Source organism: Pseudonocardia halophobica (assembly GCF_027922425.1).
Lineage (GTDB): Bacteria > Actinomycetota > Actinomycetes > Mycobacteriales > Pseudonocardiaceae > Pseudonocardia > Pseudonocardia halophobica.
In genome coordinates, this window is sequence record NZ_BSFQ01000004.1 from 122,354 (window position 1) to 235,145 (window position 112,792).

110 protein-coding genes and 2 pseudogenes (2 of these 112 cut by a window edge) are annotated in these 112,792 nt (G+C 74.4%); 50 read left to right on the forward strand and 62 right to left on the reverse strand.

Features of this window, described 5'->3' with window-relative positions; all coding sequences use genetic code 11:
* Positions 1–395 carry the 3' portion of a maleylpyruvate isomerase family mycothiol-dependent enzyme gene (locus PKE99_RS06800; RefSeq protein WP_037040581.1) on the forward strand. 304 nt of this gene lie to the left of the window's left edge, so only the last 395 of its 699 coding nucleotides appear in the window; its start codon lies off the left edge, out of view; it ends in the stop codon at positions 393–395.
* Between the two features lie 6 nt (positions 396–401).
* On the opposite strand, the gene PKE99_RS06805 is transcribed toward PKE99_RS06800, so the two are convergent.
* A complete protein-coding gene (locus tag PKE99_RS06805; protein ID WP_051736733.1) occupies positions 402–644 on the reverse strand; it encodes an ATP-binding cassette domain-containing protein in 243 nt (80 codons plus the stop codon).
* A 191-nt stretch (positions 645–835) separates the two neighbouring features.
* Positions 836–1,327, reverse strand: a complete 492-nt coding sequence (locus PKE99_RS06810; RefSeq protein ID WP_051736734.1) for a MarR family winged helix-turn-helix transcriptional regulator — start codon at positions 1,325–1,327, stop codon at positions 836–838.
* A gap of 44 nt (positions 1,328–1,371) precedes the next feature.
* On the opposite strand from PKE99_RS06810, the gene PKE99_RS06815 reads away from it, so the two are divergent.
* A complete protein-coding gene (locus tag PKE99_RS06815) occupies positions 1,372–1,773 on the forward strand; it encodes a DUF5313 family protein (RefSeq protein WP_306470730.1) in 402 nt (133 codons plus the stop codon).
* Between the two features lie 22 nt (positions 1,774–1,795).
* Here PKE99_RS06815 and PKE99_RS06820 read toward each other — a convergent pair whose 3' ends face one another.
* On the reverse strand, positions 1,796–2,614 hold the full coding sequence (locus PKE99_RS06820) for a helix-turn-helix transcriptional regulator (RefSeq protein WP_051736735.1): 819 nt from the start codon (positions 2,612–2,614) through the stop codon (positions 1,796–1,798).
* A 193-nt stretch (positions 2,615–2,807) separates the two neighbouring features.
* On the opposite strand from PKE99_RS06820, the gene PKE99_RS06825 reads away from it, so the two are divergent.
* From PKE99_RS06825 to fahA, 6 genes are all read left to right on the forward strand, one after another.
* Positions 2,808–4,496 (forward strand): AMP-binding protein, encoded by a 1,689-nt coding sequence (locus PKE99_RS06825; RefSeq protein ID WP_037040586.1) that lies wholly within the window; start codon positions 2,808–2,810, stop codon positions 4,494–4,496.
* A 153-nt stretch (positions 4,497–4,649) separates the two neighbouring features.
* Positions 4,650–5,627: an MBL fold metallo-hydrolase gene (locus PKE99_RS06830; RefSeq protein WP_271214849.1), complete on the forward strand. Its 978-nt coding sequence runs from the start codon at positions 4,650–4,652 to the stop codon at positions 5,625–5,627.
* A gap of 36 nt (positions 5,628–5,663) precedes the next feature.
* Positions 5,664–7,334 (forward strand): FAD-dependent monooxygenase, encoded by a 1,671-nt coding sequence (locus tag PKE99_RS06835; RefSeq protein ID WP_081923734.1) that lies wholly within the window; start codon positions 5,664–5,666, stop codon positions 7,332–7,334.
* Entirely contained in the window at positions 7,309–8,517 is a 1,209-nt protein-coding gene (locus PKE99_RS06840; protein ID WP_037040590.1) for a homogentisate 1,2-dioxygenase, read from the forward strand. Before PKE99_RS06835 ends, PKE99_RS06840 begins: the two co-directional genes overlap by 26 nt.
* Complete coding sequence (locus PKE99_RS06845; protein ID WP_037040593.1) at positions 8,514–9,374, forward strand: hypothetical protein; 861 nt, start codon at positions 8,514–8,516, stop codon at positions 9,372–9,374. Before PKE99_RS06840 ends, PKE99_RS06845 begins: the two co-directional genes overlap by 4 nt.
* Positions 9,374–10,558 (forward strand): fumarylacetoacetase, encoded by a 1,185-nt coding sequence (gene fahA, locus PKE99_RS06850; protein WP_037040596.1) that lies wholly within the window; start codon positions 9,374–9,376, stop codon positions 10,556–10,558. Before PKE99_RS06845 ends, fahA begins: the two co-directional genes overlap by 1 nt.
* Positions 10,559–10,578: 20 nt before the next feature.
* Here fahA and PKE99_RS06855 read toward each other — a convergent pair whose 3' ends face one another.
* The 4 genes from PKE99_RS06855 to PKE99_RS06870 form a co-directional block, all read right to left on the reverse strand.
* On the reverse strand, positions 10,579–11,346 hold the full coding sequence (locus PKE99_RS06855) for a VOC family protein (protein ID WP_081923735.1): 768 nt from the start codon (positions 11,344–11,346) through the stop codon (positions 10,579–10,581).
* Positions 11,347–11,552: 206 nt separating this feature from the next.
* On the reverse strand, positions 11,553–12,488 hold the full coding sequence (locus tag PKE99_RS06860) for a cyclase family protein (RefSeq protein WP_037040599.1): 936 nt from the start codon (positions 12,486–12,488) through the stop codon (positions 11,553–11,555).
* Between the two features lie 100 nt (positions 12,489–12,588).
* Positions 12,589–13,488: an LLM class flavin-dependent oxidoreductase gene (locus tag PKE99_RS06865; RefSeq protein ID WP_037040602.1), complete on the reverse strand. Its 900-nt coding sequence runs from the start codon at positions 13,486–13,488 to the stop codon at positions 12,589–12,591.
* A gap of 91 nt (positions 13,489–13,579) precedes the next feature.
* The gene (locus tag PKE99_RS06870; RefSeq protein WP_037040605.1) at positions 13,580–13,783 is read right to left on the reverse strand and encodes a hypothetical protein; all 204 of its coding nucleotides are present in this window, start codon (positions 13,781–13,783) and stop codon (positions 13,580–13,582) included.
* A gap of 458 nt (positions 13,784–14,241) precedes the next feature.
* Between PKE99_RS06870 and PKE99_RS06875 the strand changes: the two genes are divergently transcribed.
* Both PKE99_RS06875 and PKE99_RS06880 read left to right on the forward strand, forming a co-directional pair.
* A complete protein-coding gene (locus tag PKE99_RS06875; protein WP_037040607.1) occupies positions 14,242–15,186 on the forward strand; it encodes an AurF N-oxygenase family protein in 945 nt (314 codons plus the stop codon).
* Positions 15,187–15,226: 40 nt separating this feature from the next.
* Positions 15,227–16,756, forward strand: a complete 1,530-nt coding sequence (locus PKE99_RS06880) for an FAD-dependent oxidoreductase (RefSeq protein ID WP_037040610.1) — start codon at positions 15,227–15,229, stop codon at positions 16,754–16,756.
* Here PKE99_RS06880 and PKE99_RS06885 read toward each other — a convergent pair.
* The 5 genes from PKE99_RS06885 to PKE99_RS06905 all read right to left on the reverse strand — a co-directional run bounded on the left by PKE99_RS06885 (position 16,753) and on the right by PKE99_RS06905 (position 22,276).
* A complete protein-coding gene (locus PKE99_RS06885) occupies positions 16,753–17,976 on the reverse strand; it encodes an acyl-CoA dehydrogenase family protein (protein WP_051736736.1) in 1,224 nt (407 codons plus the stop codon). The two genes, PKE99_RS06880 and PKE99_RS06885, sit on opposite strands and share 4 nt — an antisense overlap.
* Positions 17,973–19,361, reverse strand: coding sequence for a PLP-dependent cysteine synthase family protein (locus PKE99_RS06890; RefSeq protein WP_271214850.1), 1,389 nt, complete (start codon positions 19,359–19,361; stop codon positions 17,973–17,975). The genes PKE99_RS06885 and PKE99_RS06890 overlap by 4 nt, the downstream gene beginning before the upstream one ends.
* A 35-nt stretch (positions 19,362–19,396) precedes the next feature.
* The gene (locus PKE99_RS06895) at positions 19,397–20,494 is read right to left on the reverse strand and encodes an LLM class flavin-dependent oxidoreductase (protein WP_037040612.1); all 1,098 of its coding nucleotides are present in this window, start codon (positions 20,492–20,494) and stop codon (positions 19,397–19,399) included.
* A gap of 567 nt (positions 20,495–21,061) precedes the next feature.
* Entirely contained in the window at positions 21,062–21,259 is a 198-nt protein-coding gene (locus PKE99_RS06900) for a hypothetical protein (protein WP_037040615.1), read from the reverse strand.
* A gap of 141 nt (positions 21,260–21,400) precedes the next feature.
* A complete protein-coding gene (locus PKE99_RS06905; RefSeq protein WP_037040618.1) occupies positions 21,401–22,276 on the reverse strand; it encodes a DMT family transporter in 876 nt (291 codons plus the stop codon).
* A 123-nt stretch (positions 22,277–22,399) separates the two neighbouring features.
* On the opposite strand from PKE99_RS06905, the gene PKE99_RS06910 reads away from it, so the two are divergent.
* Positions 22,400–22,870, forward strand: coding sequence for a DoxX family protein (locus tag PKE99_RS06910; RefSeq protein ID WP_156067098.1), 471 nt, complete (start codon positions 22,400–22,402; stop codon positions 22,868–22,870).
* Positions 22,871–22,874: 4 nt separating this feature from the next.
* Here the strand turns inward: PKE99_RS06910 and pdxR are convergent, their stop codons facing one another.
* Complete coding sequence (gene pdxR, locus PKE99_RS06915; RefSeq protein ID WP_271214851.1) at positions 22,875–24,296, reverse strand: MocR-like pyridoxine biosynthesis transcription factor PdxR; 1,422 nt, start codon at positions 24,294–24,296, stop codon at positions 22,875–22,877.
* Positions 24,297–24,346: 50 nt separating this feature from the next.
* On the opposite strand from pdxR, the gene PKE99_RS06920 reads away from it, so the two are divergent.
* Both PKE99_RS06920 and PKE99_RS06925 read left to right on the forward strand, forming a co-directional pair.
* Complete coding sequence (locus PKE99_RS06920; protein WP_051736739.1) at positions 24,347–24,850, forward strand: carboxymuconolactone decarboxylase family protein; 504 nt, start codon at positions 24,347–24,349, stop codon at positions 24,848–24,850.
* A gap of 95 nt (positions 24,851–24,945) precedes the next feature.
* Complete coding sequence (locus tag PKE99_RS06925; RefSeq protein WP_037040621.1) at positions 24,946–26,502, forward strand: long-chain-fatty-acid--CoA ligase; 1,557 nt, start codon at positions 24,946–24,948, stop codon at positions 26,500–26,502.
* A gap of 54 nt (positions 26,503–26,556) precedes the next feature.
* Here the strand turns inward: PKE99_RS06925 and PKE99_RS06930 are convergent, their stop codons facing one another.
* On the reverse strand, positions 26,557–26,964 hold the full coding sequence (locus tag PKE99_RS06930) for a nuclear transport factor 2 family protein (RefSeq protein WP_037040625.1): 408 nt from the start codon (positions 26,962–26,964) through the stop codon (positions 26,557–26,559).
* Position 26,965: 1 nt separating this feature from the next.
* Positions 26,966–28,057: an LLM class flavin-dependent oxidoreductase gene (locus tag PKE99_RS06935; protein ID WP_037040628.1), complete on the reverse strand. Its 1,092-nt coding sequence runs from the start codon at positions 28,055–28,057 to the stop codon at positions 26,966–26,968.
* Between the two features lie 115 nt (positions 28,058–28,172).
* Here PKE99_RS06935 and PKE99_RS06940 point away from each other — a divergent pair, with 115 nt between their 5' ends.
* Both PKE99_RS06940 and PKE99_RS06945 read left to right on the forward strand, forming a co-directional pair.
* A complete protein-coding gene (locus tag PKE99_RS06940) occupies positions 28,173–29,792 on the forward strand; it encodes a helix-turn-helix domain-containing protein (protein WP_271214852.1) in 1,620 nt (539 codons plus the stop codon).
* Positions 29,793–29,811: 19 nt separating this feature from the next.
* The gene (locus PKE99_RS06945; RefSeq protein ID WP_051736740.1) at positions 29,812–30,483 is read left to right on the forward strand and encodes a TetR/AcrR family transcriptional regulator; all 672 of its coding nucleotides are present in this window, start codon (positions 29,812–29,814) and stop codon (positions 30,481–30,483) included.
* On the opposite strand, the gene PKE99_RS06950 is transcribed toward PKE99_RS06945, so the two are convergent.
* Positions 30,450–31,247 (reverse strand): alpha/beta fold hydrolase, encoded by a 798-nt coding sequence (locus tag PKE99_RS06950; RefSeq protein ID WP_037040631.1) that lies wholly within the window; start codon positions 31,245–31,247, stop codon positions 30,450–30,452. The two genes, PKE99_RS06945 and PKE99_RS06950, sit on opposite strands and share 34 nt — an antisense overlap.
* Before the next feature lie 25 nt (positions 31,248–31,272).
* Positions 31,273–32,292 carry an LLM class flavin-dependent oxidoreductase gene (locus tag PKE99_RS06955; protein WP_037040632.1) on the reverse strand — a complete coding sequence of 340 codons (1,020 nt, stop codon included), beginning with the start codon at positions 32,290–32,292 and terminating at the stop codon, positions 31,273–31,275.
* 201 nt (positions 32,293–32,493) lie between these two features.
* On the opposite strand from PKE99_RS06955, the gene PKE99_RS06960 reads away from it, so the two are divergent.
* On the forward strand, positions 32,494–33,273 hold the full coding sequence (locus tag PKE99_RS06960) for an SDR family NAD(P)-dependent oxidoreductase (RefSeq protein ID WP_037040634.1): 780 nt from the start codon (positions 32,494–32,496) through the stop codon (positions 33,271–33,273).
* A gap of 23 nt (positions 33,274–33,296) precedes the next feature.
* On the opposite strand, the gene PKE99_RS06965 is transcribed toward PKE99_RS06960, so the two are convergent.
* Both PKE99_RS06965 and PKE99_RS06970 read right to left on the reverse strand, forming a co-directional pair.
* The gene (locus tag PKE99_RS06965) at positions 33,297–35,351 is read right to left on the reverse strand and encodes a helix-turn-helix transcriptional regulator (protein WP_051736741.1); all 2,055 of its coding nucleotides are present in this window, start codon (positions 35,349–35,351) and stop codon (positions 33,297–33,299) included.
* Between the two features lie 3 nt (positions 35,352–35,354).
* Entirely contained in the window at positions 35,355–35,876 is a 522-nt protein-coding gene (locus PKE99_RS06970) for an AAA family ATPase (protein ID WP_051736742.1), read from the reverse strand.
* Between the two features lie 37 nt (positions 35,877–35,913).
* On the opposite strand from PKE99_RS06970, the gene PKE99_RS06975 reads away from it, so the two are divergent.
* Entirely contained in the window at positions 35,914–37,197 is a 1,284-nt protein-coding gene (locus tag PKE99_RS06975; RefSeq protein WP_051736743.1) for a DUF4032 domain-containing protein, read from the forward strand.
* 70 nt (positions 37,198–37,267) lie between these two features.
* On the opposite strand, the gene PKE99_RS06980 is transcribed toward PKE99_RS06975, so the two are convergent.
* From PKE99_RS06980 to PKE99_RS06995, 5 genes and pseudogenes are all read right to left on the reverse strand, one after another.
* Entirely contained in the window at positions 37,268–37,690 is a 423-nt protein-coding gene (locus tag PKE99_RS06980; RefSeq protein WP_037040638.1) for a hypothetical protein, read from the reverse strand.
* A 136-nt stretch (positions 37,691–37,826) separates the two neighbouring features.
* Positions 37,827–38,081, reverse strand: coding sequence for a hypothetical protein (locus PKE99_RS06985; RefSeq protein ID WP_156067101.1), 255 nt, complete (start codon positions 38,079–38,081; stop codon positions 37,827–37,829).
* Positions 38,082–38,114: 33 nt separating this feature from the next.
* On the reverse strand, positions 38,115–39,374 hold the full coding sequence (locus PKE99_RS06990) for an erythromycin esterase family protein (protein ID WP_051736744.1): 1,260 nt from the start codon (positions 39,372–39,374) through the stop codon (positions 38,115–38,117).
* 151 nt (positions 39,375–39,525) lie between these two features.
* Complete coding sequence (locus tag PKE99_RS38960) at positions 39,526–39,906, reverse strand: HNH endonuclease signature motif containing protein (protein ID WP_369075870.1); 381 nt, start codon at positions 39,904–39,906, stop codon at positions 39,526–39,528.
* Between the two features lie 22 nt (positions 39,907–39,928).
* Positions 39,929–40,837: pseudogene (locus PKE99_RS06995) on the reverse strand (DUF222 domain-containing protein); the annotation flags it as partial.
* 370 nt (positions 40,838–41,207) lie between these two features.
* On the opposite strand from PKE99_RS06995, the gene PKE99_RS07000 reads away from it, so the two are divergent.
* Positions 41,208–43,163 carry an APC family permease gene (locus PKE99_RS07000; RefSeq protein WP_037040639.1) on the forward strand — a complete coding sequence of 652 codons (1,956 nt, stop codon included), beginning with the start codon at positions 41,208–41,210 and terminating at the stop codon, positions 43,161–43,163.
* A gap of 1 nt (position 43,164) precedes the next feature.
* Here the strand turns inward: PKE99_RS07000 and PKE99_RS07005 are convergent, their stop codons facing one another.
* The 4 genes from PKE99_RS07005 to PKE99_RS07020 all read right to left on the reverse strand — a co-directional run bounded on the left by PKE99_RS07005 (position 43,165) and on the right by PKE99_RS07020 (position 47,289).
* A complete protein-coding gene (locus tag PKE99_RS07005) occupies positions 43,165–44,244 on the reverse strand; it encodes an NADH:flavin oxidoreductase/NADH oxidase (protein ID WP_037040641.1) in 1,080 nt (359 codons plus the stop codon).
* A 110-nt stretch (positions 44,245–44,354) separates the two neighbouring features.
* A complete protein-coding gene (locus PKE99_RS07010; protein ID WP_037040643.1) occupies positions 44,355–45,128 on the reverse strand; it encodes an N-acyl homoserine lactonase family protein in 774 nt (257 codons plus the stop codon).
* Complete coding sequence (locus PKE99_RS07015; protein ID WP_037040647.1) at positions 45,125–46,471, reverse strand: MFS transporter; 1,347 nt, start codon at positions 46,469–46,471, stop codon at positions 45,125–45,127. Before PKE99_RS07015 ends, PKE99_RS07010 begins: the two co-directional genes overlap by 4 nt.
* A gap of 149 nt (positions 46,472–46,620) precedes the next feature.
* Complete coding sequence (locus PKE99_RS07020; protein WP_037040648.1) at positions 46,621–47,289, reverse strand: TetR/AcrR family transcriptional regulator; 669 nt, start codon at positions 47,287–47,289, stop codon at positions 46,621–46,623.
* Between the two features lie 159 nt (positions 47,290–47,448).
* Between PKE99_RS07020 and PKE99_RS07025 the strand changes: the two genes are divergently transcribed.
* The 5 genes from PKE99_RS07025 (at position 47,449) to PKE99_RS07045 (ending at position 52,567) form a co-directional block, all read left to right on the forward strand.
* Entirely contained in the window at positions 47,449–48,348 is a 900-nt protein-coding gene (locus PKE99_RS07025; RefSeq protein ID WP_271214854.1) for a shikimate dehydrogenase, read from the forward strand.
* Entirely contained in the window at positions 48,338–50,188 is a 1,851-nt protein-coding gene (locus PKE99_RS07030) for a sugar phosphate isomerase/epimerase and 4-hydroxyphenylpyruvate domain-containing protein (protein WP_037041498.1), read from the forward strand. Before PKE99_RS07025 ends, PKE99_RS07030 begins: the two co-directional genes overlap by 11 nt.
* 24 nt (positions 50,189–50,212) lie before the next feature.
* Positions 50,213–50,896, forward strand: a complete 684-nt coding sequence (locus tag PKE99_RS07035; protein ID WP_037040650.1) for a response regulator — start codon at positions 50,213–50,215, stop codon at positions 50,894–50,896.
* A gap of 42 nt (positions 50,897–50,938) precedes the next feature.
* A complete protein-coding gene (locus PKE99_RS07040) occupies positions 50,939–51,607 on the forward strand; it encodes a 2OG-Fe(II) oxygenase (protein WP_037040652.1) in 669 nt (222 codons plus the stop codon).
* A gap of 78 nt (positions 51,608–51,685) precedes the next feature.
* Positions 51,686–52,567: an alpha/beta fold hydrolase gene (locus PKE99_RS07045; RefSeq protein ID WP_037040654.1), complete on the forward strand. Its 882-nt coding sequence runs from the start codon at positions 51,686–51,688 to the stop codon at positions 52,565–52,567.
* A gap of 58 nt (positions 52,568–52,625) precedes the next feature.
* Here PKE99_RS07045 and PKE99_RS07050 read toward each other — a convergent pair whose 3' ends face one another.
* Genes PKE99_RS07050 through PKE99_RS07065 form a run of 4 tightly spaced genes read right to left on the reverse strand, consistent with a single transcriptional unit; the run spans position 52,626 to position 58,757 of the window.
* A complete protein-coding gene (locus tag PKE99_RS07050) occupies positions 52,626–53,759 on the reverse strand; it encodes a 3-isopropylmalate dehydrogenase (RefSeq protein ID WP_037040656.1) in 1,134 nt (377 codons plus the stop codon).
* Positions 53,756–55,936 carry a hydantoinase B/oxoprolinase family protein gene (locus tag PKE99_RS07055; protein ID WP_037040657.1) on the reverse strand — a complete coding sequence of 727 codons (2,181 nt, stop codon included), beginning with the start codon at positions 55,934–55,936 and terminating at the stop codon, positions 53,756–53,758. Before PKE99_RS07055 ends, PKE99_RS07050 begins: the two co-directional genes overlap by 4 nt.
* A gap of 30 nt (positions 55,937–55,966) precedes the next feature.
* The gene (locus tag PKE99_RS07060; protein WP_037040659.1) at positions 55,967–58,093 is read right to left on the reverse strand and encodes a hydantoinase/oxoprolinase family protein; all 2,127 of its coding nucleotides are present in this window, start codon (positions 58,091–58,093) and stop codon (positions 55,967–55,969) included.
* 1 nt (position 58,094) lies between these two features.
* Positions 58,095–58,757 carry a GntR family transcriptional regulator gene (locus tag PKE99_RS07065; RefSeq protein ID WP_081923739.1) on the reverse strand — a complete coding sequence of 221 codons (663 nt, stop codon included), beginning with the start codon at positions 58,755–58,757 and terminating at the stop codon, positions 58,095–58,097.
* Positions 58,758–58,966: 209 nt separating this feature from the next.
* Between PKE99_RS07065 and PKE99_RS07070 the strand changes: the two genes are divergently transcribed.
* Genes PKE99_RS07070 through PKE99_RS07080 form a run of 3 tightly spaced genes read left to right on the forward strand, consistent with a single transcriptional unit; the run spans position 58,967 to position 61,963 of the window.
* On the forward strand, positions 58,967–60,406 hold the full coding sequence (locus PKE99_RS07070) for an aldehyde dehydrogenase family protein (protein ID WP_037040661.1): 1,440 nt from the start codon (positions 58,967–58,969) through the stop codon (positions 60,404–60,406).
* A gap of 23 nt (positions 60,407–60,429) precedes the next feature.
* Positions 60,430–61,191 carry an SDR family NAD(P)-dependent oxidoreductase gene (locus PKE99_RS07075; RefSeq protein ID WP_037041502.1) on the forward strand — a complete coding sequence of 254 codons (762 nt, stop codon included), beginning with the start codon at positions 60,430–60,432 and terminating at the stop codon, positions 61,189–61,191.
* 13 nt (positions 61,192–61,204) lie between these two features.
* Positions 61,205–61,963, forward strand: a complete 759-nt coding sequence (locus PKE99_RS07080; protein ID WP_231498032.1) for a FadR/GntR family transcriptional regulator — start codon at positions 61,205–61,207, stop codon at positions 61,961–61,963.
* A gap of 42 nt (positions 61,964–62,005) precedes the next feature.
* Here the strand turns inward: PKE99_RS07080 and PKE99_RS07085 are convergent, their stop codons facing one another.
* The 9 genes from PKE99_RS07085 to PKE99_RS07120 form a co-directional block, all read right to left on the reverse strand.
* Positions 62,006–62,854: an LLM class flavin-dependent oxidoreductase gene (locus PKE99_RS07085; protein ID WP_037040665.1), complete on the reverse strand. Its 849-nt coding sequence runs from the start codon at positions 62,852–62,854 to the stop codon at positions 62,006–62,008.
* Positions 62,854–63,837 carry an ABC transporter substrate-binding protein gene (locus PKE99_RS07090; protein ID WP_037040668.1) on the reverse strand — a complete coding sequence of 328 codons (984 nt, stop codon included), beginning with the start codon at positions 63,835–63,837 and terminating at the stop codon, positions 62,854–62,856. The genes PKE99_RS07085 and PKE99_RS07090 overlap by 1 nt, the downstream gene beginning before the upstream one ends.
* A complete protein-coding gene (locus PKE99_RS07095) occupies positions 63,834–64,313 on the reverse strand; it encodes a cupin domain-containing protein (protein ID WP_037040670.1) in 480 nt (159 codons plus the stop codon). Before PKE99_RS07095 ends, PKE99_RS07090 begins: the two co-directional genes overlap by 4 nt.
* Positions 64,306–65,376 (reverse strand): Rrf2 family transcriptional regulator, encoded by a 1,071-nt coding sequence (locus PKE99_RS07100; protein ID WP_051736746.1) that lies wholly within the window; start codon positions 65,374–65,376, stop codon positions 64,306–64,308. The genes PKE99_RS07095 and PKE99_RS07100 overlap by 8 nt, the downstream gene beginning before the upstream one ends.
* Positions 65,373–66,479 carry an LLM class flavin-dependent oxidoreductase gene (locus PKE99_RS07105; RefSeq protein WP_037040672.1) on the reverse strand — a complete coding sequence of 369 codons (1,107 nt, stop codon included), beginning with the start codon at positions 66,477–66,479 and terminating at the stop codon, positions 65,373–65,375. The genes PKE99_RS07100 and PKE99_RS07105 overlap by 4 nt, the downstream gene beginning before the upstream one ends.
* A gap of 27 nt (positions 66,480–66,506) precedes the next feature.
* Entirely contained in the window at positions 66,507–67,214 is a 708-nt protein-coding gene (locus PKE99_RS07110) for an ABC transporter ATP-binding protein (RefSeq protein WP_197040444.1), read from the reverse strand.
* Positions 67,211–68,077, reverse strand: a complete 867-nt coding sequence (locus PKE99_RS07115; protein ID WP_081923740.1) for an ABC transporter permease — start codon at positions 68,075–68,077, stop codon at positions 67,211–67,213. The genes PKE99_RS07110 and PKE99_RS07115 overlap by 4 nt, the downstream gene beginning before the upstream one ends.
* A gap of 109 nt (positions 68,078–68,186) precedes the next feature.
* Entirely contained in the window at positions 68,187–68,264 is a 78-nt protein-coding gene (locus tag PKE99_RS38965; protein WP_358207017.1) for a putative leader peptide, read from the reverse strand.
* 218 nt (positions 68,265–68,482) lie between these two features.
* Complete coding sequence (locus tag PKE99_RS07120; RefSeq protein WP_037040676.1) at positions 68,483–68,662, reverse strand: hypothetical protein; 180 nt, start codon at positions 68,660–68,662, stop codon at positions 68,483–68,485.
* Between the two features lie 279 nt (positions 68,663–68,941).
* On the opposite strand from PKE99_RS07120, the gene PKE99_RS07125 reads away from it, so the two are divergent.
* From PKE99_RS07125 to PKE99_RS07150, 6 genes are all read left to right on the forward strand, one after another.
* A complete protein-coding gene (locus PKE99_RS07125) occupies positions 68,942–70,060 on the forward strand; it encodes a fatty acid desaturase family protein (protein WP_037041508.1) in 1,119 nt (372 codons plus the stop codon).
* A gap of 20 nt (positions 70,061–70,080) precedes the next feature.
* Positions 70,081–70,395 carry a MocE family 2Fe-2S type ferredoxin gene (locus PKE99_RS07130; protein WP_037040677.1) on the forward strand — a complete coding sequence of 105 codons (315 nt, stop codon included), beginning with the start codon at positions 70,081–70,083 and terminating at the stop codon, positions 70,393–70,395.
* Complete coding sequence (locus tag PKE99_RS07135; protein WP_156067104.1) at positions 70,392–71,627, forward strand: NAD(P)/FAD-dependent oxidoreductase; 1,236 nt, start codon at positions 70,392–70,394, stop codon at positions 71,625–71,627. The genes PKE99_RS07130 and PKE99_RS07135 overlap by 4 nt, the downstream gene beginning before the upstream one ends.
* 7 nt (positions 71,628–71,634) lie before the next feature.
* Entirely contained in the window at positions 71,635–72,720 is a 1,086-nt protein-coding gene (locus PKE99_RS07140) for a LacI family DNA-binding transcriptional regulator (protein ID WP_197040445.1), read from the forward strand.
* A 60-nt stretch (positions 72,721–72,780) separates the two neighbouring features.
* On the forward strand, positions 72,781–73,545 hold the full coding sequence (locus PKE99_RS07145) for a crotonase/enoyl-CoA hydratase family protein (RefSeq protein ID WP_037040678.1): 765 nt from the start codon (positions 72,781–72,783) through the stop codon (positions 73,543–73,545).
* A 178-nt stretch (positions 73,546–73,723) separates the two neighbouring features.
* Entirely contained in the window at positions 73,724–76,234 is a 2,511-nt protein-coding gene (locus PKE99_RS07150; protein WP_425566416.1) for an ATP-dependent Clp protease ATP-binding subunit, read from the forward strand.
* Between the two features lie 28 nt (positions 76,235–76,262).
* Here PKE99_RS07150 and PKE99_RS07155 read toward each other — a convergent pair whose 3' ends face one another.
* From PKE99_RS07155 to PKE99_RS07195, 9 genes are all read right to left on the reverse strand, one after another.
* The gene (locus PKE99_RS07155) at positions 76,263–77,456 is read right to left on the reverse strand and encodes an MFS transporter (RefSeq protein WP_037040680.1); all 1,194 of its coding nucleotides are present in this window, start codon (positions 77,454–77,456) and stop codon (positions 76,263–76,265) included.
* Positions 77,453–77,812 carry a hypothetical protein gene (locus PKE99_RS07160; RefSeq protein ID WP_231498033.1) on the reverse strand — a complete coding sequence of 120 codons (360 nt, stop codon included), beginning with the start codon at positions 77,810–77,812 and terminating at the stop codon, positions 77,453–77,455. Before PKE99_RS07160 ends, PKE99_RS07155 begins: the two co-directional genes overlap by 4 nt.
* A gap of 23 nt (positions 77,813–77,835) precedes the next feature.
* Entirely contained in the window at positions 77,836–78,177 is a 342-nt protein-coding gene (locus tag PKE99_RS07165) for a nitrile hydratase accessory protein (protein WP_037040681.1), read from the reverse strand.
* Positions 78,174–78,758, reverse strand: coding sequence for a nitrile hydratase subunit alpha (gene nthA, locus PKE99_RS07170; protein WP_037040682.1), 585 nt, complete (start codon positions 78,756–78,758; stop codon positions 78,174–78,176). Before nthA ends, PKE99_RS07165 begins: the two co-directional genes overlap by 4 nt.
* Entirely contained in the window at positions 78,755–79,405 is a 651-nt protein-coding gene (locus PKE99_RS07175; RefSeq protein WP_037041518.1) for an SH3-like domain-containing protein, read from the reverse strand. Before PKE99_RS07175 ends, nthA begins: the two co-directional genes overlap by 4 nt.
* A 121-nt stretch (positions 79,406–79,526) precedes the next feature.
* Positions 79,527–80,903, reverse strand: coding sequence for an MFS transporter (locus PKE99_RS07180; protein ID WP_037040684.1), 1,377 nt, complete (start codon positions 80,901–80,903; stop codon positions 79,527–79,529).
* Positions 80,904–81,207: 304 nt separating this feature from the next.
* The gene (locus PKE99_RS07185; RefSeq protein ID WP_037040687.1) at positions 81,208–81,993 is read right to left on the reverse strand and encodes a VOC family protein; all 786 of its coding nucleotides are present in this window, start codon (positions 81,991–81,993) and stop codon (positions 81,208–81,210) included.
* Positions 81,994–82,119: 126 nt separating this feature from the next.
* The gene (locus PKE99_RS07190) at positions 82,120–83,151 is read right to left on the reverse strand and encodes a DNA polymerase IV (RefSeq protein WP_037040688.1); all 1,032 of its coding nucleotides are present in this window, start codon (positions 83,149–83,151) and stop codon (positions 82,120–82,122) included.
* Positions 83,148–83,729, reverse strand: a complete 582-nt coding sequence (locus PKE99_RS07195) for a hypothetical protein (RefSeq protein ID WP_037040690.1) — start codon at positions 83,727–83,729, stop codon at positions 83,148–83,150. The genes PKE99_RS07190 and PKE99_RS07195 overlap by 4 nt, the downstream gene beginning before the upstream one ends.
* A 236-nt stretch (positions 83,730–83,965) precedes the next feature.
* Between PKE99_RS07195 and PKE99_RS07200 the strand changes: the two genes are divergently transcribed.
* The 4 genes from PKE99_RS07200 to PKE99_RS07215 all read left to right on the forward strand — a co-directional run bounded on the left by PKE99_RS07200 (position 83,966) and on the right by PKE99_RS07215 (position 86,932).
* The gene (locus PKE99_RS07200) at positions 83,966–84,547 is read left to right on the forward strand and encodes a hypothetical protein (protein WP_156067107.1); all 582 of its coding nucleotides are present in this window, start codon (positions 83,966–83,968) and stop codon (positions 84,545–84,547) included.
* A 136-nt stretch (positions 84,548–84,683) separates the two neighbouring features.
* A complete protein-coding gene (locus tag PKE99_RS07205) occupies positions 84,684–84,995 on the forward strand; it encodes a hypothetical protein (protein ID WP_037040694.1) in 312 nt (103 codons plus the stop codon).
* 57 nt (positions 84,996–85,052) lie between these two features.
* Positions 85,053–85,751: a GntR family transcriptional regulator gene (locus tag PKE99_RS07210; RefSeq protein ID WP_081923741.1), complete on the forward strand. Its 699-nt coding sequence runs from the start codon at positions 85,053–85,055 to the stop codon at positions 85,749–85,751.
* Entirely contained in the window at positions 85,748–86,932 is a 1,185-nt protein-coding gene (locus PKE99_RS07215) for an MFS transporter (protein ID WP_037040695.1), read from the forward strand. The genes PKE99_RS07210 and PKE99_RS07215 overlap by 4 nt, the downstream gene beginning before the upstream one ends.
* Before the next feature lie 80 nt (positions 86,933–87,012).
* Here the strand turns inward: PKE99_RS07215 and PKE99_RS07220 are convergent, their stop codons facing one another.
* The 4 genes from PKE99_RS07220 to PKE99_RS07235 form a co-directional block, all read right to left on the reverse strand.
* A complete protein-coding gene (locus tag PKE99_RS07220; RefSeq protein ID WP_037040696.1) occupies positions 87,013–88,677 on the reverse strand; it encodes a hypothetical protein in 1,665 nt (554 codons plus the stop codon).
* A 135-nt stretch (positions 88,678–88,812) separates the two neighbouring features.
* Positions 88,813–90,615 (reverse strand): BCCT family transporter, encoded by a 1,803-nt coding sequence (locus tag PKE99_RS07225; protein WP_081923742.1) that lies wholly within the window; start codon positions 90,613–90,615, stop codon positions 88,813–88,815.
* Positions 90,616–90,830: 215 nt separating this feature from the next.
* Positions 90,831–92,156 carry a serine hydrolase domain-containing protein gene (locus PKE99_RS07230; RefSeq protein ID WP_037040699.1) on the reverse strand — a complete coding sequence of 442 codons (1,326 nt, stop codon included), beginning with the start codon at positions 92,154–92,156 and terminating at the stop codon, positions 90,831–90,833.
* 41 nt (positions 92,157–92,197) lie between these two features.
* The gene (locus PKE99_RS07235; RefSeq protein ID WP_037041521.1) at positions 92,198–92,686 is read right to left on the reverse strand and encodes an Lrp/AsnC family transcriptional regulator; all 489 of its coding nucleotides are present in this window, start codon (positions 92,684–92,686) and stop codon (positions 92,198–92,200) included.
* Positions 92,687–92,813: 127 nt separating this feature from the next.
* On the opposite strand from PKE99_RS07235, the gene PKE99_RS07240 reads away from it, so the two are divergent.
* A complete protein-coding gene (locus PKE99_RS07240) occupies positions 92,814–95,123 on the forward strand; it encodes a thiamine pyrophosphate-binding protein (RefSeq protein WP_051736747.1) in 2,310 nt (769 codons plus the stop codon).
* Between the two features lie 28 nt (positions 95,124–95,151).
* Positions 95,152–96,132 (forward strand): iron-siderophore ABC transporter substrate-binding protein, encoded by a 981-nt coding sequence (locus PKE99_RS07245; protein ID WP_156067110.1) that lies wholly within the window; start codon positions 95,152–95,154, stop codon positions 96,130–96,132.
* A gap of 10 nt (positions 96,133–96,142) precedes the next feature.
* Here the strand turns inward: PKE99_RS07245 and PKE99_RS07250 are convergent, their stop codons facing one another.
* Both PKE99_RS07250 and PKE99_RS07255 read right to left on the reverse strand, forming a co-directional pair.
* Positions 96,143–97,012: a PP2C family protein-serine/threonine phosphatase gene (locus PKE99_RS07250; protein ID WP_271214855.1), complete on the reverse strand. Its 870-nt coding sequence runs from the start codon at positions 97,010–97,012 to the stop codon at positions 96,143–96,145.
* A gap of 191 nt (positions 97,013–97,203) precedes the next feature.
* Positions 97,204–98,142 carry a proteasome assembly chaperone family protein gene (locus PKE99_RS07255; RefSeq protein WP_051736749.1) on the reverse strand — a complete coding sequence of 313 codons (939 nt, stop codon included), beginning with the start codon at positions 98,140–98,142 and terminating at the stop codon, positions 97,204–97,206.
* A 249-nt stretch (positions 98,143–98,391) separates the two neighbouring features.
* Here PKE99_RS07255 and PKE99_RS07260 point away from each other — a divergent pair, with 249 nt between their 5' ends.
* From PKE99_RS07260 to PKE99_RS07270, 3 genes are all read left to right on the forward strand, one after another.
* The gene (locus PKE99_RS07260; RefSeq protein ID WP_037040704.1) at positions 98,392–99,678 is read left to right on the forward strand and encodes an MFS transporter; all 1,287 of its coding nucleotides are present in this window, start codon (positions 98,392–98,394) and stop codon (positions 99,676–99,678) included.
* Between the two features lie 75 nt (positions 99,679–99,753).
* Positions 99,754–100,710: an ATP-binding protein gene (locus PKE99_RS07265; protein ID WP_037040706.1), complete on the forward strand. Its 957-nt coding sequence runs from the start codon at positions 99,754–99,756 to the stop codon at positions 100,708–100,710.
* A 48-nt stretch (positions 100,711–100,758) separates the two neighbouring features.
* A complete protein-coding gene (locus tag PKE99_RS07270; protein WP_037040707.1) occupies positions 100,759–101,148 on the forward strand; it encodes an SCO5389 family protein in 390 nt (129 codons plus the stop codon).
* A 121-nt stretch (positions 101,149–101,269) separates the two neighbouring features.
* Here PKE99_RS07270 and PKE99_RS07275 read toward each other — a convergent pair whose 3' ends face one another.
* Positions 101,270–102,088: a PadR family transcriptional regulator gene (locus PKE99_RS07275; RefSeq protein ID WP_081923744.1), complete on the reverse strand. Its 819-nt coding sequence runs from the start codon at positions 102,086–102,088 to the stop codon at positions 101,270–101,272.
* A gap of 155 nt (positions 102,089–102,243) precedes the next feature.
* Between PKE99_RS07275 and PKE99_RS07280 the strand changes: the two genes are divergently transcribed.
* The 5 genes and pseudogenes from PKE99_RS07280 to PKE99_RS07295 all read left to right on the forward strand — a co-directional run bounded on the left by PKE99_RS07280 (position 102,244) and on the right by PKE99_RS07295 (position 105,212).
* Entirely contained in the window at positions 102,244–103,164 is a 921-nt protein-coding gene (locus PKE99_RS07280) for an acetaldehyde dehydrogenase (acetylating) (protein WP_037040709.1), read from the forward strand.
* The gene (gene dmpG / locus PKE99_RS07285; RefSeq protein ID WP_037040710.1) at positions 103,161–104,186 is read left to right on the forward strand and encodes a 4-hydroxy-2-oxovalerate aldolase; all 1,026 of its coding nucleotides are present in this window, start codon (positions 103,161–103,163) and stop codon (positions 104,184–104,186) included. Before PKE99_RS07280 ends, dmpG begins: the two co-directional genes overlap by 4 nt.
* Before the next feature lie 156 nt (positions 104,187–104,342).
* Positions 104,343–104,450, forward strand: a pseudogene (locus tag PKE99_RS38970) (hypothetical protein); the annotation flags it as partial.
* A gap of 130 nt (positions 104,451–104,580) precedes the next feature.
* On the forward strand, positions 104,581–104,748 hold the full coding sequence (locus PKE99_RS07290) for a hypothetical protein (RefSeq protein ID WP_156067113.1): 168 nt from the start codon (positions 104,581–104,583) through the stop codon (positions 104,746–104,748).
* Between the two features lie 77 nt (positions 104,749–104,825).
* Positions 104,826–105,212: a YkvA family protein gene (locus PKE99_RS07295; protein WP_051736750.1), complete on the forward strand. Its 387-nt coding sequence runs from the start codon at positions 104,826–104,828 to the stop codon at positions 105,210–105,212.
* A 17-nt stretch (positions 105,213–105,229) separates the two neighbouring features.
* On the opposite strand, the gene PKE99_RS07300 is transcribed toward PKE99_RS07295, so the two are convergent.
* From PKE99_RS07300 to PKE99_RS07315, 4 genes are read right to left on the reverse strand one after another with little or no spacing between them, the layout of a single operon-like run.
* Positions 105,230–105,961, reverse strand: a complete 732-nt coding sequence (locus PKE99_RS07300) for an SDR family oxidoreductase (RefSeq protein WP_037040711.1) — start codon at positions 105,959–105,961, stop codon at positions 105,230–105,232.
* Positions 105,958–106,227, reverse strand: a complete 270-nt coding sequence (locus PKE99_RS07305) for an HAD-IA family hydrolase (RefSeq protein WP_051736751.1) — start codon at positions 106,225–106,227, stop codon at positions 105,958–105,960. The genes PKE99_RS07300 and PKE99_RS07305 overlap by 4 nt, the downstream gene beginning before the upstream one ends.
* Positions 106,228–106,395, reverse strand: coding sequence for a hypothetical protein (locus PKE99_RS07310; protein WP_156067116.1), 168 nt, complete (start codon positions 106,393–106,395; stop codon positions 106,228–106,230). It abuts the gene before it with no gap.
* Positions 106,392–107,630: an aromatic ring-hydroxylating oxygenase subunit alpha gene (locus PKE99_RS07315; protein WP_037040712.1), complete on the reverse strand. Its 1,239-nt coding sequence runs from the start codon at positions 107,628–107,630 to the stop codon at positions 106,392–106,394. The genes PKE99_RS07310 and PKE99_RS07315 overlap by 4 nt, the downstream gene beginning before the upstream one ends.
* 158 nt (positions 107,631–107,788) lie before the next feature.
* Between PKE99_RS07315 and PKE99_RS07320 the strand changes: the two genes are divergently transcribed.
* The 3 genes from PKE99_RS07320 to PKE99_RS07330 are packed head-to-tail and all read left to right on the forward strand — an operon-like array spanning position 107,789 to position 111,654.
* Complete coding sequence (locus PKE99_RS07320; protein ID WP_037040714.1) at positions 107,789–109,561, forward strand: PEP-utilizing enzyme; 1,773 nt, start codon at positions 107,789–107,791, stop codon at positions 109,559–109,561.
* A complete protein-coding gene (locus PKE99_RS07325; protein WP_037040715.1) occupies positions 109,558–110,676 on the forward strand; it encodes a PEP/pyruvate-binding domain-containing protein in 1,119 nt (372 codons plus the stop codon). Before PKE99_RS07320 ends, PKE99_RS07325 begins: the two co-directional genes overlap by 4 nt.
* A 27-nt stretch (positions 110,677–110,703) precedes the next feature.
* Positions 110,704–111,654 (forward strand): NADP-dependent oxidoreductase, encoded by a 951-nt coding sequence (locus PKE99_RS07330; protein WP_037041530.1) that lies wholly within the window; start codon positions 110,704–110,706, stop codon positions 111,652–111,654.
* Between the two features lie 50 nt (positions 111,655–111,704).
* Here the strand turns inward: PKE99_RS07330 and PKE99_RS07335 are convergent, their stop codons facing one another.
* Positions 111,705–112,376 (reverse strand): FadR/GntR family transcriptional regulator, encoded by a 672-nt coding sequence (locus tag PKE99_RS07335; RefSeq protein ID WP_037040716.1) that lies wholly within the window; start codon positions 112,374–112,376, stop codon positions 111,705–111,707.
* A 49-nt stretch (positions 112,377–112,425) separates the two neighbouring features.
* Between PKE99_RS07335 and PKE99_RS07340 the strand changes: the two genes are divergently transcribed.
* A protein-coding gene (locus PKE99_RS07340) for an MFS transporter (RefSeq protein WP_081923745.1) crosses the window boundary here: on the forward strand, positions 112,426–112,792 show its 5' portion. Its footprint extends 944 nt past the window's final position; only the first 367 of its 1,311 coding nucleotides appear in the window; it begins with the start codon at positions 112,426–112,428; the stop codon falls past the right edge of the window.

A 112,792-nucleotide genomic window follows, 5' to 3' on the forward strand; every position in this document is an offset into this window, starting at 1 on the left:
CGCGGGCGCTCGAGGAGGCCCTCGCCGCGCTCACCCCCGCACAGTGGGACGCGCACGTTCGCAGCGCCCTCGGGCGGGCGATCCCGGCGGCCGAGGTGCCGTGGATGCGGATCCGCGAGGTCTGGCTGCACGCCCTGGACCTCGGCGCCGGGGCGAAGCCCGGCGACCTGCCCGACGGCGTGCTGGACCTGCTGCTCGACGACGTCACCGCCGCCCTGTCCGGCAAGGAGGACTGCCCGTCGCTGGAGCTGGTGCCGGTCGACCGCACGCGCCCGTGGCTGGTGGGCACCGGCGAACCGGTGGGCACCATGACCGGCTCCGCGGCCGAGCTCGTGGGCTGGCTGACCGGCCGGATCGCGGACCCGACCAGGCCGCCGCTGCCGCGCTGGCTCTGACGCGGCTCAGGCCACCCCGAGCAGCCGGTGCGCGGTGGCGCGGTCGGCCCGGAACTCCTGCGTGCCCACCCGGTGCACGATCCGGCCCTTCTCCATCACCGCGATCTCGTCGCACACCGCGAAGGCCAGGTGGAGGTCCTGCTCGACCAGCAGGATCGCCACCCCTTCCCGGCGGAGCGTGGCGAGGAGGTCGGCGATCTGGTCGACGATGGCCGGGGCGAGGCCGTCGGACGGCTCGTCGAGCAGCATGAGGCGGGGATCGGTGAGCAGGGCGCGGGTCCCAGCCGCGCTGCATGTCCGTGCCGAGCGCCGCGTACACCCCGGACTGGGGGACGACCAGGCCGATCTTCACCGGCCCGCCCTGCCCGCCGCCGCCCCCGGACGAGCCCCCGCCCACGCTGCTGCCGCACGCCGCGATCGTGACGGGCCCTGTGTGCCCGTCAGTCGCCCGCCGGCTCGGTCCGGCTGGCGGCGATGACCTCGGTCAGCACGGCGTGCAGGTGCTCGAGGTCGGAGATCGGCATCCCGAGCCGGCCGATGATCGCCGGCGGGATCCGCTCGGCCCGGGCCCGCAGCGCCCGGCCCTCCGGGGTGAGTCCGACCGCGAGCATGCGCTCGTTGCCCTCGACGCGCTTCCGCGTCACGTATCCGGCGGCCTCCAGGCGCTTGAGCAGCGGGGACAACGTGCCCGGGTCGAGTGCCAGGGCCGTGCTGAGGTCGGTCACCGAGCGGGGCGAGCGCTCCCACAGCGCGAGCATGACCAGGTACTGCGGGTGCGTGAGGCCCATCGGCTCGAGCAGCGGGCGGTACAGCGCGATCACGTTGCGCGCTGCCACGGCCAGTGCGAAGCAGACCTGCCGGTCGAGCTTGAGCAGATCGGTTTCTGCGACGGTCGCGAGGTCACCCTCGTCACGTCGTCCGGAGTCGGTCACGGAGCCAGTGTACGATCCTTGGCGTACAAAGTGTTGGGGTGAGGATGATGTCCGAGACGGTCCGGCCGAATCCGCTGCGATGGCTCCTCTACGCCTACGGCGCAGGGCTGCCCGCACGGCACAGGGACTGGGTGCTGCACGACGTCACCGCGCCGAGCTGGCGGTGGCGGCACTTCGCCCGCGCGACCGCGCAGCTGCTGCCGATCGCGGTGCTGCTGTACGTGTTCATCCCCGGCGAGCCCTGGGTCCGCGCGATGGCGGTGCTCGGCGGCCTGCTCATCGGCTACTTCTACTCGTTCGCGTACATGTACGAGTCGGCCGAGCACCGGGCCGTCAAGGCCGGCTACCCGCAGGGCGGCGCCGCCGCGATCCGCGAGGAGGCCCACGCCGACGAGCGCCGCGAGCAGGAGGAGCGCTACGCCGCCCGCTGGCGGCAGGACGGCTGAGACTGCACCAGCAGGCGCCCCGTCACAGCAGGCCACGCTCCCGCGCGGCGTGCACGGCGGCCGTCCGGTTCCGGACGTCGAGCCGCCGCATCGCACTGCGCAGGTAGGCCTTCACCGTCTCCTGGCTCAACCCCATCGCGTCGGCGACCTCGGCGTTGGTCCGGCCCAGGGCGACGAGCCCGAGCACGTCGAGCTCGCGGGGGGCCAGCGCGGGCCGGGGTGCGGCCGGGTCCGCCCCGCCGAGCTCGGCGACGATCCGGGCGAGCCGGTGGCGCAGCTCGGGATCGGCCGCGGATCGTGCGAGGTCGGCGAGCTCGGCCAGTGCCGTCCGTGCCCGGGTCTCCGACGACCTGCGGGGACGGGCCGGCGGCGGGAGCAGCGCCGCGATCTCGCGCTCGAGCGCGGCCCCGAATGCGGCCACCCGGTCCAGGACGACGTCGCCGATGCGGTGCGGCGCCCGGACGGCCCCGTAGACCACGGCGCCCACCGCCCCGCCCACCGCGACGGGCACCGCCACCACCGAGGTCATCCGCTCCTCGCGGACCACGTGGTGGTCGAAGTCGTGGGTGATCGCGCGGGTGGAGGCGTAGTCGTCGACCCGGCAGACCGTGCCGGTCAGCAGCGCCGAGCCGCCCAGCCCGCGCCCGCGGCCCACCTCGAGGTCGCGCAGCGAGTCGCCGAGCGTGCCGCGCAGGTGCCCGATCCGCAGCCGGGACCCGTCGCGGCGCGGCCGCGTCGCCCCGCCGAACACCACGGGCAGCCCGGTCGTCCGCTGCAGCTGGCGCAGCCGCTGCCCGACGACCCGGTCGACGATGCCGACCGGCGAGTCGTCGTCGGCCACCTGACCTCCTCGTCGTCGCCGGGCCGCCGTCGACGGCCCAGGAGAAGAGGGTCCGGTCCGGGTGGCCCGCGCGCTACCCCTGTTCGGGGGTAGTGATGCCGGTCCGTCGCCGGTCACGCTTCCGGCCGCCGATCCGCCGGGGCACGGCCCCGGACCGGATCCGTACGGACGCCGACCGGGAGACGACGCCACGATGACGACCAGCCACGACCGCTACCGCGCCGCCCGCGACCTGCTGCTGGACCTGCGCGAGGACCACGAGAAGGCCGTCGCCGCGTTCGCGTGGCCGGTGTTCGACGCGCCCTTCAACTGGGCGCACGACTGGTTCGACGTGATCGCCGACGGGGTGGACCGGCCCGCGCTGACCATCGCGGAGGAGGACGGGAGCGTCGCGTCCTGGACGTTCGACGAGCTGCGGCGCCGGTCGAACCGGCTGGCCCGCTGGCTCGCCGAGCAGGGCGTCCGCCGCGGCGACAGCGTGATGCTGATGCTCGGCAACCAGGTCGAGCTGTGGGAGTCGATGCTCGCGGTGATGAAGCTCGGCGCGGTGATCATGCCGACGACCACCGCCCTCGGCGCCGCCGACCTGCCGGACCGGATCGCCCGCGGCGGCGCGCGGCACGTGATCGCCGGTGCCGCCGACGCTCCCAAGTTCGCGGGGATCGAGGGCCTCACCCGGGTCGCCGTGGGCGGGACCGTCGAGGGTTGGCTGGACCACGCCGCCGCGGCCACCGCCGACGACGACCCGCTCCCGCACCCCGGCACCGCCGCCGACGACCGGCTGCTCCTGTACTTCACCTCCGGCACGACGAGCCGCCCCAAGCTCGTGGAGCACACCCAGCAGTCGTATCCGGTGGGTCACCTGTCGACGCTGTACTGGCTGGGCATCCGGGCCGGCGACACGCACCTCAACATCAGCTCGCCGGGGTGGGCCAAGCACGCGTGGAGCTGCTTCTTCGCGCCGTGGATCGCCGAGGCCTCGATCTTCGTGCACAACTACTCGCGGTTCGACGCCGCGGCGCTGCTCGGCCGGATCCGCGAGCACGGCGTGACCACGTTCTGCGCCCCGCCCACCGTGTGGCGGATGCTGATCAAGGCCGACCTCTCCGGCGGGCCGGGGGAGCTGCGCGAGGTCGTCGCCGCGGGCGAGCCGCTCAACCCGGAGGTGATCGAGCAGGTCCGGCGGGCGTGGGGGCTGACCCTGCGTGACGGGTTCGGGCAGACCGAGACCACGGCGTCGGTCGGCAACACCCCGGGCTCCGTGGTGAAGCCGGGCTCGATGGGCCGGCCGCTGCCGGGCGTGCCGGTCGTGCTGGTCGACCCGCTGACGGGGCGACCGAGCGAGGTCGAGGGCGAGATCTGCCTCGACCTCGCCGAGGCGCCGCTCTCCCTCATGACCGGCTACCTCGGGGACCCGGAGAAACAGGCCGAGGCGACCGAGGGCGGCTACTACCACACCGGCGACGTCGCGACCCGGGACGACGACGGGTACCTGTTCTCCGTCGGCCGCACGGACGACGTCTTCAAGGCCTCCGACTACAAGGTCTCGCCGTTCGAGCTGGAGAGCGTGCTCATCGAGCACCCGGCGGTGACCGAGGCGGCGGTGGTCCCGGCGCCGGACCCGGTCCGGCTGGCCGTGCCGAAGGCCTACGTCGCCCTCGCCCCGGGCTGGGAGCCGACGCGGGAGACCGCGCTGGAGATCCTGCGGCACGCGCGCGAGAATCTGGCCCCCTACCTGCGGGTGCGCCGGCTGGAATTCTTCGACCTGCCCAAGACGATCTCCGGCAAGATCCGCCGGGTCGAGCTGCGCGCCCGCGAGGAGGCCGGCGTCGGCGGCGGGGCCGAGTGGCGCGACGACCGGTTCCCCGAACTGAAGGGCTGACGCGCCGGGCCACTGCTCCATCAGTGTTCAAAGCCTTGACGGGTTCTGGTGTTCTTCGCGTCGACGCCCTACGGTTCAGATAGTCAAACCTTTGATCGCTGCTGCGGCGGCGGTCGGGACCCGCGACCTCCCAAGGACGGGAAGGGACTGTCGATGACGCACACCCCCGGGGCGGCCAAGCCGTTCGCCTCCTCCGCCGACACCGCCGCCAAGGAGCAGACCCTCGAGGTCCTCGCCGACGGCGTCTACGCCCTGACCGCCGAGGGCGACCCGAACATCGGGGCGATCGAGGGCGAGGACTTCCTGGTCTGCTTCGAGGCCCTTGCCACCCCGGTGGCCGCGGAGAAGTGGCTGGCGAAGCTGCGTCAGCACACCGACAAGCCGGTGCGCTATCTGGTGCTCTCGCACTACCACGCGGTCCGGGTGCTGGGCGCGAGCGCCTTCGAGGCCGAGACGATCGTGTCCCACGAGATCACCCGGGACCTGGTGGCGGAGCGGGGCAAGCAGGACTGGGAGTCGGAGTTCGCGCGGATGCCGCGGCTCGCGGAGGCGGCGGACTCGGTGCCGGGGCTGACCTGGCCGACGCTGACCTTCGCCGACCGGCTGACCATCGACCTCGGCGGCGACCGCGGTGACCTGGTGCTGCAGTACCACGGGCGCGGGCACACCGAGGGCGACATCACCGCCTGGCTGCCGCGGCAGAGGATCCTCTTCGCCGGCGACCTCGTCGAGGCCCGGGCCGCGCTCTACACCGGTGACGCCTTCCATCGGGACTGGGCGGGCACCACCCTGGATGCCGTGAAGGCGCTCGGTGCGGAGCAGTTGGTCGGGGGACGGGGCGCGGTCAGCCGCGGCCGCGCGGAGGTCGACGCCGCGATCGAGCAGACCCGCGGGTTCCTGCAGGCGATGATCCGCGAGGTCGGCGGGGTGCAGCAGCGCGGTGGCACGCTGAAGGAGGCGTTCGAGGCGACGCACGCCGCGCTGGTCGACGACTACGGCCACTGGCCGATCTTCGAGCACTGCCTGCCCTTCGACGTCTCGCGGCTGTGGGACGAGCTGTCCGGCATCGAGCGCCCGGTCATCTGGACGGCCGAGCGCGACCAGGAGGTCTGGGCCCAGCTGCAGGGCTGAGCCCCGGTTCAGGACTCGCGACGACGGGAGTACCGCATGACCACCGCACCTCGCCCTCCGAGCGGGGACCGGGCGGCGGGCGCCTGGCCCGCCGCGCCGGTGCTCGTCCTGGGCGCCGGCCCGGTCGGGCAGACCACCGCCCTGTTGCTCGCCCGCTGGGGCGTGCCGACGATCGTGCTCGACCGGCGCCCCGAACGGGACATGGTCGGGTCCAAGGCGATCTGCCAGCAGCGCGACGTCCTCGACGTCTGGGAGGCCGTCGGCGCCGGCCGGCGGATCGCCGACGAGGGGGTCACCTGGACCACCGCCCGCACCTTCCACCGCGACCGGGAGCTGTTCGCGGTCGAGTTCGCCGACCCCGGCCGCTCGGCGTTCCCGCCGTTCGTCAACATCTCCCAGACGCGCACCGAGGAGATCCTCGACGAGTGCATCGCGGTCGAACCCCTCGTGGACCTGCGCTGGGGGCACCGGGTCGTGCACGTCGAGCAGGACGGCACCGGGGTCGTCGCCCGCCTCGACGACGGCCGGGAGCTGCACGGCTCCTACCTCGTCGTCTGCGCCGGGGCCCGCAGTGACGAGCTGCGCGCGCTGCTCGGGGTGAGCTTCGACGGGCACTCCTTCGACGACCGCTTCCTGATCTGCGACATCCGAGCCGACCTGCCCGGCTGGGCCTCGGAGCGGCGCTTCTACTTCGACCCGGAGTGGAACCCGGGCCGCCAGGTGCTCATCCACCCGTGCCCGGACTCGACCTTCCGGATCGACTGGCAGGTGCCGGCGGACTACGACCTCGACGCCGAGGTCGCCTCGGGGGCGTTGGACACCCGGATCCGGCAGATCGTCGGCGACCGGGACTACGAGATCGTGTGGAAGTCGGTGTACCGCTTCCACTCCCGCGTGGTGGACCGGATGCGCTGCGGGCGGATCCTCGTCGCCGGCGACGCGGCGCACCTGGTGTCGCCGTTCGGGGCCCGGGGCCTGAACTCCGGGGTCGGCGACGCGGAGAACGCGGCCTGGAAGATCGCCTACGTCGGCCACGGCTGGGCGCCGGAGGAGCTGCTGGAGAGCTACCACCACGAGCGGCACGCCGCGGCCGTCGAGAACATCGCGGTCACCACCGCCACCATGGACTTCCTGGTCCCGCCGGACGAGGCCCGCGCGCGGCACCGCGCCGAGGTGCTCGCCCGGGCGGCATCCGACGCCGAGGCCCGCGCCCGCGTCGACTCCGGGCGGCTGTCCGAGCCGTTCTGGTACGTCGACTCGCCGCTGACCACCGCCGACGCGCGGCGGCCCTTCGGCGGGCGCCCGCCGCGCGGGCAGGTCCCGCCGGCCGGACCCGGCGTGCTGCTGCCCGACGCACCCGTCGTCGCCGGGACGACCGCGGGCGGCCGGGCCCGCGCGCTGGCCCGCGACGGTTTCCTGCTCCTGACCGGCGCCCGGGTCGACCACGCCGCGGCCACGCGGGCCGCGGCGGCCGTGCCCGGCCCGGTCCGGGTCCTCGCCCTGCACGAGATCGACCCCGAGGGCACCTTCACCGCGACCCTCGGAGCCCGGCCCGACGAGGTGTGGGTCGTCCGCCCGGACGCCCACGTCGCCGCCGTCCTGGCCGGCCCGACCACCGAAGAGATCACGGCGGCGCTGCATCGCGCGGCCGCGCACCCCGGCACCCGGGAGGAGAGCCCCGATGGCGTTCTACAGGCGAGTCGGTGACGTCCCGCCCAAGCGGCACACCCAGCACCGGACCGCGGACGGCGGCCTGCACCACGAGGAGCTGGTGGGGGAGGAGGGCTTCTCCTCGGACTCCTCGCTGCTCTACCACACGGGTGTGCCGTCGGCGATCGTCGACGCCACGCCGTGGGAGCTGCCGGACCAGACGCTCACCGAGAACCGGCCGCTGGTCCCGCGGCACCTGGAGCTGCACCGGCTGACCAGCCAGGACTGGAAGGCCGTGGACCCGGTGACGGGCCGGCGGTTGGTGCTGGGCAACGCCGACGTGCGGATCTCCTACGTGGTGGCGGGGGAGACCTCGTCGCTGTACCGCAACGCCGTCGGCGACGAGTGCGTCTACGTCGAGTCCGGCACCGCGACGGTGGAGACGGTGTTCGGGGTGCTCGAGGCCGGGCAGGGCGACTACGTGTTGATCCCCCGCGCGACGACCCACCGCTGGATCCCGACGGGCTCGGACCCGCTGCGGCTCTATGCGATCGAGGCCAACTCGCACATCGCCCCGCCGAAGCGGTACCTGTCGCGCTACGGGCAGCTGCTCGAGCACGCCCCGTACTGCGAGCGGGACCTGCACGGGCCCACCGAGCCGTACGTGGTGGAGGGCAGTGAAAGCGGCGGGGACGTCGAGGTGCTCGTCAAGCACCGCGGCGCGCGCGGGATCACCGGGACCCGCTACGTCGTCCCGACGCACCCGTTCGACGTGGTCGGCTGGGACGGCTGCCTGTACCCCTACACGTTCAACATCGCCGACTTCGAGCCGATCACCGGGCGGGTGCACCAGCCGCCGCCGGTGCACCAGGTGTTCGAGGGGCAGAACTTCGTGATCTGCAACTTCGTGCCGCGCAAGGTGGACTACCACCCGCTGGCGGTCCCGGTGCCGTACTACCACGCCAACGTGGACTCGGACGAGATCATGTTCTACTGCGGCGGGAACTACGAGGCCCGCAAGGGCTCCGGGATCGCGCAGGGCTCGATCAGCCTGCACCCGGGCGGGCACTCGCACGGACCGCAGCCCGGGGCGGTCGAGCGGTCGATCGGAGCCGAGTACTTCGACGAGATGGCCGTCATGGTGGACACGTTCCGGCCCATGGAGCTGGGCGAGGGCGGCATCGCCGCCGAGGACGACCGCTACGCCTGGACCTGGGCGGGCCGGGGACCGGCGTCGTGACGGGCGGGGTTCCCGGTGTACCGGCCCTGGTCGCCGGGCTGTGCGACGACGCCGCGGTCTTCCCACCCGGCCTCGCCCCGCTGCCCGACGCGGTGCGGGCCTACCGGGACCGGCGGGACCGCTGGTACGCCGGGCTGGTCGGGCCGTTGGTGCTGGCCGCGGCGGTGCTGCCGCAGCTGGGGCCACTGCTCCCGCCGGATGCCCGGCTGCCGCTGTCGGTGACCTTGCCCGGCGGGCCGGCGGACCTGCCCGCCGCGCTGGCCGACGCCGCCGCGCTGCCGGTGGAACTGCGGTCGGTCGAGGTGGCGGTGCCCGAGGGCATGGCGACCGCCGAGTTCCTCGACCTGCTCGCCGCGAGGGTGCCGGGTGCTCTCGACGTCTACGTCGAGGTGCCCCGCGACCTGCGCCGGGTCGCGGTCCTGGAGGTGCTGGCGTCGTCGTCGTTGCGGTACCGGGCCAAGTTCCGGACCGGCGGGATCCGCGCCGACCTGCACCCGGACGAGGCCGAGCTGGCCGCGGGGGTCGCCGCCGTCGTCGGGGCGGGGGTGCCGTTCAAGGCGACCGCCGGGCTGCACCACGCGGTGCGCAACACCGACCCGCGGACGGGGTTCGAGCAGCACGGTTTCCTCAACCTGCTGCTCGCCACGGACGCGCTCGTCCGGGGAGGCACCGAGTCCGAGGCGCGCGCCCTGCTCGCCGAACGCGACGGCGCGACCGTCGCCGGGCTGGTCCGCACCGTCGAGCCCGGGGTGCGGGCGGCGTTCGCGTCGTTCGGCACCTGCAGCATCACCGAACCGCGCGACGAGCTCGTCGCGCTCGGCGTCCTGACCGCGCCGGTCCCGGAAGGAATCCACTGATGAGCGTCGTCGAGGTCCCCGCAGGCTCGCCGTTCGGGCGGGAGAACCTGCCCTACGGGGTCTTCTCCGTCGCCGGCGGTGACCCGAGGGTCGGCGTACGGCTGGGCGACACCGTGGTCGACCTGTCCGTGCTGCTCGGCGCCACCGGGGACGACGCGGTGTTCGCCGCGGCGTCGCTGAACCCGTTCCTGGCCCAGGGACCGGCCCGGTGGGCGCAGGTCCGCGAGCGGGTCACCGCCCTGGTCGGCGGGGACCTGCCCGACGCGGCCCTGCACCCGGTCCGGGACGTGGCCCTGCACCTGCCGTTCGAGGTCGCCGACTACGTGGACTTCTACGCCTCGGAGCACCACGCGTCGAACCTCGGGCGGTTGTTCCGCCCGGACGCCGAGCCACTCATGCCGAACTGGAAGCACCTGCCGGTGGGCTACCACGGCCGGGCCGGGACCGTCGTGGTCTCGGGCACGGACGTCGTCCGGCCGTGCGGGCAGCGCAAGGCGCCCGACGAGGCCGCGCCCACGTACGGGCCGTCCCGGCGGCTGGACATCGAGGCCGAGCTGGGGTTCGTCGTCGGCGTCGGCTCGCCGCTGGGCGGGCGGATCGGGGTCGACGAGTTCGACCAGCACGTCTTCGGCGCGGTGCTGGTCAACGACTGGTCCGCCCGCGACATCCAAGCCTGGGAGTACGTGCCGCTGGGCCCGCACCTGGGCAAGAGCTTCGCCACCTCGGTCTCCCCGTGGGTGGTGCCGCTGGCCGCGCTGCAGGCGGCGCGGGTGCCGCTGCCGGGGCAGGACCCGCCGCCGCTGGAGTACCTGCGCGGGAGCGAGGACTGGGGCCTGGACGTCGACCTGGTCGTGGAGTGGAACGGCGAACAGGTCGCCCGCCCGCCGTATAAGGAGATGTACTGGTCGCCGGCGCAGATGCTGGCGCACCTGACGGTGAACGGGGCGTCCGCGCGGACCGGGGACCTGTTCGCGTCCGGCACCATCTCCGGCCCGGAACGCCACCAGCGCGGCGCGTTCATCGAGCTGACCTGGGGCGGGCGCGAACCGGTCACCGTGAAGGGCGAGGAACGCACCTTCCTGCTCGACGGCGACGAGGTCACCATCTCCGCCACCGCGTCGGGCCCGGACGGCACCCGGATCGGGTTCGGCGAGGTCACCGGGCGGATCACGCCGGCGCGCTGAGCGGCGTCACTCCCACACCGTCACTCCCACACCTCGCCGTCCGGGCTCCCGACCACGACGGTGTAGCCGTCGGGGTCGCGGAACCAGATCTCGCGGTGGCTCGGGCCGTTGCCCCCGCCCTCCGGCGGGTTGCGGTGCGGCGGCCGGACCACCGGGGCGCCCGCCGCCGCGGCCCGCTCGACGACCCCGTCGAAGTCGGTGACCTCGCCGAACCACACCAGGACGCCGTTGCCCAACGGCGCGTCGGGCTCGGCGACGACGGGGCCGTGGTGGTGGGTCACGTCGTGCCGGTGCAGCTGCAGGACGAGGACCCCGTCGGCCAGGAGCCGCTCGTACTCCGGTCCGCCGTGGTCGCTCACCAGGCCCAGCACCCGCTGGTACCAGGCGCTCGAGACCTCGACGTCCCGCACCGCGAGCAGCGGCTGCGCCCGCGCCGTCCGGACGGGGGCGACGAGCCCGAGCCGGGTGCCGTCCGGGTCGTCGACCTCGGCCAGCCACCGGGCGCCCTGGTCGAGCCGCGGCCGGCCGTGCACCCGGCCGCCGTGCGCCACCACCCGGCTCAGCGCGGGGTGCAGGTCGTCGACGCACAGCCAGAGGACGGGACCGGCCCCGGTCGCGGGAGCGAGGTCGGTCGACCACTGGCCGCCGAGCCCGGGCGCATGGAAGCTGCCGTGCTGCGGCTCGCCGGTCCAGCCGAACACGGCCTCGTAGAAGGCGATCGAGCGCCCGAGGTCGCGGGTCGGCAGCTGGAGGTAGCCGAGCTGTCCGTGGGCCGGGTGCGCGGTCATTCGCGGTCCTCTCGCTCGTCCCTCGCCCCCTCGCGACGGGCCCGCCGCCCGTTACCCGACTAACGTCCGGCCGGCCCGGAACGAGGATCAGGGCAAGGGGTCGGCGTCCGGACGGGGGGTCCGGACGCCGACCGATCGCATGCAGCGGAGGGCCTCGTCTCGGGCGCTGCCGCTCAGCGTCCCGGACGCTGCGGCCGGGTCCACGGTCAGAACGTGGCGATCGGGTTGACCGGGCTGCCGGACGTACCGGCGAAGCGGACCGGCGCGACCGCGAGGTGGAAGTCCCACTGGCCGAGCTCGGCAGCCGTCGTCGCGCACGCCTCCAGGTCGCAGTTGTCGAGCAGCCACAGACCCATCGCCACCAGGCTCACGGCGTGAACCGGCATCAACACGTCGGCGTACCCCGACGGCTGGACGTCCTGGGGGGTGTCGGCGCCGATCAACGCGACCTCCCGTTCGTGCAGCCACGGCAGGCAGGACGCGTGCCAGCCGGCCTGCGTGACACCGCCGGCCGCACCGGCCTCGTGCCGGACGCGGCCCTGGCCGGTCCGCAGGAGTACCGCGTCGCCGGGTCGCACCCGCACACCCTGGCGACGCTCGGCCTCCTCGAGATCGTCGGGAAACACACCCTGCCCCGGTTCCAGCCACGGCGCGTCACGGACCCTCGCGATGTCCAGCAGGACACCCCGCGTGATGATCCCGTTCGCCGCCGCCGTGACGGCCGCCCACGCCGATCCGGTCGCGGCGTCGACCAGCGAGTGCGACCGCCCGTTGTACATCGTGCCGTCCCAGAAGAGGTGGCACGGCGAGTCGACGTGGGTGAGGGTGTTGCCGTGGAACGTGATGCCGAGCCGCTCGGACGAGAAGCCCCAGCGCCGGTCGTTGCGGAATCGGGCCGGCATGTTCTCGGCGCCCGGCATGTCGGCGGCGCACGGGCACGTCGTCGTCGACCGCTCCATGTCGTCCGGGACGGTGACCTCCCATGCGCACGACACGCTCCTGCCGTGGCGCACGGCCCGCGCCGCCGCCAGCCGGACGTCGTCGGTGATGTGGTTCAGGGTGCCGAGCTCGTCGTCCTCGCCCCACCGCCCCCAGTTCGACAGCGTGTCGAAGTACCCGAGCACGTCGTCCTGTGTGGGCATCGGTCGCCCTGCCGTCATCCCGGCATCGCCCCCTTTGGACAGCGGGTCGAGGCACCGAGGCCCGCTGAACCGGCATGACATCAGATGAGCGGGCCCGCAGCTACCCGCGCCGCTCCGCCTCGACCAGCTCCCGTGTGCGCGGGGCGACCTCATGGGCGTAGCGCTCGAGGGTGGCCCGGTCGTCGGACATCAGGATGAAGCCGGAGATGCCCTCGGTCAGGGCGAGGTCGGCGAGCTCCTCGGCCCACTGCTCCGCCGGACCGACGAGCAGGCCGCCGCCGGTCTGCGCGAAGCGGCCCTCGAGGTTGAGCAGCCTGCGGATCGCGCCGGGGTCGCGGCCGGCCGCGTCGGCGCCCTCGTCGATCAGGGTGTTCATGGCGCCGAGGGAGGCGGGGCCGTCGCGCAGGTAGGAGAGCGAGGGCAACCAGCCGTCGGCGAGGCGGCCGACGAGCCGGAGCATGCGGGGGCCGTAGGCGCCGAGCCAGATGCCGATGTCGTGGGCGGGCGCGGGGCCGCGCTCGGCGCCGGCGACGTGGTGGAACTGGCCGTCGACGCGGACGCCGCCGCGCTCGTCGGCAGCCCAGATGCCGCGGAGGATCGCGATCGCCTCCTCGAGGGCCTGCACGGACTCGCCGGGCTTCAGCCGGCGGCCGCCCATGGCCTCGATGCCGTCCCAGAAGGCGCCCGCGCCGAGGCCGAGCTCGACGCGGCCACCGCTGAGCCGGTCGAGGCTCGCGGCGCTGCGGGCGAGGACGGCGGGTGGGCGGAGCGGGAGGTTGAGGACGTCACCGGTGAGGCGGATCCGCTCGGTCCGGGCCGCGACGGCGGACATCAGCGTCCAGGCGTCGAGGAACTCCGGAAGGTACGGATGATCCTGGAAGGCGACGAGGTCCAGGCCGGCCCGGTCGGCCGCCACGGCCAGGTCGAGCGCCTGATCCGGCGGGTCCGCGACCGGCGTGACGAAGGCGCCGAAGAGCAGGTCGTGTCGGTGGTCGGGCACGCGTCGAGAGTGGACCGGGCAGGACGGCCGGGCAAGGGCCGCCGGCGGCGCGGGGGTGCGTGCCCGACGCACCCCCGCCGCAGCGGCACCGTCAGCCGCGGACGCCCTGCCGCACCCAGGCGACGGCGTCGGCCACGCTGACGCCGCGCGGGCGCCAGCCGAGCCGGGTGCAGAGGTCCTGGAAGGCCTGCGGGGTCAGGGCGTGCCGCACCTGCAGGTTCCTCACCTGGTCGACGAGCTGGGCCGGGGCGCCGTGGGTGTTGAGGTACTCGACGAGCTGGGGAAGCGTGTGCACGGATCCTCCTGTGGGGGAGCGTCTCGGGCGCCGGGTCCGGCGCCGGCGACAACACTGCTGGCCGGCCCGAGGAGGGGGCTGTGCGCGACGTGTCCGAGCACTGTGAGCGCCCCGCCCGGCCCGGTGCGCGCGGAGCACCGCGGCGAGCCCGCGGAACACGAGCGTCGCGCCCACGACGACCGGGAGCGCGCGCACATCGCCGGGCCCCGGCGTGCAGCTCGCCGAGGCGGTGGGCGGCGAACCCGTCGTAGACCGCCCAGCCGACGGTCCCGGCGACGACGGCCGACCGGCGATGTCCACGGCCACGATGTCGGTGCCCTCCTGGGCGTGCCTTCTCAGCAGGCCCGACGGCGACGTTCCACGCGAACGAGGGACGGCCTCGGCTTGCGGGTATGTGTTACCACCGGTAACGTTACCGCCGGTAACGCCAGCAGTCGTCGATCCGCGAAGGAGCGACCATGGACGACACCATTGCCCTGGACCGCACCGCCGGCAATGCCGTGACCAGCGCTGATGCCGCCGTCGAGGGCGACCATGCCGACGTCGCCCGCCGCCTGCTGCGCTCGTCGGAGATGCTCTCCTTCGACCCCGCGCAGGCGGTCGACTGGGAGACGCCGCTGGACACCGGTTTCCACGGCGCGAGCCCGGAGTGGAGCACCCTCTACGGCACGGCGTACTGGGACGAGATGACCCCGGAGCAGCAGCGCGAGCTGACCCGGCAGGAGTCGGCGTCCGTCGCCAGCACCGGCATCTGGTTCGAGATGATCCTGCAGCAGATGGTGCTGCGGGACTTCTACGCCAAGGACCCGACCGACCCGGCCTTCCAGTGGGCGCTCACCGAGATCGCCGACGAGTGCCGCCACTCGATCATGTTCGCCCGCGGCGTGGCCAAGCTGGGCGCGCGGCCGTACCGCCCGAAGCGGTCGGTCGTCGAGCTCGGCCGGGCGTTCGCCGCGCTCGCCGGCGGCGAGGCGGCCTACGCCGCGATCCTCGTCGCCGAGGAGGTCCTCGACGTGATGCAGCGGGACTGGATGCGCGACGAGCGCGTGGTCCCGTTCGTGCGCACGATCAACAACATCCACGTGGTCGAGGAGTCCCGGCACATGAAGTTCGCCCGGGACGAGGTCCGCGAGCGGATGCGGGGTGCGGGCGCGCTGCGTCGTCAGGCGGACGCGGTGGTCATCGCCGGAGCCGCGTACCACATCGTGACCAGCATGGTCAGCGACGACGTGTACGAGGCGGCCGGGCTGGACCGCCGGCGTGCGCTACGCGAGGCGCGGGCCAACCAGCACCACAAGGCGATGATGCGCTCGAGCTGCGCCGGGCTGATGGAGTTCCTCGGCTCGGCCGGGCTGCTCACGCCGGCCGCGCGGGCGATCTACCGCCGCGCGAACCTCCTCTGACCCGGCGCCCTGCCGACCCCACCGAGCGACAGGCCCCGCGATGCCGTACGCGATCACCCAGACCTGCTGCACCGACGCGTCCTGCGTCGCGGCGTGCCCGGTCAACTGCATCCACCCCACGCCGGACGAGCCGGACTTCGGCACCACGGACATGCTCTACATCGACCCGCGGTCGTGCATCGACTGCGGTGCGTGTGCCGACGCGTGCCCCGTGGACGCCATCCACCCGGTCGACCTGCTGAGCGGCCCGCTCGAGGGCTACGCCGAGGTCAACGCGGAGTTCTACGCGGACCGGCCGTCGTCGGAGGTGGAGGAGGCGGAGCGGACCCCGGTGTTCCACCGCTGGGGCCCGCCCGCCTTCGACCGCACCATCCCGGCCGGCTTCCCGGCGCTCGACGTCGCGGTGGTCGGCACCGGGCCCGCGGGCATGTACGCCGTGCAGGACCTGCTCCTGCACACCGACGCCCGCGTCACGCTGATCGACCGGCTGGCCGTCGCGGGCGGGCTGGTGCGCTTCGGCGTGGCGCCCGACCACCCGTCGACCAAGCGGATCGGCGAGACGTTCGCCCGCCACCACGGCCACCACCGGCTGCGGATGCGGCTCGGGGTGGAGGTCGGCCGGGACGTCACGCCCGAGGAGCTCGCCGCCCAGCACGACGCGGTGATCTACGCCGTGGGCGCGTCGGAGTCCCGGTCGCTCGGCGTGCCGGGGGAGGACCTGCCCGGCAGCCTGCCCGCCACCACGGTCGTCGGCTGGTACAACGGCCACCCCGAGATCGCGCCCGGCGCGGTCGACCTGTCGTCGGGGCGGGTGGTCGTCGTCGGCACCGGGAACGTGGCGCTCGACGTCGCGCGGATCCTCACGGCCGACCCGGCCGATCTCGTGGACACCGCGATCGCGGGCGGGGCGCTGGAGCTGCTGCGCGGGTCGGGGATCCGCGAGGTCGTCCTGCTGGCCCGCCGCGGCCCGGACACCGCCGCCTACACCCGGCCCGAGATCGTCGCGCTGCTGCGCCGGGAGGGCGTGGAGGTCGTGGTCGACGACGCCGACCCGCGCACCGGGAAGGCGATCGACGAGGCCGTGCCGGGCGAGCACGCGGCGCTGCTGCAGGAGGCGCGCCGCGAGGTGGTCGACTGGTCGGCACCGGTCCCGGAGGGACCGCGCCGGCTGGTGCTGCGCTTCCACTCCTCGCCCACGGCGATCACCGGCGACGGCCGGGTCGAGGCGGTCCGGGTGACCGGCCCGGACGGCGAGGTGGAGATCCCGGCCGGGATGGTCGTCCGGGCCGTCGGGCACCGCGGGCGCCCCCTCGCCGGCCTGCCGTTCGACGACGCCACGGGCACCGTCCCGAACCACGAGGGCCGCGTCGAGGGCAGGCCCGGCACCTACGTCGTCGGCTGGATCAAGCGCGGCTCGACCGGCGGGATCGGCGCGAACCGCACGGACGCCGCCGAGACCGTCAAGGGCCTGATCGACGACGCCGTGGCGGGCCGGTTGCCGAACCGGCCCCGTCGCCGCATCCCGTTGCCGCTGCTCGGATCGCGTCGACGGCACCGGGTCGCACGCTAGGGCAGCCCGTCGCCCGGCGGCGCCGTCCGGTGCAGGACGTAGTCGCCGATCGCCCGGGCCGCGTGTGCGGCGTGATCGTGGCTGGCCAGCGTGCGTGCGTTGCGCCAGTGCCGGTCCAGGCCCTCCGAGGTGAGCGTGGCCGACGCGCCGGCGGCGTCGAAGATCACCGTGGCCGCCTGCTGGGCGGCCCGGTCGGCCACGACCTTCGCCTGGGTGACCTCGGCCGCGGCCGCCGCCAGCTCGTCCGCCGAGCGGTGCTCCGCCGCCGCATCGAGGGCGCGCGCGGCGCTGAGCACGACCGACCGGGCCGTGTAGGCCAGCGTCGCGGCCTCGCCCACCGCGGCCCGGACGAAGGGGTCGTCGGCGGCCCGTCCGGCCTCGGCAGCCTCGGCGGCGCGCGGGTTGGTGCGGGTGAACCCGGCGATGTCGGAGACGGCGGCCGTGGCGATCCCCGCGCCCACCGCGGCGAGGTGCAGGGCGCGGAAGCTGGAGGTCACGGTCGGCTCGGGGCGGCCGGGCGCGGGCCGCAGCACTGCGGCCGGGTCCACCTCGACGTCGGTGAACACGGCCGACCCGGTGGCCGTCAGCCGCTGACCCATGCCTTCCCAGTCGTCCCACAGCTCGACCCCGGGCGCGTCGACCGGCACGAGCGCCCACACCGGGCGGTCGGCGTCGTCGAGGGCGAGGACGGTGAGGTGGGAGGCGAAGAGCCCGCCGGTGGCGTAGTGCTTCTCGCCGGTGAGGAGCAGCCGGCCGCCGGTGCGCCGCAGCCGGGTGCCGAGGTCGAAGGGCCGGGTGCCGGTGCGTTCGGAGGTCGCCTCGCCGACCAGCACGCCCTCCCGCAGCTCGCGGAGGCGGCGGCCGGCGTCGGGCAGCCCGGGTTCGAGGAGCCGCTCGATGTGCGCGAAGTGGGCCCGGGTGGCCTGGGCGACGTTGGAGTCCGCCGCGGCGAGCCGCACGACCGCCTTGACGACGTCCGCGATCGAGCCGCCGGGGCCGCCCAGCAGGGCGGGGACGCGCAGCGAGCCCAGCCCGGAGTCGCGGAAGGCCTGCATCTCGCGGTAGGGGAGGGTGCGCTGCTCCTCGCGCCGGCGTGCCCCGGTCCGGACGGTGTCGGCCAGCGCCGGCAGCACCTGCGTGAGCAGTCCCTCGCGGTCGCGCGGGACCGGCGGCGCGGGGTCCGGCGGGCCGTGGCAGGCGTGCGTGGTCCGGGCGCTCACCGCGCGGCCGCCGCCGCCCGGGCGACGAGGGCGGCGCGGGTCAGCAGCCCGGCGAGGCGGCCGTCGCGCAGCAGCAGGGCGTGCGCGCCGCCGGCGGCGTCGAGGCAGGCGAGCGCCTCCTGCGCGGTCTCGCCGGTGCCGATTGCGACCGGCGCCGGGTCGGCGAGCTCGCCCACCGGCGTCGCCGGGTCGCGGCGGGCGGCCCCGTCGGTGAGCACCGCCGGGTCGAGCGCGCCGAGTACCTCGGAGACGGCGGTGGCGAAGCGCGGGCTGCGCCCTGGCAGGACGACCGGGACCAGCGGCTGGTCCCGCGCCGGTCCCGCGGCCAGCGCGGCGGCCTCACCGAGCGGCGTGCGGGTGGTGACGGTGTGCACCGGCGCGCCGGCGTCGGCGAGCAGTCCGGAGCGGTCGTCGTCGAGGAAGCCGAGGCGGCGCAGCCAGCCCACCGAGTGGTACTTCGACAGGTAGGCCCGCCCGGAGTCGGGGAGGACCGCCACCACGGTGTGCTGGGGCCCGAGCCCGCGCGCCACCCGCAGCGCGGCCGCCACGGCCAGCCCGGACGAGGCGCCCACCAGCAGGCCCTCCTCCCGCGCCAGCCGGCGCGTGGTCAGCACGGACTCGCGGTCGTCGATCACCTCGATCCGGTCGACGACCTCCCGGTGGTAGGACAGCGGCCAGGTGTCGTCGACGGTGTCGGTGTGCCGGTAGTGCCCGGAGGCCTCGACGAAGAAGGGGCTGCCGTCGCCGCCGTTGTAGACCGAGGTGGCGGGGTCGGCGCCGACAACCTCGACCGGGCCCACCTCCTTGAGGTACCGCCCGGTGCCCGAGATCGTGCCGCCGGTGCCGATCCCGGCGACGAGGTGCGTCACCCGGCCCTCGGTCGCCGCCCAGATCTCCGGCCCGGTGGTCGCGTGGTGCACGGTCGGGTTCGCCGGGTTGTCGTACTGGTCGGCGAACCAGCCGCCGGGCGTCTCCGCCGCGATCCGCCGGGCCAGCCGGTTGACGTGCTCGGGGTGTTCGCGGGGCAGGCTCGCGCGCGTCGTGACGACCTCGGCGCCGTAGGCGCGCAGGATGTCCAGCTTCTCCACGGCCACGGTGTCCGGCAGGACGACGACGATCCGGTGCCCGCGGACCGCGGCGGCCTGGGCGAGCCCGATCCCGGTGTTGCCCGAGGAGGCCTCGACGATCGTGCCGCCGGGTGCGAGCACGCCGTCGCGCTCCGCGGCGAGCACCATCGCGGTGGCGGCGCGATCCTTCACCGAGCCGCCCGGGTTGAGGTACTCGGGCTTGACGAGCACGGTGGCGGCGAGGCCGGCGGTGAGCCGGCGCAGCCGGACGAGCGGGGTGCCGCCGACCAGGTCGATCAGCGAGTCGTGGACGACCATGGGTCCTTCCTGGACGGTCCTCGGGTGGCGCACGCTCAGGAGAGGACGAGGCCCTCGGCGCGGCCCGGGTCCCGCGGCCCCCACAGCGTGGTCGACACCTCGCGGCGGACCAGCGGCACGACCTCCTCGGCGAACCGGCTCAGCACCTCCTGCTGCTGCGGATAGGGCAGGACGGGGTTGATCGAGACCGACTGGACGTCGTGCCGGTAGGACTTGTGGTAGTCGAGGATCTTCGCGGCGACCCGCTCCGGAGTGCCGACCAGGGCCGGTCCGTGCGCGACGGCCTCCTCGATCGTCGTGAACGACATGGTCTTGCCCTTGCGCGGGTCGCCGGCGTGCGCGGCGGCGAGCTTGGCGGCCTGCGCCTCGTAGATCGGCCGGTACTCCGCGACCGCCTGCTCGTCCGTGTCGGCGAGGAACAGTCCGCCCGAGCCGGAGCCGACGTAGCCGACGGCGGGGTCGTGCCCGTGCGCCTCGAGCTGCTCGCGGTACCGGTCGATGAGGACCAGGTAGTTCTCCCGCGGCTGCAGGGCGTTGGCGCTGAAGATCGGGTCGCCCCACTTCGCGGCCAGGTCGACGGCGGCGGTGGAGGTGGCCGAGCCGTGCCAGATCCGGAAGGGACCGTCGAAGGGCCGCGGGAAGGTCGTCACCCCGTCGAGGTCGTGGTGGTGCACCCCCTCCCAGGACACGCGCTCCTCGCGCAGCAGCCGGCGCAGCAGCTCGTAGTTCTCGGTGAGGTACTCGTACTGCTTGGCCAGCTCCAGCCCGAACAGCGGGAAGTGCTTGTCCTCGTTGCCCTTCCCGATGACGATCTCCAGCCGGCCGCCGGAGAGCTGGTCGACCGTCGCGTAGTCCTCGGCCACGCGGACCGGGTCGAGCAGCGACAGCACGGTCACGCCGGTGCTGAGCAGGATCCGGTCCGTGGCCTGGGCCAGCGCGCCGAGCAGCACGGTCGGGGCGGAGGAGACGAACTCGCCCGCGTGCCGCTCCCCGACGGCGAAGGAGTCGAAGCCGAGCCGCTCGGCGAGCACGGCGTTCTCCACCACCCGCTCCAGGCGCTCGTGGACCGAGATGATCTCCCCGGTGACCGGGTGCGGGGCGTGCGGGACGATGTCGAGGACCTGGAAGCGCATGCGGATCTCCTGGTGGGAGGGCACGAAGTGGGTGCGGCCGTTGGGCCGGGACGGGAGGCCGGACCGACCGACGGGTCCGGCGGGACGCGGACCGGTGCGCGAGGCGGCACCGGGCGTGCGGGTCTAGCGGGGACAGTGCCCGGGCGGCGAACCGAGCCCGTCGAGCCAGCGACGCGAGACGAGGCGGGCACCGGTCATGGCGGGCCTCCTCCTGTCCTCGGGCTGTCCTCGGGTCCGTGCTGGACCCGACCACAGTAACCACGAGGGGGCGGCGGGCGGCAGCGTGAACGACCACACAGCGCCGTCTCCACCAGGGCGCGCCGGTTGCGGCCGTCCACCCGCCCGGGCGAGGGTGACCGCGTGACGCGGACCCGGCTCGAGCCGTTCCGGCCGGGCCGCCCGGCAGCGGGTGACGGGGCGCGACCTACCGAGCCGACGAGCTGCTGGACACCACGATCACCCATCGGCACGCCGGCCGGGTCGCGTCGCAGGCGTTGCCGGCGCGGGAGGGGGCGGCGCGGGCGGGGGTCCCCGTCGCGTCCTGAACGCGGCCGGGGCCCGGGGGGTTCAGACGTTCGCGCGGGCGACGAGGTCGCCGGGCGCGCCGACGGCACGCAGCTCGTCGAGGACCCGCTCGCGGTCGCGGTCGGCCGGGAAGATCCCGGCGAAGGGGGCGGCCGGGCGGAACTGCGCGAGCCGGAAGGGGTTGCGACGGCGGGCGGGACGGTCGGTGCCGGTGGTGCGCTGGAAGAAGGTGATGCTCATGGCCGTGCTCCCTGGTCTGGTCCGGTGGTCGCGGGGTTCGTTCCCCGCTGGACACACGGTCCCGCCGAGGGGGCTCCGGCACCGTCGGGCCGTCGCCCGATCCGCCGGGGGAGCGCGGTGTCGGGCGATCGGGGGACGGGGTCAGCGGGCGGCGGGAGCGGCCTCGTCCCGGTCGCCGTCGCTGAGCTGCGGCGAGCGGACCAGCACGAACGTGCCGAGGACCAGCGCCGCCCCGCCGGCGGCGGCCATCGCGTACCAGGCGCCGCCGCGGACCTGCTCGCCGTAGACGACCACGCCCCACGCCGTGGCGAGCAGCGGGTTCGCCAGCGTGAAGCCGGGTTGCGAGGCCACCAGGCTGCCCGCCTGCAGCGCGGTCTGGAGCAGGAAGAACGACAGCGGCCCGACGACGACCACCGCCCAGGTCTGCCACGCGGTGAGCACGCCGTGCACGCCCTCCCGCCCGGCGATCGCGCCCACCGCCGCCACCAGCACCGCGACGTAGCCGAACGCCGTGCCGGTCCCGATGCCGAGCCACCCCGCGCGCGCCGCCCCCGTCGTCCCGCGGCCGGCGGCCACGGTCGCTCCGACGATCACGGCGACCACGGCCGACCCGACCACCCACGTCCAGCCGGACACCGCCACCGGGTCGCCGCCGGTCGGGGCCAGCGCGACCACGACGAGGACCAGGCCGGCGGCGAGCACGCCGATCGCCGTCCACTCCCGCACGCCGGGGCGCGCGCCGAAGGCCCACGCCGCCAGCAGCACCGTGAACGGCAGCTCGGCGACCAGCAGCGGCTGCACGACCGCGACCCCGGCGAGCGTCAGCGCCACGGCCTGGACGAGGAATCCCGTGATCACGCACGCGATCCCGGCCAGCCACACCGGCCGTCGGACCAGGTCGAACAGCAGGCCGATCGAGAACTCCCGCTCCTCGGGCTCCTCCCGGGCGGCCTTGCGCTGCAACACCGAGGCGGCCGCGTTCAGCACCGCCGCCACCACCGCCAGGACCACTCCCACGCGCCCGGGTAACCGTTCCGCCGGAACTCGAACCCCCCAGTCGAGTCGCGGGGAGCGATGAGTTCCCGCGCTGCAGCCGGTCTGCATCACGACAGCACGGACACACCGGACGGAGGACCCGCCATGAGCACGATCGACACGACCCGCGCCCTGACCCGCCGCACCACCGACGGCATCACCGACAGCGGGGCGGCCGGCATCCGCGAGGCCGCGCCGCAGCTGGTGCTGCTGGCGTTCCGCATCGTCGTCGGGTTCCTGTACGCGCTGCACGCGGTCATGGGCTTCGGCCTCTTCGGCGGTGTCGACGGCGCCGGTACCGGGCTGCCACCCTTCACGCTCTACTGGTGGGTCTCCGTGGTCGAGCTCGTCGGCGCGGTGCTCGTCGCGATCGGCCTGTACGTGCGGCCGGCCGGCTTCGTGCTCTCGGGGATGATGGCCTTCGCCTACTTCGCGATGCACCTGCCGCAGGGCTGGAACCCGATCTACAACATGGGCGAGCCCGCCGCGCTCTACAGCTGGATCTTCCTGCTGCTCTGCGCCATCGGCGGCGGCCGCTACAGCCTCGACCACCTGCGCACCCGCCGCGCCCGCTAGCTCCTCACCCGGCGGGCCGGGCGAGCACCCGGCACAGCGCCTCCAGCGCACCCGCCCAGGCCGACGGCGACGGCGTGGCGTACCCGACCACCAGCGCGTCCGGCCGGGGCGGGGCGTCCGGGTGCCGGAACCGGTCCAGGCCCTCGACCGCCAGCCCGTGCCAGGCCGCCGCCCGCTGGGCGGCGGCCTCCGCCGCGCCGGGCGGTCCGTCCCCGGTGGGCAGCTCGACCAGCGCGTGCAGCCCCGCCGCCAGCCCGCGCACCGCGACGCCCGGTGCCCGCTCCGCCAGGGTGGCGACGAGCTCGTCCCGGCGCCGCCGGTAGGCCTGCCGCCGCTCCCGGACGTGCCGGTCGTAGACCCCCGAGGTGAGCAGGTCCGCGAGGACGAGCTGGTCGACGGCGGACACCCGGGTCCCGCCCTCCCCGGCCACCGCCCGCTCCACCTCGGCGGCGAGCCCGGCCGGCAGGACCAGCCAGCCGAGCCGCAGGCCCGGCGCGAGGGCCTTGCTGGCGGTGCCGAGGTACACCACCCGCTCGGGGTCCAGGCCCTGCAGGGCGCCGACCGGCCGGCGGTCGTAGCGGAACTCGCCGTCGTAGTCGTCCTCGACCACCAGCCCAGCGGTCGCGCGGGCCCAGTCGACCGCCGCGGCCCGGCGGTCCGGCCGCAGGGCCACGCCGGTGGGGAACTGGTGGGCCGGGGTGAGCAGGACGGCCCCCTCGCCGTCGAGGAGGTCGGTGCGGGCCCCGGCGTCGTCGACGGGCAGGGCGCCGACTGCGAGCCCGTGCCGCTCGAGCAGCTCCCGGTGCAGGTGCAGGCCGTGCGCCTCCGCGGCCACCCGCCGGACCCGGCGGGCCCGCAGCAGGCCGGCGAGCAGGGCGAGCCCGTGCACCGCACCTGCGCACACCACGATCCGGTCCGGTGTGGTGCGCACCCCGCGGGCCCGCGCGAGGTGCTCGGCCAGCGCGGCCCGCAGCTCCGGCCGGCCGCGGTCGTCGCCGTAGCCGAAGGCCTCGTCCGGGGCCGCGGCCAGCGTGCGGCCCGTGGCCCGCAGCCAGGCCGCGCGGGGGAAGGCCGCGACGTCCGGCCGGCCCGGCCGCAGGTCGTGCGCCGGCCGCGCGAGGTCCGGCGGCAGCGGACGGACCGGACCCGGAGGCCGGTCGCAGGGGACGGCACGCGGCGCCACCCGCGTGCCCGAGCCCTGCCGGGCCGTCAGCCAGCCCTCGGCGACCAGCTCCGCGTAGGCGTCCGCGACCGTGTTGCGCGCCAGCCCGAGGTCGGCCGCCAGCGACCGGGAGGAGGGCAGCCGCGAGCCCGGGGTCAGCCGTCCGCTGCGCACTGCGTCGCGCAGGGCCTCCATGAGCCCGGACCGCACCCCACGACCGGGCGCGAGGTCGAGGTGGAGGTCCGAAGTGGCCCGCGAAACCATGCCGGAAGTGGACCACATCCGTGCGCCAACCGGCGCCTACCGTCGGGCACGTGACCATCACCGAGCAGACCCCCGCCCCCGCCCGCAACCCCGAGCACCCCCCGCGGCTCGTGCTCGCCGAGCTCGTCCCGGACGTCTACAAGGCCATGGCCCGATTCGGCGCCGCCGCCGGCGCGGGCCTCGAGCCGGCGCTCGTCGAGCTCGTCCGGATCCGCGCCTCGCAGCTCAACCACTGCGCCTTCTGCCTGGACATGCACACGAAGGACGCGCTGGCGCAGGGCGAGTCCGTCGAGCGGGTCGTGCAGCTCGCGGCCTGGGAGGAGTCGGCGCACTTCTACTCGCCGCGCGAGGTCGCCGCCCTCGAGCTGACCGACGCGATCACCGTGCTCACGGACGGCTTCGTGCCCGACGACGTGTGGGAGCGGGCGGCCGCACGGTTCGACGACACCGAGCTGGCCCAGCTCGTCGCGGCGATCGCGGCGATCAACGCCTGGAACCGCTTCGGTGTCTCCACGCGGATGGTCCCGGGCCACTACCGCCCGCGCCGGGGATGAGGTCCCCCGGCGGGTGGTGGCGGCGTTGAAGGAGCCCACAAGCCGCCGGGCCCCGGGCGGGTGACAGCCCCCGGCTGCCCGACGACCCTGACGCCATGACGACGCGCCCCGGCGAGCTGCTGATCACCGATTTCCTGCGCCGGGCGCGCCGGCACCATCCCGGCCGCGAGATCGTGGCGTACGCGCACGGCGAGGAGGTCCTGCGCTACGACTACGCCGCCTACGCCGACCGCGTCCATCGGCTCGCGGGGGCGCTGCGCCGGCTCGGGGTACGGCCGGGGGACCGGGTGGCCAGCCTGGCCTGGAACCACCACCGCCACCTCGAGCTGTACGCGGCGGTCCCGCAGGTCGGCGCGGTGCTGCACACGCTCAACCTGCGGCTGTCCGCGGAGGAGATCGCCTACATCGCCGGGCACGCCGACGACCGGCTGATCGTGGCCGACGCCGAGCTGCAGCACCTGCTCGACGGCGTCCAGCCCGAGCTGGGCGTGCTCGACACCGGCGACGCCTACGAGGCCCTGCTGGTCGACGGCCCGGCCTTCGACGGCGAGCCCGGCGTGCGCGAGGACGACCTCGCCGTCCTCTGCTACACCTCCGGCACCACCGGCCGGCCGAAGGGCGTCGGGTACAGCCACCGCGGCCTCTACCTGCACACCTTCGCCGCCTGCCTCGCCGACGGGCACGCGATCTCGGCCGCGGACACCGTGCTGCACGTCGTCCCGATGTTCCACGCCAACGCCTGGGGCGTCCCGTTCGCGGCCACGATGACCGGCGCCACCCAGGTGCTGCCCGGACCGCACCCGACGCCCGCGGAGATCGCGCGGATCATCGAGCGCGAGAAGGTGACCTACGTCGGGATGGTGCCGACGGTGGCCGTCGACATCCTCCGGCACGTCCGCGAGCACGGTGGCGACCTGCGCAGCCTGCGGGCGCTCGTGCTCGGCGGCTCCACCCCGAGCCTCGCCCTGATCCGCGACCTCGAGGAGGAGCTGGGCATTCCCGTCTACCAGGGCTGGGGCATGACCGAGCTGTCCCCGATGGCCAGCTTCACCCGCCCGCCCCGGCCGCTCGCCGACCGCGAGGAGCACCGCCGCCGCACGCAGAGCCAGGGCCGGCTGCTGCCGGGCCTGCAGTGGCGGATCGTCGACGACGCCGGCCAGGAGCTCCCGTGGGACGGCGAGTCCGCGGGGGAGCTGCAGGTCAAGGGCCCGTGGGTGGCCACCGGGTACTACCTCGGCGAGGCCCCCGAGCGGTTCGACGACGGCTGGCTGCTGACCGGCGACGTCGCCGTCATCGACCCGGACGGCTGGATGCGGATCGTCGACCGCGCCAAGGACCTGATCAAGAGCGGCGGCGAGTGGATCAGCTCCCTGGCCCTCGAGCAGGCGCTGCTGGCCGACCCGGAGGTGGCGGAGGCCGCCGTGGTCGCCGTGCCGCACCCGCGCTGGCAGGAGCGGCCGCTGGCGCTCGTGGTGTTGAACCCCGGCTCGGCCGCGACCGGCGAGGAGCTCAAGGCGCGGCTGGGGGATCGGGTGCCGCGCTGGTGGCTGCCCGAGCGCGTCGAGGTGACCACCGAGCTGCCGCGCACCAGCGTCGGGAAGCTCGACAAGCGGAGCCTCCGCGAGCACTGGTCCGCGGGCGTCCACGCCTAGAAAGCCGTGAGTGGCGATAGTCGCCATAGCGACTATCGCCACTCACAGGGTGGATCAGGGGGCGACGAACACCGCGGTGGTGTGCTCGGTGTCGAGGAACTCCTTCACCGAGCTGATCTTGCCGTCCCGCACGGTGAAGACGAAGTGGTACAGGTTGTTGTAGACCCGCCCGTTCTTCAGCTCCGCGTAGGACTCCGTCTCCACCGCCACCCGCTCGCCCTCGGCGGTGAAGGCCAGCGGGGTGAGCGTGATGGCGCCGGTCTTCGTGCCCTCGGCGATCCCGCCGAGCATCTCGCCGAAGCCGGACTTGTCCTTGGTCCCGGAGATGCCGGGGATGTTGCCGGCGACCCACCAGGTGGCGTCGTCCGTGAGCGAGCCCAGGATCCCGTTCACGTCACCGGAGGAGAAGACCTCCATGAACTCGGTGACGACCTTCTTGTTCTCCTCCTCGAGCGCGCCCACGTCACACCCCCACCGGAGCCGCGACGCCGAGCTTCTTCAGCTCGGGCACGACCTTCTCGCCGAACAGCTTCAGCGAGGCCCGGACCTTCTCGAAGGGCAGACCGGCGAACGACGGCGCGATCGACGGGTGGTGCGGGCCGAGCACCTCGAGGCGGTGCTTGTACTTCTCGATGCACTGCTCGGGCGTGCCCCAGACCTGCGTGTCCGCATAGCCCGCGGCCGCCGCCTCCATGCCGGCCTCGCGGATCATGTCGGCACCGACCTGGTAGGCCTCGTAGCCCTTGGTCTCGCGCCAGTGCTTGCCGGCGAAGTCGTAGTGCTTCACCACGGACAGGAAGTAGCGCGACAGGTACTCGCGGGCGGTCTTCTCCGCCTCCTCCGGGTCCTCGTGGCAGTACACGAAGTCCTGGGTGTGCACCGGCAGCGGCTCGGTGCCGTGCTCCTCGCGGTAGATGTCGCGGTAGCGGTTGATCGACTCGGCGTGGACCTCCGCCGGGTACTGCATGAAGGTCATCATCCGGGCGCCGACCTTGGCGACGGCGGGCACGGAGTCCGGCGACATCGCGACGCCGTAGATCCGGCCGGTCCAGTCGTACTCCGGCGCGGGGCCGGGCCGCACGACCGCCCGAGGCTGCGGGTAGAAGGGCCCGTCGTTCTCGACGTACCCGTTCCGCAGGCCCGCGACGATGACCGGGGCGGCCTCGTCGAAGCGCTGGCGGGACTCGTTCATGTCCACGCCGAACTGCTCGTACTCCATCTTCGCCAGGCCGCGGCCCATCCCGAGCAGCACCCGCCCGCCGGACAGGTGGTCGAGCATGATCGCCTTCTCGACCACCCGCAGCGGGTTGTTCCACGGCAGGATGACCGCGCCCGTCCCCAGCTTGATGCGCGAGGTCTTCCCGGCCAGGTAGGTCATCAGCTGCAGGTTGTCCGGGCACATCGAGTAGTCGTCGAAGTGGTGCTCGGCGGCCCAGACGGAGTCGAATCCGTACTCCTCGGCCAGGACGCCGAGCTCGGCCTCCTGCCGGAACATCTCGCCGTCGGACAGGTTCTCGTGCCAGTTCTGGAACACCAGCAGCACACCGACATCCATGTGGGCGTCCTTCCGTGTCTCGTCCCGCGTCGACTCTTGCCTAACGACTGTTAGGGAGGCAGATTGTGACGGTAGTCGCAGGGCCCTGCCGAACCAACGACGTCGAGGGGGAGCCATGGCGAGTCCTACAACGGTCCGCCCCGAGCCGCCGCAACAGGACGTGACCGCGGAGTTGACGCTGGTCGCGCGTGCGCTGCGCGCGGAGCTCGGCGCCGCACGCTGCGTGGTGTACGCCCGCCGCCCCGACGGCGGCCTCGCGCGGCTCGCCGCCGACGGGGACCCGCGGGAGTGCGCGCACACCAGCGCCGCGGTGCCACTGCTCGTCGAGGGGGAGGTCGCCGGGGTGCTCGAGGTCGAGCGCCCCGCCGTCGACGGCCGCCCGCCGGACGACACCGCCGCCGAGCGCGACGCCACCGCGGCGGCCCCGTACGCCGGCCTCGCCGAGACGATCCTCGGCCGGGAGCGGCAGGCGAACGTCGGGGCCCGGCAGCGCCGCGAGCTCGCGGAGCTGGGCCGGACCCGGGAGCTGCAGCGGCGGCTGTCCGCCGCCGTCGCCAGCGGGACCGAGGGCGACGCGCTGGTCGCGCTCCTGGCGTCGATGCTCGGCACCGGCGTCGCGCTGCTCGACGCCGCGCTGCACCCCGTGTCCTGGAGCGCCCCCGAGGGGCCCGCGACGCTGCACGAGTCCTCCTTCCTGCCCGGGACCGCCCGCGTCCGCACGGCGCTCGCCGATCTCGGACCGGAACACAGCACGGCGGTGCTGCCGCCCGATCCCGACGCCGGTCTGATGCGTCGCCACCTCGTCGCCGCCCTCGTCGGCGAGGGGGAGGTGTCCGGCTACCTCGACGTCGTCGAGACGGGGCGGCGGCTCGGCCCGGCCGACGCGGCGGTCGCCGAGTACGCCGCGGCCGTGCTGGCCCTGCAGTCGCTGTCGGAGACCCGGCGCGCGCAGGCGGTCGTGCAGGCCCGCGACGACGTCCTCGGCGAGCTGCTGCGCGGCTCCCGCACCCCGGACGACCTGCGGCGCATGGCCGCACACGTCGGCCTCGAGGTGGAGCGGCCGCACCTGCTCGTCCGGCTCCCGGTGGCCGACGGGCGCAGCGCCCGGGACGGGCGGGCCCCGGCGTCCGCGGTGGTGGCGGACGCCGTCGGGGTGCCGGTGCTCGCGATCGCCGAGCCCGACGCCGTCGTCCTGCTCGCCGGGCTGCCCTCCGGCAGCGCGCCGGAGGCCCGGGTGAAGGCGCAGCTGGGCGCGGTGCTCGACCGGCTCGGGCCGCTGACCGGCTGCCGCCGGGCGGTCGTCTCGGCGGTCTGCCGGCGGGTCGAGGACTACCCGGCCGCGCACGCCGAGTGCCGGGACGCCGAGGCGATCGTCGCCGGCTTCGGCGGCCGGCCCGGGGTGCTCGACGCCGCGGACTTCCGCACGTTGCGGCTGGTGGTCAACGGCGAGCGCACCTCGGTGGCCGTGCGGTTCGCCGAGACGCTGCTCGGCCCGCTGCGCCGTAACGACGCGGAGACCGGCGGCGATCTGACGGACACGCTCCGGCACTACCTCGCCTGCGGCGCGCAGGTGCGCGCCACGGCGAAGGTGCTGGGCGTGCACGAGAACACCATCCGCTACCGCCTGGGCCGCATCGAGCACGTCGGCGGCCTCGACCTGCGGCGGTTCGACGCCCTGCTGGCGGCCCAGCTCGCCCTGCAGGTCGACGACCTGGCGCGGGGCGGCAGCGCCTGAACGGCAAGGGGGATCCACGGTGGCCCAGGCACAGGCGACGCCCGCCCGGGCGACACGGGCACAGGCGACCCGGCCGCGCAACGCCTCGCGGCGGGCCGAGCTGGTGGGGGTGGCGAGCCGGCTGTTCCGCGAGCGCGGCTACCACGGCGTGGGGATGCGGGCGATCGCCGAGGCGGCCGACATCCAGGCCGCCTCGCTCTACCACCACTTCGCGAGCAAGGAGGAGCTGCTCCTCGAGTCGATCTACGTGGTCGACCGCGACCTGGTGGTCGACCAGCTGCCGATCCTCGAGGGCGAGGGGACGTACCGGGAGCGGCTCGAGCGGCTGGTCCGCGGGCACGTGGGGCACATCGGCGCCAACCGGGACGCGTGGTGGGTGGCGGGGCGCGAGCTGCGCGCGCTGTCGCGGGAGAAGCTCGACGAGGTGCAGGTCTACCGGCGCCGCTACCAGCACGCCCTCGGGGACTTCCTCGCTGCGGGCACGGAGGCGGGCGAGTTCGCCTGCGACGACCCGCGGCTGAGCGCGCTCGCCGTGCTGGACATGATCAACGGGCCGAACGAGTGGTGGGAACCGGACGGCCGGCTCGCCATCGACGAGCTGGCCGCCCGGTACGCCGCGCTGGCGCTCCGGCTGGTCGGCGGGGACGCGCCGCCCCGTCAGGCCAGGAAGCGCAGGAGCTCGGCGCGGTAGGTCTCCGGGTCCTCGAGGAACGGGGCGTGGCCGACGCCCGCGAACTCGACGAGCCGGCCGTCGCGGCAGAGCTCGACGCCCGCCTTCGCCCCGGCGAAGGACACGAAGGCGTCCTCCGTGCCGTGCAGGGACAGCACCGGCACGGACAGCCCGGCGAGCAGTTCGCGCTGGTCCACGTCGATCAGGCTGCGGATGGTGTCCGCGGCCCGGGCGCCCGTCTTCATGAACTGCAGCCAGATGGACTGCATGAGGTCGTCCGAGAGCGGCTTGGCGGCCACCGCCGACGTGATCCCGCGGAAGGTCGCCGCCCGGTCCGCGGCCAGCCCGGCGAGCACCGCCTCGGTGTCCGCGGGGGCGCCGCCGTGCGGCCAGCCGTCCGTCGCGGTGTACCGCGGGCTCGCCCCGCCGGTCAGGACCACGCCGGAGATCTCGTCGCCCAGCTCCGCCGCCGCGGCGACCACGACCGCCCCGCCCAGCGACCAGCCGTTGAGCACCGGGCGGTCGAGGCCCAGGTGCCGGACCAGGGCGACGACGTCGGAGGCGATCGCGTCGACCGAGACGTCGTCGAAGTCCTTGTCCGAGCGCCCGCACGCGCGGTGCTCGATCAGCGCGACCTCGTGCCCCGCGCCCAGCAGTGCGGTGAGCGTGGTGTCCCAGCACTCGCTGGTCGCGCCCCAGCCGTGCACCAGCACGACCGGGCGCCCGCCGGAGCCGCGGTGGTGCTCGTAGTAGACCTGCTTGCCGTCGCGCTCCAGGTACGCCATGTCGTCTCCTTCTCGGGATCGGGGGTCAGCCGGCGAGCCGCTCGCGGACCTGCGGCATCACCTTCGTGGCCAGGTACTCGATGCGCTCCGAGCCGCTGTCGACGGGCTCGCCGGGCAGCTGCGCCCAGAAGTGCACGTCGCGGATCTGCGGGCGCCCGCGCAGCAGCGCGGTCAGCTCGGTCACGGCGGTGTCGGCGTCCCACAGGAGGTAGGCGCCGGCGTCGATGATCTGCTGCGGGTCGGTGAAGCGCGGGGTCGCGTCCGGCGGGCCGAAGGCGCCCCAGGCGATGTACTCGTTGAGCTGGTAGAGGGCGTGCTCGCCGATCCGGGCCCAGGTCCGCTCCGGGTCCTCGGCGATGACGGCCCACTGACCGGCGTAGATCCGCGCGTCCTCGACCGGCCTGCCGAGCGCGGCGACGGCGTCGAGGTAGGCCTGCTGGTGGGCGTTCTGGGTGGAGAGGAAGCCGTCGGCGATGCGTGCGGCCCGGGCGATCGCGGGCTCGGCCATGGCGCCGACCAGCAGCTGGGGTGTGGTCTCCGGCCGCGGGGTCACGGCCAGCCCCTCGGGCAGGGAGTACCGCTTGCCGGCGAAGCCGCTCGCGTCGCCGGCCCAGGCGCGCCGGATGATCTCGACGCCCTCCTCCAGCAGGCTCGGCCGGTTCCGCACGGTCTGCCCGAAGGCCGCGAACTCGCGCTCCCAGTAGCCCTGCCCGACGCCGAGGTCGAACCGGCCGCCGGTGAGCAGCGAGAGCGTGGCGGCGTCCTCGGCCAGCCGCACGGGGTTGTGCAGCGGCGAGACGATCAGGTTCGTGCCGATCCGCAGGTTCGCGGTGCGCTCGCCGATCGCCGACGCCAGCACGAAGGGCGAGGGGCTGTACCCGTCCTCGCAGAAGTGGTGCTCGGTCAGCCAGACCGAGCCCAGGCCCTTCTGCTCCGCCCAGGCGATCTGCTCCAGGACCTCGCGGTAGAACGCGCCGAACGGCCGCTCCGGGTCCGGGTTGCGGAAGTCGTACCAGAGCCCGAACACCGGTCCCGTGCCGTCCACCTGTGGCCCCTCTCGTCGGTTGCCGGGGAGGGTCCCGAGGCGGGGCCGGGGTGTCATCCCCCCGTACGCGCGGCGTTGTCGACGTCCCCAACCGGGCCGCGGCGGTCCTGTGGACTCTCCCAACACCTCGGCGACGCCGCCCTGTCGGCCGTGCGCGGCGGTTCCTACCGTCGGCCGGGCCGTCGTCGAGAGGAGCACGTCGTGTCCGATCTCCCCCCGCTTCAGGAGGCCACGCTGCGCGACAAGGTCGCCGTCGTCACCGGCGCCGCGCAGGGCATCGGCCGCGCCACCGCGCTGCGGCTGGCCGCCGAGGGCGCGCTGGTGACGTGCGCGGACATCAAGGACACCGCCGAGACCGTCGCGCTCGCGGAGAAGGAGGGCGGGCAGGCCGTCGGCGTGCAGCTCGACGTCCGGGTCGCCGCCGACTGGGAGGCCGGGATCGCCGGGGTGCTCGAGCGGCACGGCCGGGTCGACCTGCTGGCCAACGTCGCCGGCATCGTGAACATGCAGAGCGAGGACACCGTCGTCGGGCTGACCGAGGAGGCCTGGGAGAACGTCCTCGCGACCGACCTCAAGGGCGTCTGGCTCGGGATGCGGGCGGTGATCCCGTCGATGATCGAGGCCGGCGGCGGGCGGATCGTGAACATCAGCTCGCTCGCCGCGCTGCGCGGCCTGCCGAACCTCGCCTCCTACTCGGCGGCGAAGGGCGGCGTGATCGGGCTGACCCAGCAGGCCGCCTTCGAGTACGGCCCGCGGAACATCCTGGTCAACGCCATCGCGCCCGGCACGATCGACACCCCGATCCTCGGCGACATCACGCCGGAGATGAAGGCGGCCAACGCCCGCGCCCACATCATTGACCGGCTCGGCCTGCCCGAGGAGATCGCGTCGATGGTGGCGTACCTGTTCCGGGAGGGCCGGTTCGTGACCGGGCAGGTCTACCCGGTCGACGGCGGGTGGTCGGCCAAGGGCAACTACTGAGGGCAACTACTGAGCACGGGCTCCTACTGACGGGCGCGGTCGTCGGGGCCGAGCAGGTCGGGCGCGCGGGCGGCCGCCTCCCGCCGGGTCGCGACGCCCAGCTTCTGCAGCACCGCGGACACGTGGTGGTCGACCGTGCGCACCGACAGCACGAGCGCGGCGGCGATCTCCGCGTTCGTGCGGCCGCGCGCGACCAGCCGGAGGATCTCGACCTGCCGGTCCGTCAGCCCCGCGGGGTTGTCGCGGGTGGCGGGCAGCGGGCCGCGCGGGATCCGGGTGATACCGAGGTCCCGCAGCCGCCGCCGGACGAGCAGGGCCGCGGGTTCCGCGCCCAGCTCGTCGAGCAGCTGCAGAGCCTGCAGCGTCGGCTCCGGCCGGCCGGACTCCGCGAGCTCGAGCGCCCGCTCGTAGGGGTCGCCGAGGTGCTCCCAGGCGGCGGCTGCGGCCCGCCAGTCGCCGCGCAGCCCGGCCGCGTACTCCTCGGGGCAGCCGGGGAAGGGCTCGGCCGGACGGCCGGCCCGGGCGAGGTAGCGCAGCAGCTCGCCGCGGTAGCGCTCCGCTCCTCGCCGCGCAGTGCGGGCGAGCACCGGGTCGACCGCGTCGGGGACCGGCTCGCCGGCGAGCCAGGCCTGCTCGACGGCGGCGACCGCGGTCGGGGCCAACGCCTGCAGGATGTCCGCGCGGCGGGCCAGGTCCCACGAGCGGTCGAGCGAAGCGGCGGCGTCGGGCGCGCCGCGGCGGACCCGCAGCCGGGCGAGCAGCGGGAGGGTCTCGCGGCCGAGCACGCCGGCGTCCGGGACGGTGTCGACCAGCTCGGCGAGGCCCGCCTCGGCGTCCGCCCAGTCGCCGCGCACGGCCCGGAGCAGCAGGTCGTGGGCCTCGAGTGTGTAGGCGTGGGCGAGGAAGTCCGCCTCCCGGGTGCGGTCGAGGCCCTCGCTGACGGTCCGTTCCATCTCGGTGAACCGACCGGCCCGGCGCAGCCCCTTGACCATGCTCGTGTAGGCGCGCGCCACGTACTCCTGGTGCCCGATCGCCTCGGCCTCGCGCACACTGCGGCGCAGCAGCTCGAGGCCGGCCTCGGGCTCGCCGAGCTGGATCCGCGCGAGGCCCTGGTAGTTCAGGCACAGCGCCACCAGGTCCCGCCGGCCGACCTCGGCCGCCAGCTCCCGGGCCTCGGCCAGCTCGGCGAGCGCCTCCTCCTCGTGGTCGCTCAGCGCGAGCAGCACCCCGCGGTAGGTGCGCGCGAGGGCCAGCCGCGCCCGGTCCCCGGTGCCGGCGAGGGCCGCGAACGCGCGGTCCACCGTGGTCCGGGCCGCGGCCATGTCCGCCCGCATGTACTGCTGCCGCGACAGCGTGACGAGCGCCTGGCCGAGCCGAGCGGGATCGCCCAGCTCCTCGCGCAGCCCGACGGCCCGTGCGGCGGCGTCGGCGGCCGCGTCGAACCGGTGTGCGTTGTAGAGCTCCCAGGCGTACTCCTCGAGGACCGCGGCCCGTTCCTCCACCGGCAGCGCGCCGATGTGCGGAAGGAGCAGCGTGTAGAAGTCGAGGGACTGCCGGTGGGCGCCTGCGGCGGCGGCGCGGGCGGCGGCAGGCCCGTGATCGACGACGACCGCGGTCGCCTTGCAGCGGGCCGCATGGTGGAGCACGCGCGCCAGGTCCGGATCGGGACCCGCCAGCAGCACCCGCACGACGTCGTCGTCGAGCCGCAGGCGGCGGGTGCGCGGCAGCGCCTCCTCGACGGCCGTCCGCGCCAGCTCGTGCCGGAAGGCCAGCCCGCCGTCGCGGAGCTCGAGGAGGCCGAGCTCCTCGGCCGGCGCGGCGTCCGCCCGCCAGGCCGGGTGCAGGGCGTCGAGCAGGGAACCCTCGGCCCGTGCGGGCACGACGGCGACCCGGTCGACCAGGTCCCGCGGGCCCGGGTCGAGGCGCGCGAGCCGGCCCAGCACCGCCTCGCTGACCGACGCCGGCAGGCCGGCCCCGTCCGATCCCGCCGCCAGCAGCTCGGTCACCAGGAAGGGGTTGCCGCGCGTGCGCCCGTGCACCCGCAGGCCCACGCCCCGGTCGCCGGCCAGCCCGAGCACCGCCTACAGCGAGAGCGGGGGCAGCGCGATCCGCACGGCCACCGGGGGCCGCAGCACGCCCAGCACGCGGCGCAGCGCGGTGGTGGGGCCGAGCTCGTCGTCCCGGTAGGTCAGCACCACGAGCGACGGGCACTGCTCCACCCGCCGGCCGAGGAAGGCGAGCAGGTCGAGGGTGGCCTCGTCGGCCCAGTGCACGTCCTCGACGACCAGCACGGACGGCGTCGCGAGCGCGTCGAGCAGGGCGTCGGCGATCTCGCCGGGCCCGCCGCCCAGCGCCGCCGCCAACGGGCCGCCGAGCGTGCGGGCGACGTCCCGGACCGGGCCGAGCGGGCCGGGGGTGAGGAGGTCGTCGCAGGCGCCGCGCAGCACCCGGACCGGCACGTCGGCGGTGAACGCCCGCACGAGCGAGGTCTTCCCGATGCCGGCCTCGCCCGCCACGAGCGCGACGCGTCCGGCGCCGCCCGTGGCGTCGGCGAGCGCGGCGCCGAGGAGGTCGAGCGCCGGCTGCCGTTCGAGGAGCGGCATGGTCAGGAGGGTAACGCCCGTCACTATCCTGGCGGCCGTGTCGGCGTCGACCGGAGCATCTGCGTCGGGGCCGGGGACTCCGGCCTCGCCCGAGCTCACGTTGCGGGCTCTCTCGCCGGGCCTGCTCGCGCTGCCCTGGGACCAGCCGCTCGGGGAGTGGAGCCCGGCCGAGGTCCCGTTGCGGGACATCGCCGTCGGGCCCAGCCGCCACCTCGTCCGGTTCGCGGGGTGCGACGGCGTGCTGTGGGCGCTCAAGGAGCTGCCGCACCGGATCGCGCGCAAGGAGTACGCGGTGCTGCGTCGGCTCGAGGACCTCGCACTGCCGGCGGTGCGGCCCGCGGGCGTGGTGTTCCAGGCGGAGGACACCGCGATCCTCGTGACCCGCTACCTCGAGGGCTCGTGGCAGTACCGGCGGCTGTTCATGCGGCTGCCGCCGAACCGGCCCGCGCACCGCGCCCGGCTGTTCGACGCGATGGCCGGCCTGCTCGTCGAGCTGCACCGGCACGGGATCTTCTGGGGCGACTGCTCGCTGGCCAACACGCTCTTCTCCCGGGACGGCCAGATCCTGCAGGCCTGGCTGGTCGACGCCGAGACCAGCGAGGTCCATCCGTCCCTGTCCGACGGGCAGCGGCAGATCGACCTGAACATCCTCGTCGAGAACGTCGCCGCCGGGATGATCGACCTGGCCGAGCGGCTGGACCGGCCGCCGGAGATCCACGAGCAGCTCATCGACGAGGCGCTCGCGATCCCCGGCCGGTACCGCGCGTTGTGGGAGGCCCTGCACGCGGAGCCGGTGTTCTCGTTCGGCGACCGCTACCGCGTCGAGGGCAAGATCCGGGAGCTCAACGATCTGGGCTTCGCGGTCGAGGAGGTCACGCTGCGGCCGACCGGGGACGGGCCCGGCGCCCTGCGGCTGCAGGTCGCGGTGGGGGACCGGCGGTTCCACGCGGACCAGCTGCGCGCGCTCACCGGGCTCGACGCCGGCGAGGGCCAGGCGCGGATCCTGCTCGGGGACCTGCACGCGTACCAGGCGTCCCTGTCCCGGCGTGGCGGACGCGAGGTCGGCGAGACCGAGGCCGCGACGCGGTGGCGGGACGCGGTGTTCGGGCCCGGGACCGCCCGGGCGCACGCCGCACTCGGCGGCGTCGGGTCGCCGGTGCAGGCCTACTGCGACCTGCTCGAGGTGCGCTGGATCCTCAGCGAGCGGCAGGGGGCGGACGTCGGTGACGGGCGCGCCCTCGCCGCCCTCGCCGGTCGCGCGCCCACCGACTCCGCCGCCCGCGCGGCCGTCGCCGAACCGTCGGAGCCGTGCGAGGGGTAGGGGTCCGCTGTGAGAACGGGCGACGCCGGAGGGCCGGGCGTGGCACCTCCGGCGTCGCCGGCGTGCGGTCCTACTGGATGGAGAACTCGCCGCTCGGGTCGACGGCCGGTGCCTCGGTGGCGGTCGGCGCGGCCGGCGGGTTCAGCACGCCGAGGATCGGCCCTAGCACGTCCGGCGCCCCGGTCGGCGCAGGCAGCGGGGAGCGCGGGAGGCCGCCCGGGCCGAGGGGGCCGTCGTGGGCGGGGCCGCGGGCGCCGTCGCAGCAGTTGTCGTGCTTCCTGTGCTTCTTGTGGTGGCCGTCGTGATCGCCCTTGTGGTGATCGCCCTTGTGGTGATCGCCGCCGTGGCCGTCCTTGTCGGCCTTCTCGCTGTGGCCGCCCTTCTCCGCGTGGCCGTCGTAGCCCCCGTCGCCGGCGAACGCCAGGCCCGGCGTGATCACCGCGAGGGGCAGGACAGCCGCACCGACCAGCGCGGCGCGAGTCGTCGTGCGCATGAGGAGCTCCTCTTCGTCCGTCCGGGGACGTCGTCGTCCCGCCTCCTCGTGCGGCGGCGGTGCCGGCGAGCGTCATCGGGTCCAACGGCCGCCCGTCGGGACGGGCGCGGGGCTCCACACGAAGGAGTGAGCGCGTTCACCAGCCGCGGCGTGGGTCCCCCGCCGACGCGCGTGCGCGTGCGGACCGCCGGCGCACGGCCGCGACCATCAGGCCCAGCGCGAGGAGCCCGGGCCCGCAGTGCACGGCCAGCACCCCGGCCAGGCTCGGCCCGCCCCAGTCGTCGCGGTAGCTCGCCGGGTCGCCCAGGTCGATCACGAACGGCTCCGCCACCGCGCGGCCGACGAGGTACAGCCCCACGATCATCGCCGTCACGAGCACCACATGCCTCATGCCGCGGACGCTAGGCGCGGGGCCGGGCCCCGATCACTGCAGCACACCCCCGGGTTCGGGGTGGGGTGGGCTCGTGCGCGGCCTGACGGTGTGGAGGAACAGCACGTCGTCGACCTCGTCGAGGAGGGTGTCGTCGGCCGGAATGTAGGCCGGGTTCGTGCTGCTCCGGGTCGTGGCCGCCCGGCGGAGCGCGTGCGCCGGCAGGAGGTGGATGCCGGGCGGCAACGCGCGGTGGAGGGCGCCCTCGACGGTGCCCGGCGGTGGCGCGGGGATGTCGTGGTGGGCGGCCTCGCCGAGGACGCACGCGATGGCGCGGTAGGCGTCGCCGAAACGGTCGGCGAGGTGCGCGCCGGCGGGCTGCCAGCGGAGGGTCGTCGGGCCGAGCGTCATCCCGGTGGTGCCTGTGCGCAGGTGCTGGTTGTGGGCGAACACGAGGGTGGGGCCGTGGTCCGCGATCGCCTCGAGGTTGTCCGCCATCGCCGTGTCGCGGAGGGTGGCGAGGCGGTCCCAGCGGTGCCCGGTGTCCTGCGCCATGACCCGGTGGTAGGCGAGCAGGTCCGCGGCGGTGCGGGCGGCGAGGACGGCGTCCTCCAGGACGGCCGGGTCGACGACGGGCCGCAGGCGCGGTATCTCGCCGGCGAGGGTGCGGCGCAGGTCGTCGGTGATCGCGCGCAGGTCGCGGACCCGGGGCTCGCCGCCGATCGAGCGGCCGGGGTCCATCGCCGCGGCCGGGTCCTCCCACGGCCCGTCGGCGCCGAGCAGCCGGTCGAGCGTGTCCCACGGAGGGAGGTCGGCGTCGTGGCCGAGGTGGGTGTGCAGGAAGCCGTGCAGCACGGTGAGCGCGGGGCGCGGACTGGGCGCCGCCATCATCTCGACGGCCGCGTCGAAGCCCGCGAACCGGAGGCGCCGCGCGTCGGTGCGGTGCCGGTTCTGTTCGCGCATCCAGCGGATCAGCGCGCGGTTGGCGGGGGAGGCGCCGAAGCCGTGGGTGAAGCCGGCGGCCATGACCCCGTCCTCGGGAGCGTCGCCGCCGGCGACGTACCCGTCGACGACACGACCGTGCCAGGCGCTGGACTCCGGGGCGATCGTGGTGAAGCCCGCCCGCTCGACGAGGGCAGCGAAGACGGCGTTGCGGAGGAGGCCGAACTCCTCCTCGCCGTGCAGCGGCTCCCCGAACCCGAGCAGCCGTGGTGGGTGCGGCAGGCCGGCGATGCGGGTGGCGAGCCGTGCGGCGAGCCCCTCGTGGTCGTCGGCGTCGACGCTGATCAGGGGAGTGGGGATGCCGCTGGTCATGCGGGGTCCTTCCGGAGCGAGGCGGGGCGCGTGACCAGTTCGACCGTAGCTGTGAACCAACGGGTTGAAGCTTGGGAAGCAGGACTGCAGGAAAGAGCCCGATCACCCTCCACCGCACGCTGAGCCCCGCCGGGCGCCGCGAGCCGGAGGGCTACGCGAATTCAGGGAGGCGCCGTGCTTCATGGGCACGGGTGGCGTCCCACGTCCGTGGTCGCCTGCGGGGTATCTGGTCGGGGTCGATCCAGGCGGGCGGGAGGAACTCCGGGATCCCGTCGCGCAGGCGCACCACCCAGTCCGTGGAGTGGATCTGGCGGTGGTGGGCCTTGCACAGCATGACCAGGTTGCCCAGCGCGGTGGGTCCGCCGTGCTCCCACGGGATGAGGTGGTGGATTTCGCACCAGGATGGTGGGCGGTCGCAGCCGGGATGCGCGCAACCGCCGTCGCGGGAGGTCACTGCGCGGCGCAGCCCGTCGGGGATCGAGCGGGTGAGCCGGCCGACGTCCAGCGGCTGACCCTGCCCGTCGAGCACCATCGGCACCACAGTCGCAGGCCAGCTGCCGCAGCGCGGTCGGCGAGAGCTGCCCGGCGAACTCCAACATCCCGGCCCGGGCCCGGTGCTGCAGGTCCTCGAGCCGGATCTGCACGGTCAGGGTCGGGCGGCGCCCACCCACCGACGGCAGCTCGCCGTGCTCGAGCACCCAGCCGCACACCTCGGCCAGCGCCTCGGCCTGGCGTTCGGCGGCGGTGCGGTCGTCGTCGGCGGTCAGGGGCGCGGCTTGGGCATCGAGGGCCGTCGCGATCGCCTCGAACAGCGCGGCGTCGTCGTAGCGGCCGACCAGCCGCCCGCCGGGTTTGGTGGCGAACCGGGTCAGGCGGAGTTCGTTGACCTGCGGCGGCGGGCCATCGTCGGGTTCGGGGCCGTCGGCGTCGAGCGCGTCGAGGAGCGCGGTGCCCCACTGCTGCAGCTCCCGCGGGGTGTAGGTGGCGGCGGCGCCGGCCAGCTGGATCTCCGCGCCGGCCCAGATTTCTGGGGAGAGCCGGCCGGCGGGCGGCGAGGCCAACAGTCGGGCGACCACCGCGACGTGGGCGAGGGAGGTGTCCCCGGCGGCGAACACGTCCGCGGTCGCCGGCAACCGCGCCGGCAGCGCCGCGCCGTCGAGCCCGACCCGTGGGCAGACCGCCTCGGCCACCGCTCCCCGCTGCGCGGCGACCCCGCGATCGAGCCGCAGCAGATCCTGCAGCGCCCGGGTCGGCGAGGCGTAGCCGTGCTCGGCGAAGGTGCCGTGCCGGTCGAGCCCGGCCACCGCGTCGACCCCGATCCGCTCCAGCCGCCGCGTGACCGTCTCGCCGATCGTCACGACCTCGACCAGCTCGGCCGCCGAGGCCTGCCCGACCGCGGCCGCGAGCGCGTCGACGCCCTCGTCCAGGAGGCGGCGCGCGTCGGCGACCGGGCTGGGGAGCATGATCCGAGACTACTCGAACACGTATTCGAACACAAGGTAAAGTACGCAGCTCAAGTGCCCTCCACTCCGTTGGGGGCGCCGTCCCACGAGTTCGAGCCTTCGAGGCCCACCCTCAGCCCTGCACGCCCGAACCGTCCGCTCCGGCATGCCCCGCGCTGCCCGTCCCGCGCCGCCCGCCATGCACCGCGTCGACCGTCCCCCTCGGACCGAATTGCGCGGTGCTGTCTCGGGTGCGCCGGGCGATGCACGGCACCCCGGCGTCCCCCATCCCTCCTCCCGCTTCGTCCCGGCGCCCTGCCCCCCGCCTCCGCGAACCGGACGAAACGCCGAGCTCCTGTTCCGGCGGCGCGATCAGGGGGATGCTGCCGCCGTGGGCGTGATCGAGAGCGGCAGGCACCGGGTCGGGGGCTGGCTGCTGCAGGGCGAGGGCCGGCGCTCGCGGCAGGGTCCGCACACCCACCCGCCCGAGCCGGAGAAGCGGCACCCGTGGTGGCGGGTCATGTGTCTCACCGGCGTCGACTACTTCAGCACCCTGGGCTACCAGCCGGGCATCGCGGCGCTGGCGGCCGGCGTGCTGAGTCCGTTGGCGACCGTCGTCCTGGTGCTGGTCACGCTGCTCGGCGCCCTGCCCGTCTACCGCCGCGTGGCGCGCGAGAGCCCGCGCGGTGAGGGCTCGATCGCCATGCTCGAGCGGCTGCTGCCCTTCTGGCGCGGCAAGGTGTTCGTGCTGGTCCTGCTCGGGTTCGCCGCCACCGACTTCCTCATCACGATGACCCTCTCGGCCGCCGACGCCACCGCGCACGTCGTCGAGAACCCGCTGGTCCCGCAGCTGTTCGACGGCCACAACGTCGGGATCACGCTGTTCCTGCTCGCCCTGCTGGGGGCGGTCTTCCTGGCCGGGTTCGGCGAGGCGATCCGGATCGCCGTCGTGCTCGTGGCGGTCTACCTGGGCCTCAACGCCGTGGTGATCGTCGACGGGCTGTGGCGCATCGCGACCGAGCCGAACGTCGTCGCCGACTGGACGCGGCTGCTGGAGCTGCAGTACCCGAACCCGTTCCTGGCCGTCGCGGTGGCGCTGGTCGTGTTCCCGAAGCTCGCGCTGGGCCTGTCCGGCTTCGAGACCGGCGTGTCGGTGATGCCGCTGATCAAGGGCGGGCCGGACGACACCGAACAGCGCCCGGCCGGCCGGATCGCCGGGGCGCGGAAGCTGCTCACGACCGCCGCGCTGATCATGAGCACGTTCCTGGTGACGTCGAGCGTGGTCGTGACGCTCCTCGTCCCCGCCCCCGAGCTCGCGCCCGGCGGCCCCGCCAACGGCCGGGCCCTGGCCTACCTCGCGCACGAGTACCTCGGCCCCGCGTTCGGCACGGTGTACGACCTGTCGACGATCGTGATCCTCTGGTTCGCCGGCGCCTCGGCGATGGCCGGCCTGCTGAACCTCGTGCCGCGCTACCTGCCGCGCTACGGCATGGCGCCGCACTGGGCGCGGGCGGTGCGGCCGCTCGTGCTCGTGGTCACCGCGATCGCGTTCCTGGTCACCGTGCTGTTCGACGCGGACGTCGACGCCCAGGGCGGCGCGTACGCCACCGGCGTCCTGGTCCTCATGACCTCGGCGGCGATCGCCGTGGCGCTCTCGGCGCGGCGCAAGAGCAGCCGGAAGATCTTCGCCGGCTTCGCGGTGGTGTCGCTGGTCTTCGTCTACACGACGGTCCTCAACATCGCCGAGCGGCCGGAGGGCGTGAAGATCGCGGCCTGTTTCATCGTCGGGATCCTCGTGGTCTCGTTCGCCTCGCGGGTGGTGCGCGCCTTCGAGCTGCGGGTGACCGGCGTCGAGCTCGACGACACCGCCCGCGGCTTCCTCGACTCGTGCGCCCCGGGCCCGGTCCGGCTCGTCGCGCACGAACCGCGGCCGGGGGAGGCCTCCAGCCCCGCCCGCGACGAGGAGTACCGGGAGAAGCTCGCCGAGGAGCGCGAGGACCACAACATCCCGGATCCCGACAAGGTGCTGCTCGTCGAGGTCCGGATCACCGACCCGTCGGAGTTCGAGACCTCGCTCAACGTCGTCGGCGAGCAGCGCGGGCCGTACCGCGTCCTGTGCACCGAGGCCCCCTCCGCGCCGAACGCGATCGCGGCCCTCCTCATGACCATCCGCGACCTCACCGGGAAGCCGCCGCACGTCTACTTCGACTGGACCGAGGGCAACCCGGTCCTGCACCTGCTCCGGTACCTGTTCACCGGCCAGGGCGAGGTGGCCCCGGTGACCCGCGAGATCCTCCGGGAGGCCGAGCCCGACCTGCGCCGGCGCCCCGCGGTGCACGTGGGGTGAGTCAGCGCCACGCGCCGCGGGCGTACTGCGCCGGGTACGGGGCGGCGGAGTACGGGACGCCGAGCTCGTGGGCGGCGCGCAGCGGCCAGGCGGGCTCGCGGAGGGCGGCGCGGGCGAGGAGGACGACGTCGGCGTCCTCCTCCTCGAGCACCGCCTGGGCCTGCGCGGGCTCGGTGATCAGCCCGACGGCGCCGGTGGCGATGCCGGCCTTGGCGCGGACGTCGCGGGCGAACGGGACCTGGTAGCCCGGGCCGACGGGGATGTCCTGGCGGGCGTCGAGGCCGCCGGAACTGACGTCGACGAGGTCCACGCCGCGCCCGGCCAGCCGCGCGGAGAGCTCGACGGTCTCCTCGGCCGTCCAGCCGCCGTCGACCCAGTCGGTCGCGGAGAGCCGCACGAGCAGGGCCTTCCGGTCGGGCAGCGCGGCGCGGACGGCGTCGACCACCTCGAGGAGGATCCGGATGCGGTTCTCGAAGGAGCCGCCGTAGGAGTCCGTGCGCAGGTTGGCCAGCGGGGAGAGGAACTGGTGGAGCAGGTAGCCGTGCGCGGCGTGCACCTCGACGACGTCGAAGCCGGCGGCGTCGGCGCGGCGGGCGGCCGCGCCGAAGGCCTGCACGGTCTCGGCGATCTCGTCCGCGGTCAGGGCCCGCGGCGTGGCGTAGCCCTGGTAGGCGGTGGCCGACGGCGCCAGCGCGGTCCAGCCGCCGTCCTCGGTGCCGATGGTGCCCTCACCCCGCCAGGGCGCCGCGGTCGAGCCCTTGCGGCCCGCGTGCGCGAGCTGGGTGGCGGGCACCGCACCCTGCTCCCGCAGGAACGCGGTGATCCGCGACCAGGCCTCGACCTGCGCGTCCGACCACAGGCCGGCGTCCTGCGGGGAGATCCGGCCCTCCGGCGTGACGGCCGCGGCCTCGGTCATGACCAGCCCGAACCCGCCCGTCGCGCGGGCACCGAGGTGGACGAGGTGCCAGTCGGTGGGAACGCCGTCGCGCGCCTCGACCGAGTACTGGCACATCGGCGCGAGCCAGATGCGGTTGCGTGCGGTGACCCCGCGCAGCGTGATCGGGTCGAACAGGGACGGCACGGGGACCTCCGGGGGAGCGCGGTGGCGGCGGCCGGTGCGGCCGCCACTGCCGCACAACTCCCCGGCGGGGCGGACATGATCCCGAGTGCGAGGGGCACCACACGGGCGGCTCAGGCCACCCGGACCGCCGACACGCCCATGACCTGCGGGAACCGTGCGAAGACCGCGGGATCGTGCCCGGGGACCACCAGGTCGGGGGAGTCGGCGAGCTCCCGTGCGCGGTCGAAGCCGGCGTACATCGCGGGCGTCGAGTGCAGGATCGGGAAGAGCCGGTCCTGCTCGAGGTTCTCGTAGAAGTGGGCGGAGTCGGAGGCGAGCACCACCCAGCCCCGCTCGGTCCGGACCCGGGTGAGCTGCATCCCGGCGGTGTGCCCGCCCACGAGGTGGACCGACAGCCCGGGCGCGAGCTCGCGGTCGCCCTCGACCACGTGGAGGCGGTCGGGGGTGCCGAGGACCTCGCGGAGGTCGTCGTCGGACACGAGCCAGCGCTCGCGCGCGATGCGCTCGGCGACCGGCCCGGTCCAGTAGTCGGCCTCGGCCCGCTGCACCACCCGTCGCGCGCGGGGGAACCGCGCGACCGTGCCGGTGTGGTCGTAGTGCAGGTGCGAGAGCACGACCAGGTCGACGTCCGCGGGGTGGACCCCGAGGGCGGCGACGCCGTCGGCGGGGGAGCAGTGGAACTCCAGCCCGTCGAGCGGGATCCCGCGGTCGGGGTCGAGCCCGGCGTCGACGACGACGGCGCGCTGCGGCGAGACGGCCAGCCAGACGTAGTAGGCCGTCGGGTGCGGCTCGTCCCAGCGCTCGTCGTAGCCGAGGAAGTGCTGGCCGCGCCGCCCAGCACGCGAGGCGTACCGGACGGCGAAGACCTGGAACTCCTCGGTCACGGGGACACCGGTGCGGTGGCCTGCTGCTCGGGGCGGGCCGGGCGCTCGCCGAGCCGCTCGGTCGGCGTGCGGTAGTAGTCCCGGCCGGTGGCGACGGCGATGATGTTGAGCACGCAGACGGCCGCGACGAACCAGGCCACCGGGAGCCAGTCCGCGCCCTCGGGGCCGGCCAGCCCGGCGGCGATCGACGGGGCGAAGCCGGCGACGGCGAAGCCGATCTGGGTGCCGATCGCCATGCCGGACAGGCGGACGCGGGCCGGGAACATCTCGCCGTAGAAGGCGGGCCAGACGCCGCCCGTGGCGCTGTGCACGATGCCGAACATCAGGATGCCGACGAGGAAGATCAGCACGTAGTTGCCGATCGAGATGGAGCCGAGGTAGGCGAACATCATTACACCGCAGCCGAGCGAGCCGCCGATGAAGACCGGCTTGCGCCCGATCCGGTCGGCCAGCCGGCCGAACAGCGGCAGCGCGACGAGCGCGGCGACGTTGGCCAGCACCCCGACCCAGAGCATGGCGGAGCGGGACAGGCCCTCGACGTTGACCGCGAAGGACAGGGCGTAGACGGTGAAGATCGTGCTGACGGTGGCGATGGTCGACGCGACGACCACCCGCAGCACCGAGGTCCAGTGGTCCCGGAAGAGCACCGCCAGCGGCGCCTTCGCCACCTCGTGCCGGTCGCGCTCCTGCTCGAAGACGGGCGTCTCCTCGAGCGTGCGGCGGATCAGCAGGCCGACGACCACGACGATCGCGCTGAGCCAGAACGGTACCCGCCAGCCCCAGGTCAGCAGGGACTCCTCGGGCAGCACCGCGATCGGCAGGAAGATCGCGGTGGCCAGGATCTGGCCGAACTGCGTGCCGCTGAGCGTGTAGCTGGTGTAGTAGGCGCGGCGGTTCGCCGGCGCGTGCTCGAGGCTCATGGAGTTCGCCCCGGCCTGCTCGCCGCCGGCCGACAGGCCCTGCAGCAGGCGGAGCGAGACGAGCAGGATCGGCGCCGCGACGCCGATCGAGCCGTAGGAGGGCAGGCACCCGACGAGGAACGTGGCCGCGCCCATCAGCAGCACGGTGAAGACGAGTACGCGCTTGCGGCCGAACTTGTCGCCGATGTGGCCCAGCACGAACGCACCGACGGGGCGGGCGACGTAGCCGACGCCGAACGTCGCCAGCGCCAGCAGCGTGCCCGTGGCAGGGCTCTGCGCCGGGAAGAAGATCTTGTTGAACACCAGCGCCGCGGCGGTGCCGTAGATGAAGAAGTCGTAGTACTCGAGCGCGCTGCCGATCCAGGCGGCGAGCGCCGCCTTGCGCGGCTGGGCCGCCGGGGCGGCGGGGGTCGGTGAGGACACGTGGGCTCCCTGGAGTGATGCTCCGATGCACGACACAGCGGGACCGGGTCGGAACGGCTTATGTACCGCCTGGTTACGTACCGGATAGTGAGTTAGCTCCGGGGCGCTGTCAACCCCTGGCCGGCGATTCCCGGCGCCGGCAGGGGCCGTCAGGCTCTGCCGACGTGCGCGGTGAGGTACTCCAGGACCAGGTCGCCGAGCATGCGCCGGTAGTGGTCGCGCCGCCCGGGATCCAGCAGGTCGCGGTCGAAGACGGCCTGGAACGTGTGCCGGTTCGCGGTGCGGAAGATGCAGAACGAGCTGATCACCATGTGCACGTCGAGCGCGTCGACGTCCTCGCGGAACAGGCCGGCCCGGCGGCCGCGGTCCAGGATCCGGCCGAGCACGTCGACCGCGGGGGCGGCGAGCCCGGGCAGGATCGGCGAGGTCCGCAGGTGCTCGGCGTGGTGGATGTTCTCGATGCTGACCAGGCGGATGAAGGCGGGGTGCGACTCGTGGTGGTCGAACGTCAGCTCGGCGAGGGCGCGCATGGCCCGCGCGGGGTCGAGGTGGTCGACGTCGAGCTGCTGCTCCAGGGCGCGGATGCCCTGGTAGGCGCGCTCCAGGACGGCCACGTAGAGGCCTTCCTTGCTGCCGAAGTAGTAGTAGATCATCCGCTTGGTCGTGCGGGTGCGGGCCGCGATCTCGTCGACCCGGGCGCCCGCGTAGCCGCGGTCGGCGAACTCCGCGGTGGCGATGTCGAGGATCTCGGCGCGGGTGCGTTCGGCGTCGCGCTGGCGCTCCGGCGCACCGATCGGGCCGGTCGGCTGGGCACTCACGGGGTCGTCCCGACCGCTCGGCTCACGCGTCGGCTCACGTGGGGGGACACAGGGCGGCTCACGAGGCCGACGATATCCGGCTCACGCTTCCCTTCCGTCCTCCGAGCGGGTACAAGTAACTAACCGGTACATTCATCGACGGCGAGGGAGCCCGTGAGCATGTCCCAGGACCGCCTCCTGACCGGCCTGATCGGGGCCGGCATCGGCCCGTCCCTCTCGCCGGCGCTGCACGAGCGCGAGGCCCGCGAGCTCGGCCTGGACTGCACCTACACGCGGTTCGATCTCGACGAGCTGGACCTTCCCGCGGAGGCCGTCGGCGACCTGCTGGGCCGGGCACGGGCCGAGGGCCGGGCGGGGGTGAACGTCACCCACCCCTGCAAGCAGCTCGTGATCCCGCACCTCGACGACCTCTCGCCCGACGCGGCCGCGATCGGCGCCGTCAACACGGTCGTGTTCGACGGGGACCGGGCCGTCGGGCACAACACCGACTGGTCCGGGTTCCGCGACGGCCTCGTCGCCGGCCTGCCCGGCGTGCCGCTCGACCGGGTCGTGCTGCTGGGGGCGGGAGGGGCCGGCGCGGCCGCGGCGCACGCGCTGCTGAGCCTCGGCGTCGGGTCGCTCGCCGTGCTCGACGTCGACGCCGCCCGCGCCGGCCGCCTCGCCGACGCCCTCGGCGCGCGGTTCGGCGCCGGGCGCTCCCGCGGCGGGGCCGTCGCCGAGCTCGGGCACCGGCTGGCCGCGGCCGACGGCCTGGTGCACGCGACCCCCGTCGGGATGGCGGAGCACCCCGGCCTCCCGCTGCCGCCGGCGATGCTGCGCCCGGAGCTCTGGGTCGCCGAGATCGTCTACCGGCCGTTGGAGACCCCGTTGCTGCGGGCCGCGCGGGCGCGTGGCTGCCGCACGCTCGACGGCGGCCGGATGGCCGTCCACCAGGCCGCGGAGGCGTTGCGGCTGTTCAGCGGCCGCGAGCCGGATCCGGCCCGGATGCTGCGCCACCTCGCCGAGCTGGTCGGCGCGGACGCGGCGGGTGCCGAGGGGGGTGCCGGTCGTGTCGCGTGAACCCCGGACCGCCATCGCCACGGTGTGCCTGTCCGGCGCGCTGGAGGACAAGCTCCCCGCCGCGGCGGCCGCCGGGTTCGACGGCGTGGAGATCTTCGAGCCCGATCTCGTCGCCTCGCCGATGCCGCCCGGCGAGGTGCGACTGCGCTGCGCCGACCTCGGGCTGTCGATCGACCTCTACCAGCCCTTCCGCGACCTGGACTCGACCGATCCGGAGCGGTTCGCCGCGAACCTGCGGCGCGCGGAGCACAAGTTCGGCGTGATGGAGGCGCTCGGCACCGACACGGTGCTCGTCTGCTCCTCGGTCGCGCCCGACGCCGTCGCCGACGTCGACCTCCTCGCCGAGCAGCTCCACGCGCTGGCCGAGCGCGCCGCCGCCCGCGGGCTGCGGATCGCGTACGAGGCGCTGGCCTGGGGCCGGCACGTGAACACGTACGACCGCTCGTGGGAGGCCGTGCGCCGGGCGGACCACCCCGCGCTCGGCCTGTGCCTGGACAGCTTCCACATCCTGTCCCGCGGGTCGGACCCCGCCGCGATCGCCGACATCCCCGGCGACAAGCTGTTCTTCCTCCAGCTCGCCGACGCCCCGCACCTGTCGATGGACGTGTTGCAGTGGAGCCGCCACCACCGGCTCTTCCCCGGTCAGGGAGCGTTCGACCTGCCCGGCTTCCTCGCCCCGGTGCTCGCCGCGGGCTACACCGGCCCGCTGTCGCTCGAGGTGTTCAACGACGTCTTCCGGCAGGCCGACCCGGCCCGAGCGGCGGTCGACGCCCACCGGTCCCTGCTGGCGCTCGCCGAGGCCACCGCCGCGCGGGGCGAGGGTGCCGATCCCGTGGCGGAAGCAGCCCCCGAGCTGCACGGGCACGCCTTCGTCGAGCTCTCGGCGGACGAGTCACTGGCCCCGGTGCTGGCCGCGCTCGGCTTCGCCCGCACCGGCCTGCACCGCACCAAGCCCGTGGAGCGCTGGGAGCAGGGCGCGGCCCGGATCCTCGTGAACCGCTCCGGCGGCCCGGTCGCGGTCGCCGCGCTGGCCGTCGAGTCGGCCGACCCGCCCGCGGCGGCCCGCCGGGCGACCCGGCTGAGCGCGCCCGTCCTGCCCCGGGAGCGCGGGCCGGCCGAGGCCGATCTCGCCGCCGTGACCGCGCCCGACGGCACGGCGCTCTTCTTCTGCCGCACCGGCGCCCGGGCCGTCGAGGGGGCGGACTGGACCGGGGACTTCGTGCCCACCGGCGAGACGGCTGCGGACGACGGGGCGGGGATCGGTGTGACCGGGATCGACCACGTCGGCCTGGCCCAGCCCTTCGACCACTTCGACGAGGCCACACTGTTCTACCGCACGGTGCTGGGCCTGGAACCGGACGCGACCGGCGAGTTCGCCGCGCCGTTCGGCCTGGTCCGCAGCCGTGCCGTCGTCGACGCGCAGCGCCGGGTCCGGCTCGCGCTCACCGTGTCGCTGCTGCGGCGGGGCGAGTGGGCGCCGGGGGTCTCCGAGCCGCAGTACGTCGCCCTGGCCGTCGACGACGTCCTCGCCGCCGCCCGCGCCGCCCGCGCGGCCGGGGCACCGCTGCTGGCGATCCCGGACAACTACTACGCCGACCTCGACGCGCGGCTCGCCCTGTCGAAGGACCGGCTGGCCGCCTACCGCGACCTCGGGGTGCTGCACGAGGAGACCGCCGGGGGCGCCTACCTGCAGGTCTGCACCGAGGTGCTGGGCGGGCGGGTGTTCCTCGCGCTGGTCCAGCGCGTCGGCGACCACGACGGCTACGGCTGGACCGACGCGCCGGTCCGGATGGCCGCGCACCGCCGCCGACGGCTCGCCCGGGAGCGCGTGCGCGCCTGAGCGCGGCTGTGAGTGAATGGGGGCGTGCAGACCCGGGTCCTCGTCGTCGACGACGACAGGGCCATCGCCCGGGCCCTGCGGATCAACCTGACCGCGCAGGGCTACCACGTGACCCTCGCCGGCGACGGGGCCACGGCGCTGCGGGCGGCCGCGGACCGGCACCCCGACGTCGTCGTCCTCGACCTGGGCCTGCCCGACCTCGACGGCGCGGACGTCATCGCCGGCATCCGCGGCTGGAGCCCGGTCCCGATCATCGTGCTGTCCGCGCGGACCGACTCGGGGGAGAAGGTGGCCGCGCTCGATGCGGGCGCGGACGACTACGTCACCAAACCCTTCGGCATGGACGAGCTGCTGGCCCGGCTGCGCGCGGCCGTCCGGCGGGCGGGCGCGGCGGCGCCGACCGGCGAGCCCGTGCTGCGGCTCGGCGAGCTGACTGTGGACCTGCAGGCCAAGCGGGTGCACCGGGGCGACGCGGAGGTGCACCTGACCCCGACCGAGTGGGGCATCCTCGAGATGCTCGCCGGGCACCGCGGCAGGCTCGTCGGGCAGCGGGAGCTGCTGCGGCAGGTGTGGGGGCCGCACTACGAGGAACGCACCAACTACCTGCGGGTGTACCTGGCGCAGTTGCGGCGCAAGCTCGAACCCGACCCCGCGCACCCGCGGTACCTGATCACCGAGGCGGGGATGGGTTACCGGCTCGACGTCTGATTCCCGCCGGAACTCCGGCGTCGCCGCTGGTGGGGTGGAGGCATGGATCTCGCGGAGGAGCTCGACGGCACCGGTGTCGCGCACGTCCCGGGCGTGCTGTCCCCGGAGGAGTGCGCCGGGGTGGCGGCCCTGTTCGACGACGACGCGCGCTTCCGCAGCACCGTCGTCATGGCGCGGCACGCGTTCGGCGAGGGGACCTACCGCTACTTCGCCGACCCGCTCCCGGACGTGGTGCAGCGGCTGCGCGAGGAGTGGTACCCGCCGCTGGCGGAGATCGCGAACCGCTGGGCGGAGCGGCTGGGCGAGCGCACCTTCCCGCCCACGCTCGCCGGGCTGCGGGCGGAGTGCGCAGAACGTGGCCAGCGCCGGCCCACCCCGCTGCTGCTGCGGTACGGGCCGGGCGGGCACAACCGGCTGCACCAGGACGTCTACGGCGACCTGACCTTCCCGCTGCAGCTCCTGGTGATGCTCAGCCGGCCGGACGTCGACTTCACCGGCGGCGAGAGCGTGTTCGTCGAGCAGGTGCCGCGGCAGCAGTCGCGGCCGATCGTCGTGCGGCCCGGGCAGGGCGACGCCGTGGTGTTCCCGGTGCACCACCGGCCCGTCCGGGGTTCGCGCGGGGACCACCGGCGGCTGCTGCGGCACGGGGTCTCGGCGGTGCACACGGGGGAGCGGTACGTGCTGGGGATCATCTTCCACGACGCGCCCTAGTCACGAGCCGGGAGTGACGACGGTCGTCACGCCGCGCAGGACCGGCCCGGGGCGGCGCCGCGTGCGACGATCCCGTCCGTGGACCCGACCGCGACCGAGGACGCCCCCCGCTGGTTCCGGACCGCACTGGCCGAGCCGCCGGTGCACCGCGACACCGAGGTGGAGGGCGCGCGCGTGCACTACCGCGCCTGGGGCGAGGAGGGCCGGCCCGGGCTGGTCCTCGTGCACGGCGGCGCCGCGCACTCCGGCTGGTGGGACCACGTGGCGCCGTTCTTCTCGGCCGGTGCCCGGGTCGTCGCGCTCGACCTCACCGGGCACGGCGACAGCGACCACCGCGGTGCCTACGACCTGGACCTGTGGGCGCGCGAGGTCATGGCGGTGGCGGACGCGGGCGGCATCGCCGGGCCGCCGACCGTGATCGGGCACAGCATGGGCGGGTGGGTGACCGCGACCGTCGGCGCGCGGTTCGGCACCGAGGTCGACGGCATCGTGATCATCGACTCGCCGCTCAACGAGCAGCCTCCCGAGGAGGAGCGGCTGCGGCGCAAGACCCGCACCGCGAAGGTCTACGACGACCGCGAGACGATCCTCGGCCGGTTCACCACCATGCCGGCGCAGGAGGTCCTGCTGCCGTACGTGCGCCGGCACATCGCCGAGGAGTCGGTCAAGGCCGTCGACGGCGGCTGGAGCTGGAAGTTCGACCCGAGCCTGTTCGCCGAGCGCGTGCTGCTGCGGGACCTGCTGCCGGAGCTGAAGTGCCGCGCCGGTTTCCTGCGGTCGGAGTTCGGGCTGGTTCCGGACACGATGGCCGGCGAGATCGACGCCCTGCTCGGCCACCGCGTCCCGATCGTCGACCTCCCCGCCACGGGCCACCACCCCATGCTCGACCAGCCGCTGGTGCTGGTCACCGCCCTCCGCGCCCTCCTCCGGCAGTGGGCGGTGGACTCGCTCCCCGACTGAGGTCTCGTGGGACAGCACCGGTGTTCGTCTCGGCCTGGCGATGCTCGCGGATCCGCCCCTACCGGCCGGTGCGGGAGGGGGCGAGGGCGGCGAGGGCGGTCATCAGGGAGGTGGCGGGGTCGCCGACCGGGTCGGCCGAGCCGATCCGCTCGACGATCCGGGCTCCGATCTCGGCGGTGCTCGCGCCCATGGCCGGGCCCGCGAGGGCGGGCAACGTCGCGAGGACCGCAGCCGTCGCACCCTCCACTGCCAGGGCCGCTTCCCGTTCGCCCAGCGCCGCGAGGCACAGGGCGGCCGAGAGGGCGGCCGCGGCGGGGTTGGCGAGGCCCTTGCCCGCGATGTCCGGGGCCGACCCGTGGACCGGCTCGAACATGCTCGGCGCGGTGCCGAGCGGGTTGTGGTTCGCGCTGGCCGCGAGGCCCAGCCCGCCCTGCACCGTGGCGCCGAGGTCGCTGATGATGTCGCCGAACAGGTTGTCGGTGACCACCACGTCGAACCGGCCGGGGTCCAGCGGCAGGTGCTGGCACATCGCGTCGACGTGCACGTAGTCCCGCTCGACGTCCGGGAAGTCCTCGCCCACCCCCGCCACGACCTCCTCCCACAGCCGACCGGCGTGGGTGAGGATGTTCGTCTTGTGGCACAGCGTGAACCGCTTCCGGCGGGCGCGCGCCAGCCGGAACCCGAACTCCACGATCTCGCGGGTCGCGGGCACGGTGGACACCGAGTGCTGCAGCGCCACCGCCTCGGCGGTGCCGGCGTGGACGGTCTCGCCGCCGCCGGTGTAGAGCCCCTCGGTGTTCTCCCGCAGGATCACCAGGTCGCAGTTCTCCGGCGTCACGCCCCGCACCGGGGACTGCACGCCGGGGTAGAGCCGCACGGGGCGCACGTTCACGCTCTGCCGCAACGCGATCCGCAGCGCGACGATGAGCCCGCGCTCCAGCACACCCGGCGGCACCCGCGGGTCGCCGACGGCGCCGAGCAGGATCGCGTCGTGCCGGCGCAGCGCCTCGCGGGTCTCGCCGGGCAGGACGATCCCGGTGCGGAGATAGGGCTCGGCGCCCAGGTCGTAGTCCGTGGTCGAGGCGGTGAAGCCGAACCGGGCGGCCGCCGCGCGGACGCAGTCCACCGCGACGGCCGTGACGTCCGGCCCGATGCCGTCCCCGCCGATGACGGCCAGGTCGTAGCTGCTCACGCACGACCCCCGGCCAGCGCGAAGTCGCGCCAGTCCTTGCCGCCCACCGGCTCCGTGTCCACCCACAACGCCGTGACGCACTCCGGGCAGACGTAGGCGACGGCCGCCAGGTCGGCGTGCACGTCCACCCGCGAGCCGAGGTCCTCCGGTCCGAGGACGACGCGCCCGGCGATCGACTCCCATCCGTCGCCGAGGGGCCCGAGGACCGTGTCGCAGTGCCGGCACGCCGCGTGCCGCGTCCCCTCGTCGTCGACGAAGGTGACCAGCGAGGCGCCCCAGATCCCTCGTGAGTGGCGATCACCGCTACAGCGACCATCGGCACTCACAGGCGCAACCATCCGCGCCCGCCGAGCATCCCGGATCGACGCACGCAGCGAGTCGGTACCCGACTCGTTTACGGCGCCGTCGGACGAGAGCGCCACGCCGTACAGCCGCGCCGCCGCATCGAGCGACACCGCCCCCGCCGACACGTCCCCGGCGACGAGCGCCGGATCGCGGAGCAGGGGATCGCCGTAGCCCCCGCCGTTCTGCACGGTGCACTCGAAGACGTCCCCGTGCGCGATCCGCGCGGCGGGGGAGACGCCCGGCAGCACCTGGTGCTCGCCCGCCAGCTCGGTCAGCGCGCCCACCGGACGTCCCGAACCGAGGTGGTCCAGCACGCCGGAGCCGGTGACCCGTTCGAACCGCGCGCACGAGCCCGGCAGCCCGCCGAACAGCCCGGTCCGGTTCGGCACCGCGACGCCGTGCGTGCCCAGCACGCCCGTCACCTCGGTGGTGTCGACGGGCGTCAGCGCGAACTGGATGCCGTTGCCGCCGCGGAAGGTGCCGGCGCCGCCGGAGTCCGCGACCTGGCGGCGCCACAGGTAGAGCAGCGGGTGCCGCATCTCCTGCTGCTCGACGTCCGTGGCCCCGCCCGCGAGGATCACCATCGCGCCGCCCGCGTCGACCCCGTCCCGGAACGAGAACGCCGGCCCGCCCCACAGCAGCGAGTCCATGTACATCGACGCGAACGGCTCGCCGTGCTGGTCGATCCCGCCGAACTGGTTGAGCTGCCACGACCCGTCCGACGGGCCGAACGCGTGGTTCTCGTACTTCTCGCTGAACGACAGCATCTTCGCGATCGCGCCGCCCGCCGAGCATGTGGCCGTCCAGTTCGCGCCGGCCGCGCCGCCGGACACCGGCATCGGCTCGACGGCGGTGACGCACAGCCCGTCCGGCGCCACGACCTCGACCGGCCGCATCAGCCCGTGGTTCCACGCGATGTCGGACCCGAAGGTGCACAACATGAGCGTGGCGACGGCGCCGAGCAGGCCGCCGCGCGTCGTCATGCCGTAGGCGGGGGACTGGGGGCTGGAGTCGGAGAAGTCGAAGACGATGCGGTCTTCCGTCTTCGTCATCCGGCACGGGACCTGCAGCAGCTCGATGTCCCCGTCGGCGGACCCGGCGGGACGGTCGAGGTAGGACGTGTGCTCGTAGACCCCGTCCGGCAGCTCGCGCAGCATCGCCCGCAGCTCGGCCTCGGAGTTGTCCAGCGTGCGCTCCATCGTCGCCTTGACCTGGGCGGCGCCGTAGCGGTCGCACAGCTCGTGGAAGCGCTGCTCGGCCACCCGCAGGCCCGCGAGGAAGGCGCGGAAGTCGTTGGCGACCGTGTCGTGCATGCGGGAGTTGAGGACGATCGTGTCCCACAGCTCCTGGTTGAGCACGTCCCGGCGCACGATCCGGCCCGGCGGGATCCGGATGCCCTCCTGGAACACGTCCGTGGCCGTGGTGCACCAGCTGCCCGGGTCCATGCCGCCCAGGTCGACCTGGTGCGCCATGCAGCCCAGCCACGCCACGATCTCGCCGTCCCGGAAGACCGGCTTGCAGAACTGGACGTCGTTCTGGTGCATGGCCGCGAGGTACGGGTCGTTGATGATGAAGACGTCGCCGGGCTCGATGTCGTCGTAGCGGTCGAGGAAGACCTCGATCGCCATGGCGCCCGTGTAGATGGGCGTGAGCAGGTACGTCCCGATGATCGCCATCTCGCCGGCGGCGGTGTAGATGCCGAAGTTGTAGTCCGTGGCGTGCACGACCGGCGAGCCGGAGACGTGCTCGACCGTCGTGGCGCCCTCGGAGTTGATGGACCAGAGCTTGTGCCGGATGACCTCGTAGGTGACCGGGTCGACCGCGGTGGTCATGTCTGTTCTCCCTCAGCGGTTCCGGACGGCTCAGCGGTTCCGGATGACGATGTCGCCGGAGCCGTCCACCTCGGCGTCCTGGCCCGGGCCGATCACGACCGTGGTGTCCCGCAGCTCCACGATCGCCAACCCCTCGATGTGCAGCCCGTCGTGCAGGTGCTCGGCGCGGTAGACGGTCGCGTCCCGCCACTCGCCGCCCGAGAAGACCTTCCGCAGCCCCGGCTCCCCGGCGGCCTCGCCCAGCGCTCCGGTGTCGAAGTCCGCCCTGGGCACCGGGCTCGTCGCCACCACGCGGAAGGTGGTGATCTCCACGCCACCCTCGAGGAACGCGGCGCCCTTGCCGAAGCGGCCCTCGTAGACCTCGACGAACCGCTCGACCATGCCGTTGACGTCGGCCGCGGTGAGCACGTCGGACTCGAACGGCACCGTGAGCACGTGGATCTGCGCACGGAAGCGGATCTCCACCGAGCGCACGTAGCGGATGGAGTCCTCGGCGGCGCCCGCGGCCACGAGATCCCGACGGGCACGGGCAGCCAGCTCGTCGAACGTGGCGTTGAGCTCGGCCGGGGGCAGCGCGGACGCGTGGTCCGTGGTGCCGGGCGGGGTCTGCATCGGCTTCGACAGCTCCTCGACCATGGTCAGGTCGGAGCAGCCGATGCCGAACGCCGAGTGCACGGACGCGGTGATCGGCACGACGATCTGCGGGCAGCCCAGCTCGGCGCCGTAGGAGAAGGCGTGCAGCGGGCCCGCGCCGCCGTAGGCGAACACGGCGAAGTCCGTCGGGTCGTAGCCCTGCTCGACGGTCACCTGCCGCACCAGGTCCGCCATGCGGGCGTCGACGATGGTCTTGATGCCCTCCGCGGCCTGCTCGACCGTGAGCCCGGTGGGCTTCGCGACGTGCTCGTCGATCGCGCCACGGGCCTTGTCGACGTCGAGGGTCAGCCTGCCGCCCAGGAAGTTGTCCGGGTTGAGGTAGCCGAGTACGAGGTCGGCGTCGGCGACCGTGGGCAGGGTGCCACCGCGGCCGTAGCAGGCGGGGCCGGGGCGCGCGCCCGCCGACTCGGGACCGACCTGCAGCACGCCGCCCCGCACCGAGGCGATCGAGCCCGCGCCCGCGCCGATCGCCCGCACCGCCACCGACGGCAGGGCGAGCTCGTCGCGCCCGATCAGGGTGGTGTTGGACATGACCGGGCGCCCGTCGAGCACCAGGCCGACGTCGAAGCTGGTGCCGCCCATGTCGGTGGTCACCACGTTGCGGTGGCCGGAGCGTGCCCCGAGGAACTGCGAGGCGACGACGCCACCGACCGGGCCGGACATCACCGTCGCGGCTGCGCGCTTCTCCACCTCGGTGAAGGTCGCGAGGCCACCGTTGGACTGCATGAGCAGCGGATCGGCGCGGAGCCCGGCCTTCGAGAGCGTCGACTCGAAGGAGTCGAGCGAGGTCTTGAGGACGGGGCGCAGGCTGGCGTTCACCGCCGTCGTCAGCGTGCGTTCGTACTCGCCGATGCGCGGCAGGAACTCGCTCGACAGCGTCACCGAAGCGCCCGGCACCTCCTCGGCGATGATCTCCGCGACGCGGCGCTCGTGGGCCCCGTTCGCGAAGGACCAGAGCAGCGAGACCGCGAAGACCTCGGCGCCCGCCGCACGGAGCTCGGCGAGCGCGCGCCGGACGTCCGCCTCGTCCAGCGGGCAGACCACGCGCCCGGCGTAGTCGATCCGCTCGGTGACCTCGGCCGTCAGCCGGCGGGGGACGGCCGCGGGCTGCTTGACGAGCGTGCGGAAGCGCTTGACCTCCTCCTCGTCCAGCCCGATCCCCTTGAACCCCCGCATGATCGTGAGGGTGTCGCCGAAGCCGCGGGTCTGGATGAGGCCCACCTTCTTCGTGCGGCCCTCCAGCATCGCGTTGGTGGCGATGGTGGTGCCGTGGGCGAACACCTCCACGGCCCCGAGCAGCTCCGCGAGCGGGACGCCGCGCTCCTCGGCGGCGAGCTCGAGGGTGTCCAGGACGCCCTGGGCCGGGTTGTCCGGCACGGTGGAGGACTTGTAGCGGCCGACCCGGCCGGCTCTGCCGTCCGGACGGGCTCCGCCGTCGGCGTCGATCACCACCGTGTCGGTGAAGGTGCCGCCGATGTCGGAGGCGACGTAGTAGGTGGGCATCTCACTCCCCGTTGCTGGAAACCTGGGCTCGGGCCCGGAGCTCGCTGATGGTGGCCTCGATGTGCGCGCGGGCCAGGCGCTCGGCGGCTGGGCCGTCGCCGGCCTCGATCGCGCCGACGATGGCGGTGTGCTCGGCGACCGCCCGCACCGCGCTGTCCCGCTCCACGAGCGCGACGGGTGCGAACACCTGGGCGGTCATCCGCAGGATGGGCGTCTGCGCGACCACGAACTCGTTGCCGGACAGGTGGACCACGTCCTCGTGGAACGCGACGTTGAGCGCCGTGTAGGTCTGCGGCTCCCACGGGTCCAGCGCCGCCCGCTGCCGCGCGATGACGGCGTACAGCTCCCGCACCCGGCTCGGCGGGGCCGGGCGCTCGGCGGCGAGCCGCGCGGCCAGCCCGTCCACCACCGCGCGCAGCTCGTAGGCGGCGAGCAGGGTGGGGAGGTCCCCGGTGACGACGCGGGCGCCCTGGCCGGGGGTGAGCCGGACCAGTCCGTCCTGCTCGAGGGCCCGCAGCGCCTCGCGCAGCGGGGTGCGGCTGACGCCCAGCTCCGCGGCCAGCTGCTCCTGCCTCAGCCAGGTGCCGGGCGCGTACCGGCGGGCGTAGATGCGCTCGCGCAGCAGGGACGCGAGCTCGTCGACGAGGGGTACGGCGGTGCCCACCGGGATCTCCCTCCGTCGTTGGATACAGCGGTCCGACCCTGGCCGATCGACGACGCTCTCGTCAAGGCGTGGCGATGGATGCACCCTTTGAGCTGGGGTTCTTGACGTCGCCGGAGCACGGAAGGCATGCTGCGGACACGGGAGCTGGTCGGACCAGCTCACCGGCACACCGCCAGTGTTGTCGCAGTGTCGTCGCAAGGAGCCGCCCCATGCTCGAGAGCCCAGCCGGACTGCCGATCGGAACGGAATGGCGCACCGACCTCGACACCGCGCCGGTCGTCTTCCCGTACGACGGATCGGTGGTCGCGCACGCGCCCGTCGGGACCGTCGAGCACGCCCGGGCGGCCCTCGAGGCCGGCGTCGCGGCGGTGCGGCCCGTCGGGAAGCTGAGCTCCGCCGTGCGCCGGCAGATCCTCCTCGACGTCGAGCGGGAGATCGCCGCGCACCAGGACGAGCTGGTCGACCTGCTGATCCTCGAGACCGGCAAGACCCGCGCGGACTGCGTCGTCGAGGTCACCCGGACGCTGTTCACCTGGGCCGCGGCCGCCGAGGAGGTCTCGCACCTGCACGGCGAGACCGTGCCCCTGGACATGCAGGCCTCCGGGACTGGGATGGTCGGGTTCTGGCAGCGCAGGCCGATCGGGCTGGTCATCGGGATCGCCGGGTTCAACGGCCCGTTCCTGCTGGCCAGCCACAAGATCGCGCCGTCCGTCGCGGCGGGCTGCCCGGTGATCTGCAAGCCCGCGCCCGCCACGCCGCTGGCCACCCTCTGGCTGGCCGACGTCGTGCGCCGTGCGGCCGTCGCGAACGGGGCGCCCGCCGAGATCTGCCAGGTCGTGACGGGCGACGCCGAGGTGGGGCGCACGTTGGTGACCGACCCGCGGGTCGGCGCGGTGTCGTTCACCGGCTCCGCGGCCGTCGGGCACCGGATCGCACGGGACGCGGCGCCGCGGAAGACGTTGCTGGAGCTGGGGTCCAACGCCGCGCTGGTCGTGGACGTGGACGCCGACCTCGACGCCGCGGCGGACGCCGTGCTGCGCGGCGGCTTCTACTTCAACGGCCAGGCCTGCATCGCCGTGCAGCGGATCCTGGTGTGCGAGCCGGTGGTGGACGCGTTCGTCGGGAAGCTCACCGCGCGCGTCGGCGAGCTGACCGTCGGGGATCCGCGGGACCCCGCCACCCGCGTCGCGCCGCTGATCAACCAGGCCGCCACCGACCGCGTGCTGGAGTGGCTCGCCGAGGCCGAGCAGGCCGGGGCGAAGGTGCTGCACGGCGGCCGGGTCGTGGACCGCACCGTCGAGCCGACGATCCTGCTCGACGTTCCCGAGACCGCGAACGCCTGGTGCGAGGAGATCTTCGCGCCGGTCGTGGCGATCCGCTCGGTGCCGGACCTGGAGAGCGCCCTGGAGGCGGTCAACCGCTCGCGGTACGGCCTGCACGCCAGCGTGTTCACCCGGTCCCTGGCCACGGCGTTCGCCGCGATCGAGGAGCTCGAGGTGGGCGGCGTCGTGATCAACGAGGTGCCCGGCTTCCGGTCGGACATCATGCCCTACGGCGGGGTGAAGGACTCCGGGATCGGCCGCGAGGGCCCGCGGTTCGCGATCGAGGAGCTGACCGTGACCCGGATGGCGATCATCCGGCCGTCCTGAGAGGACATCCAGTGAGCAACCCGGTGGACTACCAGAACCTGTTCCGGCTCGACGGCAGGCGCGCGCTGCTGATCGGCGCGGGCGGCATCGGCGGGGAGGCCGGGCTCGCGCTCGCCGCGCACGGCGCGCAGGTCGTCGCCGCGGACCGCGATCCCGCCGTCGCGAAGGCCACCGCCGAGGCCGTGTCCGGTGAGTCCCTCGAACTGGACATCACCGACCCCGAGGCGGTGGAGCGCGCCGCGGAGCAGCTCGGTGACCTCGACGTCGTCGTGCTCACCGCCGCGATGAACGTGCGCAAGCGGATCCTCGACTACACCCCGGAGGAGTTCGACCGGGTCGTGAACCTGAACCTGCGCGGCACGTTCTCCGTGTTCCGGGCGTTCGGCGCGCGGATGGTGGCGCGGGGGAGCGGCAGCATCATCGGCTTCTCGTCCATCCGCGGGCGGACCGTGGAGCCGGGGCAGTCCGTCTACGCCGCGACCAAGGCGGGGCTGGAGATGCTGGTGCGCACCGCCGCCGTCGAGTTCGGCGAGGCGGGGGTGCGGGTCAACGCGATCGCGCCCGGCGTCGTCGAGACCCCGCTGACCCAGCAGATCAAGAACGACCCGGGCTGGTACCAGGCGTACGCCACGAAGGGCGCGCTCGGCCGCTGGTCGAAGCCCTCGGAGCTGGCGGGGGCCGTGGTCTACCTGGCGTCGGACGCGTCGAGCTTCGTCACCGGCTCCACGCTCGCCGTGGACGGCGGGTGGACCGCCGTGGACGGCCGGTTCACGCCGCCCACCTGACAGACTGCTCACCGTGACCCTCCCGCAGACCCGCGCCTTCCAGAAGGTCGTGGACTACGTCGAACAGGCGATCGCGGGCGGCGAGCTCGCGCCCGGCGACCGGCTGCCCAGCGAGCGGGAGCTGGTGGAGCGCTTCGGGATCGCGCGGTCCTCGGTGCGCGAGGCGCTGCGTGTGCTGGAGAGCATGGAGCTGGTGCGCTCGCAGCCGCGGGACCCGCGCGGACCGCTGGTGCTGCCCGCGTCCACCGGCCCGATCCGCCGGACGCTGCAGATGCTCACCGCCACGAACGCGGTGAGCCTGCCCGAGCTCGTCCAGTTCCGGATGGTGGCCGACGCCGCGGCCAACCTGATGGCCGCCACCCGCCGCACGGACGCGCAGCTGCTCGGGCTGGAGCGGAACATGGCCCGGATGCGGGAGTCGATTCCGTTGGGCTACAGCGCCTTCAGCCGGCTCGACCTCGAGTTCCACGAGCTCATCGCGGTGGCGGGCGGGAACACGCTGGTACAGCTGTACGGGGACGTCACGCGCGAGTCGGTGCTCACGCTGATCCAGCAGACGATCCTCGACGCCGGCGACCGGGAGGCGCTGATGCGCCGCTCGGTCCGGCACCACGCCGCGGTCTACCAGGCGATCGCGGACCGCGACGGCCGCCTGGCGAGCCGCCTGGCCCGCGAGACGATGTACGCCTACTACGCGGACCACGTGGACGAGGCCGACCGGGCGATCATGGCCGACCTCGTCCGGGAGTGCGGCGGCACCGTGCCGTCCTGAGCCGTCGTGAGTGGCGATAGTCGCCATAGCAGCTATCGCCACTCACAGGGTGGCGACGGCGGGGCGCTTCAGCCCGAGGTGGTCGCGCAGGGTCGTGCCGGTGTACTCGCGGCGGAACAGGCCGCGGGCCTGCAGTTCCGGGACCACGAGGCGGGTGAAGTCGTCCACCGAGCCGGGGGCGAAGGCGGGCATGATCACGAACCCGTCCGCGCCGCCCGCCGAGTACCAGCGCTCCATCTCGTCCGCGACGGTCTTCGGGGAACCGACCAGCATCGGGAAGGACAGGCTCGCCGCGTACTCCACGGCCAGCTCGCCCAGGGTGATCCCGCGCTCGATGGCGTGCCCGATGACGTAGTCGAAGCGGCCCTTCGAGCCACGGAGCTCGGAGCGGACGTCGGGTACCGGAGCGTCGACCGGGTGTTTCGCCAGGTCGTAGTTCATCGAGGCCGACATGAACGTCAGCCCGGCGACCGGGTGCACCAGCGAGCGCAGTTCCTCCTCCAGCGCACGGGCCTCGGAGTCGGTGTCGGCGACGATCGGCATGATCCCCGGCAGGAACATCCGGGCCACGTGGAACGGCTCGGAGTAGGTCGTCGACGCCGTCGCGGCCAGCCCGATGCGGGAGGTCGCCCCGGCGAGGGCGGTGAGCAGCACGACCGGGTCCCGGTGCACGTTCACCCGGGTGCGGAGGACCTCGTCCGGGGTCCCGCCGTAGACGTCGTCCACGGCGAGCTTGTCCGCGAGGAACGCCAGGTCGAAGCAGGCCTCCTCCGCGCTCCGCGCCAGCCGCCGGAACAGTTCGACGTTGGCGCCGGTGTCCATTCCCGAGCGGGGGTGCCGCCAGCCTCCGGCGTGCACCCCCGACTCGGACAGGTAGAGCGCGAGGTGCATCAGGAGGTCGCGCCCACCGCGGACAGGTCCTGGACGGCCTCGGACACCTCGACCTTCTTGCGCAGCACGCCGAACGCCTCGTAGTTGTCCGCGACCGTCTGGATCTCGCCGACCAGCGCCTGGTCGAGCGGGACCAGGGAGCGGTTGGCGCGCTGCGACATCAGGTCCGCGACGGCGGCGGGCCGCTGGGTCAGCTTCGTGTAGATCGCGGCGTTCTCGGCCGGGTGGTCGGCGGCCCACTGCACGGCCTGGCCGTAGCGGGAGATGAAGTCCTGCATGGCCTGCTTCTTGCCGGCGTCCTCGATCGCGTCGGTGTTGGCGTCGAGGAAGGTCAGGCCGGGGGCGAGCCCGTCCGGCCCGCGCAGCACGCGCGCGCCCTGCTCCTGCTCGGCGACCGCGGTGTACGGGTCCCAGGTCGACCAGGCGTCGATCGCGCCCGACGACATCGCCGCGGCGGCGTCGACCGGCTGCAGGAACGAGATGGTGACGTCGGAGTCCGTCAGCCCGGCCTCCTTCAGCGCCTGCAGCAGCAGGTAGTGGCCGACCGAGCCCTGCGTGGTCGGGGACACCGTCTTGCCCTTGAGGTCCGCCACGCTCTGGATCGGCGAGTCCTTCGGCACGATGACGGACAGGCCGTACTGCTGCGGGACCCTGGTCGCCGCGACGATCTTGATGTCGTCCGTGGACGAGAGCGCGGTCAGGGTCGGTGCGTCGCCGGCCACGCCGATGTCGACGGCCTTGCCGCGCAGCGCCTCCAGGACCGGGGCGGCCGCGGGGAACTGGGCCCACTCGACCTTGTAGGGCGCGCCCTGCAGCGCGCCGGAGGCCTCGACCAGCGCCTGCTGGATCCCGGCCTGGTCACCGACCTTGAGGGTGACGGTGGACAGGTCCACCGGCCCGTCGCCCGCGGCGGAGCCGCCGGAGCCACAGGCCGCCAGCGCCAGGGTGGCGGTGGCCAGTACAGCGGTGAGCAGACGCTTCACGAAGGGTTCTCTTTCAGGGGGTAGAGGGCGGGGAGGTTCACGACGATCCCCTCCTGGGTGCTGCGGGAGATGACGACCACGGCCGGGTTCTCCGGGTCCGGGTTCTCCTCGCGGTGGGGGACGAACGGCGGCACGAAGATGTAGTCGCCGGGCTCGGTCTGCAGGGCGACCTCGCCGGTGCCGTCGTGGAAGACGAACCGCGGGTTCCCGCTGACGATGTAGATCGACGTCTCGGCCTCGCCGTGGTGGTGGTCGCCGGAGTTGGTGGCCGGCGCGACGTGCGTCTCGCCGGTCCAGAGCTTCTCCGAGCCCACGGTCTTGCCGCTGACCGCCTCGCGGCGGGTCATGCCCGAGGTCTGCATCGTGTCGCCGGTCAGGTCGGCGTTCTTGATCAGGTGCACCCGGGCGCGGTCGGGCAGCTGGGCCTGGGCCGCGGTGAAGTCGGGGTGGAACGCGGTGTTGTCGAGCTCAGCCATGGTTGCTCCCGGTGGTCAGTTCGAGGACGGAACGCTCCTCGAGATACTCGCGCACGGTGCGCTCGAGGTCGCCCCACGGTGCGCCGGCCGGAACGGTGGCGATGGCGCCCTCGGTGGCCCGGACCACGTCCGCGAGGGTGACCTCCGCGGCGTCCCGCGCCAGCTGGTAGCCGCCCTCGCACCCACGCCGGCTGGTCACCAGGCCCGCCCTGCGGAGCTGGATCATGATGTTCACCAGCGAGTTCAGCGGGATCTCGCGGGTGCGCGCGATGTGCTCGCAGCGGACCGGGCCGGCGTCGTCCACGATCAGCTCGGCGATGGCGCGCAGGGCGTAGTCCAGCCGCGCCGAGACGTGCAGCGGCGCGGCCCTGCGGGACCGGGTCACCTCGGGCCCGGCGGTCTCGACGAACCCGGCACCCTTCGCGACCCCCTCCAGGAAGGTGATCACGCGGGCGGCGACGATCCGGTGGAACTGGTCGTTGAGCACGTCGTGCACCCCGTCCCGAACGACCGCGACGTCCGGCGTCAGCGCGCGCACGGCCTCGACCGGGGCGACCGGGTCGGCCTCGCCGTGCAGCACCAGGGTCGGCAGGTCCGGCAGCGTCTCCGGGTGCTCCGGGAGATCACCGGTCAGCTCGCCCCAGTGGAAGTCCGGGTCGGCGTCGAGGACCTGCCGGTGGACCGGGCAGGCGGTGCGGGCGGCGATCTCGGCCTCCTGGTCCGCGGGGACGTCCCCGTCGCCCAGCGGGAGGGCCGCGAGGACGAGGGCGTCCGGCGCGTGCCCGGTGTCCGATCCCCGGGCCGCGATGCTCCAGGCGCGCAGGGCGCCGGAGTCGGAGCCGAGCAGGACCCGGGCCCCCTCGCCCTCGGCGAGCGCGGCGGTGACCTCGGCGTCCGTCGCGTCCGCGTGCGGGACGACGACGGTGTACCCGTCGAAGGCCAGGCGCTTGCCGAGGCGCGCGTAGACGCCGGGGTTCTCGCCGCGGCCGACGAGGACCACGACGGTCCCGCGGGCCGCGGCGGCGGGGGTGAAGACGGTGGGGGCAGGAGCGGCGGTGGTCACGCGGGCACCTTCTGCGAACGGCGGGCCACCTCGGCCCGGACCAGGGGGAGCAGGTCGCGGCCGTAGGCGGCCGCGTCGGAGACGGGGTCGTAGCCGCGGATCAGCAGCGTGGTCACGCCGATGTCGACGTAGTCGAGCAGCGCCTGCGCCACGGTCTCGGGGGTGCCGACGAGCGCGGTCGAGTTGCCCGCCGCGCCGGACGCCGCCGCGGTGGCGGTCCACAGGCAGCGGTCGTGGAGCTCGCCCTTCTCGGCGGCGGCGAGCAGCCGCTGCGAGCCCACGTTCGTCGGGCCACCGCGTTCCCGCATCCGGGTGCCGGTGAACGAGCCGTGCCCGCCCTTCGCGGCCACGATCTGGTCGCGGATGGCGTGGGCGCGCTCCCAGGCCTGCTCCTCGGTGGCGCCGAGGATCGGGCGGAAGGAGACGCTGATCCGGGGGAGCTCGGTGCGGCCGGCCGCGCGGGCGGCGGCGTGCACTCGTCCGATCTGCTCGGCGGTCTCGGCGAGTGGCTCGCCCCAGAGCGCGAAGACGTCCGCGTGCTTGCCGCCGACCCGGTAGGCGGCCTCCGACGAGCCGCCGAAGAAGATCGGGATCCGGCTGCTCAGCGGGCGGATCTCCTGCTGCACACCGGCCACCCGGTAGTGCTCGTCGGAGAAGTCGAACGCCTCGGGCTCGTACCAGGCGCGACGCACCACGTCGAGGTAGGAGTCCGTGCGGGCGTAGCGCTGCTCCTTGTCGAGCCAGTCGCCGTCCCGGCGCTGGTCGACGTCGCTGTCGCCGGAGATCACGTGCATCGCGACCCGGCCGCCGCCGGAGAAGTGGTCCAGCGTGGCGTACTGCCGGGCGGCGAGCGTGGGAGCGGTGAAGCCCGGGCGGTGCGCGACCAGGAAGCCCAGCCGCTCGGAGTGCGCGGCGCCGTACGCGGCGACCTGCAGCCCGTCCGGGGTGGACGACGAGTGGCCGACCAGCACCTTGTCGAAGCCGCCCTCCTCGTGGGCGGACACGAAGCGGCGCACCGTGTCCCGGTCCACGACCGGACCGGCGGCGGGGTGGATCTCCGAGACCTCCTGGGTCCCGATCATGCCGATGAACTCGACCGTCATGGTCGTCCTCCTGAAGTACGGATCGAGTCAGTGCACGCCGAGGCGCGCGAGCAGTTCGCCGCGCAGGCGCTGGAACTCGGGATCGGTGACGTCGCGGGGCCGGTCGATCTCGACGGGGGCGTCGTAGCCGATCTTCCCGTCCTGCATGACCAGCACGCGGTCGGCCAGCGCGAGGGCCTCCTCGACGTCGTGCGTGACGAGCAGGACCGCGCAGCCGTGCCGCTGCCACACCTCGTCCACCAGCCCGCGGGCGGTGATCCGGGTGAGCGCGTCGAGCGCGGAGAAGGGCTCGTCGAGCAGCAGCAGGTCCGGCTCGCGGACCAGGGCGCGGGCCAGCGCGGCGCGCTGCGCCTCGCCGCCGGAGAGGACCTTCGGCCACACGTCGACCCGGTGGGCGAGGCCCACCTCGGTCAGCGCGGCGACGGCGCGCTCCTTGTCGGGCTTGCCGGGCAGGCCGAGGACGACGTTGCGCCACACCTTCTTCCACGGCATCAGCCGCGGGGCCTGGAAGCCGACGGCCCGCTTGCGGGGCACCGTGACCTCGCCGGAGACGTCCCGGTCCAGGTCCGCGAGGATCCGCAGCAGGGTGGACTTGCCGCAGCCCGAGGCGCCGAGCAGCGCCACGAACTGCCCGGGCGCGATGTCCAGGTCGAGGTTCTCGATCACCGCGCGCTCCCCGAACCGCCGGGTCAGCCCGCGGACCGAGACCGCGGTGTTCCCCGCTCGTGTCGTCACCGTCCGCTGAACGCCGGTCGCCACGACAGCAGCCCCCTCTCGAGACCACGCACGATCATGTCCGCGACCAGGCCGAGGATCGCGTAGAGCACGAGGCAGACGATGATCACGTCCGTCGCGAAGAACTCGCGGGCCTTGTTCATCTCGTAGCCGATGCCGGACGTCGCGTTGATCGTCTCGCCGAAGACCAGCGCCAGCCAGGCGGTGCCCAGCGCGTAGCGCAGGCCGATCAGGAACTGCGGCATCGCCGACGGCAGGATCACGTGCCGGACCTGGCCGAACCAGCCGAGGCCGAGCGTCCGGGCGGCCTCGATCAGCGAGGAGTCGACGTTGCGGATGCCGCCGTACAGGTTCATGTACAGCGGGAAGGTCACCGCGAGCCCGACCAGGATGATCTTGGGCTCCTCGTTGATCCCGAACCAGATGATGAGCAGCGGGATGAGTCCGATCACCGGCACCGTGCGGAGCATCTGCATGGGCGCGTCGATGATGTCCTCGCCCCGGCGGAACAGCCCGGCGAGCGTGGCCAGCACGACGGCGGCGACGAGGCCGACACCGAGGCCGGCGAGCACCCGGACCACCGAGGTGATCACGGCGCTCTGCAGCGAGCCGTCCTCCCACATGCCCGCGGCGGTCTGCACGACGGTCAGCGGCGAGGCGAGGGTGTCGTCCTCGAGGATCCCGACGCTCGACAGCACCTGCCAGAGCACCACGAGGACGAGGGGCGAGACGGTCTTGAGGACCCAGCGCGGGACGCGGCCGGGCCTGCGGTCGGCCTCGGAGACGAGGGTGACGGTGTCCACCGGGGTCCGCTCGGCGGACGGCGGCGGTTGCACGCGCGTCCGTTCCGGGGTCGTGGTCATGGGTGTCCCTACGGGGGCGAACGGGCACCCGGGAGCCAGAACACGCCGGGCGCCCTGGATGGATCGCCGCCCGGCGGTGTCGGTGGGGCGGCGCGGTCCGACGAGGGCGTCAGCGCGGACAGAGGGCCGACGCCACCCGCTGGAGGTCGATGTGACCCCGCGTGGTGAGGAACGTCGTGCCGGTCATGACTTCGACGGTAACCCGGTCGGGGCCGATACCCAACCTGAGAGGTTGGGATTGCGAAGCCGGTCACAACAGACGTTCTGCCTGGTGGGACGGCGTCCGATCGGTCCGGACATTACGCGGCCGCGCGGCCTCCCCGAGGGCCGGGCCCAGGAGCGCTCCGCGGTGCAGGGGCTGCGGGTGACCGCGCGGAGTGGTCCCGCACGGTCACCCGGACGGGGTCAGACCTCCGGGACGGCGTCGAGGGTGGCGTCGGCGTCCAGGTCCAGTTCCCGCCGCAGGATCTGGGCGGGGACGGAGACGCTGGTGCGCGGGCGCCGCATCGGCGTGCGCAGGGCGATCGTGAGCTCGTGTGCGAGGTCGTAGCCGTAGTCGCTGTGCGGATCCTGATCGCCCGACATCGTCGTCTCCTTGCTGCCGCCGGGATCGTGCTGACGCTCCGTCACGGGCCGTGCCCGTTGGGTGCACGAGAATCATCGCCCGGTCGGTCATCCCACGGCAAGGAAAGTCCACCGACCGGAGTCGACTCTCCACGGTCGGGGGACGGGCGGTGGCGTGTCCGGGATCTGCAGTGTTGTGAGGACAAAGTCTTGACAGCTCGGCGCGGGATACCGACCATTGGTCGCTGTTGGAGCGCTCCAACCCGCGCTCCGCCGGCTGACGACGAGGTGGTCGACGACATGGGCAGGGAACGGCTCGAGCGCTACGACCTGGCCGGCCCGGAGAACCGGGCCGCGGTGGAGGCCGGGCTCGCCGGCGCCACGTGGTTCCGCAGCGCCGTCCCGCGCAAGCGGATGAAGGAGCTGATGCGCCGCACGGACGGCCCGGCCATCCGTGACACCGCGATCTGGATCGGGCTCATGGTCGTGTGCGCCGGAGCCGGCATCGCGCTCTGGGGCACCTGGTGGGCGGTGCCGTTCTTCCTGGTCTACGGCGTGCTCTACGGCTCGGCCTCGGACTCCCGCTGGCACGAGGCCGGGCACGGGACGGCCTTCAAGACCCGCTGGCTCGACGAGGCGGTCTACCAGCTCGCGTCGTTCATGATGATGCGCGACCCCACCACCTGGCGGTGGAGCCACACCCGCCACCACACCGACACCCTGATCGTGGGGCGCGACCCCGAGATCCAGGCGATGCGGCCCGCACGGCTCGCGAAGCTGCTGGCCAACTTCGTCGGGCTCGTCGACGTCCCGCTGGCCTTCCGGACGATGGCGATCCACGCCGCCGGGCGGCTCACGGCGGAGGAGGCGGACTACGTCCCCGAGTCCGAGCGCCCGAAGGTGTACCGCACGGCGCGGATCTCGCTGGCCGTCTACGCCGTGACGATCGCCGCCGCGATCGGCTTCGGCACCTGGCTGCCCGTCGTCCTGATCGGCGGCCCGCGGATCTACGGCACCTTCATGCACATCGTCTACGGGCTGACCCAGCACGCCGGCATGGGCGAGAACGTGCTGGACCACCGGCTCAACACCCGCACCGTGCGGATGTGCCGGGTCAACCGCTTCCTCTACTGGAACATGAACTTCCACGTGGAGCACCACATGTTCCCGATGGTCCCGTACCACCGGCTGCCGGAGCTGCACGAGGAGATCAAGCACGACTGCGCGCCCGTCTACCCGTCGCTGTGGGCCGCGTACAAGGAGATCGTCCCCGCGGTCCTGCGGCAGATGAAGGACCAGGACCACCACGTGAAGCGCGAGCTCCTGCCCGGTGCGACGCCCTTCCACATCCCGAACGAGCTGACCGACGGCCGGGCGCGCCCGCTCGCCGCCGCCGCGTCCGACCCGACCGCCGCCTGACCCACCCCAGGAGACCCCGCATGACCCAGTGGATCGCCGCCTGCGAGACCGACGACGTCGACCCCGAGGACGTCATCCCGTTCGAGCACGCCGGCAACGCCTACGCCGTCTACCGCTCGCCCGACGACGCCTTCTTCGCCACCGACGGCTACTGCACCCACGAGCGCGAGCTGCTGTGCGACGGGCTCGTGCTCGGCGGCACGATCGAGTGCCCCAAGCACAACGGCCGCTTCGACTACACCAGCGGCAAGGCCCTCGGCGCCCCGGTGCTGGTCGACGTGCGCACCTACGCGACGAAGGTCGAGGACGGCACCGTCTACATCGAGGTCCCGTGACCGGGCCGGGCGGTGTGGTGGTCGTCGGCGCCGGCGAGTGCGGCACCGGGGCGGCACTGGCCCTGCGTGAGGAGGGGTACGCGGAGCCGGTCACACTCGTCGGCGGCGAGCCCGGGCACCCGTACGAGCGCCCGCCGCTGTCGAAGGCGGTGCTGTCCGGCGCCGCGGGCCTCACCCCGCTGTGCACGCCGGAGCGGCTCGCCGACGCCGGCGTCACCCACCTCGCCGGGGTCGCGGCGACGGCCCTCGACGTCCGCGCGCACGAGCTCACCCTCGCCGACGGCCGGGTGCTCGGCTACGAGCGCCTGCTCCTCGCGACCGGCGCCCGGGCCCGCCCGCTGCCCGGCGCGCACGTGCTGCGCAGCCACGCCGACGCCGTCGCGCTGCGGGAGCGGCTCGTGCCGGGGACCCGCGTCGGGATCGTCGGTGGCGGGTTCATCGGCCTCGAGGTGGCGGCGACGGCGGCGGGTCTCGGCTGTGCCGTGACCGTCGTCGAGGCGGCGCCGCGGCTGATGGGGCGGGCGGTGCCCGAACGCCTCGCCGCCCGGGCCGCCGCGCGGCACACCGAGGCCGGGGTCGACGTCCGGTGCGGGACCGCGGTCGCGCGCCTCGAGCCGGGCCGGATCGTCCTCGGTGACGGAGGTGCGGTCGAGGTCGACGTCGTCGTGGCCGGGATCGGCTCGGCACCGGAGACCGCGCTGGCCGAGGCCGCCGGGATCGCCGTCGAGAACGGGATCGTGGTCGACGGGAGCTTCGCCACCTCGGCGCCGGACGTGTTCGCGGCGGGGGACTGCTGCTCCTTCCCGCACCCGCTCTACGACGACCTCCGCCTGCGGCTCGAGTCGTGGCGCGCGGCGCAGGAGCAGGGCGCGCACGCCGCCCGGGCGCTGCTCGGGGCGGCCGAGCCCTATGCGGCGGTGCCGTGGTTCTGGAGCGACCAGTACGACCTCTCCCTGCAGGTCGCGGGTCTGCCCGCGGTCACGACCGAGGAGGTGGTCCGCGTCCGCCCGGACGGCGCCGAGCTGTGGTTCGGCCTCGACGCCGGCCGCCTGGTGGCCGTCGCCGGGATCGGGGTGGGCACCGCCGTCGCCAAGGACGTCCGCATCGGCGAGATGCTGATCGCCCGCCGGGCCACCCCGGACCCCGCGGCCCTGGCGGACCCGGGGGTGGCGCTCAAGCCGCTGCTCCGCGCGCCGTCCGCCCGTCGGGTGAGGTCCGGCGCGATAGCGTGACGACGGCGTGACGACGCCGCCGTCCCGGGAGGCACGTGTGGGGATCCGCGAGACCGGCCGGCCGACCCTGGAGACGGTCGCCGCCCGGGCGGGCGTGTCGAAGTCGCTGGTGTCGCTCGTGCTGCGGGACTCGCCGAAGGTGAGCCCGGCCCGCCGGGAGGCGGTGCTCGCCGCGATCGCCGAGCTCGGGTACCGGCCCAACGCCGCGGCCCGGCGGCTGGCCGAGCGCCGCTCGCACAGCGTCGGCGTGCTGCTCAACGACCTGCACCAGCCGTGGTTCGCCGACGTGCTCGACGGGGTCGGGCCGGTGCTGCACGCCGAGGGCAAGCACATGCTGCTCGGCGACGGCCGGCTCGACCGGATGATGGACGACACGCTGACCTGGTCGTTCCTCGAGCTCGGCGTCGACGGGCTGATCGTCGCCGGTTCCGGTCCGCCCTCGGCCGCGCTGGTCGACGTGGCCCGGCGGATCCCGACCGTGGCCGTCGGCGGACGGGACCTGGACCGCTACGGCGACCTGCCGACCGTCGACGTCGTGGCGTACGACGACCACGCCGGCGCGGCCCTCGCCGTCGGGCACCTCGCCGGCCTGGGGCACCGCCGGATCGCGCACCTCGCCGGGCCGCCCGGCAGCGCGGGGCGGGACCGGGCGGAGGGGTACGAGAAGGCGATGCGGGCCGCGGGGCTGGGCGCCGAGGTCCGGGTCACGGCGAGCGACGTGAGCGAGGAGAGCGCCCGCCGCGCCGCGCTCGAGCTGCTGCGCGGGCCGGACCGGCCCACCGCCGTCTTCGCCTACAACGACATGGTCGCCATGGGCGTGTCCTCGGCGGCCATCCGGCTGGGGCTGCGCGTGCCGGGGGACGTCTCGCTCGTCGGCTTCGACAACTCCGGGCTGGCCCGGCTCCCCGCCGTGTGGCTGACCAGCGTCGACGGCGCGGGCGAGCACATCGGCGCGCAGGCCGCACGGATGCTGCTGACGCGGATGGCCGACCCCGGGCGGGAGCGCGAGGTGCGGCTGGTCGCGCCGACGCTGGAGGTGCGCGGCTCGACCGGTCCGCCGGCGGGGGTGTCCGCGGGCCCGGGCGCGCTCTAGGGTGTTCTTGTAGAGCGTTCGTTCAGTTCGGGCGCAGGCGAGAGCGCAGTGGGAGGAAACGTGTCGGACGAGGTCCTCGTCGAGCGTCGCGGTGCGGTGCAGGTCATCACGATCAACCGGCCGGAGGCGAAGAACGCGCTGAACCTCGGGGTGGCGCAGGGGATCGCGGCCGCGGTCGACGAGCTCGACGCGTCGGACGAGCTGCGGGTCGGCGTGCTCACCGGCGCCGGCGGCGTGTTCTCCGCGGGCATGGACCTCAAGGCGTTCCTGCGCGGGGAGAGCCCCTCGATCGAGGGCCGCGGGCTGTGCGGGATCACCCAGGCCCCGCCGCGGAAGCCGCTGATCGGCGCCGTCGAGGGGTGGGCGCTGGCGGGCGGGTTCGAGCTGCTGCTGGCGTGCGACCTCGTGGTCGCCGCGAAGACCGCGCGGTTCGGGGTGCCCGAGGTGAAGCGCTCGCTGGTCGCCGCGGGTGGCGCCGCGCTCCACCTGCCGCGGCGGCTGCCGCCGGCCATCGCGCTGGAGCTGCTGCTCACCGGCGACCCGATCTCCGCGGAGCGGGCCGCCGAGGTGGGCCTGGTCAACCGGGTGACCGACGAGGGCGGGGCGCTCGACGGGGCGGTCGCGCTCGGCGAGACCATCGCGGCGAACGGCCCGCTCGCCGTGGCCGCGACCAAGCAGGTCGCGCAGCAGACCGTGGACTGGACGCTCGCCGACATGTGGGCGAAGCAGGAGCCGATCATCCGCCCGGTGTTCTCCTCGGAGGACGCGAAGGAGGGCGCCACGGCGTTCGCCGAGAAGCGCGCGCCGGTGTGGAAGGGCCGCTGATCCGGCGCTGATCCGGCCGCTGACCAGGGCGTGAACGAACGGGGCGTTCGCTCGTACCTGGTGAGCGAGAGCGCCGTTCGCGTCGCCCGGGCGGCGTGGCGCGGGCCACCGACACGGTTTCGCCGGGTGCCCGACGGGAACACCTCCCCGTCGGACACCCGTCGAGAGGAGACTCCCCGTGACCGGCTTCTTCGGGCCCGGATCAGGCTTCCCGCACATGGGTCCCGGCGATCCGCGGGGCCCCGTGCACCGGATCGACCTGACGCGCCTCATGAGCCAGGGCGCGAAGGAGATCATGGCCGCCGCGGCCCAGGAGGCGATCGACCGCGGCGACGCCGACCTCGATGCCACGCACCTGCTGCTCGCCAGCACCCGCTTCGAGCCGACCCGCAAGTGGCTCGCGCGGGCGGGCGCCGACCCCGACACCGTCGCCCGCGCGCTGGAGGAGGGGCTGCCCCGCGGCGAGCAGACCGGCCGCGCACCGGCGCTCACCCCGGCCGCGAAGCGCGCGCTGCTCGACGGTCACCAGATCTCCCGGTCCTTCGGGTCCACCTACATCGGGCCCGAGCACCTGCTGCTCGCGCTGGCCGCGAACGAGGAGTCCGCGGCCGGGCGGCTGCTGGCCGAGGCCCGGTTCGCGCCGAACCACCCCACACAGGCCCGGCCCGGCACGCCGGCACCCGACGCGCCCGCGAACTCGTCGACCCCGACGCTGGACCAGTACGGCCAGGACCTCACCCAGGCCGCCCGCAACGGCCGGCTCGACCCGGTCATCGGCCGGGCGGACGAGATCGAGCAGACCATCGAGGTCCTCTCGCGGCGCACGAAGAACAACCCCGTGCTGATCGGCGAGGCCGGCGTCGGCAAGACCGCCGTGGTCGAGGGCATCGCGCAGCGGATCGCCGACGGCGAGGTCCCCGACACCCTGCAGGGGCGGCGCGTCGTGCAGCTCGACCTCTCCGGCGTGGTCGCCGGCACGCGCTACCGCGGCGACTTCGAGGAGCGGATGCGCTCGGTCATCGAGGAGATCCGCGCCAACTCCCGCGAGCTGATCGTCTTCATCGACGAGCTGCACACCACGGTCGGGGCGGGGACCGGCGGCGGGGGCGACGGCGGCGGGTCCATGGACGCCGGCAACCTGCTCAAGCCCGCGCTCGCCCGCGGCGAGCTGCACGTCATCGGCGCCACGACGCTCGACGAGTACCGCCGCTACATCGAGTCCGACGCCGCGCTGGCCCGCCGGTTCCAGGCCGTGTACGTGCCGGAGCCGTCCGTCGAGGACACCTACGCCATCCTCTGCGGCCTGCGGGACCGGTACGAGGCCCACCACCAGGTCCGCTACACCGAGGAGGCACTGAAGGGCGCCGCCGAGCTCTCGGACCGCTACATCACCGACCGGTTCCTGCCGGACAAGGCGATCGACCTGGTCGACCAGGCCGGGGCCCGCGTGCGGCTGCGCACCCGGACGCCGAGCGTCGACCGTCGCGACCTGGAGCAGCGCCTGGAGCAGCTGACCCGGGACAAGGACCAGGCCGTGGCCGACGAGCAGTTCGAGCGCGCCGGCGAGCTGCGCGACGAGATCGCCGAGGTGCGCGGCCAGATCGCGGCCAGCCGGGGCAGCGGCCCGGGCGGGGTGCCCGAGGTCGGCGTCGAGGACATCGCCGAGGTCATCTCCCGCTCCACCGGGATCCCGGTCGCGCAGCTCACCGAGTCCGAGCGCACGCGGCTGCTGCGCCTGGAGGAGGAGCTGCACCAGCGCGTCGTCGGGCAGGACGAGGCCGTGCAGGCGGTCGCCGAGGCGATCCGTCGCTCGCGCACCGGGCTGGGCGACCCCGACCGGCCCGTCGGCAGCTTCCTGTTCCTCGGCCCGACCGGCGTCGGCAAGACCGAGCTGGCCAAGGCGCTCGCCGTCGCGCTGTTCGGCGAGGAGGACCGGATGGTCCGCCTCGACATGAGCGAGTACGGCGAGCGGCACACCGTCGCGCGGATGGTCGGCGCGCCCCCCGGGTACGTCGGCTACGGCGAGTCGGGCGAGCTCACCGAGGCCGTCCGCCGCCGCCCGTACTCGGTGCTGCTGCTCGACGAGATCGAGAAGGCCCACCCGGACGTCTTCAACACGCTGCTGCAGGTCCTCGACGACGGCCGGCTCACGGACGGCCAGGGCCGCACGGTCGACTTCCGCAACACGGTGATCATCATGACCTCGAACGTCGGGTCGGAGCTGATCACCAGCCGCGGGGCGACGCTGGGCTTCGGCTCCACGGCCGAGCGGACCTCGGACGCGCCGGAGGACGCGGTGCTGCGGGAGCGGCTGATGCCGCGGCTGCGCGAGGTCTTCCGGCCGGAGTTCCTCAACCGGATCGACGAGACCATCGTCTTCCGCCGGCTCGAGCCCGAGCAGCTCGAGGAGATCACCGGGCACCTGCTGCACGAGGTGGAGGAGCGGCTGTCGGAGCGGCACATCGCACTCGACGTCGACGCCGAGGCCGTCCGCTGGCTCTCCGAGCACGGCTACCAGCCGGAGTTCGGCGCCCGGCCGCTGCGCCGCACCATCCGCCGTGAGCTGGAGAACCGGCTCGCCGGGCTGCTGCTCGCCGAGGAGATCGACGAGGGCGCGCGGGTGCGCGTCGGGGTCAAGGACGACCGCCTCGACCTCGCGGTCGCCAAGGAACCGCAGCCGACGGGGTGAAGCCGGTGAACGGCGCTCTCGCTCACACCTACTGGACGAAGGTGCCGTTCGCTCCGGGTCGGCGGGCGTAGCGGGCGATCAGCAGCGGTGCGGCCACGGCCAGTACCGCCGACGCCACCAGGGTGACGCGGAAGATCGCGGGGAAGGCGCCCGCGTCGGCCGCCGGGCCGGCCACGGCGGTGCCGGCCGCGCTGCCGAGGAACAGGGTCGCGGCGAACAGCGCGATCGTGGTCGCGCGCTCCTGCGGCACCACCGACGTCGCCCAGTTCTGCAGGGTCGAGTGGAGGAAGGCCCAGGCGCCACCGAGCAACAGGCCGCCCACGACCGCCGTCGGGAGGGTGACCGCGGCCGCCGGAACCCCCCATCCGGCGATCAGCAGGATGCCGCCGACGGTGGCGAGCGCCGTCGTCGACAAGCGGCCGACGAGCGGGCGCACCGAGCGCGAGAACAGCACGACGCCCACGCCGTAGCCCGCTGCCGCGACGCCGGAGACCGTCGGCGAGAAGCCGAGCGACTCGATCGCGGGCGCGACGTAGGTGAGCACGCCGATCACCAGGGCGCCCTCGCCGAACACCAGGACCAGCACGACGAGGGCCCAGCGCTCGCGCAGCACCGTGCGCAGCGCCTGCAGCGGGCCGGAGGGGACCTTGCGCGGCGGCTCGGGCAGCCGCCGCAGCACGACACCGAGCGTCAGCGCGACCGTCGCGGTGACCGCCAGCACCACGCGCCAGCCGGCCCAGTCCCCCAGGGCCCCGGCCCCGGCCGTCGCGACGGCGACGCCGAACGACGTCGCCGCGGCCAGGTCGACCAGCGCCCGCTGCCGGATCGACGTCGGCCAGGTGTCGCCGACGTAGACCAGCCCCGCCGGGTTGACCGCGCCGAAACAGCCGCCCGTGATCGTCCGCAGCAGGGCCAGCACCAGCACCGAGGGCGCGAACGCCGAGGCGACGCCGGCGATCCCGGCGATCACGAGCGCGATCCGCATGACCCGGACCAGGCCGATCCGGTCGCCGAGCATGCCCCACACCGGCTGCAGCAGGCCGTAGGCCAGGAAGTACGCCGACGCGACCGCCGCGGACTGGGCCAGCGACGCGCCCAGCTCGGTGCCGATCGCCAGCAGCAGCGGGGAGATGGCGAACCGGTCCAGGCTGCTGGTCGCGACCGCGGCCTGCAGCAGCCGCAGCGCGCCGCGGCCGCCGGGAGGTTCCGTGGTCGCGCTCATCCCAGCCAGGCGTACGCGGTCTGCCGCGAGATCCCGAGGGCCTTGGCCATGGGGCTGATCTCCAGGCCGCGCTCGCGACCCTCGAGCAGCAGCCGCCGCTGCTCGGCGCGCAGCTCCTCCATCCGCGCGGCGACGTCGCTCATCTCGGCGAGCAGGGCCTGCGCCTCGTCGCCCGCGCCCGCGCGGGAGCGGCCGGCGCCGGGGCGCGGGAAGGCGCGGACCTCGTCGGCGGACCAGCGGCGGGGGCCGTCCCCGGCGAGCGCGGCGGGCGCCTGGCCGCGGGAGACGTAGCTCGCCCAGGTCCCGGGCCGCACGCCCCACGCCTCCGCGCACTGCGCGGCCGTCCAGGTCTCCACCCCCGCGATCCTAGGTTCCGCGGTCAGTGCCCGTGGCCGTGGCCGTTCCCGGTGTCGTGGTCGTGCCCGGGCGCGCGGCCGGCGAGGGCGGCGGCCCGCGCGCCGACGTCGTCGGACAGGGCGAGGACGTCCTCGAGCGCGCCGAGCCAGTGCGTGTAGTAGCTCCACCCGCCCTCCGGCGCCGCCTCCCAGGCCGCGATCCGCGTGATCAACGCCTGCTGGAAGTCCGGCCAGGCGAAGGCGCCGGCCTCGTACAGCGCCACCGCCATCCCGAAGGCCCGCGACTCCCAGGGGGCGGTGAACAGCAGCTCGCCGTTCGCGCGCGGGGGAGCGGCGGGGCCGTCGACGGCCAGCGGGGCGGTCACGGTGCGGCGACCTTCGCCACGCCGACCATCGCGTCCCGGGTGACCAGGGCCGCGAGCTCCTCCTCGGTGAGGTCGTCGGTGCCGGCGGGGCGTTCGGGCAGGACCAGCCAGCGCACCTCGGCGCTGGAGTCGTGGACCTCGATCGCGACCTCCGGCGGCAGCTCCAGGCCCATCTCGGCCAGCACCGCCCGCGGCTCGCGCACCACCCGGGCACGGTAGGCCGGGTCCTTGTACCAGGAGGGCGGCAGCCCGAGGACCGGCCAGGGGTAGCAGGAGCACAGCGTGCAGACGACCACGTGGTGCAGCACGGGTGTGTTCTCGACGACCACGATGTGCTCGCCGTTCGCCCCGCCGCCCCAGGCGACCTCCTTGACCGCCGGGGTGGCGTCGGCCAGCAGGCGCGCCTTGTACTCCGGGTCGACCCACGCCCGCGCGACGACCCGGGCCCCGTTGAGGGGGCCGACGTCGGACTCGTACCTGGCCACGAACCCGTCGATCACGTCGGTCCGCACCAGGCCGCGCTCGGTGAGCAGCTGCTCCAGGGCTTCGGCGCGGAGGGCGGGGGAGGTCGGGTCGGTCACGCGCGCTCCAGGTAGGTCTCGAACAGCTCGAGGGTCACGACGACGTCGTCCCCGTCGCCCCACAGCTCGCGGGCGGAGAACCGGACGGTGTAGACGTGCTGCGGGTTCTCGCCCGCGAACACCGCGTGGGTGTCGGGCAGGACGTGCGCGGGCTGCACCCGCGCGACGGTCCCGACGCGGCCGCGGGCGTACCCGGGCAGCCGGGCGCCCTTCCGTGCGCGGACCCGGTCGCCGACCGCGTACTCCGGCGCGGCCTCGACCTCGCGCAACGAGCCCGGGGCGGTCGGCGAGTAGTCGGGCTTCGCGGGCTCGGCAGGGTCAGGCGGCTCCTCGACGGTCTCGCCGGCCAGCCGCCGGGCCCGCGCATCGACCGCGCCGGGCGCGAGGACCGCGGAGGCCACGAGCATGGCCTGGGCGGCGTGCAGCCAGCGGCCGAAGTAGCCGGAGTCGTGGTACTCGGCCGGGGTGAGCCGGTCCAGGGTGTCCCGGAAGGCCTCCAGGTTGCGGCCGGAGAGCCGGCCGATGGTGAACGCCGTCAGGGCGAAGGCGCGGCCCTCCCAGCGCTCGCCGAAGACCGGCTCGGCCGGGTCGGGCGCCGGGACGGGACCGTGACCGGGGGCACCGCCCAGGTCGGACACGCGGGCCATCGCGACCTCCACGATAGGTGACGAGCGATCACCTTAGTGGACGGCTGTGCTGACCGGGGTGGTCGGGCGGGGTGGTCGGGCGGGGTGGTCGGGCGGGGTGGTCGGGCGCGGGTGCCGGCGATCACCATCGCCCGCGGTGGTTGGGTAGCCGGGCGGCCGCGACCGCCGCTGCGGTCAGCAGGCCGGCCAGCACGACGAAGCAGATCGCGGCCGCGAGGCCGGGGTCGTCGGAGGCCGTGACGGCCGCCGTGGTCACCGAGACCGCCGCGATCCCGCCGATCTGGCGGAACATGATCCGCAGCCCGGAGACGGCGGTGACGTCGTCGCGCACCAGGTGCATCCCGGCGTTGTTCGCGGCCGGGCCCGCGAGCCCCATCCCGAGCCCGGTCACGGCCGCGGCGGCGGTCAGCCAGACCGCCGGCGAGACGCCCGCGGGCGGCAGCGCGCCCAGGACCAGGCCGGCCACGATCCCGCCCAGGCCGACCAGCAGCAGCGGCCGGTGCCCGACCCGGCGCAGCAGGGCGACCGACACCCCCGACGAGGCGATCGTGCCGATCGCGCGGGCGGTCAACAGGACGCCGGCGGCCAGCGGGAGCAGGGCGTAGCGGACCTGCGCGTAGAGCGGCAGGAGCGCGGAGAAGCCGATGATCGCCGCCCCGAACAGCACGTTCGTGGTGTTCATGATCCCGAGGCCGCCGCCGCTGAGCAGCCGCGCCGGCACGACGGCGTCGGCATGGCGACGCGCGTGCCGCAGGAAGAACCAGCCCGCGGCGAGGGCCACGACCCCGGCCACGACCACGCCGACGGGACCCGCGACGCCGTCGCCGATCGAGCCGACCCGGGTGATCGCGACCATCGTGGCGAGCAGCGCGAGGGTCAGCAGCACGATGCCGGCGACGTCGACGCGCTCGACACGGGTGCGCGGGGGGTCCCGGATCAGGAGCGCCCCGGCGACCACGAGCAGGGCGCCGATCGGCAGGTTGACCAGGAAGATGCCGCGCCACGACCAGACGGTGAGGATCACGCCGCCGACGAGCGGCCCGAGGATCGCGCCGATCGGAAAGACGCTGGTGAACAGCGCCAGCGCGCGGTCGCGGTCCCGGCCGAAGGCGTGGGCGACGATGCCGTTGGCCGCGGGCAGCATCAGCCCGCCCGCCAGGCCCTGCACGAACCGGCACGCGATCAGCTGGCCGATGTCCGTGGTCGCGGCGCAGGCGCACGAGACCGCCGTGAAGGTCGCCACCGCCCACAGGAACACCCGGCGCCGGCCGAACTGCTCGCCGAGCCGCCCGCCCAGCGGCAGGGCGAGGATCTGCCCGACGGCGTAGATGGTGACCGTCCAGCTCGTCCAGGCCAGGGTGGCGCCCAGGTCCCGTTCGAGCGTCGTCAGGGCCGTGGCCACCGAGGTCTGGTCCAGCGAGAACATCAGCAGGGCCACCCCGACCACCGCGAACACGGCGCGACGACGGGGGAGCGGCGCCAGATCCGGGTCGTCCACGACCGAAAGCTCCTCGGGTGCCCTGCCGCGGACGGTTTCGGACACGAGGGCGCCACCTGCTTTCCCGGGAGTTACCGGGCACAGTAGTTTGCTTGACACAAGCAAAGCAAGTGGATCGGAGCTCACCCGGGCGGGGCGGCCGTGGTGCTGGCGCCCGCCGTGAGCCCGTCGGGCAGTTGTGCCCGGCGTCCTCCCACCCGGCGGCACACCCGCTCGGCCCCGCTGGCACAACGCGGAGGTCCGTCGCACACCCCGTCGACAAGGTGTGCGACGACTTGTCGGGAGTGCCAGCCCGGACCGCGCCTCAGCCCTCGTCGGCCTCCAGGATCTCCTGGTGCACCGCGAAGGGGGCGCCGAAGGGGTCGGTGAGCACCGCCATGCGCCCGAACGGCGTGTCCTGCGCGGCCATCATCACCGTGCCGCCGCGTTCGGTGGCGGCGGCGACGGAGGCGTCGACCGACTCGACGCCGAAGTAGACGAGCCAGTGGCTGGGCGTGCCCTCGGGCGCGCCCATGGTGCCGCCCATCCCGCCGAGCGGCTCGTCGCCCAGCCCGAAGGTGCCGTACTCCTCGAGCGGCAGGCCCGGGACCTCGGCGAACCGGTACGGGAACAGCCCGGAGTAGAACTCGCGGCCGCGCTCGACGTCCGTGAGCCGCGCGTCCTCCCACACCAGCGAGCCCGGCTGGTTGAACACCTCGATCCCGACCTGCCCGGCCGCCTGCCACAGCCCGAACACCCCGCCGGTCGCGTCGGCGCAGACCGCCATCCGGCCCGTGTCCGGGATGTCCATCGGGCCGGCGAGCACCGACCCGCCGCCGTCCGTGACGAGCTTGGTGGTGGCGTCGACGTCGTCCGTCGCCAGGTAGAGGGTCCAGAAGCTGGGCTGGCCCTCCTGCATGACCGGCCCGATGCCCGCGGCCGCGTGGCCCTCGGTCTGGCAGATGGCGAAGTGGCCGTAGTCCTCGCCCGTGTCGACGAACGACCAGCCGATCACGGCGCCGTAGAAGCCGAGCGCCGCGGGGAGGTCGGGTACCGCGATGTCCGCCCAGCAGGGCGCGCCGTTGGGCCACGGGGTGTCGGTGAAGGGCATGGCGATCTCCTCCGGAGCAGCGGATGCCGGTGCGCAGCGGAGCCTCCCACCGGGCACCGACGGTTTCGGGAAACCGTGCGCCGAGCGGTCGTCCGCCAGGGAGGGTTCGCCGCCGACCGGCCGGCGTTACCCGCTCACCTCCACGAACTCCGCCCGCACACCGAGCAGCCGGACCGCCCGGTCCTGCCGGAACCAGCCGGCGACCTCGAGGGCGGCGGCCTCGAGGACCGCGGGGTCGCGGGTGGGGGCGGGGAGGGTGAGGCTGCGGGTCCGGGTGAGGAAGGGGGCGTAGCGCACCTTGACCCCGACCCGGGCGACCTCGCGGCCCTCGGCGGCGACGTCGTCGGCGACCCGCGCCGACAGGGCGGAGATCTCGGCGAGGACGGCCGCCCAGTCCTCGAGGTTCGCCGCGAAGGTCGTCTCGCGACTGCGCGAGCGCGGGACGTACGGCGAAGCCTCCATCTCGGTGCGGCCCATGCCGCGGCCGAGCGAGACGTAGTAGGGGCCCATGCGCGGCCCGAGCCGCTCGCCGACGGCGGTGGGGGAGGCCTCGGCGAGCTGGGTGACGGTGTGGATGCCCAGCTCGGCGAGCTTGCGGGCGGTCTTCGTGCCGATGCCGTGCAGGGCCTCGGTGGGCCGGTCGCCGAGCGTCGCGAACCAGTTGTGCGCGGTGATCCGGTGCACGCCGCCGGGCTTGGCGAAGCCGGTCGCCATCTTGGCGCGCAACGTGTTGTCGCCGATGCCGACCGCGCAGGACAGGCGGGTGCGGGTGCGGACCTCGGCCTGGATCTCGCGGGCGAGGGCCTCGGGGTCGTCGCCGTCCCACTGCAGGAAGGCCTCGTCCCAGCCGATCACCTCGACGACCACGGGGAACTCGCGTAGTACCGCCATGACCCCCTCCGACGCCGCCTCGTACGCGGGGTTGTCGGCGGGGAGGAAGACGGCGTCGGGGCACTTGCGGGCGGCCAGCCGCATCGGCATCCCGGAGTGCACGCCGTACTCCCGCGCCTCGTACGAGGCGGTCGCCACCACGGTGCGCGCGGCGGGGTCGCCGTTGCCGCCGACGATCACGGGGCGTCCGGCCAGTTCGGGGTGCCGCAGCTGCTCGACGGCGGCCAGGAACTGGTCCAGGTCGACGTGCAGCACCCAGCGGGTCACCCCGTGAGTGTGCCGGTGGCGGGTGGCAGGTCGCGCGGGAACGGGGAGGGGCGTCGTCCGACGGGTGCGACGACGACGGGGCGGGCCGGCGTCGAGGCGGCGTCGAGGGCGCCCGCGACCAGCCGCAGGGTCTGCCGGTCGACGCACGTCGCGAGCAGCTCGGCCTGTTCGACGGCGTCGGGGCAGGTGGGGGAGACGGCCCGGTGGGCCAGGCACAGCGCGTCGAGGTCGAAGAGCGGTTCCCCGGGCAGCGGGCGCGCCGGACGGGGCACCCCGAGCGCCGCGGTGAGCAGCCGGAACGCACCGAACCCGACGACGTAGAGCCCGCTCGGGAGCGCCTCGCCGGCCGGGGGAGCCCCGGCGGGCGTCCACCGCGCCACGGCGACGACGCCGCCGTCGGCCACGGCCCAGGCCTCGACCGCGGGGGCGTGGGGGTCCCGCGTCCACGCCGTCGCGACGCTCTGCGCGGCCAGCCACTCGCGGACCCGTGGCCGGGCGCCGGCAGCGACCTCGAAGACGGTCGGCGCAAGCGAGGATCGGCCGAACAGTCCTGTCCACTCGCCCGTCCCCGCCGCCATGGCACCTCCCCCGAGTGGCAGGAGCATAGAAGCAGCGGTCGCCTCGCCGCAGCGCTGTGCACCGATCCGGGTACGGAGAGTCGTCATGCCGGCGGGCGAGGTGCTACTGACGGTGATCGAACCGCGGATTGGACACGATCGTGGGACACCGCGGTCGACGGGTAACGGGGCAGGATGGCTCCCACGATCCAGGAAACGACGAGCGTTCCACTGGCGACGGACAGTTGGAGGACGAGATGAGCGGCGAGCAGGAGCACGGCACCCCCGGTGGCACCGGTGGGTCCGAGAGCGTGCGGCCGTTCGTCCCGCGCCAGGCTCCGTCGCCCTCCGACCTCGCCCGGGTCCGCCGCCTCACCCCGCGCCCGCGGGTGTCCCCGGAGGCCGGGGACCGCGAGTCGATGGAGCCGCGGGGTCGGGTCCGCGACCGGGATCGCGCCCGGATCCTGCTGCGCTACGCACGGTTGATGAGCACCGGCCGCCCGATCTTCTGCAAGCCGAGCCGTGCGGAGCTCGCCGGCACCGCGCCGCGCCGGCAGGGCGTCGGGGCGGACGGCAAGGTCATCTACCCGGATCGCGAGTCCGCCGAGGCGGCCGCGCGCGAGCTGGAGGAGCTCGGCGCCCGGGCGCAGCGGGCGTACGTCTGCAAGCGGTCGCGGCACGGGCACTACCACCTGACCACGGACCTGGTCCGCGAGCGCCGGCGCGGCGCCGTCGACGCCGTCGAGGTCCCGGAGCAGGCCACGGCCAGCCCGCTCGACGTGCGTGCCGCGGCGGCGCTGGCCGCGATCCCGCAGCAGCGGGACCGCCGCTCCGCCTGACCGCCCCTCCTTCGTCCCCCGGTCCGGGACGCGTTCGCGTCCCGCCTTTCGGACCGGTCCGCCGTCGGCTACGGTCGCGTGTGTCGGCGATCACAGAGTGATCGTCACCACCCGTCCGCCACCGGGAGGACCGTCCGTGAACCCGTACCGCCTGCAGGAGCGTCTCGACTCCGTGCCCGACTCGCTCGACGCCGGTCAGCGGGCCCGCCTCGCCGCGCACCGCAGCGCCGTCGAGGAGTGCCGCGAGCGGATCTCCGAACTGCGCGGGGAGCTGCGCCGTGCGTTGTCCGGCATCGACGGGCCGCGCCACACCCTGGAGATCATGACGGAGCTCGACTCGCTCGAGCGCGTGCAGCAGCGTCTGGACTCGCGCCTGTCCGACCTGTGCGACGAGCTGACGGGCCAGGCGCCCGCGGTCCGCTACGGCGACGACGCCCCGCTGACCTGATGTCTGGGATGCAGGCATAGATACAAGCTTGCATCTGACTTTGTTAGGGTGCCGGGCGTGTCCCCGGTTCCCCAGACCTCCGCGCTTCCCGCGACGTCTGCGCACGCCCGGCCCGACCCCGCGTCGGACGGGCCGGCGCCCGCCGCCGACCGGGCCTACGCGCTGACCAAGGAGCTGGTGCTCACCGGCGAGCTGCCCGGCGGGCACCTGTTCAGCGAGGGCGACATCGCGGCGCGGCTCGGGGTGAGCCGCACCCCGGTGCGGGAGGCGTTCCTGCGGCTGCAGGCCGAGGACCTGCTCACGCTGATCCCGAAGCGCGGCGCGGTCGTCGTGCCCGTGCCGCCGGGGGAGGCCGAGGACGTGCTCGACGCCCGCGAGGCCGTCGAGACCGCGGCCGTCCGCCGGCTGCTGCGCCGCCCCGAGCAGGTCCCGGCGGCCGTCGCCGAGCTGCGTGCGGCGCTGGAGGTGCAGCGCGGGCACGCCGAGCGGGGCGACCTGCACGCCTTCGCCGAGGCCGACGAGGCCTTCCACCGCACGCTCGTCGCGGCCGGGCGCAACGCGCTGACCATGCGGTTCTACGCCACCCTCGCCGACCGCCAGCGGCGGATGAGCGTGCACGCGCTCGGTCCCGTGCCGGAGGAGCTCCCGAGGGTGCTGCGCGAGCACGAGGACCTGATCGGGGTCGTCGAGGCGCAGGACGAGGCGGCGTTCGCCGCCGCGCTGCGCGCCCACCTGGACGGGACGCACCGGCGGTGACGGACCGGAACGCCTGGCGGGCCGCCGCGGCCGCGGTCTTCGCGTGCGGCTGGGGCGGCAACCAGTTCACCCCGCTGCTGGTCATGTACCGCGAGTCCGGGCTCTCGATCCTGACCGTCGACGCCCTGCTCGGCGCGTACGTCGTGGGGCTCGTGCCCGGTCTGCTGACGGTCGGGGCGCTGTCGGAACGGTACGGCCGCAGGCCGGTCATGCTCGCCGGCACCGCGGCGTCGCTGGTCGCGAGCGTGTTCCTGGCGTTCGGGAGCGTCGGCTGGATCGCGGCGGGCCGGTTCGTGACGGGCGTCGGCGTGGCCGTGGCGATGGCCGTCGGCTCGACGTGGGTGACGGAGCTGTCCGTGCGCGGCGGGGCCGAGCGTGCCACCGGCACCCGGCGCGGCGCGCTCTGGCTGACCCTCGGCTTCGGGCTCGGCGCGGGGGTCGCGGGCGTGCTCGCGCAGACGTTGATCTCCTTGGGGGCACCCTTCCCGATGGAGCTTCCGTACGTCCTGCACGCGGTGCTGGCCGCGGCCGCGCTCCTCGCCCTCGTCCGGCTGCCCGAGACGCGCGTCGCCGCGGCTGCGCGCACCACCAGGCGGTTCGCCGGCACCCGGCACCCGCGGTTCCGGCGGGTGATCACCCCGATGGCGCCGTGGATCTTCGGCTCGGCCGGTGTGGCCTACGCGATCATGCCGCAGCTGGTGGGGGACCGGTTGGGGACGTGGGGACTGGCCTACTCGACGTTGCTCACCGTCTGCACCCTCGGCGCCGGTGCGTTGGTGCAGCCGCTGGCGAAGCGCCTCGACCGGACGACGAGCGCGCGCGGCGTCGTGGTCTCGATGGTCGTGATGTCCGCGGGGCTGGCGGTGAGCGCGGTCGCGGCGGTCGTCCGGTCGCCGGCGGTCGCACTGGTCGCGGCGGTGGTGCTCGGTGCCGCGTACGGGATCGCCGTGGTCTCGGGGCTGCTGGAGCTGCAGCGCCTGGCCCGGCCGGACGAGTTGGCCGCCCTCACCGGGGTCTACTACGCGCTGGCCTACGTCGGGTTCCTGCTGCCGTCGATCCTCGCCGTGCTCAGCGGGGTGGCGAGCTACCCGGTCCTGCTCGGCTGCCTGGTGCTGGTCGCGCTGGGCGGGACCGTGGTGATCCTGCGGCACTCCCGCCGCCACCTCCCGATCCCCGCGTAGCTCCCGACTCGCGGTGCCGGAGCTCCCGACTCGCGGTGCTGGAAGTCCCGACTCGCGGGGGCTGCAGCGCGACTCGCGGGTCAGGAGGGTTGCAGCTCGTCCGAGAGCTCGTCGGGGAGGTCGTCGTAGCGGTCCCCGTCCGGCCCGCCCCGGAGCCGCTTCGCCTCGGCGAGGCCGATCGGCCCGGTGCGGGCCAACGCGTGCAGGGCGAGGTCGCGGTGCACCGGGTCGTCCGTGCGGGCGAGGAAGCGGCCGATCTCCCGCGCGGCGTCGGCGGGGGTGCGGGCCGCCACCCAGGCGTCGAGCTCGGCCTCGGCGACCGCGCTGCGCACCTCGGACATCCGGACGCACACGTACTCGAGGTCCTCGTCGGCCAGCTCGCCGGGCAGCGGCGCGTGCAGGCCCTGGTCGATCAGGGTCTCGTGCACCGCCCACAGCCCCATCGGGGTGAGCGAGACGATCGTGGGGTCCGGGTCGTCCCGGCCCGCGAGCTCGACCAGCCCGTCGAGCTCCTCGGCGTCGAGCAGCTCGCCGAGCTCGACCGCGCCGAGCAGCTCCAGCGCGTCGAGCAGGGCGGTGACGTCCCGCCGCCAGAGCCGCCCCTCGGCGTCGCCGGCGAGGTCGTCGACCACACAGCCGCACTCCTCGTTGACGGCCTCGCGCACCAGCCGGTGGAACAGCTCGACCGGGACCGGCCCGCCGCCGGCGGCGTAGAGCTCGAGCCAGAGGATCGGGAAGGCGTCGGCCAGCGACATGCCGAACAACGACGGCGCCCCGAACACGTCCGTGCCCCCGAGGTGGTCGCCGATCCGCCCGACGGCCGAGAACACCCGCCGCCACAGCTCGATCGGCCGGTGCAGGTCCTTCGCCGCGCTCTTCACCGGAACCAGCCGGCCGTGCAGCGGGCGGACCAGGCGGGCGGCCTTGGCCCAGTGCAGCAGCATCGAGGTCTCGGGCAGGTCCGTGCTGCTGCGCGCGCTGTCCCGGTAGAGCTGGTCGAGGCCGAGCAGGTCGGCGAGGGACAGCGCGTCGGCCAGGCCGAGCCTGCCGTCGCGGGTGAGCCGGCGGCCCGCCCGCACCCACACCGTGAGCTTCCGCAGCAGGTCGAGCGCGCTGCTCTCCTGCGCGGCGGTGACCATCTCGGCCGCGCTGGGCAGCAGCACCGGCGGCAGCTCGGGCGCCGGCGCCGGGTCGCGCGGGGTCTCCTCCTCGCGCCGGGTGATCTCGGCGAGCGCGGCCCGGTCGATGTGGACCTCGCCGGAGCGGGCGCGGTCGAGGAAGCGCTGCACCGCACGGGGATCGGCGGGATCGACGCCGTGCCGGCGCAGCTGGACGCCCCAGAACTTGCCGAGGTCGTAGTTGCGCTCGTCGGCGATGCCGTCGAGCAGCGCAGGCGTGGAGTCGCGCACCTGGGCGTGCAGCTCCGCGCGCGAGGCCGAGCGGTGGTCGAGCCCGTCGGCGTCGGCCAGGAAGTCGATCAGCGCGTGGAAGGCCTCGGGCACCTCTTCGGCGTCAAGCACCGTGACGTGCCGCGGGAACCACATGCCGAGCGCGTCGGCGACGTGCGCCCGGGTCCACCGGCCGAGCCTGCGGTCCAGCGCGTACTTGTAGTCGAGCGCGGCGGCGACCAGGAAGACGTCCGCCGAGACCCGGCTCCGGCGGGCCCACGTGAGGAAGGCCTCCAGCAACCGGTCCCGGGCTCCGGCGTATCCCTGGTCGTCACCGGGGGCGAACACGAGACGCATCGAGATCCACCTTCTCAGCCCGGCGGGGCCGTGTCGGACAGGGGGTCCGGCACCCCGCGACGGGCCCGTGCGGTAGGGGCCGCGCACGCGACAGGGCCCCCGGCGCGCGTCCGGGGACCCTGTCGGGAAGGTGGTTCAGGCCTTGCGCGGCGGCTGCGGCTCGCCCGGCAGGATGGTGCCCCCGCCGTGCTCCCGCGCCTCCTCGACGCCGTCGGCCATGCTCAGCGGCTTGACGTTGAGGATGAAGTCGCCGTCGTGGGCCTTCATGCCGTAGTCCACGGCCTGTTCGACGGCCTCGCCCGCCTTGTTCTCACGACGGATCAACGGGTCGTCGTGCAGGTCCTTGTAGAGGGACACGCAGAGCAGCACCATGACGATCACGAACGGCAGCGCCATGATGATCGTGATGTTCTGGATGCCGGACAGCGCGTCGGAGCCGCCCACCATCAGCATGATCGCCGCGATGGCCCCCATGACCGCGCCCCAGAAGATCACGATGCCGCGGCTGGGCTCGATGGAGCCCTTCTGCGAGATCGTGCCCATCACGACGGACGCCGCGTCGGCGCCGGACACGAAGAAGATCGCCACCAGGAGCATCGCGATGACCGCCAGCACGGCGCCGAGCGGGTAGGACTGCAGGAGCCCGAACAGCTGCCCCTCGGTGCTCGCCGAGGCCAGGTCGTTGCCGGCCTGCTGCTCGGAGATCGCGGCGCCGCCGAAGATGGCGAACCAGACCAGCGAGACCACGCTGGGGATCAGGATGACGCCGGCGATGAACTGCTTGATGGAGCGGCCGCGGCTGATCCGGGCGATGAACATGCCGACGAACGGGGTCCAGGAGATCCACCAGGCCCAGTAGAAGACCGTCCAGCTCTGCAGCCACTCGGCCGTCTCGGTGCCGTCGGCGCCCGTGCGGGCGGCCATCGAGGCGAGGTCGGCGAGGTAGTGGCCGACGGCGCCCGGCAGCAGGTTGAGGATCAGCACGGTCGGGCCGACCACGAACACGAAGAAGGCCAGGATCGCGGCGAGCACCATGTTGACGTTGCTGAGGAGCTGGATGCCCTTGGCCACACCGGTGACCGCCGACGCGATGAACGCGACGGTGAGCACGGCGATGATCGCGACCAACAGCCCGGTGCCCGGGTTGTCCAGCCAGCCGAGGGCCTGGAGCCCGCCGCCGATCTGCAGGGCGCCGAGGCCGAGCGAGGCGGCGGAGCCGAACAGCGTGGCGAAGATGGCGAAGATGTCGATGGCCTTGCCCAGCCCGCCCTCGGTGCGCCGGGTGCCGAGCAGCGGGGCGAACGCGGCGGAGATCAGCTGGCTGCGGCCCTTGCGGAAGGTGCCGTAGGCGATCGCGAGCCCGACGACGGCGTAGATCGACCAGGGGTGCAGGGTCCAGTGGAAGAGCGTGGTCGCCATCGCCGCGTCGAGGGCCTGCGGGCTGCCCGCGAGGGCGCCGCTGCCCGGGGGCGGCGAGGTGAAGAAGGCCAGCGGCTCGGCCACGCCGTAGAACATCAGGCCGATGCCCATGCCCGCGGAGAACATCATCGCGACCCAGGAGCTGGTGCGGAACTCCGGCCGCTCGTCGTCCCGGCCGAGCGGGATCCTGCCGTAGCGGCTCAGGGCGATCCAGATCGCGAAGACCACGAAGCCCGAGGCGGTGAGGATGAAGAACCAGCCGCCCGCGTTCATGATGCCGCCGAGCACGGCGCTCGCGACGCTCGACAGGTTGTCCGTGGCCACGATGCCCCAGACGATGAACGCGACGACCAGTGCGGCCGAGACGCCGAACACGACCTTGTCGGTCGGCTTCTTCCGGTCGGCGGCGCTGCCGCCCTCGGGCACCGGCGAGGTGTCCGAGGGTGAGGTGCCCGACGTGCCGTCCTCGGGGCCCGGGCTCGAGGCGGGGCCACCCGTGGTGGGTTCCTTGACTGTCATGCGACGTGTCCCCGACGGAGCGGGGTCCCCCTCACCTGAGTCGGTCCGGTCCATGTGCGTTCGTCACCATCAATCCCCGGACGGGCGGAGTCAACCGCGGCGTCCCTTGTCGTTCCGTGTGGCGCTGCTCGTTGCGCAGCGTGCGGACCAGCACGGAACCGCCACGGTCACCTGCGAGAACGGGCGAACGGGCGACTGGGATCGTTACCCGAACGTCACGGCGTAAACCATCCCGAAGCCGACACTCCGCCCGGCACCGGCGCCCCCGGGTCGTACGGCGTGCGCGTGAAGACGAACGTGGCCAGGTTCAGGGAGACGGGGTCCAGCCGCAGCGTTTCGCCCGCGAAGTAGCCGTCGAGCCCGACCCAGGTGCCGTCGCGGCGCGGCCGGAACCGGGAGGAGCGGCCCGGCCGCCCGAGCCCGCCGAGGTGCAGCAGCCCGCCCGGCACCGCGCGCAGCACGTACGGCGACGGGCCCCAGTACCAGGGCCCGAGCAGCTCGACCGGCACCGGCGACGGGGCGGGCGACCAGGCGTCGACGACGGTCGGCTCGGCGGCGCGGAGGTCGGCCAGCAGCGTCGCGGGGAGGGCGCCGTCGAGCCCGGAGGTGATGTTGGCCAGGGCGAGCGCGGCCGTGCCTTCCTCGCGGTCGGCCCACAGCCCGGCGAGGAAGCCCGGCATCGAGCCGCCGTGCCCGACCAGCGTGCGGTCCTCGTGCCGCTGCACCTGCACCCCCAGCCCGTACGACGACCAGGTCGGGCCGGAGAAGTCGACGCCCGCCGGGATCGTCATCTCCTCCACGGTGGCGGGGGAGAGGACGTCGCCCGTGTCGCCCAGCAGGAACGCCCCGAGCCGCCCGAGGTCCGCGGCCGTGGACCACAGCTGCCCGGCCGCGGCCATCACGCCCGCGTGGTGCTCGGGCTCGGCCAGCAGCTCGTCCGACCACGGGTGCACGGCGTAGCCCTGGGCGGCGCGCCCGTCCGGGCGCGGGGTGGTGCGGCGCATCCCGAGCGGGAGCAGCACCTCGTCCCGGGCCACCTCGTCCCACACGCGCCCCCGCACGCGCGCGACCAGCTCGCCCAGCAGCCCGAAGCCGAGGTTGGAGTAGTGGAACCGGCGCCCGCCGGGCAGGACGCGGTGCTCCTCGCACAGGTCGAGGTCGTCGAGCGTGCCGCCGGGCGTGCGCTCCCACCACTGCCCGGGGCTCTCCGAGGTGGCGCCGGCGGTGTGCGAGAGCAGCTGGGTCAGCGTGCGGTCGCCGAGCGGTGTGCCGGGGACGTGCTTCTCGAACGGGTCGTCGAGGTCGAGCAGGCCCTCGTCGCGCAGCCGCAGCACGGTGATCGCGCCGACGGTCTTGGAGATCGAGCCGAGCCGGTACTGGACGTCGGCGTGCGGCTCGTCGACGGCGCCGCGGCCCGCGGACCAGGCCAGGGTCCCGTCGCGCACCACGCCGGCGACGAGGGAGGGGCAGCGCCCGTCGCGCTGCGCCCGGGCGACGCGGGCGAGCAGGGTGCGTTCGGTCGACGGCAGCAGGGAGCTCATGATCGGACGCTAGCTCCTGGTGCCGGCGGGCGTTCCCCCGGTCACCGGGCCCGGGCGACGCGCTCGACCAGCGACGTCACCCGGTGGTCCACGAGCCGCCGCATGACGAGCGCGGTGGTGGTCCGCTCCACGCCGTCGATCGCGAGCAGCAGGCCGGCGATGCGGTAGAGGTCGTCGGCGTCGCGCGCGACGGCCTGCACCAGCAGGTCGCCCTCGCCGGTCATGCCGAGGACCTCGATGACCTCCGGCACCGCGGCGAGCGCGTCGGCGACCGGGTCGAGCTTGCGCTGCACCACCGTGACGGTCACGTAGGCCGTGAGCGGGTAGCCGAGCGCCGCCGGGTCGATCCGCCGCTCGACGCTGCCCAGCACCCCGCTCTCCTCCAGCCGGGTGAGCCGGGCCTGCACCGTGTTGCGGGACAGCCCCGCGCGCTCGGCGAGCGCCAGCGCGGTGCCGCGCGGGTTCTCGGCGAGGGCGAGCAGCAGGCGGGCGTCGATGGCGTCGATCGGGGCCGGTCTGACGGTGTGCACGGTGCTCGCCTCCTCGCGGTGTCGGGCCGTCGATGTGTGCAGGATGCACGCATTGAAGGCCCCGACTTGTGCAGGGAGCGTATCGGTGGTGCGCTCGTCGGGCACCGTGCACGAGAGGAGCCCCCCGATGACCGCCGTCTCCGACTCCCGACCCGCCGGCACCGACCGGCTCGCGGTACTGGGGGAGATCGAGCAGCGGGTGCGCTGGCTCTCCACCGCGATCATCGACCACGCCAACCGCGTCCGGCCCAACCCGACGGGGTTGAAGGTGGGCGGGCACCAGGCGTCGTCGGCGTCGATGACGACGCTGATGACGGCGCTGTGGTTCGAGCACCTGCGCTCCGGCGACCGGGTCTCGGTCAAGCCGCACGCCTCGCCGGTGCTGCACGCGATCAACTACCTGCTCGGCGAGCTCGACGAGTCGTACCTGACCACGCTGCGCGCGTTCGGCGGGCTGCAGAGCTACCCGTCGCGGTCGAAGGACCCGGACCCGGTCGACTACTCGACGGGCTCGGTCGGCATCGGCGCCACCGCCCCGATCTGGGGTGCGCTGGCCCGCCGCTACATCACCACGCTGGGCGAGCAGGCCGGCGCCGGGCGGCAGTACTCGCTGGTCGGCGACGCCGAGCTGGACGAGGGCGCGGTCTGGGAGGCGATCCTCGACCCGATGGTCGCCGAGCTGGGTGAGGTCGTGTGGCTCGTCGACCTGAACCGGCAGAGCCTGGACCGGGTGGTGCCGAACATCGGCGCCCCGCGGCTGCAGGGGATGTTCGCCGCCGCGGGCTGGCAGGTCCTCACGGTCAAGTACGGGCGGCTGCTGCACGAGCTGTTCGAGCGCCCGGGCGGCGACGCGTTGCGGCGCCGGATCGACGAGATGTCGAACCCTGAGTACCAGCGGCTGCTCCGCTGCACCCCGGCCCAGCTGCGGGAGCGGCTGCCGGACTCGCCCGAGCTTGAGCAGCTCGTCGGCACGCTCGACGACGGCACGCTGCACGCCGCGATCCGCAACCTGGGCGGGCACGACCTGCAGGCCGTCGGCGACGCCTTCGCGCAGATCGACGACACCCGCCCGACCGTCGTGTTCGCCTACACGGTCAAGGGCTTCGGGCTGGCCAGCGAGGGGCACCCGCAGAACCACTCGTCGTTGCTCTCGGCCGGGCAGATCGGTGAGCTGGCGGAGCGCTCGGGCATGACGCTCGACGCCCCGTGGCAGCGCTTCGCCCCCGACACCCCCGCGGGCCGGCTCTGCGCCGAGACCGCCGAGCGGCTGCGCCGCGGCCCGGTCGAGGGGGTGGACGCCCCGGTGCTGCCCACGGACATCGGCCGGACGCCGTCGGGCCGGGCGACCACGCAGGCCGCGCTGGGCCGGGCGCTGCTGGACCTGACCCGGGAGGCGCCCGAGGCGGCCCGGCGGGTGGTCACGCTGTGCCCGGACGTCTCGTCGTCGACCAACCTCGGCGGCTGGGTGAACAAGGTCGGGGTCTGGTCGCCGGCCGAGCGCAAGGACTGGTTCGACGACGACCCGGAGACGATCCTGCACTGGCGGGAACGGCCGACGGGCCAGCACATCGAGCTGGGCATCGCCGAGGGGAACCTGGTCGGCGCGCTCGGCGAGCTGGGCGCGACCTGGTCGCGGTGGGGGCAGCCGCTGCTGCCGATCGGGGTGCTCTACGACCCGTTCGTCGAGCGGGCGCTCGAGCCGTGGTCGTTCGGGATCTACGCGGGCGGGCAGTCGATCCTGGTCGGCACGCCGTCCGGGGTCTCGCTCGCGCCGGAGGGCGGGGCGCACCAGTCGATCACCACGCCGTCGGTGGGGCTGGAGCAGCCGGGCTGCGTCACCTACGAGCCGGCCTTCGCGATCGACGTCGAGTGGACCCTGCTGGCGTCGCTGGCCCGGCTCGGCCGCCCGGACGGGACCAGCGCCTACCTGCGGCTGTCCACCCGGCCCGTCGACCAGTCGCTGGCCGCGGTGCCCACCGACCCGGCGGCCCGGGAGCGGCGCCGCCGGCAGGTCGTGGCGGGCGCCTACCCGCTGCGGACGAGCGAGAACCCGGCCGTCACCATTGCCGCGATGGGGGCGATGGTGCCCGAGGCGCTGGCCGCGGCCGAGCGGCTGGAGTCGCTGGGCACGGCCGTCGACGTGGTCGTGGTGACCAGCCCCGGGCTGCTGTTCGACGCCGTCCAGGCCCGGGCCGGGCACGGCAGCGCCGACACCTGGATCCTCGACGCCGCCTTCCCCGCCCGTCGCGCCACCCCGCTGGTGACCCTGCTCGACGGGCACCCGCACACCCTCGCCTTCCTCGGCGGGATCAACCAGGTCCGGGCCACGCACCTCGGCGTGACCCGGTTCGGGCAGTCCGGCGACCTCGACAACGTGTACCGCTACCACGGCATCGACGCCGACAGCGTGGTCGCCGCGGCCTTGGACCTGCTCTGAGGTAAAGGGCAGGCTAACCTCATCCGCCGTGACGAGGTGGATGATCGTGAGCCTGGCCTGCCTGCTCGCCCTGGTCGCCTGCGGGCGGCCGGCCGAGGCCCCACCGGAGGCGCCCGCGGGCGCCGGCTTCCCGGTCACCGTGACCGGGAAGCTCGGTGCGGCGACGATCCCCGCGCAGCCGGTCCGGGTCGTCGCCACGGACTGGACCAGCGCGGACATCGCCCTCGCGCTCGGCGTGGTGCCGGTGGCGGCGCAGCGGGTCCGGCTCGGCACCGACACGGGGATCCAGCCGTGGGCGCAGGAGAAGCTGGGCGGGGCGCCGGCGCCGCAGCTGTTCGGCACGGACCAGGGCGACCCGATCGAGACGATCGCGGCCGCGCGGCCGGACGTCATCCTCGCGACCAAGGACTACAACCTCGACACCGACTACGCGGCGCTGTCCGCGATCGCGCCGGTGGTGCACTACGCCGCGGCGCCCAACGCCGACTCCTGGCAGGACACCACCCGCGCGATCGCCGCTGCGCTCGGCAAGGTCGACGAGGGCGAGCAGCTGATCACGGACACGCAGAACCGGATCGCGGAGGCGCGGGACGGGAACGCGGCGCTGGGCGGCCGGACCTTCTCGTTCCTCGTGGGCCCGACCGACACCGGCGTCTACGCGGTGAACTCGGCCGACGACGTCTCCGCGCGGTTCCTCACCGAGCTCGGCCTCACCCTGTCGCCGGCCACCGCCGGCCTGCCGACGTCGTCGATCCCGGGGCGGGCGCAGCTGTCGTACGAGGAGATCGGGCGGACGGACGCCGACCTCGTGGTGGCCACCGGCTCCGCCGCCGCGCTCGGCACGCTGACCGCGCAGCCGGGCTTCGCGGCCCTGTCCGCCGCCACCGCGGGCCGGTACGTCGCGCTGTCGCCGACCGAGGCGCAGGCGATCGCCTTCCCGTCGCCGCTGAGCCTCGACTGGGCGGTGGCGCGGGTCGTGCCGCGGCTCGCGGAGGCGGCGGGACGGTGAACCGGCGCGGCTAGCGCACCGCCCACTGGTCCGGGAGCGGGACCACCGTCGCCGACGCGTTGTCGTGGCTGCCGGTGGCGAGCGCGGCGTCGACGAGGTCGCGCGCGGCGCGGGCGGGTGCGCCGGCCCGGCGGACGAGGAAGGCGATCGTCTCCTCGTCGAGCGTGCGGTGCACGCCGTCGCTGACCAGCACGAGCGTGCCCGGCCCGGCGGGGCCCCGTGCGTGGCCGACGGTGTCGGGGCCGGCGCTGCCCACCGTCGTCATCACGATGTTCTCCCAGGCCGGGACGATCTCCGTGCCGTCCTGGTCCTTTCCGCGGTCGCGGAGCCACTGCGCCACGGTGTGGTCGTGCGTGAGCAGCTCGGTGCCGCGGTCGGTGACGAGCAGGGCCCGGCAGTCGCCGACCCAGGACACCGTCCAGCCGCCGCCGGCCAGCCCGGCCGCGACCACCATGACCGCGTCGTCCGCGCCCGGCTCCAGCCGCACCGCGTCGCGCGCGGCGAGGAGCGCGTGCATCGACCCGATCCGCGGGGCCGCGGCGACCGCCACGTCCGCGGCGAGCCGGGCGGCCAGCGCGGCGGCGGCGGAGTCACCGACGCCGTCCGCGACCGCGAGGGCGAGCCCGGAGCCGGCCCCGCGCACGGCGGTGGCGTCGGCGGCGAGCCGGCGCAGCCCGCGCACCGAGGCGGACCCGGCGGCCCCGGGGGTGCGGAGGGCCGGTGGCGGCCGGAGGGGCAGGGTGTCGGTCGGGCTGTCGAGCCCAGGGTCGAACCCGGTCCCGGACCCGGCGTCGGACGGGGTGCGGGGCGCCGGGACGCCGGCGGACACGCCGCGGGGCGGGCGGTCGGTCGGCAGCGCGGGCACAGTCGCCGGGGTCATGCGGGCACCTCCCGAGGTAGTGGGCGCGGGGCGGGCCGTGAGGGGGGATTCCGGCCGACGCCACCGCGCCGCACCACCGAGAGTCCGCGCCGAACCTGTGGGGCGCCTGTGCGTGGGCTGAGGTGACGGCGTGACCCGCCCCGGTTCTCAGCTGGTCTCAGCTGTGCTCGGCGTCGCGGGGACGGGCGGGCTCAGCGGCCCGGTTCGCCGCCCTCGCCGAACCCGCCGTCCTTGTCGTCGCCCTGGTCGGCCAGGAAGCGCTCGACCTCGGCGGCCAGCTCGTCCGCGCTGGGCAGGTCCCCGCCGAGCCCGGCGGAGCTTCGCTCGCGGCCGGCGGCGACGGCGTCGTACTGCTTCTCCAGCGCCTCGACGACCTCGGCGACCTCGCTCGACCCCGCCACCTGCTCGGCGATCTCGGCGTCCGTGCGCTCGGCGGCCTTCGACAGCTCCTCGGTGGACAGGTAGAGCCCGGTGGCGACGGCCGTGTGGTCGATCAGGGTGCGCGCGGCCTGCGGGTACTCGGCGCGGGCCAGGTAGTGCGGTACGTGCACCGCGAAGCCCATGGCGTCGATCCCCGCCTCGCCGAGCCGGTACTCGAGCAGCGCGGAAGCGCTCCCCGGGACCTGCGCCTCGGCGAACCAGGGCTCGTGTCCCTCGACCAGCTCCTTGCGCGAGGCGTGCGCGGTGACCCCGATCGGGCGGGTGTGCGGCACGGCCATCGGGATGCCCTGCAGGGTCACCACGAGCCGGATGTTCAGCCGCTGGACGAGCTGCTCCAGCGCGGCGACGAACCGCTCCCACTGGGTGTCCGGCTCCGGGCCGGCGAGCAGCAGGAACTCGGCCTCGGCGGCGTCGGTGAGGGCGACGACGTCGAGCACGGGGGGCTCGTAGGCGACCCACCGGTCGGTGTCGAAGGTCAGCGGCGGCCGGCGCGAGCGGTAGTCGACGAGCTGGTCGACGTCGAAGGAGGCGAGCGTGCGCGGCTCCTTGCCCTCGCGCAGCGCCTCGACCGCGAGCCGCCCCGCGCCGCCCGCGTCGACGAACCCGTCGAGCACGACCACGAGCACCGACCCGTCGGGGTTGGCGGTCACGCCCTCCTCGACCCGGTACAGCTCCGCGGGATCCAGCACCTGTCGTACCTCCTCGTCGGCGGCCCTTGCGGGCTCCATCCTCGCGTGCAACGCCCGGCCGCCCGCACAGCATCCCCCCATTCGCGTCCGATGTGCCCGCAGGACCCGGTTCGGCCGGGACCCGCACGACGAACGGGCCGCCGCACCCCGCTCGTCCCGTGACCGGGGTGTGATCCCGCCCGGACCGGGCGTGACGTCGTCGGCGGACGCGGGCGTGTCGTCGTCCGATGACGGAGGATCTGACCCGTCATGGGGAGCTGGCGCGCGTATCTGGTCTGGTCGACAGGGCTACTGGCCTATCTCGTGGGCGTCATGCACCGGACGTCGTTCGGTGTCGCCGGGCTCGACGCGGCCGAGCGCTTCGGCGCGACCCCGGCGGTGCTCTCCGGGTTCGTGGTGCTGCAGCTGCTGGTCTACGCGTCGCTGCAGGTCCCCACCGGCGTCCTGCTGGACCGCTTCGGCGCGAAGGCGCTCGTGCTGGCCGGCGCGCTGCTGATGGCGGCGGGCCAGGCCACGCTGGCGCTCGCCACCTCGCTGCCGCTCGCCATCGCCGCGCGGGTGCTGGTCGGCGCCGGCGACGCCTTCACCTTCATCAGCGTGCTGTCCGTGCTCAACGCCTGGTTCCCGGCCCGCCGGGTTCCCGTCCTCACCCAGCTCACCGGGCTGCTCGGACAGATCGGCCAGGTGCTCTCCGCGGTCCCGCTCGCGGCGATCCTGCACGGCCCGGGGTGGACGCCGGCGTTCCTGGCGGCCGCGGGCCTCGGCGTGCTGTCCGCGCTGGCCGTGCTCGCGGTGTTCCGCGAGAGCCCGCCCGGCAGCCCGGTCCGGCCGGACGCACCCACCCCGCGCGAGGTGCTCGACGGGCTGCGCTCCTCCTGGCGCGAGCCCGGCACCCGGCTCGGCTTCTTCACGCACATGGGCACGCAGTTCTCCGGGACGGTGTTCGGCCTGCTCTGGGGCGTGCCGTACCTGGTCGCGGGGCAGGGCGTACGGCAGGGGACGGCGAGCGCGCTGCTGACCCTGCTCGTCGCCGTCGGGATCGTGGCGGGGCCGCTGTTCGGCACGTTCACCGCCCGGCACCCGTTCCGCCGCTCGTACCTGGTCATCGGGGTGATCGTGCTGACGGCGGCGACCTGGACGGTCGTGCTGCTGATCCCGCCGCCCGTGCCGCTGTGGCTGCTGGTCGTGCTGGTCGTGGTGCTGGCGCTGGGACCGCCCGGCTCGATGGTCGGCTTCGACTACGCGCGCACCTTCAACCCGAGCCGGCGGCAGGGGACGGCCGTGGGGATCGTCAACGTCGGCGGGTTCTCGGCGTCGCTGGTGCTCGCGCTGGTCGTCGGGCTGGTGCTGAGCGTGCTCGGCGGCTACACGCCCGCTGCGTTCCGCGCGGCCTGGGCGGTGCAGTACGTCCTCTGGGCGATCGCCCTGGTGGGGATCGTGGTGATGCGCGCGCAGGCCCGCCGCAACCTCCGCGACGCCGGCACCGTCGTTCCCACGCTGCGCGAGTTCGTCCGGGAACGGCGCGGCCGCGCGTAGGGGACCCCGAGTCGATCACCCGTTGGTGAACATCGTTACCGTTACCATCCTCGATGACGGAGGGGAGCGGGAACGGTGCGGATCGCGTTCGTCGGCAAGGGCGGCAGCGGCAAGACGACGACGGCGGCGCTCTTCGCGCGCTACGTGGCAGGCCGGGGCCTGCCGGTGCTGGCGATCGACGCCGACATCAACCAGCACCTCGGCGTCGCGCTGGGGGCCGACCCGGAGGCCGCCCCGCCGCGCGCGCTGGGGAGCGACCTGACCTGGCTGAAGGACCACCTGCGCGGCGAGAACCCGCTGCTGCCCTCGGCCGACGTCATGATCAAGACGACGCCGCCCGGGCCCGGCTCCCGGCTGCTCGACCTCGACCCCGCCGGTGAGCTGCTGCGCCGCTACTCGGCCGAGGTCGGCGGTGTGCGGTACCTGGTGACGGGCGAGTTCGACGAGTCCGACATCGGCGTGTCCTGCTACCACTCGAAGACCGGCGCGGTGGAGCTCTACCTCAACCACCTGGTCGACGGGCCGGGCGAGTACGTCGCCGTCGACATGACCGCCGGCGCCGACGCCTTCGCCTCCGGCCTGTTCACCCGCTTCGACCTCACCGTGCTGGTGTGCGAGCCGACCCGGCGCGGGGTGGGCGTCTACACGCAGTACGCGGCGCACGCGGCCGACCACGGCGTGGCGCTGCGGGTGGTCGGCAACAAGGTCACCGACGCCGAGGACGTCGCCTACCTGCGCGACGAGGTCGGCGACGCGCTGATCGGCTGCTTCTCCCAGTCCGCCTGGGTGCGCGCCGCGGAGCGCGGGCAGGTCCGGCCGGTCGACGCGCTGGAGCCCGCCAACCTCACCGTGCTGGCCCGGATCCTCGCCGACCTCGACGGCCGCACCCGCGACTGGACCGCCTACCACCGCGACACGGTCGAGTTCCACCTGCGCAACGCCCGCGCCTGGGGCGACGGCGCCACCGGCGTCGACCTCGCCGCCCAGGTGGTCCCCGACCTCCCCTACCCCGTGAGCGGCAACTGCCCCTAGAGGGGCAGTCGCCACGCACGACCCCCGTTCACCTGCAGAAAGGAAGCCATGTCCCTCGACGTCCCCACCGCCGTCCTCGAGGCCGCCGAGCGCCGCGAGATGGACGACGCGCAGTTCCTCGCCGTCGTCCGCGACTCCCTGCCCTACGCGTGGGAGGTCGTGTCGGCGGCCGCCGCCGACCGCACCGGCGAAAAGCCGTTCGGCGAGCACGAGGTCCCGCCGCCCTCGGAGAAGGAGCGCGGCCAGCTGCTGCGCGCGCTCGCGAGCACCTCGATCCGCGGCGCCCTCGAGCGGCACTTCGGCGTGGTTCTGGCCTTCCAGAACTGCCACCGGGTCGCCGCGTTCGCGCCGGCCGCCGTCGACTCCGAGATCTACCGCGAGTTCATCAGCCCGCGCGGGCAGATCCTGAACCAGTCCCCGGAGCTGCGGGACTGCTGACGGAAAGCAGTATGGAACCATAATGCGCGCAGGCGTCGCCTATTCGCGCACTATGGTTCCATAACGCGGTCAGAATGCCGCCCGGAGCGCATTATGGTTCCACAATGCGCTCCGGGTGGGGTCACTCCGCCAGGAGGCGGTAGATCGTCTTCCGGGCCTCGGTGAGGGCCTCGGTGGCCGTCGCGATCTGCTCGGGCGTGCCGGTCGCCATCACCTGCTGGGCGGCGGCGTGCAGCTGCGCGAGCTGCTGCCAGAGGGCGGCGTCGGGGCCGTCCTCCTCCTCGCCGTCGAAGGCGGACCAGACCTTGTCGAGCTCCTCGCGGTGCTCCTCGACGTACGCCGTGCCCGCCTCGGTGAGGTGGACGACGCGGCGGCCGTCGGTCTGCTCCGCGCGGACCAGGCCCTCGTCCTCGAGCTGCGACAGGGTCGGGTAGACCGAGCCGGGGCTCGGCTTCCAGCGCCCGCCGGAGCGCTCGGCGATCTCCTGGATGATCTCGTAGCCGTGCCGCGGCTGCTCCGCGACCAGCGCGAGGACGGCCAGCCGGACGTCGCCGCGCCCGCGCCGCCCGCGACCGCCGGGGCCGCGCCGGCCGGGACCGAAGCCGCGGCCGCCCGGGCCGAAGCCGCGCCCGAACGGACCGCCGGGGCCGAAGCCGGGACCGAAGGGCCCGCCCGGACCGCCGGGGCCGAACCGCGGGCCGCCATGCCGGCGACGGAGGCGGTCGGCTCCGTCCTCGGCGTCGATGTTCACGTTCACGTTCACGTCGGGGCCTCCCGGTGCGGTGTCGGCGAAGGGGCCGAACGGCGGGCGGCGGTGCGGACCGCCGCGGCGACCGCGGCCGCGCGGGCCTCGGGGACCGAAGCCGGTTCCGAACGCCGGGCCGAACCCGCCGAAGCGGGGGCCGAAGGGGGAGTCCCAGGTGGGGTTGTCGGCAGACATGGTGTGTCTCCTTCTCGTCGTGAGCCTCCTTGGTCGGTAGCTCGTGTGCCATCACGATATATCGCTACCTATCGCCGATGCAACCCCGAGTTTCCGTTCCGGTGAGGGAAACGCGCGGCTTCCCGCTCACGTGCCCGCACTGCCAGCCTCGTCCCATGAGCCCTGGAACGGTGACGGCGGCGATCGTGGGGCCGGGCAACATCGGCACCGACCTGCTCGCCAAGCTGCGCCGCAGCAGCGTGATCGACGTCCGCTACATGGTCGGGGTGGTGGAGTCCGACGGCCTCGCCCGCGCCCGCGAGCGGGGGATCGCGGCGTCCGCGGAGGGGGTGGACTGGCTGCTGCGGCAGGACCCGCTGCCCGAGATCGTGTTCGAGGCGACCTCGGCGAAGGTCCACACCGCGAACGCCCCGCGGTACGCCAAGGCGGGTGTCCGGGCCGTCGACCTCACCCCGGCGCACCTGGGTCCAATGGTGTGCCCGCCGGTGAACCTGCACGCGCACCTCGACGCGCCGAACGTCTCGATGATCACCTGCGGCGGGCAGGCGACGATCCCGGTGGTGCACGCGGTCTCGCGGGTGACGCCGGTGCCGTACGCGGAGATCGTCGCCTCCGTCGCGTCGCGGTCCGCGGGCCCCGGGACCAGGGCGAACATCGACGAGTTCACCCACACCACCGGGCGTGCGGTCGCGGAGGTCGGCGCCGCGGACCGGGGCAAGGCGATCATCGTCCTCAACCCGGTCGAGCCGCCGATGATCATGCGGGACACGGTGTTCTGCATGATCGGCGGCGACGCCGACCGGGCCGCGATCGCCGCGTCGATCCACGAGATGGTCGCCGAGGTCCAGCGGTACGTCCCCGGCTACACCCTGCGCGCGGAGCCCCAGTTCGACGAGCCCCGCGAGACCTGGGGCGGGCACGCGCGCGTCGCCACGTTCCTCGAGGTCAAGGGCAACGGCGACCACCTCCCGCCCTACGCCGGGAACCTCGACGTCATGACCGCCGCCGCGGCACGCGTGGGCGAGCTGATGGCCCAGCAGAAGATCGAGCAGCAGACCATCGGAGCCCAGGCATGACGCGCCCGCAGCTCGCCCACGACGTCCGGATCGTCGACACCACGCTGCGCGACGGCAGCCACGCCATGGCGCACCGGTTCACCGAGACCCAGGTCCGCGACACCGTCCGCGCGCTCGACGCGGCCGGCGTCGAGGTCATCGAGGTGACCCACGGGGACGGGCTGGGCGGCTCGTCGTTCAACTACGGCTTCTCCCGCACCGACGAGATGCAGCTGATCGCCGCCGCTCGCGAGGAGGCGCGGCGGGCCAAGATCGCCGTGCTCCTGGTGCCGGGCATCGGGACCGTGGAGGACCTGCGAAGAGCGCGGGACCACGGCGCCGACATGGTCCGCGTCGCCACCCACTGCACGGAGGCCGACGTCTCGCCCCAGCACTTCGCCGCGGCCCGTGACCTGGGGATGGAGACCGCCGGATTCCTGATGATGGCGCACCGCACGCCGCCGGAGGACCTCGCGAAGCAGGCGCGGATCATGGTCGACGCGGGCTGCCAGGCCCCCTACTGCACCGACTCCGCCGGCGCGCTGCTCCTGCACGAGGCGCGGGCGCGGTTCGAGGCGCTCGTCGCCGAGGTGGGCGACGAGGCCTGGGTCGGCTACCACGGCCACCAGAACCTGTCCTTCGGCGTGGCCAACTCGGTGATCGCCCAGGAGGTCGGCGTCCGGTACATCGACGGCTCGCTCTGCGCACTCGGCGCGGGCTCGGGCAACAGCCCCACCGAGGTGCTGGCCGCGGTGTTCGACCGGCTCGGCGTGGACACCGGGCTGGACGTCATGGGGCTGCTGCACGCGGCCGAGGACGTGGTCCGCCCGTACCTGACGCGCTGGCCGAAGATGGACCGCAACGCGATCGTGCAGGGTTGGGCCGGGGTGTACTCCAGCTTCCTGCTGCACGCCGAGGCCGTCGCCGAGCGGTACAAGGTGTCGGCCCACGAGATCCTCGAGCGCTGCGGCGAGCTCGGCCTGGTGGGCGGCCAGGAAGACATGATCATCGACGTGGCGATCGAGCTGGCGGCGGAGCGCTGAGCACCGTCGGACACGTCGCCGACGGCGAGGAGACCGTCGAGGGGGACCGGTTCGAGTCGTTCGACCAATGGACCCGCGAGCCCCGGGCGGAGATCGCACTCGGCGGGGCGGCGGAGGCGGAGCTCGCGGTGACCGCCGCCCGGCGCCCGGTTCGTCGCGGCCGCCGAGGCCCTGGTCGTGGGCGACCCTCGGGACCCGGACACGCAGACCGGCCCGCTCGCCTCGGAGACCCACTGGCGCACGGTCTTGGCGATCCGTCCGTAGCCGGCCCCTCTGTCCGGTGTGGCACGGTGTGACACGATGTGGTACGGCTCACCCGTTCATCCTCCGCTGGTCCTGTTCGTCCGGTTCGTGAGATCCTTGGGCGGACGTCGCACGCGAGTCGGAGGTGTCCATGCTGCGGGTGCTCGGGGCCGCGCTCCTCGTGGTGCTGGCGTTCACGCTGGCCGGGGCGCTGTACCAGGTGCTGGCGTGGGCCGTCGCGGTCGGTGCGCTCGTGTTCGCCGGGGTCGTCGTGTGGTCGTTGTCGACCCGGGACGGCGAGGGCCGCGTCCGGCGCTGATCGGGAGCCGGGCTGCCGGCGTCACGACCGTCACATTCCGGCGGAACGCGCCGGGTCCGGCCGGCGTTGAAGCGGACATGACGACCTCCACCGGCTCGCGCTCCTCCGCGGGGCGGCGGGCCGCGCTCGTGACCCTGGCCCGCGTGATCGTGCAGAGCCGCAAGCCGGGTTCGCCCGGCCTCGGCGACCGCGCACGCGCACTGCCCCGCATGGTGACCGGCGCCCTCAGCGGGCGCTCCGGCGTGCTGACCCGCGGCCGGCTCGGCCTGCTGGTCCTGGCGATCGCCTACCTCGTGTCGCCCGTCGACCTCGTGCCCGAGGCGCTGACCTCGGTGTTCGGCCTGGTCGACGACGGCGTCGTGGCCCTCTGGCTCGGCGGCGCGCTGCTCGTCGAGACCCAGCGCTTCCTCGACTGGGAGCGCGACGGCCGCCCGCAGGTGGTCGACGGCGAGCTGGTCGGGTAGCGCCAGACCCCGCGCCCTCAGAACAGGCCGTGCCGCGCGCCCACGTCGAGGGCGAGCGTGGCGCCGTGCAGGGCGGCGGCCTGCGGGGCGAGCAGGGTCGCGACGGCCCAGCCGACCTCGTCCGGCGTGACGAGCCGGCCCAGGGGCGACTCGGCGGCCCGCTCGGCCAGGACCTCCTCGACGGTGGTCCCGCGACGCTCGGCGGCCTGCGCGGCCAGCCCGCGCAGCCGCGGGGTGTCGGCGGGTCCGGGCGCCACGAGGTGCGCGGTGACCCCGCGGGGCCCGTACGCGGTGGCGAGCTGCCGCACGAGGTTGGCCAGGGCGGCGTTGACCACGCCCGCGGCGCAGGCGTAGGGCGCGGGCTCGCTGCCGAAGTGCCCGCCGAGGGCGACGATCCGCGAGCCCTCGCCGAGCTCCGCGTCGACGGCGCGCACCAGGCGGAGCAGCCCGCCCACCTTCAGGGCGACGACCTGCCCGAGCGCGTCCGGGTCGATCGTCTCCAGCGGCCCGGTCGCCGGCAGCCCCACGGCCTGCACGACCATCCGCACCGGCCGCCCGCCGACGGCCGCCGCGATCGCGGCCGCGCCCGCGTCCGTGCCGACGTCGGCGGCGTGCCCCGTGACGCCCGGCCCGTCCGGCGGGGCCTTCCGCGCTACCGCGAGGACCTCGACGCCCGCCGCGGCGAGCCGCGCCGTGATCGCCGACCCCAGCGCGCCCGACGCACCGACCACCACGGCCAGCCCGGTCATGACCGGATCCCCGCCTGCATCGGCAGGCCGAGCGCGGCCCGGGCGACGGCGCACGCGTCCTCGGGGACGAGGAGGTCCGGCTGCACCGCGCGCAGACCGGCGGCGCGGGCACCCGCGACGTTCCACGGCATGTCATCGACGAACACGATCTCCTCGGCCGCCAGGCCCAGCCGGCCGACGGCGATGGCAGAGGCCCGCGGGTCCGGCTCAGGCATCCCCGTGACCGAGGCGACGACCCCGCCGACGTCGAGCAGGAGGGCCGTCATTCAGTGCTCCGGTTCGTGGGAGACGATCGCCGCGGGCAGGACGACGGTGGACAGCAGGCCGCAGGCGGCGCACCAGCCCAGGAAGTTGCGGTCCGCGCCGGACCAGAACTCCTGGACGAAGCTCGCCGGATCCTCCAGCGACGCCCCGCAGCCCGGACAGAAGCTCATGACGCCCAGGCCGGCACCGGGTCGCCGAACAGCTCGAAGATCTCGTCCTTGATGGGGGAGTAGCGGATCGAGCTCTCCCGGGTCCAGAGCTGCCGGAACTCCACCGCGGAGCCGAACTTGTCCTTCTCCATCGGCAGGTCGATGACGTCGTGGGGCTCGCGGTAGGTGCACAACGGGTCCAGCCCCTGCGCCACCCGGTCCATCTGCTCGGCGTACAGCTTGCGCAGCATGATCACGCCCATGTCCGACCTGCCGAGGTGCTCCTTCGAGCGGTCCGAGATCCGGCCCTGGGTGATCCAGGCGACGATGTCCTGCCCGTCGACGTAGTCCCGCAGCCACTCGCCGCGGTCGTCCTTCAACGGCACCTCGTACACGGGGATCTCCGGCTGCGGCGGCGCCCCGCCCTCGGGCCGGTAGGTCTGGTACCAGACGTGCCAGGTGTTCTCGTCGTCGATCGGCACGCGGATCTGGAAGGTCGCCAGCCCCGCCGCGCCCACGCGCAGCATGTGCGGGAAGACGAGCGGGTGCCCGACCTTCCAGTCCTCGTCCTCCTCGGTGTGGCCCTCCAGCACCCGGCGCTTGAGGATCCCGTGCTCGAAGACCTCGAAGGCGACCTTGATGTGCTTCTTGGTGACGACCGGCAGTGCGGTGCCGCCGTCGAGCTCGCGCAGGAACGAGCCGTACCGGCCGTGCAGCCACTCGACGTGGTACGGGTCGACCGAGTTCTCCATGATCTGCACGAAGTTGCAGGGGAGCTCGGCGTGCCCGATGTCGCGCCAGGCGTCCTCCCAGACGAAGAGGTCGTAGCGCGGGAGCTCGGGCGCCGGGGCGGGCCCGAGGTAGGCGAAGATCAGCCCGCCCAGCTCCTGCACCGGGTAGGCCGTGGCGCGGATGCGCTCGGCGAAGGTCGAGCCGGCGGGCTCGCCGGGCTGCTCCAGGCACTGTCCGGACTCGTCGAACCGCCAGCCGTGGTACCCGCACCGTAGCCCGACGTCCTCGGTGCAGCCCAGCCACAGCGCCGCCCGGCGGTGCGGGCACTGCTCGGCCAGCAGTCCCACCGTGCCGGTGCCGTCCCGGTACAGCACCAGGTCCTCGCCGAGCAGCCGCCGCTTCACGGGGACGCGGCCGGCCATGTCGTGCGTTGCCACCGGCCACCAGTAGCGGCGCAGCAACTCACCCATGGGCGTGCCCGGCCCGACCTGGGTCAGCCGCCGGTTCTTCTCCGCACTGAGCATGGCCGCACGGTAGGTCCGCTGGTCAGGGCGACGACAGGGCCGCGTTCGCTTCCCCGGAACGGAGCAGCGCGTTCGCCACACCCGAACGCCCTGCTTGTGGCTGCATGTGGCGGCTGTCACGGTCAGCCCAACCCCGAACCGATCGAGGAGTCACCGAGATGGCCAACGTCGTCCCCCTCGACGAGTACACCGGCGAGTGGTACCCGGGCTTCCGGCCGGAGTTCCTGGCGTCGCCGTTCATCGTCGACGGCACCGGGCCGTTCACCAAGGACGACGAGGACAAGTTCTGGTTCCTCGACTTCCACTGGTCCCGCGGCCTCACCCCGCTCGCGGCCTTCACCTGGGGTCAGGACGGGTACTGCTGGGGCACCCAGCACGCCGCCGAGGGACTCCCGCTCCCGCCCGGCCGCGGCGTCACCAGCCGGTTCGCCGGCACCCACCTCTACGGCTCCGCGATCCCCGAGACCGACCCGCGCGAGATCGGCGCCCGCGCCAACCGGCTCGGCACCACCCTGCCCCGCTTCCTGCAGAACTACCAGCAGACCTGGGCCGCCGGGCGCGACGAGCTCGAGGCCACCTGGGCGTACTTCCACGGCCTGGACCTCGCCCAGGTCCCGACCGCCGAGCTCCCCGGCCTGCTGGACCAGGCCCGCCGCTACCACAAGCGGTCGATGGAGATCCACTTCGACGTCATGTACCCGCTGCTGGTCAACTTCCTCGGCTTCTACGGTGCCTGCGCCGAGATGGGGATCGACACCGCGGACATCGGCAAGTTCCTCCAGGGCGAGGACACCAAGATCATGGAGACCGACCGCGGGCTCGCGGAGCTGGCCGTGAAGGCCAAGCGCGCCGGGCTCCGCCAGGTCTTCGAGGACAACGAGGGCAGCGCCATCCGCGCCGCCCTGTCCGCGCACGGCGGCTCCGCGAGCCAGTGGCTCACCGACTTCGACGACTTCCTGCAGGTCTACGGGCACCGCCAGGAGGCCACCTGCGACGTCGGCGTCCCCAGCTGGATCGAGGACAACACGATCCCGCTGGACATGATCCGCAGCTTCGTCCTCAAGGAGACCGACCACGACTTCGAGGCCGCCGCGCGCAACGCCGTCGAGGAGCGGGAGGCCGCGATCGAGGCCGCCCGGTCCGGGCTGACCAGGGAGGAGCAGGCGGTGTTCGACGCCGGCCTGCGGTCCAACCAGGAGGCGAACTTCCCCTGGTGGCAGGACGACCACAACTACTACATCGACCTCAAGGTCATGATCCCGCTGCGCCGGGTCACCCAGGAGCTGGCCGCGCGCGTCGGGGCCGACGACCGCAACGACCTGCTCCACCTGTTCTGGCCGGAGCTGCGCGCGGTCGCCGAGGGCCGGGCGTACCACGGCGAGCTCAAGAGCCTGGTCGCCGACCGGCGGCAGTACTTCGACCACTGGGGCGCGCTGCGCGGGCAGATGCCGAAGGTGCTCGGCACCGTGCCCGAGACCGTCGAGGACCCGGTGCTGATCGAGATCTTCGGGCTCAACCCGGCGTCGATCCGCGCCATGCAGAACCCCGACGCCGCGGCCGAGACCACGCTGACCGGCGTCGCCGCCGCGAAGGGCATCGCCACCGGGCCCGCCCGGGTGCTGCAGTCCAGCGACGACATGCACCGGCTGGAGCCCGGCTCGATCCTGGTGTGCGAGTCCACCTCGCCGAGCTGGACGCCGGCCTTCGGCAAGATCGCCGGCGCGGTCTGCGACGGCGGTGGCATGCTCAGCCACGCCGCGATCGTCGGGCGGGAGTACGGCGTGCCCACCGTGACCGCGGTCGGCGTCGCGACCGTGGCCATCGCCGACGGCGACCAGATCGAGGTCGACGGCACCAACGGCAAGGTCACCATCCTCAAGCGGGCGTCGGAGATCGCGGACGCCGCGGCCGACGGGGAGGCCGCCGGATGACGGGGGTCCTGGTGGAACCGCAGGAGGAGGTCGTGGGCACCTGCAGCGAGTCGATCGTGTGGATCGACCAGGTCGACACCGCCGACGCCGTGGCCGCGGCGGGGTCCAAGATCGGCCGGCTCACGGAGCTGCACCGGGCCGGGGTCACCGTCCCGCAGGGCTTCGCGGTCACGGTCGACGCGTACCTGCGCCACTGTGCGGAGTCCGGGCTCGACGCCCGGATCGAGGCCGCGCTGAAGGATCTCGGGCCGACGCCGTCGGAGGCGGAGGTGGCGGCGGCGTCGGCCCGGATCCGCGCGCTGGTCGAGGAGACGCCGATGTCCCCGGCGCTCGAGGCGGAGATCACCGAGGCCTACGAGGACCTGTGCCTGCGGGCGGTCGACGTCAACGTGCCGACGGCCGTGCGGTCGTCGGCCACGGGGGAGGACGCCGCCGACGCGAGCTTCGCCGGCATCTTCGACACCTACCTCGGCGTCTCCGGCCCGGACCGGGTGCTCACGGCGGTCCGCGCCTGCTGGGGGTCGCTGTTCACCGGCCGCGCGCTCGCCTACCGGCTGCGCAAGGGCATCAGCCACCACGCCATGCCGATCGCGGTCGGGGTGATCGAGCTCGTGCACGCCCGCGCGTCGGGCGTCGCCTTCTCGGTGCACCCCGTCACCGGCAAGCCGGACCGGATCGTCGTCGAGACGTCCTGGGGCTGGGGCGAGGCGATCGTGCAGGGCCTGGTCGACCCGGACCACGTCGAGATCGGCAAGGCCGACGGCCGGGTGCTGAGGTACGACGTGGCGCACAAGGCGGTCGTGTCGGCCTTCGACTTCGCCGCGGGCAGGGTCACGGAGATCGAGATGCCGGCCAAGCTCGCCGACCGGCAGGTGCTCGACGAGGAGCAGATCGGCGCGATCGTCGAGGCCGTCACGGCCATCGAGGAGCACTACGGCTACCCCGTCGACGTCGAGTGGGTGATCGACCGGCACCGCCGCGCCGGCGACCCGATCACCATCGTCCAGTCCCGGCCGGTCACGGTGACCGCGCAGCAGACCGCCCCGGCCGCCTACGACCCGGTGGCGCTGGCGCAGAAGTTCGTGTTCAGCGGCAAGCCGATCCCCGGGAGGTAGCGACCCCGCCGCCGTAGGGTGCGGACCATGCGCGCGATCGTCTGCGAGACGCCCGGCGGGCCCGAGGCCCTGACCCTGCAGGACATCCCGACGCCCGAGCCCGGACCCGGTGAGGTCCGGATCCGGGTGGAGGCCGCCGGGGTCAACCCGATCGACTGGAAGACCCGGTCGGGCCTGGGCCCGTGGAAGTCGTTCGGCGGGAAGCCGTTCGTCGTGGGCTGGGACGTGGCGGGGGTCGTCGACGCCCTGGGGCCCGACACCGACCTCGACGAGCGCGGGTTCCAGGTCGGCGACTCCGTGCTCGGGATGGCCCGCTTCCCGAGCCCCGACGGCGCCTACGCCGAGTACGTGACCGCGCCCGCCGGGCACTTCCGGCCGCGCCCGGCGGACCTGTCGGTGGTCGAGGCGGCCGCGCTGCCGCTCGCCGGGATGACGGCGTGGCAGAGCCTCGTCGACGTCGGGCACCTCGAGGCGGGGCAGCGCGTGCTGATCCACGCCGCGGCCGGCGGTGTCGGGCATCTCGCCGTGCAGATCGCGAAGGCCCGCGGGGCGCACGTGATCGGCACGGCCTCGGCCGCGAAGCACGACCTGCTGCGCGAGCTGGGCTGCGACCAGGTCGTCGACTACCGGTCGGAGCGGTTCGAGGAGGTCGTCGAGCCCGTCGACCTGGTCTACGACCTCATCGGCGGCGAGACGGCCGTGCGGTCCTTCGGCCTGGTCAAGCCCTCCGGCATGCTCATCTGCCTGCCGACGGTCGCGGTCGAGGCCGCGGTGAGGGCGGCCGAGGAGCACGGGGTGAAGGCCTCCGGCGCCTACGTCCGCGCCGGCGGATCCGGGCTCTCCGAGCTGCTCGAGCTCCACGCGGACGGCCGGCTGCGCGTGCGGGTGGCCGAGACCTTCCCGCTCGAGCGCGCCGCCGACGCCCATCGGCTGGGCGAGCAGGGCCGCACCACCGGGAAGATCGTCCTCACGGTGTAGGACCCGCGGGGCCGTGTCGATCGCTCGGGCCGCGGGGCCGTGTCGATCGCTCAGGCCGCGGGGCCGGTGTGGTCGCGCAGCAGGGAGTCCAGGATGTCCTCGGCCTCCGCGGCCGCCGCGGCGGCGTCGCCCGCCCGGATCGCCGCCAGCAGCCCGGTGTGGCTCTCGCAGCGGCCGCCGGCCACCGTCGTCGCGACGCTGGCGTGCACCACCTCGGTCAGCCCGCGGTAGAGCTCGGCCAGCACCGCGTTGTGGGCGCAGCGCAGCACGAGCTGGTGGAACGCGAGATCGGCCCGGGTGAAGGCGGCGAGGTCCGCGGCCCGCTCGGCCTCCTCGCAGGCCGACATCGCCGCCTCCAGCTCGGCCAGATCCGCCGCGGTGCGGTGCCGCGCGGCGAGCCGCGCGCCCTCGGCCTCCAGCAGCCGGCGCACCTGCAGCACCTCGCGCAGCTCGGTCCCGGCGAGCCGGCGGATCGCTCCCGAGATCTCGCTCGTCGCGCGCACGAACGTGCCGTCGCCCTGCCGGACCTCGAGCAGCCCGGCGTGCGCGAGCGCGCGCACCGCCTCGCGGACGGTGTTGCGCCCGACCCCCAGCGCCTCGGCCAGCTCGGCCTCCGGCGGGAGCCGCGTGCCGACCGGCCACTCGCCCGCGGCCACGGCCGCGCGGATCTGTTCGATCACTTGGTCGACGAGGCCGGCACGCCGGGTGGTGGCCAAGGGCACAGGCGCCATCCTTTCATCCGAACATGGGATGTCTGACAGAGTAGTCGCCATGGCAGTCGGGGAGCCGGGACGCGCCGAGGCGTCTCCTGATCTCGGTGCGCGCCCGCGCGTCGAGCACCACCGGGTCGCGGACGGGCAGGCGCTCGAGATCGCCGGGGAGGCCGCCGCGGAGGAGCGTCTGACGCCCGCCCGCTTCGGTCCGTTGAGCGGAACCCTGCTGCTGGCCGTCGGCGTGGTGCTGGCGGCGGTGAACCTGCGTGCGGCGGTGACCAGCGCGTCGTCGCTGCTCGGCGACGTCCGCACGGGGCTCGGGGCCTCGGCGGCCTGGACCAGCCTGCTCACCACCGCGCCCACGCTGTGCTTCGCGGTGGCGGGCCTGGCCGCACCGGCGCTGGCCCGGCGGGTCGGCCTGGCGC

Coding starts and splice junctions, on each gene's coding strand:
- PKE99_RS06875 (WP_037040607.1), top strand. CDS start 14,242: ATGGACGACACCATTGCCCTGGACCGCACCGCCGGCAATGCCGTGACC.
- PKE99_RS07315 (WP_037040712.1), bottom strand. CDS start 107,630: ATGCTCAGTGCGGAGAAGAACCGGCGGCTGACCCAGGTCGGGCCGGGC.
- PKE99_RS07240 (WP_051736747.1), top strand. CDS start 92,814: ATGACCGCCGTCTCCGACTCCCGACCCGCCGGCACCGACCGGCTCGCG.
- PKE99_RS07130 (WP_037040677.1), top strand. CDS start 70,081: ATGACCCAGTGGATCGCCGCCTGCGAGACCGACGACGTCGACCCCGAG.
- PKE99_RS07220 (WP_037040696.1), bottom strand. CDS start 88,677: ATGCGTCTCGTGTTCGCCCCCGGTGACGACCAGGGATACGCCGGAGCC.
- PKE99_RS07025 (WP_271214854.1), top strand. CDS start 47,449: ATGTCCCAGGACCGCCTCCTGACCGGCCTGATCGGGGCCGGCATCGGC.
- PKE99_RS07310 (WP_156067116.1), bottom strand. CDS start 106,395: ATGAGCTTCTGTCCGGGCTGCGGGGCGTCGCTGGAGGATCCGGCGAGC.
- PKE99_RS07230 (WP_037040699.1), bottom strand. CDS start 92,156: ATGAGCTCCCTGCTGCCGTCGACCGAACGCACCCTGCTCGCCCGCGTC.
- PKE99_RS06860 (WP_037040599.1), bottom strand. CDS start 12,488: ATGCCCACACAGGACGACGTGCTCGGGTACTTCGACACGCTGTCGAAC.
- PKE99_RS07175 (WP_037041518.1), bottom strand. CDS start 79,405: ATGGCCCGCGTGTCCGACCTGGGCGGTGCCCCCGGTCACGGTCCCGTC.
- PKE99_RS07125 (WP_037041508.1), top strand. CDS start 68,942: ATGGGCAGGGAACGGCTCGAGCGCTACGACCTGGCCGGCCCGGAGAAC.
- PKE99_RS07115 (WP_081923740.1), bottom strand. CDS start 68,077: ATGACCACGACCCCGGAACGGACGCGCGTGCAACCGCCGCCGTCCGCC.
- PKE99_RS07305 (WP_051736751.1), bottom strand. CDS start 106,227: ATGACGGCCCTCCTGCTCGACGTCGGCGGGGTCGTCGCCTCGGTCACG.
- PKE99_RS07070 (WP_037040661.1), top strand. CDS start 58,967: ATGCTCGAGAGCCCAGCCGGACTGCCGATCGGAACGGAATGGCGCACC.
- PKE99_RS07040 (WP_037040652.1), top strand. CDS start 50,939: ATGGATCTCGCGGAGGAGCTCGACGGCACCGGTGTCGCGCACGTCCCG.
- PKE99_RS06970 (WP_051736742.1), bottom strand. CDS start 35,876: ATGCCGCTCCTCGAACGGCAGCCGGCGCTCGACCTCCTCGGCGCCGCG.
- PKE99_RS07260 (WP_037040704.1), top strand. CDS start 98,392: ATGGGGAGCTGGCGCGCGTATCTGGTCTGGTCGACAGGGCTACTGGCC.
- PKE99_RS06985 (WP_156067101.1), bottom strand. CDS start 38,081: ATGAGGCATGTGGTGCTCGTGACGGCGATGATCGTGGGGCTGTACCTC.
- PKE99_RS07185 (WP_037040687.1), bottom strand. CDS start 81,993: ATGCCCTTCACCGACACCCCGTGGCCCAACGGCGCGCCCTGCTGGGCG.
- PKE99_RS07295 (WP_051736750.1), top strand. CDS start 104,826: ATGACGACCTCCACCGGCTCGCGCTCCTCCGCGGGGCGGCGGGCCGCG.
- PKE99_RS07200 (WP_156067107.1), top strand. CDS start 83,966: ATGAGCGGCGAGCAGGAGCACGGCACCCCCGGTGGCACCGGTGGGTCC.
- PKE99_RS07275 (WP_081923744.1), bottom strand. CDS start 102,088: ATGTCTGCCGACAACCCCACCTGGGACTCCCCCTTCGGCCCCCGCTTC.
- PKE99_RS07280 (WP_037040709.1), top strand. CDS start 102,244: ATGAGCCCTGGAACGGTGACGGCGGCGATCGTGGGGCCGGGCAACATC.
- PKE99_RS06935 (WP_037040628.1), bottom strand. CDS start 28,057: ATGGATGTCGGTGTGCTGCTGGTGTTCCAGAACTGGCACGAGAACCTG.
- PKE99_RS06980 (WP_037040638.1), bottom strand. CDS start 37,690: ATGCGCACGACGACTCGCGCCGCGCTGGTCGGTGCGGCTGTCCTGCCC.
- PKE99_RS07325 (WP_037040715.1), top strand. CDS start 109,558: ATGACGGGGGTCCTGGTGGAACCGCAGGAGGAGGTCGTGGGCACCTGC.
- PKE99_RS06895 (WP_037040612.1), bottom strand. CDS start 20,494: ATGCGCTTCCAGGTCCTCGACATCGTCCCGCACGCCCCGCACCCGGTC.
- PKE99_RS06835 (WP_081923734.1), top strand. CDS start 5,664: ATGACCACCGCACCTCGCCCTCCGAGCGGGGACCGGGCGGCGGGCGCC.
- PKE99_RS07120 (WP_037040676.1), bottom strand. CDS start 68,662: ATGTCGGGCGATCAGGATCCGCACAGCGACTACGGCTACGACCTCGCA.
- PKE99_RS06825 (WP_037040586.1), top strand. CDS start 2,808: ATGACGACCAGCCACGACCGCTACCGCGCCGCCCGCGACCTGCTGCTG.
- PKE99_RS07300 (WP_037040711.1), bottom strand. CDS start 105,961: ATGACCGGGCTGGCCGTGGTGGTCGGTGCGTCGGGCGCGCTGGGGTCG.
- PKE99_RS06910 (WP_156067098.1), top strand. CDS start 22,400: ATGAGCACGATCGACACGACCCGCGCCCTGACCCGCCGCACCACCGAC.
- PKE99_RS06830 (WP_271214849.1), top strand. CDS start 4,650: ATGACGCACACCCCCGGGGCGGCCAAGCCGTTCGCCTCCTCCGCCGAC.
- PKE99_RS07250 (WP_271214855.1), bottom strand. CDS start 97,012: ATGACCCCGGCGACTGTGCCCGCGCTGCCGACCGACCGCCCGCCCCGC.
- PKE99_RS06840 (WP_037040590.1), top strand. CDS start 7,309: ATGGCGTTCTACAGGCGAGTCGGTGACGTCCCGCCCAAGCGGCACACC.
- PKE99_RS06990 (WP_051736744.1), bottom strand. CDS start 39,374: ATGACCAGCGGCATCCCCACTCCCCTGATCAGCGTCGACGCCGACGAC.
- PKE99_RS06940 (WP_271214852.1), top strand. CDS start 28,173: ATGGCGAGTCCTACAACGGTCCGCCCCGAGCCGCCGCAACAGGACGTG.
- PKE99_RS06950 (WP_037040631.1), bottom strand. CDS start 31,247: ATGGCGTACCTGGAGCGCGACGGCAAGCAGGTCTACTACGAGCACCAC.
- fahA (WP_037040596.1), top strand. CDS start 9,374: ATGAGCGTCGTCGAGGTCCCCGCAGGCTCGCCGTTCGGGCGGGAGAAC.
- PKE99_RS06925 (WP_037040621.1), top strand. CDS start 24,946: ATGACGACGCGCCCCGGCGAGCTGCTGATCACCGATTTCCTGCGCCGG.
- PKE99_RS06890 (WP_271214850.1), bottom strand. CDS start 19,361: ATGGTCGTCCACGACTCGCTGATCGACCTGGTCGGCGGCACCCCGCTC.
- PKE99_RS06855 (WP_081923735.1), bottom strand. CDS start 11,346: ATGACCGCGCACCCGGCCCACGGACAGCTCGGCTACCTCCAGCTGCCG.
- PKE99_RS07055 (WP_037040657.1), bottom strand. CDS start 55,936: ATGACCACCGCGGTCGACCCGGTCACCTACGAGGTCATCCGGCACAAG.
- PKE99_RS07290 (WP_156067113.1), top strand. CDS start 104,581: ATGCTGCGGGTGCTCGGGGCCGCGCTCCTCGTGGTGCTGGCGTTCACG.
- dmpG (WP_037040710.1), top strand. CDS start 103,161: ATGACGCGCCCGCAGCTCGCCCACGACGTCCGGATCGTCGACACCACG.
- pdxR (WP_271214851.1), bottom strand. CDS start 24,296: ATGGTTTCGCGGGCCACTTCGGACCTCCACCTCGACCTCGCGCCCGGT.
- PKE99_RS07085 (WP_037040665.1), bottom strand. CDS start 62,854: ATGCACCTCGCGCTCTACCTGTCCGAGTCGGGGGTGCACGCCGGAGGC.
- PKE99_RS07225 (WP_081923742.1), bottom strand. CDS start 90,615: ATGACAGTCAAGGAACCCACCACGGGTGGCCCCGCCTCGAGCCCGGGC.
- PKE99_RS06880 (WP_037040610.1), top strand. CDS start 15,227: ATGCCGTACGCGATCACCCAGACCTGCTGCACCGACGCGTCCTGCGTC.
- PKE99_RS07330 (WP_037041530.1), top strand. CDS start 110,704: ATGCGCGCGATCGTCTGCGAGACGCCCGGCGGGCCCGAGGCCCTGACC.
- PKE99_RS07155 (WP_037040680.1), bottom strand. CDS start 77,456: ATGAGCGCGACCACGGAACCTCCCGGCGGCCGCGGCGCGCTGCGGCTG.
- PKE99_RS07095 (WP_037040670.1), bottom strand. CDS start 64,313: ATGGCTGAGCTCGACAACACCGCGTTCCACCCCGACTTCACCGCGGCC.
- PKE99_RS06805 (WP_051736733.1), bottom strand. CDS start 644: ATGCTGCTCGACGAGCCGTCCGACGGCCTCGCCCCGGCCATCGTCGAC.
- PKE99_RS07320 (WP_037040714.1), top strand. CDS start 107,789: ATGGCCAACGTCGTCCCCCTCGACGAGTACACCGGCGAGTGGTACCCG.
- PKE99_RS07270 (WP_037040707.1), top strand. CDS start 100,759: ATGTCCCTCGACGTCCCCACCGCCGTCCTCGAGGCCGCCGAGCGCCGC.
- PKE99_RS06815 (WP_306470730.1), top strand. CDS start 1,372: ATGATGTCCGAGACGGTCCGGCCGAATCCGCTGCGATGGCTCCTCTAC.
- PKE99_RS07195 (WP_037040690.1), bottom strand. CDS start 83,729: ATGGCGGCGGGGACGGGCGAGTGGACAGGACTGTTCGGCCGATCCTCG.
- PKE99_RS38960 (WP_369075870.1), bottom strand. CDS start 39,906: ATGGTGCTCGACGGGCAGGGTCAGCCGCTGGACGTCGGCCGGCTCACC.
- PKE99_RS07060 (WP_037040659.1), bottom strand. CDS start 58,093: ATGCCCACCTACTACGTCGCCTCCGACATCGGCGGCACCTTCACCGAC.
- PKE99_RS38965 (WP_358207017.1), bottom strand. CDS start 68,264: ATGACCGGCACGACGTTCCTCACCACGCGGGGTCACATCGACCTCCAG.
- PKE99_RS07105 (WP_037040672.1), bottom strand. CDS start 66,479: ATGACGGTCGAGTTCATCGGCATGATCGGGACCCAGGAGGTCTCGGAG.
- PKE99_RS06900 (WP_037040615.1), bottom strand. CDS start 21,259: ATGAGCATCACCTTCTTCCAGCGCACCACCGGCACCGACCGTCCCGCC.